The organism is Acinetobacter sp. CAU_H_S170_2 (genome assembly GCF_058890445.1).
In genome coordinates, this window is sequence record NZ_JBZYAE010000001.1 from 460,254 (window position 1) to 574,531 (window position 114,278).

Consider the following 114,278-nt stretch of genomic DNA (forward strand, 5'->3'; position numbering starts at 1 on the left):
AGTATGCTGGAGGTATCAGAAGTGCGAATGCTGACGTGAGTAACGACAATGCGAGTGAAAAACTCGCACGCTGAAAGACCAAGGGTTCCAGTCCAACGTTAATCGGGGCTGGGTGAGTCGACCCCTAAGGCGAGGCCGAGAGGCGTAGTCGATGGGAAATTGGTTAATATTCCAATACTTCTATGTAATGCGATGAGAGGACGGAGAAGGTTAAGTCAGCCTGGCGTTGGTTGTCCAGGTGGAAGGTTGTAGGCATGTATCTTAGGCAAATCCGGGGTACTCTATGCTGAGAACTGATAGCAAGCTGTACTTGTACAGTGAAGTGGCTGATACCATGCTTCCAGGAAAAGTCTCTAAGCTTCAGTTACATAGGAATCGTACCCGAAACCGACACAGGTGGTCAGGTCGAGTAGACCAAAGCGCTTGAGAGAACTCTGCTGAAGGAACTAGGCAAAATGGTACCGTAACTTCGGGAGAAGGTACGCTGCCGACGGTGATAGGATTTACTCCTTGAGCTATTGGCAGCCACAGAAACCAGGCCCCTGCAACTGTTTATTAAAAACATAGCACTCTGCAAACACGAAAGTGGACGTATAGGGTGTGATGCCTGCCCGGTGCTGGAAGGTTAATTGATGGGGTTAGCGTAAGCGAAGCTCTTGATCGAAGCCCCAGTAAACGGCGGCCGTAACTATAACGGTCCTAAGGTAGCGAAATTCCTTGTCGGGTAAGTTCCGACCTGCACGAATGGCATAATGATGGGGGCGCTGTCTCCAGCAGAGACTCAGTGAAATCGAATTCGCCGTGAAGATGCGGTGTACCCGCGGCTAGACGGAAAGACCCCGTGAACCTTTACTGCAGCTTGACATTGAACTTTGATCTTACTTGTGTAGGATAGGTGGGAGGCTTTGAAACCGAGACGCTAGTTTCGGTGGAGCCAATCTTGAAATACCACCCTGGTAATATTGAGGTTCTAACTCTGCTCCATTATCTGGAGCGAGGACCATGTCTGGTGGGTAGTTTGACTGGGGCGGTCTCCTCCTAAAGAGTAACGGAGGAGTACGAAGGTGCGCTCAGCGTGGTCGGAAATCACGCGTAGAGTATAAAGGCAAAAGCGCGCTTAACTGCGAGACCCACAAGTCGAGCAGGTACGAAAGTAGGTCTTAGTGATCCGGTGGTTCTGTATGGAAGGGCCATCGCTCAACGGATAAAAGGTACTCTGGGGATAACAGGCTGATACCGCCCAAGAGTTCATATCGACGGCGGTGTTTGGCACCTCGATGTCGGCTCATCTCATCCTGGGGCTGAAGCAGGTCCCAAGGGTATGGCTGTTCGCCATTTAAAGAGGTACGCGAGCTGGGTTTAGAACGTCGTGAGACAGTTCGGTCCCTATCTACCGTGGGCGTTGGAAATTTGAGAGGATCTGCTCCTAGTACGAGAGGACCAGAGTGGACGAACCTCTGGTGTACCGGTTGTGACGCCAGTCGCATCGCCGGGTAGCTATGTTCGGAAGGGATAACCGCTGAAAGCATCTAAGCGGGAAGCCTACCTCAAGATAAGATTTCCCTAGGACTTTATGTCCTCTAAAGAGCCGTTGAAGACTACGACGTTGATAGGTTGGATGTGGAAGCATAGTGATATGTGAAGCTGACCAATACTAATTGCTCGTGAGGCTTGACTATACAACACCCAAACAGTTGGTGTTGTGGTTCAAATCACTGCAAACAACTTGATTTAGTTATAAAGCTAGATACATGAGCGAGGAATAAACAAACATTAATTATGTTTGTCCGAGCGCAAGACATAAAGCTATGCTTTATGTTAAAATCAACTCAAATATACCTGTTAATAACTCATTTGATGAAAGTTAGGCACGAAGAGCACTGCTCTGAGGTTAGACCCAACGAATAGTCATAAACAGTTGTGCTGGCGACAATAGCAAGAGTGAACCACCTGATCCCTTCCCGAACTCAGAAGTGAAACCTCTTAGCGCTGATGGTAGTGTGGAGTTATCCATGTGAGAGTAAGTCATCGCCAGCTCATTAATTCTAAATCCCCCTCCGCTAAGCGCTGAGGGGGATTTTTTTATGCTGAAAAGATTAAAAATAAAAAGAATAGAGCGGAGAATGCGTGTTAAATTATAAAAAAATGCATTTATATAAATTAAAATTATGTGAAATATCTACCATTTATCAGAAATATCAGTATTGCATAATTTTGTTACTTGCATTTTTTAGGGTATACAAAGGAATCGAGGTTAAAATGGCTTTACCATTGTCCGCATCCAAAGTAATCGACTGACAACCTTCGAGATGAATTTCATTCATAAAAGCAGCAACCATAGCTAAAATCGAGCTACTAACTGCCGCAAGTTTAGTACTGTTATAACCATCTCTTTTATAAACATGTGCTAAATCGAAGCCATCTGTGCTACACAGCATGACATAATTGACGCTGCGGACATTCATGAGAACATCTTGAATTTCATTCTTAGCAAAATCAATTAACTCTTTTGGTGCTGAGCGGCTTTGCGCTAAAGTAAACATATAGAACCTCGTTAAGGGTTAATTGGCAATATTTGAGTTGATCTCAATGGATGTAATGAGCGCTTCTAATAATAACAAAACGTCATCTTTCTTCCTTGCATCGATAAAGAAGAGTGGAGAAAAGAGATCATTTTGTAATAACCAGTCTTTATAGATAGTGGTTGATTTGGTTGACTCAGAAAGAAGATCGGTATGTGTAATGCCGATCGCAATATTGTCGGTAAAGTTTTGAAAGGTTTCCAGATAACTTTCTAATTCTTGAATAGGGTTATCTGAATGATGGTCAATCAAAATTACAGCACCAATAGCACCTTTAGTAATGGCAGACCAAATAAAGTCGAAGCGGCTTTGCCCAGGTGTACCATATAGCCCAATGGTCAGGTTTTCATCAAGCGTGATTTCACCATAATCAATACCAACTGTAGTTTCCAATTTGGTATGGCGCTGTGCATCTGTGTTGAAAGCCTCCGTTTGCAGTACAGGAATCTCTGAGAGTGATCGAATCGCCTCTGTCTTACCCGCGCCCATACCACCAGCAAAAACAATTTTAAAGCGTTGTAAAATCATATTATTATCCTATATGCCTAGTTTTTTTCTTAGTTTTCCAAAAAAGCTTTTAATTAATCCTGCTTCTTCTGTAACTTGAGGCATTTCTGGTGGGTTAAAGTGTTTATCCCAAATATTGATTTTTGAGAGATTATGGGTCGCGATATTGGCTGCAATAAAGCGCTGCACAGTTTCAATAGGGAGATTCAACTGCGTTGCAATTTTTGAAATTTTACCACCTTGAATAAAGCAGCTGGAAAGTTGAAAAATGGTTTTCCTGTCCACATTACTTGCTGGCTTAGGCCACATATGGATCTTAAAATGTCCATCTTCAGGTGCAATTTTTTTCAAAAATATGGGTGAATCCCAAAAAAACTGCCATAACCAGTCGCTAAGTATATGGGGTTGCTTGCGTGAGACTTTCATGAAGTTGCTGGTGCTGGCAATGTCATAATCAAAACCAGAATCTGTAAAGGCTTGTTCTCGTTCTGTATTGAGCCAAGCGATATTTTTCTGAATATCAATAATGGCAATGGTGCCCAAAGTATCAAAAAGATGTAGCTTTGAGTTGCGTTCGGTATCCAGCATTTTGCTGAAATATTCTAATTTGTAGTGTGTTTTTTTATTCTGAGTTTCGATAGGAAGGATTTGTTGATTGTCAAAAGAGGGGGGCAGTAGATGTTGAATAATCCAATTCGAGAAGCTTTCAAGATGTGTAATTGGTAAAGAAATTGTGTTTTCGTGGAGTCGGTTTTCGTTATGGGTTTGCTTAGAAATTTTTAGCCATGGGAACTGACGACTTCGAATGATCTTTTGGATCCTTCGGTTTCATAAAAACTTTCATGGATAAATAAACGATCAATAGTTGGGTCAGCAGCGGAGCTCCAGTTAATTTGATACTCTTGAGGAATGAGATTACGTAGCTGTGTTTTAAGTTCGTCAGAATGGTTTGAACTCAGGCCAGTAATCGCAATATTAATATATTGCTTATTCATAGTGTTTCTTTAATTTAATTAGGTTGAAGAGGACAACGCATACAACCCCTTTCCCAAAAGGACGAATAAGGTGATACTGCTTACCTAGTGTAATTAAAATATCTTCGATGGTGTCATTCAAGTTCAATGCTTGTGCAACACGTCGTTTTGAGCGAACGACTTCAGTATTACCTGCAGCCGCGAGTTCTAAATCGATGCTTCCACCGCCTTGAGTTGCTAGGGCCAAACCGCTTTCCCCATCGACCAATGCTGCTGCATAGAATCCATCGATATTTGCTAATGCTTCCAATGACACTTTAGCCATAGTTTTTCTCTTTAATTTTATGAGTTTTGAAATCCTTTTAACTTGTTGTTTCACAATTCGATTTAATTATATGGACGGCGTGAAAAAATTATTAATATAAATAAATGTAACAAAAAAAAGATGAATAAATGTACGATTAAACCCGAGGCTTTTAGTCAGTTTTTGCTATAGATTCTGTGATTAAGTTTGCGTATTTAGAAAAGGAGTGTGAGAAAGCTTATTGTTATTTGAAAAAGTGTTTAATTTATTTGCTATTGCAACAAAATGTAAATTTTATCATTTGGACAAATAAAAGCAAAAAAAGAAATCGATTTTTTTGATTTTTAAAGATGAGATATATAATTATTTTTCATTAAAAAATAAAGGGATGCGCAAAATGAGTGCATCCCTTGGGAATTAGACAAACATTTGACTTGCTGCGCAATAAAGTCCCCATAAAATAACAATAGCCACAGCAGGCTCAATCAGTTTTGCCCATGTTGGCGTTGGATTTTGCTCTACTACCTGTGTGTGTAGCTGATCTGAGTGGTCAGTTGCGTGTTGATTTACCATTTGATTAAACTCCTTCATCGTCTCTTCTAATGATAGCTCTTCTTCAGGCTTTGGTTTAGAGCCAATCAGTTCTGTTAGCTCACTTGTTGTCCAAACCCAGTCATCAGCCAGACCAGAGAGGTGCTCGATTTGACCGACAAGCAGCTCACGAATTCCATGTTCGCCAAAGTTTCCCGTGACATCAAGTTGTTTGAGTTCAGCAAACTGAAGACCCAACATTGTAGTCAAGCTATGTTCTAAGTCTGCCTTCGCTAACTGTGATTCATTTTGCGGAGACGTGGTGAGATGCCTTGCAAGTTCTTGAATATAGAGATGATCCTGAGTTTGAATCTCTTGATAGAGCTTGGTGCCATCTTGACGCATCAAAGTGATGAGTTTTCCAAGGGAGAGGGTGTTGGCCTCAGACAGATATTGAAGTCGCTCCTCATCTGAATATTGACTCAGAAGCTCAGGCTTTTGAATTTTAATCTGCTCTGCAAAATATTGTACTAAATCAAAAGCCATATAATTACTCCATTTTATTAATCTAATAACCTTAAACTTGGTTTTTTCTTAGCGGGTTCAGTTTTTTCTTCATTGTCTGATTTTAAAGCATTTTGCTCACTTTGGGTATGATTGTCATACTCACTTGGATCGAAGAACAAGCCCTGTCCATTTTCACGGGCATAAATGCCTATCACAGCATTAAATGGGACATAAATATCACGAGATACGCCACCAAAACGTGCAGAGAAGGTAATCGCATCGTTGCTCATATGTAGCGCATGTACGGCATGAGGGACGATGTTTAAGACAATTTGGCCATCTTGAATAAACTGTTCAGGAACGAGAGTATTGGGCTGGGTTGCATCGACCAATAAATGCGGTGTCAGTTGGTTATCACAAATCCATTCATAAATGGCGCGAGCTAAATATGGACGAGTCGGCGTAAGGTTTAATTCTTGATCAGACATAATGTTCTCTACGGCTGTTTAAATTCAGATTGATAATGGTTTTTCTCCTGCAAAGTTAAAGACTTTAAAAATGCAGGACGACTAAAAATACGTTGACAATATAAATAGATTGGGCGGCATTGCTGTTTCGGTAAATGCACGCCCATGCTGTTTAAGCGTAGAAAGATAGGCGCAAGCATGCAATCTAAAATACTAAAGCTTTCCGACATGAAATAGGGGAAATGCTGGAACAATGGTGTTAAGGAAATGAGTGTATCTTTCAGTTTTTTTTGTGCTTTCAGTTTTGCTTGTTCATCAAGTGTATCCGGATGGCGTAACATCATATCGGCAAGTTTTAACCAATCTTGTTCAAAGCGCCAAATGTACTGACGCTGTTCCGCGCGAGGCATAGGCGCGTCGGCATAGAGCTTGTTTTGACGATAACGATCGTCTAAATACTCAGAGATGATATTGGCATTAAATAGTTTTAAATCATTTTCAATCAACATGGGCAGTTGATTATAAGGGTTTAAGCTGGCGAGATCTTCATCATCTGCATCACTTAAAACCAGATGGTATTTGATTTGCTTCTCTGCAAGTACATAACGAATCCAGTGGGAGCGAAAATCATCTGCATGGCTATACAGCGTAATTCCTTGAAGCGGAGTAGTTTCGACAGACATATTTCAAGAAACTAGGTGAAGTGAATCGGTTAGAATACTAAAAATAGCCAATAAAATCATCTTAACTTTAATATGCTTATACAATCGAACAACTTGGAATAAATGAAAAATAAGGATAGAACTATGCAGCTTAGGCTCAGAATCACCCAATCGATTGCAGTTATTATACTAATGACTTCCATCTCAAGTAGTTATGCTCAAAATCAAGATGCAGCCGAACAGGTAGATGTAGCGCAGCAGACTGCTGAATATGCAGCTTGTATTGCCGATGAAGCCTGTGATGTTGCTACTTCTGTATCTGAGGATGAGATGTATGGCGGCATTCAGCAAGAATATACAGTAAAAGGCTGTAAGGTCACTGTTTATAATGATGGGCCTGTGAAAATGGTCGATGAGAAAACCGACGAGCCATGTAATGCACCACTTCCCAAAGATCATCAATTTTCAAAATAAGCTGGAATATGTAACTACAGGGATGTAGTGCGAATAAAGCCAGAAGCATAGACTTAAAACTTGAAAATCACGTATAAAAAAGCCTTGGATAAACCAAGGCTTTTTTGTCCGATTCGGTAAACGAATTAACGTTTAGAGAATTGAGGACGTTTACGAGCTTTACGTAAACCAAGTTTCTTACGTTCAACTTCACGAGCATCACGAGTAACGAAACCAGCTTGACGAAGAGCAGGTTTAAGTGTTTCGTCAGAAGCGATCAACGCACGAGTAATACCGTGACGGATAGCGCCAGCTTGACCACCGATACCACCACCAGCAACAGTGATGTAAAGGTCATACTTTTCAGTAACTTCAAGAAGCTCTAAAGGTTGACGAACAACCATACGAGCAGTTTCACGACCGAAGTATTGCTCAAGAGTACGGTTGTTAATTACGAGCTTGCCTGTACCAGCTGACAAGAAAACACGTGCAGTTGCGGTCTTACGGCGACCTGTACCATAATTAGTAGCCATGTGCTGTATCCCTTAGATGTCCAAAACTTGTGGCTGTTGAGCAGCGTGTGGATGCTCTGTACCTGCATACACTTTCATTTTCTTGATCATTGCATAACCAAGAGGACCTTTTGGTAACATACCTTTAACAGCTTTTTCTAAAACTGCTTCAGGTTTGTGAGCGATTAACTTTTCAAAGTTAGTCTCACGGATACCACCAGGGAAGCCAGTGTGGCGATAGTATTTTTTATCAAGCGCTTTTTTACCAGTCACTTGAATTTCTTCAGCATTGATTACAACGATATAATCGCCAGTGTCAACGTGAGGAGTATAAGAAGTCTTGTGCTTACCACGTAGACGACGAGCGATTTCAGTCGCAAGGCGACCTAAAGTTTTGCCAGAAGCATCAACAACGTACCAGTCGTGTTGAACTTCAGCAGGCTTAGCGCTGAGAGTTTTCATTAAACCACTACCTATTATAGTTGGTTTGGACTATGGAATCTGTCCAAACAAAAGGAGACGCGATTCTAAACGAAGTTGCTCAGAATCACAAATGAAAATATAAAATTTCAAGAGCCGTATTTTAAGGTATTTCCCTACATAAAGGAAGAGATCAAAGTTTATTCTTTTTAAAAAACCACAAAAGAGTTCAAACTTTAAAAAAATGGGGAACAGCGATATTGAACTTTATGACTTCACTGAATGAAATGCAGGATTATCACCATAGAACCATTTTAAATTAACGGACAGTGCAGCAGTTACGACTCGCAATTTCTTTGCTCATGTTTGATGTGTTTGAGGCTTTATTTTTTTCTTTGAAAGTTGATGGAATGTGAAAACAGGATAAGTGAGGATTTAAATATAAAAGAATAGGTTCAAGTTGAGTACGGTGAATGCGGAGATACTGGGTGAGACGTTGTATAATAGTCAAAACGCATTTTATTTGAGTTGATCATGCTGCCTTTATATGTCACCAGTGGTGAACCTGCTGGGATTGGTCCAGATATTTGTTTAAGCCTTGCTGCTCGTATAGATGAGCGTCCGATCGTGGTCCTTGGTGATATGAACTTGCTACGTACACGTGCAGCATGTTTGGGATTGGACATTGAACTGATTGAATATTCAGGGCAAGAAGCATCATCAACTCAGGGTCAACTTTATGTTGAGCATGTGCCTTTAAGCAAAGCTGTTGTAATGGGTGAGCTCAATCCTGAAAATGCGCCTTATGTCTTAGAGCAGCTACGACGTTCGGCCGATTATGCTATGTCCGGTAAAAGTGTAGGTGTTGCAACTGCTCCTGTACAAAAGTCAGTCATCAATGATGCTGGGATTCACTTTAGTGGACATACCGAATACTACCAAGAGTTTGCTGGGGTTGAATGTGTGGTGATGATGCTCGCAACCAAGACCTTGCGTGTCGCGCTGGCTACTACACATTTGCCATTAAGAGCAGTACCCGATGCGATTACCAAAGAGCGATTGCATCAAGTCATTGATATTTTAACTCAGGACTTAAAAAGCAAATTTAAAAAAGAGCATCCCCACATTTTAGTGTGTGGCCTAAATCCACATGCTGGGGAGGATGGTTATTTGGGCATGGAAGAAATTGAGGTGATTAACCCTGTGCTGGAAAGCTACCGTGCTCAAGGCATAAATATGAGTCTGAGCCTACCTGCCGATACCTTATTCACCCCAGAAAACTTAAAAGATGCCGATGCTGTTTTGGCGATGTATCACGATCAGGGCTTACCTGTGTTAAAATCGCAAGGGTTTGGTGAAGCCATTAATATTACTTTGGGCTTACCGTTTATTCGTACCTCAGTTGATCATGGCACAGCTCTCTCCCTCGCAGGCACAGGTCTTGCGAAAAGCTCAAGCTTACAGGTCGCTGTTGATTTAGCGTTAGAATTAGCTCGTCACTAATGTTCAGTGACTAACTCACGTTGGAAAATTTTATGTATCAAATTAATGCCTTAAACCCTAAAGATGAAGGGCACCATACGCGGAAGCGTTTTGGGCAAAACTTCTTACATGACCAACGTGTGATTGCCAAGATTGTACGTTCAGTTGCACCACGTTCAGGTGATAACATTGTGGAAATTGGGCCGGGTTTGGCAGCCTTAACTTCTCCGTTGATTGGTGAGTGTGACGCACTTACGGTGGTCGAATTAGACCGTGATTTGGCGGCAGGTTTGCCGGGGCGTGTGCCACATCCTGAACGTTTAACCATTATTGAAACCGATGCACTGAAGTACGACTTCACCAATTTATTTGAAGATGGTCGTCCTTTACGGGTTGTGGGTAATTTGCCGTATAACATCTCAACGCCACTTTTGTTTCACCTTTTGGAGTTTGGTGACAAAGTTAAAGACATGCACTTTATGCTACAAAAAGAAGTGGTTGATCGTATTACGGCTTCTCCAAATAGCAAAGAGTATGGTCGTTTGTCGGTGATGATTCAGTATTTCTGTAAACCGACGTTCTTGTTTGAAGTGCCACCGGGTTCATTTAACCCACCACCCAAAGTGACTTCTGCGGTGTTCCGTTTAGAGCCGTATGCGGTTAAGCCGATTGTGGCAAAAAATGAAAAAGCCTTGGCACGTTTGGTCTCGCATGTCTTTACTCAGCGTCGTAAAACTTTGCGTAATAGCTTAAAAGGCATGTTGGTTGAAGATGGTTTTGAACAAGCAGGTGTTGATCCGATGGCGCGTCCAGAGACTTTAACACTGGCTCAATTTGTGGCATTAGCAGATCAAATGGTGGCTTAAGATGGCAGGTGCAGAGATTCGATACAATTATGTCATTGGTGATGTGCAGGGTTGTTTTGAAGCACTAAAAGCTTTGTTAAAGACCATACAGTTTGATCCTGACCAAGATTTTATTTGGTTTGCAGGGGATTTGGTTGCCCGTGGTGAAAACTCATTGGGTGCTTTACGCTTTATTAAAAAATTAGTAGAGCGTAATGCGGCTGCAACAGTTTTAGGCAATCATGATTTAACTTTGCTGGCGGCTGCACGTGGCATTAAAGCAATCAAAGACAAAGATAACATTCGTGATGTGATTGATGCGATTGATAGTGATGATTTGATTGATTGGCTACGGAAACAACCCTTGTGTGTGTTTCCGAACGCAACCACGGTTCTGACGCATGCAGGCATTCCAACCAATTGGACAGCAGAACAAACTGCTGCTTTAGCCGCAGAAGTTGAGGCGGTCATTGCAGCAGATGATTTTGATGTTGTCGATGCCTTTTTAAAAGAAATGTATGGCAAAGAGCCCACCTTATGGTCGGATGAACTGACGGGGCATGCGCGTTTACGTTGTATCGTAAATTATTTGACTCGTATGCGTTTAACCGATAGTGCTGGGCGTTTGGAGTTTAGTTTTAAAGACTCGCTCAACGACCCGATGCCTGAAGGCTTCAAACCATGGTTTGAATTTGCTTCGCAAGCGGCACAAACCCATAAAGTTGTGTTTGGTCACTGGGCAGCTTTACAAGGTAAAACCATTTCGGACTCGATTCAAAATGTAGATGGCGGTTGTGTTTGGGGACATCAATTAATGGCTTATCGTCTAGAAGATGAGACCTTATTTGCCGTTGATAATCCAGTTCAATAGCACATGCATTAAAAAAGCCACGAACTTCGTGGCTTTTTTATTCTTAGTCGATTCTTAACCAGGTTTGGTTACGACCTAAAGCAGAAACACCGATGTAAGCACGTAGCGAAAGACGCTTTCCTGTGGCATTCAGTTTCATTTTCGCATCATAAAGTTTGCCAGACAGCGGATCAATCACACGACCTTTTTCATAGTTATTGGTGCCGTCGACATGTTTTAAGCCTTTAATAATGTCCATACCCAAAATTGGTTTATTGGTATATGGCGTAGGGCAATTCACACAAGTTTCTTTTGGCGTATAACCTGGGCGTGGTGTAATTTTTACAATTTTTCCAGTGTAAGTATTATTCGATTCTTTACGAATTTCGATAATGGCTTTTGGTGAACCTGATTTATCATCAATTTGTTGCCATGTCCCTGTTAAGTCCTGTGCAAATGCTCCCCCGCAAAGCATGGACAATGTTAATCCCGCGATAAAAAACTTACTTTTCATATAAGGTTCTCTATAGTTTCACAAAAAGATATCCAAGACACAGAAAAATAAACAGTTTGCACAAGGCAAACTGTTTTGTGTTTAGATATGAATTAGGCAGTTGCCTTTAAAAAATGAAAAATCATACACGCTTAGCTGAAACACTTTTATTCATTGAATTTGAAACAATCAGACTAAGTTTGGAGCAATGTATAAGTGACTCAGTAGTGGTCTACAAAATCTAAAATGAATCGATCAAGTGATTGCGTAGACCAGGCCTGTTCAGTAATAAGAACCTAGATTATTCTCGAATCCAAGTTTGGCTGCGACCTAGAGCCGATATGCCCACGTATCCTCGCAAGGTTAAGCGTTTGCCATTCGAACTGAGTTTTGCTTTACAACTATAAATATTACCAGACAGTGGATCAATGATTTTTCCACCCGTGTAATTGGTATCACCGCTGTGTTTCAAACCTTTCATCACATCCATGCCTAAAATAGGCTTATTGGTATACGGCGCAGGGCAATTAATACAAGTTTCTTTTGGTGTATAACCCGGACGAGGCGTTACTTTAACGATCTTAGCGGTATATGTCCCATTTGATTCTTGGCGAATATCAAGGATGGCTTTTGACGACCCAGTTTTGTCATCAATATTTTTCCAAGTGCCGCTAATATCTTCAGCGAAAGCTGTACTACCCATAACGGTTGTAGCGAATGCGATTGCAAGTGTCAATTTGCTCATGAACAAAATCCTTTTATCATTTAATCAACGACAAACTCATCTTAAGTCGATTTTTTAAACAATACAATTGTTTATGTGAGGAACATATCACATTTTTTGCAAGTATAGAATAAACAAAGGTAACCAGATTGCTGTAAATACCGCATTGACAGCCATTCCAAAGGCTGCGTAACGTCCAGCAATACTTCCCCGTTGCCATGCTTGAGCTGTACCGATGGCATGAGCTGCAAGACCTAGCGCTAAGCCCGATGCTCGTTCGTCATTAATGTGTTTGAGGATCAGTGGTGAAAATGCAGCACCAATCACACCGGATAAAATCACGATTAAAATGGCCAGACTCACAGGGGCTTGTAGCAGTGTTGCAATGTTAATTGCGATAGGCGTTGTGACTGCGCGTGTGGCAAATGCCATAATGGTAGGGTCAGACAAATGTAATAGATAAGCCAGGCCCATCGGCAGTCCGACCGCACTGATACTGGCAAAGACCAAAATGCCCACCACGGCTTTGAGGGGGAGGTCGTCATAGCGCATGGCAGCCAATGGAATAGCCAATGCGACTGTGACATAACCGAGCAGATGGTTAAACACTGGATTTACCTGTGCCATATATTGCTCATACGGAATGTTTAACAACAACAGCAGGGCAATCACAAAGCACATGCCAAAAACAATCACTGGAATTTGTGGCAGTTTTTTGTTGAGTGGCTTTGCCAGTAAGTAGGCAACGAGGGTTAGGAAAAAACCGAAAATAATGGGAATCATGTGCACACTCCTAAAGCCATTTCTTAGACATTTTTGCGTAAACCCACAGTGGAATTAGTGTGCTGACAAACAGCACCACCAAAAACATTGGGATTTCACTGCCTAAATGCGTCATCATTAACAGGGAGCCTGCACTGATAGGTAGAAAAGCAAAGGCACTTTCTTTCATGATTTTATTGTTGGTATCCACCAAACGTGCTGGAATTTTATGAAATTTTCTCCAACCCAAAAGGACGATTAATAAACTAATCAGTCCAATTAAATTGCCCAGTTCAGGATGTCCAAAACGTCCAGTGATCCACACAGCCGCCTCACGAAAGATGATGATCAGGGCAACCGTGCCGATCCATGCTTTCCAATCAACAGTTTTTATCCATTCCATTTTGTTCTGTCATTAACATTTTACTTATCACGTTTTAACCGATTTAGCTTTTGATTTCAAATTCTTCGAGTTCACGATGAAATTGTTTTGCTTTCAAACCTAAAATTTCATCAATCGGTAAATGTGCTTGTTTGATCAATTGTTCAAGTTTATGTGGCGCAATATACACTTGTAGGTGTAGGTTGCCCTCATCATCATAATTTTCAGATTGAATCACATTTAGGGCGTACAGTTGATTACGCAATTTGCCATAGGCTGGTTTGAGTAGGACGTCAAAATTTTGAATTTGGCCCATCAAGCACTCTTGGACCGCTTGGCGTAGTAGATTAAATCCTTCGCCTGTATGTGCTGAGACATAGACACGCTCAGGTACATTGGGTTCAGCGTAAATGATTTTGGCTTGTTCGCCACTTTGATCGATCTTGTTATACACCCGTAGGATTGGAATATCTGCGCCAATTTCTTTGAGCACTTTTTCAACGGCTTCAATTTGTTCCATATGGTCTGGACTGCTCGAGTCAATCACATGCAACAGCAAACTGGCTTCTAATGTTTCCTCTAGCGTCGCTTTAAACGATTCCACTAAAGCATGCGCGAGATTCCGCACAAAACCAACCGTATCGGCTAGGACCAGTGGGCCAATACCATCCCATTCCAAACGTCTTAAGGTTGGATCTAAGGTTGCAAATAACTGATCTGCGGCATAAACATCAGATTTGGCTAGGGTGTTAAACAGGGTCGATTTGCCCGCATTGGTATAACCAACCAAAGAAACGGTTGGAATCGCGGCTTTTTGACGTGCAGCACGGCCTTGGATACGGGTCTGACGGACTTTTTCTAATTTATCTTTAAGTTGTCCAACACGGACACGGAGTAAACGACGGTCAGTTTCGAGTTGCGTTTCACCTGGACCACGGAGTCCAATCCCGCCTTTTTGGCTATCGAGGCTAATGCCTGTACCGACCAGTCGAGAAGACAAGTGATCCAATTGAGCCAATTCGACTTGAAGTTTACCTTCATGGGTACGGGCACGTTGTGCAAAGATATCCAAAATAAGGCGTGTACGGTCAATGACCCGGCACTTAATAATACGACTCAGGTTACGTTCCTGACTGGGTGTTAGGGCATGGTCAATAATCACCAGCGTGGCTTCAAGCTCCTCAACGCGAGCAGCAATTTCCTCTGCTTTGCCTGAACCAATGAAATATTTAGCATCGGGTTTGAATCTTTGAGCGTGAACATGCTCCAGAATTTCTGCACCTGCCGACTTAGCAAGCAAACGAAATTCTTCTGCATCAAGGTCTTCCAGAATATGGATGGCAACACTGACTAAAATGGTTTTTTCGCCACCTTGCTTCTGCTCAAAATATTCCACTAAATTCGATCTCACATTGAAAACTCTAGTGTAGATGAATTTGCTGAGATTGAGCGAAATAGTTATGCCGTTGCCTTACATTGAGCGAAATAAGTGAACCAAAAGCAGTAAGGTGCCAAAGTATAAAATACTGAGCCCTATAATAAATTTCAGTGCCTGAACAGGATTTAACGGCGGAGCTGGAGGATTTACGTGGTCGTTCATATACACACCATGTTTTAGTATTTCGATTGATTTATTTTAATTAATTTGTTTAAGCGATTAAAATTGAAAATAATCATCTGGGCCTTCGGTTTTTATGATCAATGCAAGTTGCTCAAGATCAGTATAGAATGAGCCGAAATCAATGATTAAATGTTGAATGAAGCTGTGCCAAGTGAACCGTCTATGCAATCGAATACTGAAATAAAAACAACATCAATAAAAGGTGTCTCTAAGCTTTTTCTGTATGGTAAAAAGCTGGCTTCAGGGCTTGGCGCCGTGTCCGAAGGGTTTTATTTGGTCTATCGACATGGCTTGTATAAAGACATTAACAATCCACAAAATACCCGTTACGTGCAGTATTTCTGTCGTCGACTGTGCAAGGTTTTTAACATTGATGTGCATGTCCACGGGGATATTCCACGTAAGCCTGCACTTTGGGTCAGCAATCATATTTCGTGGTTAGATGTCGCGGTTTTAGGTTCAGGCGCACGAGTTTTCTTTTTGGCCAAGGCTGAAATTGAAAAATGGCCTGTGTTTGGCAAGCTGGCAAAAAGTGGTGGAACTTTGTTTATTCAACGTGGTTCAGGCGATTCCATCAAAATTCGAGAGCAAATTACAGCGTTTTTAAAACAAGATATTCCTGTGTTGTTTTTCCCGGAAGCGACCACGACCGATGGTTCTAAAGTGAAAAAGGTTCATGGACGTATATTAGGCGCAGCAATTGAGGCCCAGCGTGATGTGCAAATTTGTTTGATTTGCTATGTGAATCAACAGGGCGGACTTGACCAAGTCTCTCCGTTTATCGGTAATATTAGTTTTGCCGAGCATGTTAAAAAAGTACTAGAAATGCCACAAGTCACGGCACATTTAGTTGCGCTCCCAGCCATTTGTACAGCAGGACATACGGTTGAGAGTTTAACGGCACTGGTCCAACAAAAAATGGTGCAAGGTTTGGCTGATTTACATCACAAAGTTTTGAAGTCCCAACCTAACATGCAACAAGCTTGAAGGCTTACATAAAGCCTTCAATCGGTAGCCAAGAAACGACTTTGAGACCAGCGCGTTTAAACCAATTCATTTTGGGTTCAGTAGTATAGGTTTTGGTAGAGCCATCAGCTTGTTTGATTTGCCAGTTAATGTTTTTGTTTGCATCTAGGACCAGCTTATAGGCATATTTACTGAGGTTTTGGTCCATGGTGTAGTGTACCGCTTTAGCCAGCGGTGGACTGTTCAGTAAAACCCCAATTTCTGTATTTAAGTTGGCAGAGCGGGGATCAAAATTAAATGAACCAATAAAAACCTGTTTCTCATCAATGGCCATGAGTTTGGCATGCAGACTCGAGCGGCTTAATCCTTTGATGCTGACTTTGGCTTTTTTGGAAATTTCTTCATTGTTTTCGTTTAGGGCTTCGGCCGCAGGCGTGGCTAAAAACTCATAGAGTTGAACACCACTTTCCAGCAAGTCTTCACGATATTTTCCATAGAAAGCATGCACCAACGGTACATCATTGGCTTTAAATGAGTTGGTCAATACGCGGACTTGAATGTCACTCTGTGCTAGGTTAGCCAGATGTTTTTTGCCTTTACGCTCAGGTACAAAATAGGCTGAAATAATGTCGATGCTTTCCATTGGCTTTTCTAAATGGGTTTGCAACTGGAAGTTTAAATGTTCTTCTTTTTTTGCCCGTGATTTGATTTTACTCGGTGAGTCCTTCACCACTTCGGCTTTGACCCAATCGAATTGGATACTATCATTTAACCAGTGTTCAAAGGCTTGCGAACGATTGGCTAGATCCAAATAATTTTGGACGGTCACTTCCTGATAGTGCTGCTCTAACTGGGTTTTTAAACCTTCATAACGCAAGCTGTAATGGTTAGCGTTGACAATTTGACGCACTGGAAAGGCATAATCGTCATTCCAGTATTCATCGAAGGAATGCACAATTTCATCTGAGGCAGAGCCGACCAACATCACATCAACATCTGAAAACTGATAACTGTCGCTGACGTTATAATATTGATTGCTCATGTTACGCCCACCAATCAACGAAATTTGATTATCGGCAATGAAGCTTTTGTTGTGCATCCGGCGGTTGATGCGTTTTAGATTTAAGACCATATCCATCGCACGATAGTGACGGAAGCGGTAGGGGTTATACAGTTTGATGTCAATATTGGCGTGCTGATCGAGCGCCAAATAAATGCCTTCCATTTTCTTGGCATTGTTATCATCGATTAGTAATCGAACCTTCACCCCGCGATCAGCGGCTTTCAAAATAGAATAAAGCGCTAAAGAACCAATACGATCGTTGTCCCAAATATAGTATTGTAGATCTAAGGTTTTTTCTGCCTTATCAATAAGATGGATACGCGCGGCCAATGCTTCGAGTGGATTATAGAGAACATGGAAACCTGTAAGGCCTGGATTTTGTTCACGTAAAGGCAGAACGATTTTGCCTAAACTGGTTTGATCTGTCGGTAGATCAAAAGCATAGACAGGCGTCTGTGGGATTTGTTTGGGTAAGGTATTACACGCTGGGACAGTCAAAACCATACAGCTCAGCAACAACAGTTTGGCACCTTGCTGAGTCGCAGATGAGCGGAATAAAGTTTGTTTCGCTAAGCCGTGAGGTTTTTCCATCGTCATAAAGTCTATAAATTTGGTTTGAGTATAATTCTGAGCTGTGAAAAGATAAACAGAAGATTATGTGTTCTTGATGAACAGTTTGTGAGTAAAAGTCTATGATGAATATACACTCCGTCGTGTTCTATTTTTATATTGCGATGGCCTTACTTGCGGGGTGGGCGGTGTATCAGGCATGGATCAGTCAAACCAATACGGAGACTATTCATCCGTTTAAAGCCTTTGTGCATTTGTTGGCTTTTTATCTCTCTTATTTACTCATTCCTTTGTTTTTCTTTAGCTTATATGCCGGTTTTCAGGGCTATTATTCATGGCATGAAGCTATTTTTGTGTTTTTGGTTAGTGGTGTGCTGTGTTATGCACGTTTCATTGAACCGCATTTTGTACATGTCAAAACTACTCAATATCAAATCCAAGAAGATTATAAATTACTCAAACCCGTTCGTATTGCCTTAATTGCCGATCTACATATTGGTCTATTTTCAGGGCATGAGCGACAACTGAAAACCATCGTCAAACGACTGAATGAACAAAAACCTGATTTGGTGGTGGTTGCAGGGGACTGGACGTATGAACCTGAAAATACACTGGCAGAAGAATTAGAGGTGTTACAAGAAATTAATGCCCCTGTCTATTCGGTCAATGGTAATCATGATGAGCAGTATCCTGGTCCGCCGATTCAAAATTTGTTAAGACATGCTTTGAAGGTGAATAATGTGATTGATATTGAAGGTCAGATTGTTGAATTTGAAGAGTTTCGTTTGATTGGAGTCGGAGATTTGTGGGCAGGTAAGGCGGATATGCGTTTTATGCCGCATTTACCGCAGGACAAACCATGGGTCATCTTATCGCACAATCCAGACACGGTCGATATGATACCCGCTTTACCCAGCCGTCCTTTAATGCTTTCGGGTCATACCCATGGTGGTCAAGTTGAACTGCCATGGCTCACAGACTATGTAATGAAAAAAGTATCTATATTAGGACACAAAAAAGGCTTGTACCGACATGAACATGCGGATGTGTTTGTCACGGTTGGAACAGGTATGGTGGGTGTGCCGTTTCGTTTTCGCGTACCACCGACCATCGATATTATTGAACTGATTTAAGTTGGGTTTAGAACCAATAAAAAATAAAGCTTAAAACCAAAATGACCACAGCCAAGACGATCCAAAGGTTGTGATTTTTTGTATGAAGCGCTTGTAGGTCTTGTATTGCATCGAGGTTATTCACTGCTGTGCTATGCGGGCTTTGTGGCTGTTGTTGTGTAAAGCTCTGTCCTTCAGACACAAGGGAGCTGCGGTGTCTTAATTCAGCGGTTGATATGCGTTGTTGTTGATGTCGTTTATGGCGATACATGCTTTTTAGTGCAGCATCATGCCGCTTCGTGAGTTCAGTCACGATCTCTTGTGCATCATCGTATTGAAAAGCGGTATGTGTGGCGATGTATTGAATGGCTTGAATAATTTTATTTTCTTCAACTAATACGATGACATCAAGGAGTTGTTCATTGGTGAGTTGTTGTATTTTTTCATCCATTTTTCGGTCCTATTCATCTGTATCTCTCTCTATTTTTGAAGTAAAACGACAGATTTTAAATATGGTTTTTGTAGCGTTTGTTAAAGCATTGGTATAAAAAAACCAGCATCACTGTGCTGGTTTTTAGACATCAAATTCAGGGTCAAATTTGATTATTTACATCATCATTTTTGGTTTCACGGATCATTAAGAACGCACATAAAGACAGTAGTGATGCCGCCGTGAGGTAGTAACCTACTGCGTGTAAACCGTAGGTGGTTGCAAGCTTGGTGGCAATGAGAGGTGCAAATGATGCCCCAAAGATCCCCGCAAGGTTAAAGGTTAGTGCTGAACCTGTATAACGAACGGATATTGGAAAAATTTCAGAGAGCACAGTACCAATTGGTCCATAGGTTAAACCCATGATGGATAAACCAATACACAGGAACAAGAACACAACAAGGGTACTGCCTGATTCCAACATGCTTGAGAACACTAAACCAAATAACGCCGCAGCAACACAGACAGCAATAGATGTGGTTTTACGACCAAATTTTTCCGCTAAAACTGCTGACAAGGGGATGAATGCAGCAAAGCACAGGGTTGCGACCAGTTGAAGTTGTAAGAACTGTTCGCGGGTGTAACCCAGCTGTTTGGTACCCCATTGCAAAGCAAATACCGTCGTGAGGTAGAACACCACAAAGGTACAAATGGCTGCAATGGTACCTAAAATCAACATGCCCCAGTGTTTGGTGATCACTTCTTTAAACGGAATGTTAACTTCTTTTTGCTTGTCTAAAACTTTCTGGAATGCAGGAGTTTCATGTAGTTGTAAACGAATCCATAGGCCTACAATCACCAGTAATGCACTCGAGATAAAGGGAATACGCCAGCCCCATGTCATAAACGCTTCTTCAGTCATAAAATGACCCAGCGTCAAGAATGAACCCGTTGCTAAAATAAAGCCAATCGGTGCGCCCAGTTGGGGGAACATGCCATACCAAGCACGTTTACCTTCAGGTGCATTTTCTGTGGCAAGCAATACCGCACCCGACCATTCACCACCTAAGCCGAGTCCTTGACCTAAACGACACAGCGCAAGCAGTAATGGTGCGGCAATTCCAATTTGTGCATAGGTGGGTAATAAGCCGATACACACGGTTGAAAGTCCCATGGTCAGCAAAGCTGCAACCAAGGTCGCCTTTCGGCCGATACGATCACCTAAATGTCCAAAGAGTGCAGCGCCAATCGGGCGTGCAATAAAGGCAATGGCGAAAGTTGCCAAAGACTGAATGGTTGCAGTCATTGGATCGGTACTTGCTGGAAAGAACAGGTACGGAAAAATAATGACAGCCGCAGTGGCATAAATATAAAAATCGAAGAATTCGATAGTTGTACCTACCAGACTGGCTGTAAGTACGCGGAATTTTGAGTTTACAGGCTGCTGTTCAGCAACAGCAGTATTTAATGACGCCATGGTAGACCTTACACTTAAAAAATAGTCGAACTGAGTTTTAAAAGCGTCATCTTTTTAAAAAAGGCGTAATTTTTTAAAAAAATACGAATGTTCCTCGGGCAGACTACGGAATTAGGGTTGCTAAAAAATGTAGTGTGCGCGGGTTATATCACGTAAAGATAGATGGACAGGAAATGTGATCCTGCACCAATCAATACAAAAATATGCCAGATAGCGTGCGTATATCTTACCTTTTTTAGCGCATAAAACAATGCACCGATGGTATAGGAAAGTCCACCAATGATTAAAAAAGTCAAAGCTGGTTTAGATAAAAAGCGTTGCATATCATCCATTACCAGCACAGCCAGCCAACCCATGAGCAGATAAGCAATCAGTGAGATTTTTTCAAAGCGATGAATGAAAACTAACTTGAATAGTGTACCAATGAGTGCAATCACCCAAAGTGCAATGAGTAGGTAATGGGCTTTTTGCGTGGGCAGTGCGATAGACAAAAATGGAGTGTAGGTGCCTGCAATCAGATAATAAATGGCAGTGTGATCTAATTTTTTATACCAGCCGCGAAGCTCTGGTGATTCCGCAAAATGATACAAGCTTGATGCGGCGAACAATAAAAATAGGCTCAAAGCATAGACCCACAGCCCGATCCATTGTGCTGTTTCTAAGTAAGACCCTTTGATAATCAATAAAATACCGGCTATGAGTGCAAGACCTGCTCCAATAGCATGGCTAATAAAATTGATTCTTTCTTCAACTGGATCGTAGTTTACAACAGGGTGAGCGCTCATAAGTCATGTGCATTTTTATAAAATATACAACTGTATCGTAATTCAAGTTTGCATTTAGCGTAAGACGCTTTAAAATTTAATCGCAATTCTTTTTTTGGTTTCTATTATGACCGTTTCGGTATCGTCCTCTGCACAAGAGCAGCAATTCCTTCAAGCCTTCCAGCAAGCGCTTGAATCTCAAAGTTTTGATCGGATGATTCTGAGTCAATATCAGGGTGAACTGGAGCAACTCGAGAAGATGACTTTTCGAGTCGTCATGTTGCAAGGACAGCCTGTATTGAGCTGTTTATATCGCCATAAAACCCAAGATGTCACCAAAAATTATTCATTAGACACAGCACTTGATACGGTAACTGCACTTTTGGCGCAGTGTAAACAAGCCAATCTGCTGACAACTGAACAAGAGTGGCAACTGAAGAAGAACAAGAAGAAAGCCATACTGACGCAAAGTAAAAATAAAACGGTAACCAAAGCTGTTGAGCAGAAAGGTCATGACCGTGTCAAACAGCGTTTTGTCGATCAAGACAGTTATTTCTTACAGCCGCTTGGTATTACCGATGCAAAAGCGCACATCATTCCCAGTATGGCGCGTAAGTGGAAGCAGATTAATAAGTTTGTCGAAATTTTCTCAGGGGCACTAAGTCATATTCAGCTGCCTGAACAACTGCGCGTGGTCGATTTTGGCTCAGGAAAAGGCTATTTAACTTTTGCTTTATATGATTATTTGCTGAAGCAAGATTTGAACCCTTTTGTGACTGGGGTTGAGCTAAACAGCAAAATGGTGGAATTCTGTCAGGAGGTTGCGGACAAGTCAGATTTTCAGCAACTTGATTTTTTTCAGGGTGATGTTCGGACGTACCAACCTGAACGCCTCGATGTGATGATTGCGCTGCATGCATGTGATGTCGCGACGGACTTTGCGATTCATACCGGCATTCGTTTAAATGCCGAAATGATCATGTGCGCGCCGTGTTGTCATAAAGAATTACGCCCGCAACTGAAAGCTCCGCTCGTGTTGCAACCCATGTTGCAGTTTGGCATTCATGCAGGACAGCAAGCTGAAATGCTGACCGATACTATTCGTGCCTTGTTACTCAAAGCCTATGGCTATGAAACCAAAGTGTTTGAGTTTGTAGCACTTGAGCATACCAGCAAAAATAAAATGATTTTGGCAACCAAGCGTAAGGATTATCAAGCGCCCGATGTTGCTGTCTTGGCACAAATTCAAGCCTTGAAAGAGATGTATGGTATTCAAAAGCATTCACTGGAATTGCTGTTGAATAATCAATGGGATCAGCAAGATGTAGGCTGCAAATGCTGATCTGAACATCACTTTTTAGTGCAATGACCAATATAGAGATGATTTATAGGGAAATGAAAATGCCAAGCTTGAGAATTACGCACGGAACATGGGAAGAGTCGCAACGGGCTGCGAAAATGATTCGTGAGCAGGTCTTTATTCAAGAGCAAAACATTGCTGCTGAATATGAATGGGATGAGCAAGATGAAATCGCAGTTCATTTTGTGGTCTATGAGCAAGATCAAGTCATCGCCACCGCACGACTTTTGCAAAATCATAGTATTGGTCGTGTTGCAGTTTTGAAGTCAAATCGTGGTTTGGGCGTGGGCAAAGTCCTGATGCAGGCGGTGATTGCATATGCCCAACAGCAACAGCGTCCATTTTTAGTCTTGTCCTCTCAAGTGCATGCGCAAGCGTTCTATCAGGCTTTGGGCTTTATGCAAGAGGGTGAGGAGTATTTAGATTGTGGCATTCCGCATATCCATATGCGTTTATCATCCATAAAAAAGCCCTGATCTTTCAGGGCTTTTTTATTAGTCACAGCATATTAGTGACCATGTTCAGATGACATTTTCGCATGTTCATCGGCACTCATGTCGTACTCATCAGCGGTTGCATGTTCTGTGGTATCTTCAGAAGCTGCTTGAGCTCTTGCTTCGCGCGCATCTTTATCCGCTTGTGCTTTGGCCATCGCTTCTTCAGACATTGCAGGCGCGTTTTTAAAAGCATGTTGCTGAGAGTTTTGCTGCGTTTGCTGACTTGGCATATAGTCAGGCTCATTGGTGATCGCAAGGTAGAAGATACCTAAGAAAATTCCACTTAAAATGAAAGCAATAATCAGTGCTTTCCAACCCCATGGTGATTTTTCAGGAGAAGTATTGTCAGTCATGTGCAACAGCCCAATTGAATAAAAATAAATCTAAAACTATGTAACTTTATAACACAAAAAACGGTGTCGGGCTTGAAAAGAATGCACTAAAATAAGTCAAAATTAGATGCTGAATCAGCAGGTTAATTTTGTTGTGTGCTGAGAGTGCAAAAAAGGGATCTGCTGATCCCTTTTTTAAGGTGGAAGTTTTAGCGAATCTGACCCGATGGCACCGATTCAACCAGACGTTGCGGTGCTTTGAAACGCTCACCATACTTCGCTTCAAGTTCACTGGCACGTTGTACAGCTTGGTCTAAACCATATTGATTTAAAAACTGAATTGCACCACCTGTCCACGGTGCAAAACCAATCCCAAAGATCGAACCGATATTGGCGTCAATGACAGACTCAAGGACATTTTCTTCATAACAACGTAAGGTATCTAGCGATTGTACAAACAGGAAGCGGTCTATCATTTCTTGTTCAGAAATATCTACATCTTGCTTCCAATGCTTCAAACCTTCCCAAAGATGCTTTTTACCACCTTCTGGATAATCATAGAAACCTGCACCAGCAGCTTTACCTTTACGGTCAAAAGTATGAATCATGGTTTGAATCACATCATCTGCACCTGAACGCGGTAAATCTTTACCTTCAGCTTGAAGCGCCTTACGGGTTTCATTGGCAACATGTTCAGAAAGTGTTAATGCAACTTCATCTTGAATGGCTAATGGGCCAACGGGCATACCTGCTTTAAGTGCTGCCATTTCAATACGAGCTGGGTGTACACCTTCATGTAATAAACGCAAACCTTCCTGAACAAAAGTACCAAATACGCGACTTGTGAAGAAGCCACGGCTGTCATTCACAACAATCGGAATTTTGCCAATTTGCTGTACATAGTCATATGCTTTTGCCAAAGTTTCAGCAGAGGTATTTTTACCTTTAATGATTTCAACCAATTGCATTTTATCGACTGGACTAAAGAAATGCAGACCAATAAAGTTTGCTTGATCTTTCGATGCATTTGCCAAACCAGTAATTGGTAATGTCGAAGTATTTGAAGCCATCACACCGCCCTCTGCAAGGAATGCTTCGGCTTCTTGAGTGACTTTCGCTTTGAGTTCTTGATTTTCAAATACCGCTTCGATAATTAAATCACAGCCTTTTAAATCTTCCACAGATGCTGTAGCAGTAATTAAACTTAAAACCTGATCACGTTTTTCAGCGGTCATACGACCTTGGGAGACCTTTTTATCCAGTAATTTTTGGCTATAGGCTTTACCTTTTTCTGCATTTTCTACAGAAACATCTTTCAGTACAACGGGAACCCCTTTGATTGCTGTAGAGTAAGCAATACCTGCCCCCATCATACCTGCACCAAGTACACCGACTTTGCTTGCTTGCCATTTTGCAACGTCTTTAGGACGACTCGCACCTGCCTTAATTGCATTCATTCCATGCCAAAAAGTACCGATCATGTTTTTTGAAACTTGACCTGTGGCAAGATAAGTAAAGTAACGTGATTCAATAGTCAGCGCCGTATCCACATCGACTTGCGTACCTTCAACCGCAGCTGCCATGATCGCTTCAGGTGCAGGATAACAACCTTTGGTTTTATCACGGAGCATTGCAGGAGCAATCGCCAGCATTTGCGCAACTACAGGTGTTTTAGGATCACCACCCGGAATTTTATAACCTTTTACATCAAACGGTTGTTGCGACTTTGGATGTTCTTTTACCCAAGCGATGGCTTTATCCATCAACTCTTCAGATGTTTCCGCCGTGTCTTGGATTAAACCAAGAGATTTTGCTTTATCTATACCAAACTGCTTACCTTCCATTAAGAATGGAAAAGCATTTTGTAGACCTAAAAGGCGTACCATACGCACGATACCACCACCACCCGGCAGCAGACCTAAAGTTACTTCTGGAAGTCCAAATTTAGTTTTAGGATCATTCAATGCAATACGTGCATGACAGCCTAAAGCGATTTCCCAACCGCCACCTAAAGCCGTACCATTCAATGCTGCAACCACAGGAACACCTAAAGTTTCGATATAACGAAACTCTGCTTTCATTTTCTGAATCATTTCAAAAAAAGGTGTGGCATCTTCCAAACGTGCTTGGATTAGCTCATCCAAATCACCGCCTGCAAAAAAAGTTTTTTTCGCTGAACGGAAAATAATTCCCGTAATAGAAGTTTCAGATTTCAGTTTAGAAACAATATTTTCCAAAGCCACACGGAAATCACCATTCATGGTATTTACAGATTGGTTTGGAGAATCCAAAGTTAGAATAATAATGCCATCGTCATTTTTTAAATATTGAATTGCGCTCATTATTATTCTCCTTATACCAACTCAATAATGGTCGCAATACCCATGCCACCACCCACACATAATGTTGCCAAGCCACGCTTTTTGCCCTGACGCTCTAATTCATCCAGTAATGTTCCGAGAATCATTGCGCCCGTCGCCCCCAATGGATGTCCCATCGCAATTGCACCACCATTCACATTGATTTTTTCAGCAGGCACTTTTAATTCTGTCATAAAACGCATCACCACAGATGCAAAGGCTTCATTGACTTCAAATAGATCAATATCGTCAATCGTTAAACCAGCTTTTGCCAATGCTTTACGAGCAGCAGGTGCAGGCCCTGTCAGCATAATGGTTGGATCCGAACCCACCAATGCAGTCGCCAATACTTTGGCACGCGGTTTTAAACCTTGTTCTTTGACCGCTTTCTCGGAAGCAAGTAATACAAGTGCCGCACCATCGACAATACCCGATGAGTTTCCTGCGTGATGCACATGGTTAATTTTTTGTGCTTCTGGATATTGTTGTAATGCAATCGCATCAAAACCCATTGCACCCATCATTTCAAAACTTGGATTGAGTTTTGCTAAACCATCTGCTGTTGTTGACGGTTTAATAAATTCATCTTGATCTAAAATGGTCACGCCTGCTTTGTCTTTGATCGCAACCACTGATTGATTGAAATAACCCGCAGCTTGTGCTGCTGCCGCTTTACGTTGCGAATTTGCAGCAAATGCGTCGACATCTGAACGTGTATAACCATCCAATGTTGCAATTAAATCTGCACCAATCCCTTGCGGAACGAAGTGTGATTTTAAATTGGTTTCAGGGTCTAATGCCCACGGGCCACCATCTGAACCCATTGCAATACGTGACATTGACTCAACACCACCTGCAACAACAATGTCTTCCCAACCTGAACGTACTTTTTGCGCAGCCATGTTTACGGCTTCTAAACCTGATGCACAAAAACGGTTAATTTGCACACCTGCAACATCATTATCCCAACCCGCTGCGATTGCCGCAGTTTTAGCAATATCACCACCTTGGTCTGCAATAGGCGTGACACAACCCAATACAATATCATCTACTTTAGAAGTATCTAAATGATGACGATCTTTCAATTCATTCAACAATGTGGTCAATAGCGTAATCGGTTTCACTTCATGCAGTGAACCATCTTTCTTTCCTTTTCCGCGTGGTGTGCGAATGGCGTCAATGATATAAGCCTCGCGCATAGCTGTTCCTTTTTATGACTTTTAAGTTGTTATGCATTTGAGTGTACAAATTAATGGCCGTGATGCAATGACTAGAACGGGTCAGGTCAGATGAGTCTTTTTGCCAATAGACTGAAGATTTGGGCATAAAAAAACCCAAGATCGAAATCTTGGGTTTAGCAATGTGCCGAACCGTCGTCAAACTAAAAAATTAGTGATAGCCGTGTAGTTGGCGATATAAACCGGGTGTAACCCCAGTCCATTTTTTAAAAGCACGGTGGAAGGTACTGGTTTCACTAAAGCCTACTTGCTGTGCTACATCTTCTAAAGTTAAACCCGGATTTAACAGTAGGTGGATTGCGGCATCACGACGTAATGCATCTTTCACACCTTGGTAACTTTTACCTTCAGCAGCTAAGCGGCGACGCAGCGTTTGTGGAGATAAATACAGCATAGAAGCCACATCATTCAGGGTTGGCATTTCCTCACCAATTTGACTCTTCAATACATCACGAATACGTGAAGTGAGTGAGTTGGTGTTTTTAAATTTCACCAACAACTGTGCAGGCGCGGCTTTTAAAAACTCTTCTAACGTTTCTTCATTTTGACGAATTGGTAAGTCCAAATAATCTGCCGCAAAAGTGATTTCGGTACGCGGCATGTCGAACTGCATCACAGGTGCGAAGAACAGAGCATCGTACTCATCTGCATGGGTTGGACGTTCATACCCAAAGTGCACACGTTCTAGCGGTAAACGACGTTCAATCAACCAAGATGCGAGACCATGCCAAATCATCAGCATACTTTCGGTAATGAAGTGATCTGGGTCCATCGATTTCGGAATCTGAGGAACAAGACGAGCTTCATGCTTGTCGCGCTCTAATGTCACCGACCACTCATCGCCAAACAGTTTATAAAACTGTGAAGACAGTTCTAAAGCATCACCTAAGGTTTTGGCATGAATAATCAGCTGACACATGATGGCAAACGTACCTAAACGACGTGGTTGCTTATCGAAGCCAACATGTTCGTCTTGGGTCACCATCCATAACATTTTAACGAAGCGAGTATATTGTTCTGGAGAAATACGGGCTTTAGGTTGACGCAGCAGTTCTGCCTCAATCCCTACGTGAGAAAGTAATGTTTCGACATCCATGCCGAGACGTTTTACGCCAGTTAAAGCCGCATTGACGAAATGGATACTAATGGTATCGCGGCTCATATTTAATCCTTCAGTCTCTTTTATATTCACTTGCGTTTGACCTAAATGACGCTAAAAAAAGTATTTTAGGCAATTTACACTAAAGTTTTTTGCCTTTTTACATGTTAAATTGCCGAAATGATCAAGGTAAATGGCTGAACATGACATTGTTTTGTTGCTTTTATATTTCTAAAATAGCTAAAAAATCAACATAAAAAGAGAAAATAAACATGGATATGGCATTGAAAGGATTGAAAGTTCTCGATTTTTCTACACTTTTACCCGGACCTTTTGCAACAATGTACTTAGCAGACTTAGGTGCAGAAGTGATCCACATCGAGTCTCCAACCCGCCCCGATCTGATCCGTTTAATGCCACCTTATGCCAATGGACAGGCCACTGCACATAGTTATCTCAACCGAAATAAGCATGCTGTCGCTCTGGATTTGAAAGATCCTGCCAATATTGAACTGATCAAATCGAAAATTTCAGACTATGACATTGTGATTGAACAATTCCGTCCAGGTGTGATGCAAAGATTAGGGCTCGATTATCAGACCTTATCTGAAATTAATCCGCGCTTGATCTATTGTTCCATTACGGGTTATGGGCAAACAGGAGGGTATCAAAATAAAGCAGGACACGATATCAACTATGTGGCTTTGTCAGGGATCGCGGGACATAGTGGCCGACAGCACAGTGGACCACCACCAATGGGGATTCAAATTGCGGATATTGCAGGTGGCTCTTTGCATAGTGTGATTGGAATTTTAGCCGCAGTAATTGAAAGACAGCGGAGTGGTTTGGGGCAGTATATTGATATTTCCATGACCGACTGTGTAGTAGGGCTCAGCAGCATGGCCGCAGCTGCGAGCTTAGCAGGGCAGGAAAAACAAGGGCCCGAGCAAAGCTATCTCAATGGTGCGACTTTTTATGACTATTATGAAACGCAAGATGGACGTTATTTATCGATTGGGAGTTTAGAGCCACAGTTTTTATATGGGTTGGCACAAATTTTAGAATTGCCGATTGTGGCTGAAAAAGGAGCCTCATTGGCAACTGATGACCGTCAGGTGGTGAAACAAGCAATAAAAGACAAAATTAAAACCCAAGATTTTGCCACGTGGAATGCAATTTTTCAGCAGCAAGATGTCTGCGTTGAGCCCGTATTAAAGTTGGATGAAGCACTCGATTCGCAGTTAGCCAAAGATCGTGCATGGGTGGTTTCTGTACCTTTACAAGAGGGGAGTACAAAAAGCGAACAACAATTAGCTTGTCCAATTAAGTTTTCACGTTCAAAAATAAGATATGAATTTATAGGCAAACCGCTCGGTTTTGATTCTTTATAAATATCATATAGCGATAATTTGAATATATTTAAAACAAAAAAACGTCATAAAATGGGTTTTTATACAAATAAAGCGTATCATATCGATTAGTTGTAATTTTGTAAGAAAGGTCACCAATTATGAATAAATGTAAAAGAAGTTGGTGTTTTAACCTCAGTCTCTTAGCGCTCAGTTGCTGCTTTCAAAGTGTGTATGCTGCAAATGCCTTTGAGGCAGAAAGCCCTTGGATGCTGGGTGACTGGAATGGTCAGCGCAGCGCATTGCAGCAAAAAGGCTACGACTTTAGCTTTGGTTATACGGGTGAAATGGCAACGTTGCTCGATGCCTCGCATTCTTCAAGTCATGGTACCGAATATGCAGACCAGTTTGCATTTGGTACACACTTCGATTTAGACAAGATTTTGGGTTGGCAGGATACTGAGGCTCAAATCACCATTACCGAACGCAATGGGCGTTCACTTTCTCAAACATCCGATGCTTTAGATGGACATTTAAGTTCCACTCAAGAAGTGTGGGGACGTGGACAGACGTGGCGTTTAACGGATTTGTGGATTAAGAAAAAGTTCATGGATCAAAAGTTAGACATCAAAGTCGGTCGTTTTGGTGAAGGGGAAGATTTCAACAGTTTCGACTGTGATTTCCAAAACCTTGCGCTCTGTGGCTCTCAAGTTGGTAACTGGGTCGGTGACCAGTGGTACAACTGGCCTGTCAGCCAATGGGCTGCACGAGTCAAATATAACCTTCGGCCAGACCTGTATGCACAAGTCGGGGTGTATGAATATAACCCTGAAAACTTAGAACGTGGCAAAGGCTGGAACTTAAGTACTGACGGTTCGCAGGGAGCCATTATTCCTGCTGAAGTGGTGTGGCAACCTGCTGTAGGTGTAAATAAGTTACCTGGTGAATATCGTGCGGGTTATTACTACAGTTCGGCAGATGCCACAGACATTCAAAACCCACAGCAAACCTCACATAAACAAGGCGGCTGGGTTGTTGCCAAGCAAAAATTCACAGCACATCATGGTAATGCCGCGCGCGGTTTAACAGGTTTTGTGAATCTCACGCTACATGATTCAGATACCAATAAGGTTCGTGACATGCAGAACATTGGTTTGGTCTATAAAGGCGCTTTTGATACCCGCCCTCAAGATGAAATCGCGATTGGCCTAGCCCGTATTAATATCAATGATGATGTCAATGACGCGAATATTGTCAATAACAGCGTCAAAGCCCGTTTACAAAGTGAAGAGTATGATGCCGAGATTTACTACGGTATTCATGCAGCCAACTGGTTAACCATTCGTCCCAATATCCAATATATCCGCCATGTAGGCGCATATAAAAATGGTGAAAATGCATGGGTCGGCGGAATTAAATTCCAGACCGCATTTTAGTTTCTAGATCGATAAGTATTTGTCCAGCAAGGTTGATAAAAACTTTTAACGGTTGTTCAAAGCATAAAACTGTTCGAAATAAGTCGTTTGGACAGATACTTAAAATCTAAAAACTGTCTAGGTGTTCATATCGATATTAAAACGATACGAGCTTTTAACAGAATCTAAGGAAAAGGTGGTCAATATGAGTACTCCGTCTTCAGGTTCAGGACTTAAAACTTTTACAGCTGTGATTGCTGTGATCTTTGGTTTAGTCCTGCTGATAGGAGGGATTTATCTTGCAGTGCTTGGTGGGTCTTGGTACTACATCATTGCAGGTTTACTCTTCATCGCGACTGCAGTTCTACTGCAAAAATTAAAAAGTACGGCATTAATCGTTTATGCGTTGTTGGTCTTGGGTACAGTGATTTGGGGCTTATGGGAAGTGGGTTCAGACTTCTTTGCCTTGGCGCCACGCTTAGATATCCTTGGTTTATTTGGTTTATGGCTACTCATTCCAGCGGTCACACGCGGTTTTGACAATGCTAAAAGTGCAAAACTAGTTTTAACAGGTTCACTGGCGGTGACTATTGCCGTGATGATTTTTGCTGTGTTTAATGATCCTCAAGAAATTCGAGGTGAACTGAGCAGCAAGCAACCTGCAACCGCACAGTCCATTCCGGGTGTTGCTGATGGCGACTGGCCTGCTTATGGTCGTACTCAGTCTGGTTTGCGCTATTCTCCTTTAACGCAAATTAATTCTGAGAATGTTAAAGATTTAAAAGTGGCTTGGACCTATAACACAGGTGACTTTAAAACAGAAAATGACTCTGGTGAAACCACCAATCAGGTCACCCCAATTAAAGTTGGGGACAATATGTATATCTGTACCACGCACCAAAAACTGGTTGCCCTCGACCCAGCGACAGGTAAGGCGAAATGGACTTTTGATCCGAAGTTGAAATCGGACAATACTTTTCAGCATTTAACCTGTCGTGGCGTGTCTTATTATGATGCGAACAATACAGTTGGTTTTGAAGCCAGCTTGCAACATAAAAAGTCATCGTCTGAGTTGTGCCCACGTAAAGTAATCTTACCTGTCAATGATGGTCGTTTGGTTGCCATCAATGCTGATACTGGTGAGCGTTGTACGGACTTTGGTAAAAATGGTGAAGTCGACTTACAAAAAGATATGCCATTCCCTTATCCGGGTGGTTATATCCCAACTTCTCCACCTGTGGTCACAGGCACGACGATTATTATTGCGGGTTCAACCACAGATAACTATTCAACTGAAGAACCTTCAGGTGTGATTCGTGGTTATGATGTGAATACCGGCGCATTGTTGTGGGTCTTTGACACAGGTGCCGAAGATCCAAATGCGATTCCCGCTCCGGGTCAAAAGTATGTTCAAAACTCACCGAATGCATGGGCACCATTAGCCTATGATGCAGCCTTGGATATGGTTTACATTCCAACGGGTGTGGGTACGCCAGATATTTGGGGCGGTAACCGTACTGAGTTGCATGAGCGTTATGCTAACTCAATGCTGGCACTGAATGCTTCAACAGGTAAGTTGGTGTGGAACTTCCAAACCACGCATCATGATTTGTGGGATATGGATGTACCATCACAGCCGACATTGACGGATATTAAAGATAAGTCAGGCAAAATGGTTCCTGCCATTTACGTATTAACGAAAACGGGCAATGCCTTTGTTCTAGACCGTCGTACTGGTGCAGCCATTGTTCCAATTACGGAAAAACCTGTACCACAAACAGTGAAACGTGGGCCGCAAACCAAAGGTGAGCGTTACTCTGCGACACAACCTTTCTCTGACTTTGACCTTGCGCCAAAAGAGAAACTGACGGATAAGCAAATGTGGGGTGCAACCATGTTTGACCAGTTGATGTGCCGTGTGTCTTTCCACAAACTGAACTATGACGGTATTTATACCCCACCTTCAGAAAATGGAACTTTAGTTTTCCCAGGCAACTTGGGTGTATTTGAATGGGGCGGTATGTCCGTTAACCCTGATCGTCAAATCGCGGTGATGAACCCAATCGGTTTACCGTTTGTTTCTCGACTCATTCCAGCCGATCCAAACCGTCCGAAAACAGCCAAAGGTGCAGGCACCGAAGCGGGTGTACAACCGATGTATGGTGTGCCTTACGGTGTAGAGATCAGTGCGTTCTTGTCTCCATTTGGTTTGCCATGTAAACAGCCTGCTTGGGGCTTTGTGGCGGGTGTGGATTTAAATACTCACGAAGTTGCATGGAAACGTCGTATTGGTACAATCCGTGACAGCTTACCGGGGATTCAATTACCACCATTTAAAATGGGGGTGCCTATGCTTGGTGGTTCAATCTCAACTGCGGGGAATGTGATGTTTGTCGGTGGTACGCAGGATAATTATATCCGTGCCATCAATGTGACCAATGGTGATGAACTTTGGAAAGGTCGTCTACCAGCGGGCGGTCAAGCTACACCAATGACCTATGAAGCCAATGGTAAGCAGTATGTGGTCATTATGGCGGGTGGTCATGGTTCATTTGGGACCAAGATGGGAGATGCTTTGGTGGCATATGCCTTACCCGATGCAAAATAATCTTTTGTAGTCATTTAAACTTTCAAATAGCCTGATTCGTCAGGCTATTTTTATGTGCAATCGGTTTAAAAGGGTAAAGTGAGAACGAGGAAGCAATAGAAAAATTGAGATCTGCCCAGAAAGCCAGGTTTAAAATTTATGCGGTAGCAATGCATTGGTTAGTGTGTATGTGATAGGCTGAACGGAGTTAGCTGAATAATGTATAAGTATCTAATAAAAAATACTTTAATCAGAAAAAACCTTTAGGATTAGGGACAAACAGTACATCTACTTATCCTTATCAATAAAACAGCTATGAAATATGTAAAAAACGCATTTTGTTGATAGTTTAAATCTCGTTATGCTGTCAGCCGTTATAATGAAACTACTAGCTGTACGCCATGTATTTATATACTGATTTCGATCAGCAACTGATCAATGAACGTGTTGCACAGTTCCGTGACCAAACGGAACGTTATTTAGCTGGAAAACTCACTGAAGATGAGTACCGCCCATTACGTCTTCAAAACGGTCTCTATGTACAACGCTATGCGCCAATGTTACGTATTGCTGTGCCTTATGGCTTAATGAACTCAACGCAATTGCGCAAAGTTGCAGAACTTGCAACTGAGTTTGACCGTGGTTATGCACACGTTTCAACCCGTCAGAATATTCAGTTTAACTGGCCTGCGCTAGAAAATGTTCCAGACATGCTTCAAGAGCTAGCTTCTGTACAAATGCATGCAATCCAAACTTCGGGTAACTGTATTCGTAACACGACTACAGACCAATATGCAGGTGTGGTTGCTGGTGAAGTGGCTGATCCACGTCCAACGTGTGAATTGATCCGTCAATGGTCAACCTTCCACCCAGAATTTGCTTTCTTGCCACGTAAGTTCAAGATTGCGGTATCAGCACTTGAAGAAACTGATCGTGCAGCGACCTCATTCCATGATATTGGGGTGTATATCGTTAAAAATGAAGCGGGTGAGATCGGCTATAAAATTAAAGTCGGTGGTGGCTTAGGTCGTACCCCTGTGATTGGTAGTTTCATTCGTGACTTCTTGCCACGTGAAGACCTGATTGCCTATTTAGAAGCCGTACTGCGTGTTTATAACTTGCACGGTCGCCGTGATAATAAATACAAAGCACGTATTAAGATTTTGGTGAAAGCGTTGACGCCTCAAGTCTTTGCTGAAAAAGTCGAAGCTGAGTTTGCGCATACCATTAAAACTTTAAAAATTCAGCCTGAAATTTTGCAGAAATTAGACGAAGAATTTATACCGTTTGATTATCAAGATTATGCAGACGAAGATTTTTCTGAACAGTTTGCTGCACATCCAAAATTCAAACAGTGGTTCAATATCAACACCAATGCTCACAAAGTGAAGGGCTACCGTATTGTAACGATTTCGTTGAAACGTACGGGTATTGCACCGGGTGACGTGACCACGGAAGAGATGAATTTGATTGCAGACCTTGCAGACAAATACACCTTTGGTGAACTGCGGACCACGCATGAGCAAAATATTTCTTTGGTGGATGTTCCGCAGAAAGATTTATTTGAATTGTGGACTATTCTTGAGAAAAACAATTTAGCTCGTGCGCACATTGGTTTCTTAACCGACATTATTTGCTGCCCAGGCGGTGACTTCTGTTCACTGGCAAATGCGAAATCAATTCCTATTTCAGAAGCGATTTCACGTCGTTTTGATGACTTAGATACCATTTATAACCTTGGCAAACTTGATCTGAATATTTCAGGTTGTATGAATGCCTGTGGTCACCACCATGTGGGGAATATCGGTATTTTAGGTGTGGACAAAAAAGGCGCTGAGTTCTACCAAATCACTTTGGGTGGTAATGCCGATCATGATGCTTCAATTGGTGACATTCTAGGCCCATCATTTGCAGCTGAAGTTGTGCCAGATATCGTTGAAGAGATTTTAAATACCTATCTTGACCTTCGTGCTGAGGGTGAAGAATTCATCGATACTTATCGCCGTGTGGGCATTCAACCCTTTAAGGAGCGTGCATATGCTTAATCTAGCACTACAAGTCCTCTCTAAAGATGGCTCGATTGCAGACAATACTTATCAAGTGATTGGTGAAGATGGTGTTTTACCGCAAGGTGATGTGGTTTTAACGGTTGAGCAGTTAGATCAATTGGCTGAAGTTTCAGGTAAAAAAGCACTCCTTGTTACAGTTGATGCCTCTCCTGAAACGCATGATTTCCCTTTAGATCAGCTAGATGCCATCTTTATTGATTTTGCGGGTTTTAACGATGGTCGTGGCTATTCATTTGCAGCGTTATTACGCCGTCAAGGTTTCCAAGGCGAACTACGCGCAACGGGTGATGTGTTTAAAGATGTCTTGAACTACATGAAACGTTCAGGCTTTGATACCTTTGTTATTAAAGAAGGTAAAGACATTCTTGAAGCTGCTGCGGGTTTAAATGATTTTCGAAATCCGTATCAAGCATCAACAGCCGTTGCACAAGCCAGTTATCAAACGGGCGCTTAAATTTTCAAGTGAATAAAAAGCTGGACTTCGGTTCAGCTTTTTTGTATTTATACGCAGCATTTTTGATGAATAAATTGAAGAAAAAGAAGCAGGTAAATTGGACATGATGGCACTTTTTGCAAAAATTAATCCCGGTGTCATTTGGCTACTTATTGCTATTGCTACAGATGTGCTTTCGACTTTTTATTCCGCAAAAGGTAATGGCTTGGTCAATAAATTGGATCAAGGCATTGCACTGGTGCTTTATATGATTTCTTTTGCGTGTGCAGCCTATGCTTTAAAATTTATGCAAGCGGGAATTTTATATGTGCTGTGGTCTGGCATTGGTGTCATTGCCACAGCACTTCTTGCTAAAGCATTTTTAGGACAGAGCATCGATTTGGCTGGATGGCTCGGTATAGGTTTTATTACCGTGGGGCTCACTATTATTGCGCAATTTTCAAATATTGATGTTTAAAAAGAAAAAAGCTTTTATCCTTCTTCTAATTGGCAATTCACCATCCATTTAATTCCAAACTGATCGGTAAATGCACCATAGAGTGCGCCCCAAAACGTTTTCTCTAGAGGCATTTCTATTTTTCCATTGACTGAAAGTGCATCAAATAAGCGTTTTGCATCGGCTTGTTCATGGGCATCTAAGTTAATGGAAATATAGTGGTTGTTGCCTACAGTAAAGACGGTATTGCTTTGAGCGCAAAACTGATCATTGGTATCCGAAGCCATCAGAATCGTGCTGGCATTGATGGGAAGCGAAACATGCATGATTTTTTGTTGGTCAGCTTCGGAAAGGGCGAATGAACTTTCATCTGAAGGTAAGTCTCCATAACGCATGAACGTTGCAAACTCTCCACCAAAGACAGACTTGTAAAAATTAAAAGCGGCTTCAGTTTGACCATCAAAGTTGAGGTAGTGATTCAGTTGCATTGTCTTATCCTTGTTGTTTTTTTCGTCGTTATTTTAACAAGTCGTTGAGATCGGCCCTAATACAATCTTGTAATAAAAAATCCCTCGCAGTCGAGGGATTTTCATAAATGTCGCTTTTATATCAGCTAATTATCCAATGTTTTATTGTATAAAATATGTCAATAAAAGAGGGTTGCTTGCATCTTAAAGTAATTCAATCGCTACAGCAGTCGCTTCACCACCGCCGATGCATAGTGCCGCAATCCCTTTTTTACCACCTGTACGTTTAAGCGCATGAATCAAAGTCAGGATAATACGTGAACCAGTTGAACCGACAGGGTGACCCAATGCGCAAGCTCCACCATTGATGTTCACTTTTGCTGGATCAAGTTTGAAGTCATCGATTGGACACATAGTTACCATCGCAAAAGCTTCATTGATTTCCCAAAGATCTACGTCCTGTGCATTCCAACCTGTTTTCTTAAGCACTTTTTCAATTGCACCGACTGGTGCAATGGTGAACTCTGATGGATGTTGTGAGTTCGATGCATAAGCCACAATTTTGGCTAATGGTGCTAAACCTTTGCTCGATGCATTTTCTGCTGAAGTTAAAACTAGTGCGGATGCACCATCCGAGATTGAACTTGCATTTGCTGCAGTGATGGTGCCATCTTTAGCAAAAGCAGGGCGAAGGCTTGGAATTTTTGCAATATTGGCATTGAACGGTTGTTCATCTTTATCAACGACAACATCACCTTTGCGAGATGAAACTGTCACAGGCACGATTTCATCTGCAAAGTAACCTTCGTTGACCGCTGTTTGTGCGCGCTCTAAAGAGCGAATCGCGAAGGCATCCATTTGCTCACGCGTATAGCCACGAGTATTGGCCATATCTTGTGCAAAAGAACCCATCAATCGACCTGTTTCTGCATCTTCTAAGCCATCAAGGAACATGTGGTCTTTAACATCGCCATGCCCCATACGGTAGCCCGCACGCGCTTTGGTTAAAATATAAGGAGCATTGGTCATCGACTCCATGCCACCTGCAACCACGATATTTGCTGAACCTGCTTTGATCATATCCGCAGCTTGCATTACCGCTTTCATGCCAGAACCACATAATTTATTGATGGTCACAGCACCTGTTGAATCAGGTAAACCTGCTTGGCGCATAGCTTGGCGTGCTGGACCTTGCTTTAATCCCGCAGGTAGAACACAGCCCATGATTACTTCTTCTACATCGTTTGCGTGTAGGCCAGCACGAGCAATCGCTTCTTTAATCGTTACAGCACCGAGCTCTGGAGCGGTTACACTGGCTAAACTGCCTTGAAAACCGCCCATTGCTGTACGAGCACCATTCACAATTACGATGTCTGTCATTTTCTTCTCCGAATCACTTATACGTTTTGTTGGAAACTTAAGCAGTATATGCAAATTTGCTAGCGAGAAAAGCTGAAAACGTGATTATGGACTCATGGGTCTAGTTACAGGCATCGAGGGGTTCAGTCCGGGTCTGCCCCATTTTGCTCATGACTAATTTAAAGTGATCCTGACTTTGCATAGAGCAATAATAGAAAGTTCCATTTGAGCCAAGGGGGAGGCCATTTTCAGCTTTAAAGCTTAACGATGGAAGACTGAGTGTGCCACGCCAATCAAGATTGCCATATTTGAGCTGCTGTTGTTCTGTCCGAATAATCGTTTCACTGGTATCTACTCGTCGGTTTTTATTATTATCGATAAATACAATAAAGCCCATGTTCCACTGATGATTTTGGCATTGAACGAGGTCTTGACTTGGGCAAATGGTGATATTTTGACGTTGCAGGTTGGCCATATTTTTGGCTGCCTGAATACTATTTCGTAATGTATTCAGTGTTTTGCTGCGCTCTTGTGAGGCCATATACTGATGAAAGTGAGGAAGTGCGATTGTACAAATGATCAGAATAATGCTAATAGTGATCATGAGTTCGAATAAAGTGAACCCTTTTTTATTGATAAAAAACATATGGTTATCCAGTTTTGTTGTTATAGAGCTATTTTTTATTTATTAAAGCTTTGTTTATCAAACAAATTTTATACATAATTAGTAGTACTCAACTTGTTTAAAAAGCTGTTAAAATGTAATACAAGTGAAAATAAGCTATTCGCAAGTAAAAATTGAGTAAAAAATTACCGAATTACAACGGAAATTGTAAGTAATTTTGTCAATAATTTACTTGATTAAAGTTATCAAGCACTTGGAAAAAAAATAAAGTGTTTGTATGATTCATTGCGAATAGCTTAAAAATAAAACTGGGGTATAAAAAAGCCTATCTCAGAATTGTTAAATAATTTTAAGCTTAAGCTTGAAAAACAATTGTTATCTCTGGAGGATAAATCCATGAAAATGAGTCGTATTGCATTAGCAATGCTCGTAGCTGCTCCTTTAGCTGCTGCAAACGCGGGCGTAACTGTTACTCCATTAATGCTTGGTTACACTTTCCAAGACACTCAACATAATAATGGTGGTGATCATTTGACTGATTCAGCTCAAATGGATGATGACCTATTTGTTGGTGCTGCACTTGGTGTAGAGCTTACTCCTTGGTTAGGTTTTGAAGCGGAATACAACCAAGTTAAAGGTGACATGGTTGACCAAGCGAATGCTGAATACAAGCAAACGCAAATCAACGGTAATTTCTATGCTACTTCTGACTTGATTACTAAAAACTACGACAGCAAAATCAAGCCATATGTACTTTTAGGTGCTGGTCACTACAAATACGAGTTTGATAACGATCTAGGTCGTGCTGGTCGTGGCCTTAAAGAAGAAGGTACTTTAGGTAATGCTGGTTTCGGTGCTTTCTGGCGCTTGAACGATGCTTTGTCTCTACGTACTGAAGCTCGTGCTACTTACAACATCGATGAAGATTTCTGGAACTATACAGCACTTGCTGGTCTTAACGTAGTTCTTGGTGGTCACTTGAAACCTGCTGCTCCAGTAGTAGAAGTTGCTCCAGTTGAGCCAGTTGCTCCAGTTGAACCACAAGAGTTAACTGAAGACCTTAACATGGAACTTCGTGTGTTCTTTGATACAAACAAATCAAACATCAAAGACCAATACAAGCCAGAAATCGCTAAAGTTGCTGAGAAGTTAGTTGAATATCCAAACGCTACTGCTCGCATCGAAGGTCACACAGACAACACTGGTCCACGTGCATTGAACGAACGTTTATCTTTAGCTCGTGCTAACTCTGTTAAATCGTCTCTAGTAAACGAATACAACGTTGATCCAGCTCGTTTGTCTACTCAAGGTTTCGCTTGGGACCAACCGATTGCTGACAACAACACTAAAGAAGGCCGTGCTATGAACCGTCGTGTATTCGCGACAATTTCTGGCAGCCGTACAGTTCAAGCTCAATAATCTGAGTTTTAACTAAAAAACGACTCTTCGGAGTCGTTTTTTTATGTCTAAAATAATGAAATTTATGTTAACTCACATCGTTGAAAATAAACTCGAGCTCAATGCAAGAGCCTTTAAGGCTTACGGTGGTCATGGTTAGCTACGTATAGGATATTAAATATAGTTAGAAGTATTTAATTTTAGAGGATGAATATAAGAAGAATGAAAAGTGGATTTCCGTCACTCATGCTTCACTACATCGATAATAATTTTGCCTTAAGAGTGAATGGATATTTCTAGTTATTGATTTTTATAAAGATTTGTTTGCTAGCGAGATAATATTTCTGGCTTGATATTTAGGGGCTAGGAATTTGAGAGAGATCAGTGCTCAATAAGCCGTTTTATTTAGTTATGGCGGTGCGAATTGAGAGGCTAAATTTTTACTACCTAAATATGTAAATTGTTCATCGCGCAAGTGAACGGATGCTAGTTACAGAATATTAACTAAGTTTAGGATGGATCCGAGTCATAACTATCGATTCTATGTAACTTCAATAATTGAACTGTCTTATTGAAAATTGCGTTATTAATTTATGCTTTACGGCTTTAGTAAATGAATAAATGATAATAAAAAAACAGCCCGAAGGCTGTTTTTTATTATGAAAGAATTTTATTCGCGATCAGGATTCATTGGACTGACATCCATTTCTTGGTAAGAAACCAGTTTGGTTTTGTATTTCCATTTATAGCCTAGCCAAATCGCCAAGAATAAGAAAATACCAATATAGGTCGATAAAACAGAGAGCCATTCGCCATCAAGTACCGCTTGGTAGTTTTGACCTAAAACAACAATGGCGCACAGGATAAAGGCAAACCAAGGGGCAAAGGGGAAGAATTTTGCACGATAAGCTAAGTCTTCAACCTTATGCCCTTGGGCAACATATCCTTTACGGAAACGATAGTGTGAAACAGCAATCCCTAACCAAACAATAAAGCCACACATACCCGACATGTTGAGCAGCCAATTAAAGACCTGTTCTTCGCCAATGAAAGTAGTTAAGAAGCAAAGTGCAGCAATTGCAGTTGTCGCATAAAGTGCATTCATGGGTACGCCGCGTGGGTCTAATTTGGCAAACAGTTTAGGTGCACTGCCATTTTGGGCCATATTGAACAGCATACGCGTCGATGAATACATCCCTGAATTACCTGCCGATAGAATCGCGGTTAAAATCACGGCATTCATAACACTGGCAGCAAAGGCAAAACCAGCTTTTTCATAGAGTAAGGTAAATGGAGAGAGTGCAATATTCTCTGATGAAGCCGCTTGTAACAAAAGTGGATCATCATATGAAATGAGTGTACCGATAATGAAAATACACACCACATAAAACAGTAGGATGCGCCAAAAAATCTGTTTGATGGCAATCGGGATCGTCTTTTGTGGATCCTTCGATTCACCTGCAGCAACACCGACCATTTCGGTACCTTGGAACGAGAACCCTGCAATCATAGCGACACCAATCAGTGCAGATAAGCCACCAACGAAGGGTGCTTCACCTTTGGTCCAGTTGGCAAAAGTTGCGACACCTGGCGTCATCATGATTTTACCAATCATGAAAATACCAATGATGATAAATACAATGATGGCAAGGACTTTAACCAAGGAGAAGAAGAACTCACTTTCACCAAAGCCTTTGACTGTCAGTGCATTGATCCCAAAGACAACAGCTAAGAAGAGAGCACTCCAGTAGAAACCGGGCAGATCGGGAAACCAGAATTTCATAATGAATTGGACTGCAACCAATTCAAATGCAACCGTAATGGCCCAGTTATACCAATAGTTCCAGCCAAGGGCGAAACCAAAACCACCTTCAACATACTTGGTGCCATAGGTGAAAAATGCACCGGATGTTGGGTTGTGTGTTGCCAACTCACCCAGACTGGTCATGAGAAAGTAAATCATCACACCAATTAAGCAGTAGGCCAATAACGCCCCGCCAGGGCCAGCATTTGCAATGGTTGCACCTGAGGCAAGGAATAAACCTGTACCAATTGAGCCACCAATGGCGATCATATTCAGATGGCGAGCTCCAAGCTTCCGCTTGAGTTGAGCTGGTTGAGTCATTTCGCTCATCATTGTTCCTTAAGATTTCTTTTGTGTGCTGGCAAACAGCACTTTAAAGCCTTGTTGATCGGCTTTGGTTGTACATTGGCCAAAACTTTGCTCAATGAGTAATGGATAATTCAGAAAGCGGTTGGCAACAATCCACAACTCGCCATCCGATTTAAGATGGCGACGGGATGTTTTGCATAAATTTTCGCTGGCATTGTAATCTGTATGAATGCCTTGATGGAATGGGGGGTTACTGACGATTGCGTGTAAAAACAGAGGAGCATCCTCAATTCCGTGTACCGCTTTAATCTCAAGTTGTTCTGGTAAAAGGTTATTTTTCTCAAAAGTCATTTTTGTTGAAGCTAATGCAAAGGCATCGACATCGAGTGCAAAAATGCGATTTTTCGGATTTAACTTGGCTAAATAAGCACTGATCACGCCTGCACCACAGCCAAAGTCTGCAATTTTTCCAGAAGTGACCTGTGAAAGATGAGGCAATAACACGGCTGTACCCACGTCCAGACGATTTTGACTAAATACACCCGGTAATGCGCAAATCTGTAATTCACCTTTCGGGGTTGGTACAGTGTAGTGTTGTGCCCAATCGGCCAAAGGTTTTGCCGTTACGGTTTTTTCGGTGACCAGTTGCCACATTTGACAATGTCGAGCGCTGTCTAATTTGAGGGTTTTACCAAAAGGTTGCAGCTGTTTAGAGGCGCGTTCTACACCGCCTTTCTTTTCACCAACTAAAAAGATCGATGCGCCTACGGCCAAACGACTCACCAGTTGGTGTAGCACATAATTGAGTAGTTCTTTTGACTTTGGAACAAACACGATGGCTTGATCAAAAGCGACATCAGGCAAATCTGTATCAAAATGCACATCACTTTGTTGGTTTTGGAAATATTGTAATTCGTTAAAATTCCATGTCCAAAAATGTGGTTCTACAGTACCAATTAACTGTGTGTTTAATTCGTCACACGGTGCATTGACCAGTAAAACTGAACCAGAGAGAAATTCTTGCTGGCGAAGAACAACTTCACTTCGTGGATCCATTTTATATACTCCATTGTAAAAACGATGCCCAGACAGTGCTGGGCAAAGTGCATACTGAAATGAACAATTATTTCTTCGTTTCAGGAAGAATAATATTTAATAACAAGGCTGCAATACCACCTGTCGCAACACCTGAACTGAAGATGTTACGGAATAATTCAGGTAAGTGTTCCAAAATTTGTGGAACTTGTGCAACACCTAAACCGAGTGCCAATGAAATGGCAATAATCAGTAGTGCGCGGCGGTCAAGATGAATACCTGACAGAATGTTAATTCCAGAAGCTGCTACAGCTCCAAACATTACCATTACAGCGCCACCTAAAACAGCTTGAGGCACTGCCTGAATCACACCTGCAACAGCAGGGAGTAAACCTAGAATCACCAATAATGCGGCAATCCAGATGCCGACATAACGGCTCGCAACACCAGTAAGCTGAATCACGCCATTATTTTGTGCAAAGACCGAACTAGGAAAGGTATTGAAAATACCAGCAAGGAAAGAGTTTGCACCATTCACCAAGACACCGCCTTTAATACGTTCCATCCAAGTGGCACCATCCACAGGCTGGTTGGAAAGTTTTGAAGTCGCGGTGATATCACCAATTGCTTCTAAAGACGTCACTAAATAGATGAAGGCCATTGGAATAAACAAGCTCCAAGAGAAGCTGAGTCCAAAATGCATTGGCGTCGGAACTTGGATTAAAGGTGCGTCTTTAAGACCAGAAAAATCCAGATGCCCCATAAAGCCTGCAAGAGTGTACCCTGCAATTAAGGCAATTAAGATAGCAGAACTTTTTACCCATGTAATACGGATGCGATTCAGCAAGATAATTAAGCCTAAAACCGTACACGACATGATTAGGTTGTCTGCATTGGCAAAGGTATTGTTTGACATGGCTTGATAGCCACCACCCATGCTGATCAGACCTTCTTTAATGAGGGTCAAACCAATCAATAACACCACAATGCCTGTGACCAATGGGGTAATGAGCATTTTCACCCAAGGCAGAATACGTGACACGCCCATTTCAATAAATGAACCTGCGATTACCACACCAAAAATTGCAGCCATGACGGATTCTACAGGAGTACCAGCAGCAACCATGGCAGAGCCAATTCCAATAATCGGTCCGATAAAGTTAAAACTGGTGCCCTGAACAATCAATAAGCCTGCACCAAAAGGTCCAACTTTTTTACATTGTAAGAAGGTTGCAATCCCTGAGATGACCAAAGACATGGATAAAATCATGTTAGTGTCTTCTTTCGACACACCAAGCGCTAGGCAGATGAGTAAGCCTGGAGTAACAATTGGGACAATAATTGCAAGGAGATGTTGAAAGGCAGCAAGAAAAGCAATGATTGGGCGAGGGCGGTCGTTTAAACCATAGACCAAATCGAGTTGATCTGTTTGATTGGGAGAGAGATTTTGATCAGACATATGTCAAAGGGTGTTAGCAAGGTGGCGCTATTCTAATCGCTTTACACAGCTTTACAAAATTAATTACACACCACTTATCAAAAAAAATGAGTCTGTCAATAAACTGTCACTACTAAATTCTATTATTTTTCTGTATAATTTGCCCTCAAACTTTAGGCGTATCGAATTTACATGTCAGATATCAAAACTCTCCGCAACATTGCCATCATTGCGCACGTTGACCACGGTAAAACCACTCTAGTAGACAAACTTTTACAGCAATCAGGTGCACTTGGCGATCGTGCAGGCGAGATTGAGCGTGTCATGGATTCAGGCGCGATTGAAAGTGAACGTGGTATTACCATTCTTGCAAAAAACACTGCAATCAAATGGTTAGATGCACGTACCAATACAGAATACCGTATTAACATCGTCGACACCCCAGGACACGCAGACTTCGGTGGTGAAGTTGAACGTGTAATGTCGATGGTTGACTGTGTACTTCTTCTTGTCGACTCTCAAGAAGGCCCAATGCCACAAACTCGTTTCGTAACGCAAAAAGCGTTCGCACGTGGTTTGAAGCCAATCGTAATTATCAACAAAGTCGACAAGCCAAGCGCGCGTCCAGATTGGGTTATTGATCAAGTATTTGATTTGTTTGATAACCTTGGTGGTTCTGACGAACAGTTAGACTTCCCAGTTGTTTACGCTTCAGGTCTTCGTGGTGTTGCTGGTCCATCTCCAGAAGAATTAGCGGAAGATATGACGCCGTTGTTCCAAACAATTGTAGACATTGTTGAACCACCAGCAGTCGATGTTGATGGTCCATTCCAAATGCAGATTTCATCACTTGACTATAACAGCTTCGTTGGTGTTATCGGTGTTGGTCGTATTCAACGTGGTTCTGTAAAATTAAACACACCAGTAACTGTGATTGATAAAGACGGTAAGACACGTAACGGTCGTATCTTAAAAATCATGGGTTACCATGGTTTAGAGCGTGTTGATGTTGAATCTGCTCAAGCAGGCGATATCGTGTGTATCACAGGTATTGATGAACTTCATATTTCTGACACCATTTGTGATCCGAAAAATGTTGAAGCTTTACCAGCATTGTCTGTAGATGAACCTACAGTAACCATGACTTTCCAAGTAAACAACTCTCCGTTTGCGGGTAAAGAAGGTAAATTTGTTACTTCACGTAATATCCGTGAACGTCTTGACCGCGAATTAATTCACAACGTTGCGCTTCGTGTTGAAGATACTGATAGTCCTGATAGCTTTAAAGTATCAGGTCGTGGTGAACTTCACCTTTCAGTTCTTATTGAAAACATGCGTCGTGAAGGCTTCGAGATGGGCGTATCACGTCCACAAGTAATCTTGAAAGAAGTTGATGGCGAAAAGCAAGAGCCATACGAAAACGTAACATTTGACGTTGAAGAACAGCACCAAGGTTCTGTAATGGAACAAATGGGTCACCGTAAAGGCGAAATGACGAATATGGAAGTTGACGGTAAAGGCCGTATCCGTATTGAAGCAACTGTTCCTTCACGTGGCTTAATTGGTTTCCGTTCAGAATTCTTGACCATGACTTCTGGTACAGGAATCATGACTTCAAGCTTCTCACACTACGGTCCAATGAAACAAGGTACTGTTGCGAAACGTCAAAACGGTGTGTTGATTTCTATGGTTCAAGGTACTTGCCTTGGCTATGCATTGTTCACATTGCAAGACCGTGGTCGTCTATTTGCTAAACCTCAGTTAGAAGTTTACGAAGGTATGATCATTGGTATTAACTCTCGTTCAGATGACATGACAGTTAACCCAACTAAAGCAAAACAGTTAACAAACGTACGTGCTTCTGGTACTGATGATGCGTTGACTCTTGTTCCTGCTGTTGAATATACGCTTGAACAAGCGCTTGAATTCATTGAAGATGATGAATTAGTTGAAGTAACACCTAAGTCAATCCGTATCCGTAAGCGCTACTTGACTGAAAACGAACGTAAACGTAATCGTTCTGGTAAATAAGTTTTAAAAATGATGTTGCCCCATGCGGGGCCGCAACATTTAAAAATGCCATCAATTTATTGATGGCATTTTTTTGTTTAAAATTAGCAAACCAATATATAAAAGCAGATGATTTCCGAGTAAATTACGTGGAAATGAAGCTATAAAATTAATGTATACTTCGTCACATAAATTAAAGTCAAAAAATAACTGGAGATTTAGATGAGTATTGTTCAAGAATTCCGCGAATTTGCGGTAAAAGGCAACATGATTGATTTGGCTGTCGGTGTAATCATCGGTGGTGCATTTGGTAAAATTGTCGATTCATTGGTGAAAGACATCATCATGCCATTGATCACGGTTGTGACTGGTGGTGGTGTAGATTTCACACAGAAATTCTTTGTTTTGGGGGACAACCCAAATAATTTACAGTCTTTAGATGAGTTGACCAAAGCTGGGGTGAACGTCCTGACTTATGGTAACTTCCTTACGATTTTAATTAACTTCATCATTTTGGCATGGGTGGTGTTCTTAATGGTGAAAATGATTAATCGTATGCGCCGTAAACAAGAAGAAGCAGCGCCAGAACCAGCAGCAACGCCAGAAGATATCGAGTTACTACGTGAAATTCGTGATGAATTGAAAAAACGTCAGTAATCGAACGGTTAAAATAAAACGGCACATTAAGTGCCGTTTTTTATGTCTGTATCTTATCCAAAGACTGGTTTTTATACAGTTTTGGTTTTATGATGCGCGCTGATTGAATAGCTGTGGTGATGCCAAATGAACCAATTATTTGTCTATGGGACGCTCCGTCCAAATCATGAAAATGCCCATCTTTTAGAGCGCATAGGTGGAACATGGCAAAAAGGCTATGTGCATGGCGTGGTGCATATTTTGGATTGGGGACCCGACAAAGGCTTATTCGCCATCGTCTTAGACCCACAAGCAGCAGCGGTTGAAGGATATTTTTTTAGCAGTGAAAAATTGGCCGAACATTGGGATGCATTGGATGAATTTGAAGGGATACAGTATCGACGGGTGAGAGTACAAGGGACGCTGGAATCTGGCGAACGCGTTGATGCTTGGACATATGAGATGAAAGAGGCTCAGATACAGTGTTCGTGATGTGCTTATACTCAAACACATCACACACTGGGTAACTATTTAAAAATCCATACGGAATTTAATTTCTAGTAAATGAAAACCAAATTGGCTCTTGATGGGGCCATGTAGTACTTTTTCAGCAGCACTAAAGACCAATTTATCAATCACAGGCACCAATTGGCCTTTTTTGACTTCACCTAGTTCACCACCGCGTTTAGCTGAATTACAGGTGGAGTATTGCTTAGCAATTTTGGCGAAATCGGCGCCATCGTGGATTTTCTTTTTCAGTTGTTCAGCGAGGTCTTTGTCTTTGACCAAAATATGACGAACAATGGCAGTTTTCATTTGGTTTTTCCTCGAGCTGTGGCTTTGGGCTTAGGTTGCACTTTTTTCAGCGGTTGGCATTCGGGACAAAACACAGAAGCACGCTGTCCCAGTTTGATGTTTTCAAGCGTAGTCTCGCAGTTCACACACATTTCACCTGCTCGACCATAAGCCAATAAAGTTTGTTGAAAGTAACCATTTTCACCCATTGCGTTGGAATAGTCCCGCAGGGTAGACCCACCTAAATCGATGGCCTGCTGCAAAATACGTTTAATCTCGACCACCAATTTTTCAATTTGGCTGGGTGTTAAACTAGACGCCACTTGCGCAGGGTGTATGCTCAAATTAAACAAACTCTCTGTGGCATAGATATTTCCGACACCAACCACCACATGGTTATCCATGATTGCAACTTTTATGCCGACCTGTTTGCTTTTTAACTTTTGGCTTAAATATTCAGCGTTAAAATCAGCACTCAGTGGTTCAGGCCCAAGGGTATCGATTAACTTGGTTTGCGAATATTCATCCAACCATAAAATACAGCCGAAGCGGCGCGGATCATGGTAGCGTAGCTCGACATCTTCAAAACGAATAATCAAATGATCGTGTTTACGCAGGGTTTCACCCACCTCACAAATACGGAAACTACCAGACATACCCAAATGCCAAAGCATCGTGTCTTGTTCAAAAATGGCCAAAATGTATTTAGAACGGCGTTTGAGTTGAATTAAACGCTGACCCACCAGTTTGCTGAGATCGGCGGGAATCGGCCAGCGCAGGCTCGACTGGCGAACTTCAACACTGAGCACTTGTTGATCTAATAACGGAGCTAAACTGGCTTTGGTGGTTTCAACTTCGGGTAATTCTGGCATGGCAACATGAGCTGATAAAACTTGAGGCTAATATTGCGGTGTACACGCGAGATTGCAAGTGATTTCAGCGAGAGGCTTGGCTTTAGCACATTTTTAGAAAGCTAAAGTGCGGGATTGTCTGCTGTGATCAGGAATCATCCTCCTTAAATTACACTCTTGAATTGAGTGAAAACTGCCATGAATCACTCAAATCAAATCTTCTATTTATAGCTGTGGGCGATATTGATAACTTTTTTTTGACTTAATGATAAAAATTTTGCTGAGATCTTTATTTAAAAATTATGTACTTTTCATTAAATTTTTCATTTAAATGAAATGGATTGTTCTTCATTTTAGTTTGGGGCTTGGGTTTTATGCGACAGTTTTCTTTTTCTTTATTTGCAACAGCAATGTGTGCCTGGGCGACAGTGAGTCATGCGGAGCAGATGTTAGATGTACAGGGTCAGTATTTGTTTGGTGACTGGCAGGGAAAACGAACTGAATTGGCGCAAAAAGGCATTAAGTTTGAAGCCAATGCTTTAACAGATACCAACTATTTGGCGGATGGCGGGCATAATGCAGGTGCAAGCCCAAGTACCGCTTCGCAGTTTTGGTTAGGCACACAATTTGATTTAGAAAAGCTAGCCGGCTGGGAAGGGGTCACCATTCGTTTTGTTGCGACTGCGCGTCAAGGACAAAGTACCTCAATTCGAGATTTGCAAGATCCTTCTGCACCGCAATTAGCCAATGTACAAGCCACCTATGGCCGTGGAAACCAAGACAGCCGTTTGTCAGAGCTTTCGATTGAAAAGCGTTTTAAAGAACAAGGGCTCAGTGTCAAAGTTGGGCGACTGGGTTTAGGTTCTGATTTTGATGTGATGGCGTGTGATTTTGTTAGTAATGCCTTTTGTGCCGCACAAATGGGGAAATGGCAGGGCAATATCTGGATGAATACGCCGGTTTCACAATGGGGCGGTCGCATTAAATATCAACTGACCCCTGAAGTGACAACTCAAGTGGGTGTTTATGAATTCAATCCAGATAATGGCAATGGCAAAGCCGAGGGACAAGGTTGGAGCCTAGACACAGAACATGCCGACGGTGTGACTATTCCAGTAGAAGTGATTTGGACACCGAAAGCACTATTGAATGGTTTGGCGGGGAGCTATCGGGTTGGTGGGATATATAACACCGCAGATGATCCAAATAACCAATATGATGTGGCTTATGGCAAAGGTGTGGTTGGCGAAGACCGGACATTTGCAGGATGGATTGCCATCGAACAGCAACTGACTTCAACGGGTGCAGGGCGCCAAGGTTTGCATAGTTTTGCCAACTTTACATGGCATGACCGCATCACCAATAAAGTAGACAACTCACAGCAAGTGGGGCTGAAATATATTGGGGTATTTGAGCAGCATCCGACGGATATTTTAGGTTTGGGAGTGAATCGTGTACATCTGAATGAGCGATTTACTGCGGGTAAAGCACAGTATGATGCGAGCGCAGAATACAATATTGAACTGAACTATAGCTATAACGCTACGCCGTGGTTAATGTTACGTCCCAACATTCAGTATGTGATCAACTCAGGTTCAAGCCATGTGGTGGATAATGCATTAGTCTTGGGGCTTGGAAGCCGCATTACTTTCTAAATGGATAGCCATAAAAGTGCAAAGGTTTGACAGCAGATTTGCACTTTTAGCGTTGAATGCAAGGCACTTTATTTGTTATAGATCATAGTGAGTACAGGGAGAGCTGTGATGCCATTATTATTTCAACCCATTCAATTTGGGGATTTAAACTTAACAAATAAAATCGTGATTGCGCCGATGTGCCAATACTCAGCCAATGATGCGGGTGAGCTGAGCTATTGGCATGAGCAACAATGGGCCAATTATGCTTTGTCAGGTGCGGGCTTGTGTATTGTTGAGGCAACAGCCGTACAAGCTGTAGGACGAATCAGTTTTGCGGATTTAGGGCTGTGGAATGATTTGCAACGTGCACAAATGAAGGCCTTGCTTCAAAAAGTCAAAACACTTTCACCAATGCCTTTTGCCATTCAACTGGCACATGCGGGGCGTAAAGCATCGACCGATCGTCCTTGGTCAGGAAAAGGTCAGATCAAACCGAATGAACCGCATGGTTGGCAAACGGTTTCTGCCAGTGATGTCCCCTTTAAGCCCGAAGAGCATGCACCACATGCTTTAAGTGTGACGGAGATGCAAGACATCATCGAAGACTTTGCCAGTGCTGCAGTACGCGCAGTAGATGCAGGTTTTGAGCTGATCGAACTACATGCAGCCCATGGCTATTTGTTGCATCAGTTCATGTCACCGCTGTCGAACCGACGTACCGATGAATATGGTGGAAGTTTTGAAAACCGTATTCGATTTACCTTAGAGGTCTTCCAAGCCATTAAACAAGCTATTCCTGAAAATTATCCCGTAGGTATACGTTTATCTGCAACTGATTGGATGGAGTCGACTGCAACAGAAAGTTGGGATATTGATTCAACGGTTGGGCTATCGAAAGCGTTAGAGCAACTCGGTGCGGCTTATATTCATGTTTCAAGTGGTGGCTTGCATGTGGAACAAGACATTCAGATTAAGCCCAAGTATCAAGTGCCTTTTGCCCATGCAGTGAAACAAGCGGTGAAAATTCCAGTCATTGCGGTGGGCTTGATTACAGAAGCTAAGCAGGCTGAACATATTTTAGAAGCGCAAGAAGCCGATGCAATTGGTCTGGCGCGTGCCATGTTGTATGACCCACGATGGCCGTGGCATGCCGCTGCAGAACTGGGTGGGAAAGTCTCTATCGCACCGCAGTATTTACGGTGTCAGCCACATGGGATCAAAGATTTGTTTTCTGCGTTCTAATCTCATAAGTGTTTTGCTTCGCCATTGGTCTTATAAAATATTTCAACTGAGTAAAGGTGTATCCTAGGATAGGTCTTTACTTACATCATCTGGAAAAGGAACAACTTGAATGATTTTTTCGGTAATTTTTCCAGTATTTTTCCTGCTCTTCCTCGGTTTTGCTTCTGTCAAAATCCAGTTGCTCGCTAAAGAGCAAATGACTGCAATCAGTGCTTTTGTCATCAAAATTGCGTTACCTGCTTTATTGTTGCACGCCTTAGCTTCAAAAGATTTGCATGAAATTTGGTATCCCGCTTATTTTTATGTTTATGCCGCTGTGACCTTTGGCTTATTTATTACGGCTTTTATTTTAGGTCAAAAGCTGTTTAATAATCACTTTACCCATGCTGCAGTCTTTTCACTGGGTGCATCCATGTCCAATACGGGGTTATTGGGAGCAGCAATTTTGACGCTGCTGATGGGGAGTGAAGCGATGATTTATATTTCATTGGTGGTGATCATTGAAAGTGTATTTCTTGTGCCGCTGATGCTCACTCTGGCGGAAATAGGGCGACAAAGACAAGCCAATTTAGCCTCTATTTTAAAAACCACATTTCTTACGCTACTTAAAAATCCGTTGTTCTTATCGGTAATGCTTGGCATGAGTTGTGCGATTTTTGAACTTCAAATTCCACATTTAATCGACCAAGTGTTTGCGATGTTAGGTCAGACCGCTGCACCTTTAGCGCTCTTTATTATTGGTGGGGGAATGGTGGGTCTCACTATTCAGTCTTTTAACCTGCAAACGGTTTATCTGGTGGTGTCTAAAAATATTTGTATGCCACTTTTGGTTTATTTAGGGCTGACCTATTTGACTGAATTGGACCCAAAGATGATTTATGCAGGGACCTTGATTGCGGCTTTGCCGATGCCGTCTTTGTTTGGAATTTTTGGGCAAGTGTATGGTTTGAATGAAAAAGCATTCACTCCACTGATGATCAGCACGCTATTGAGTTTTGTGGTGGTCAGTGTCTTGATTGGTATTTGGTGGTAAAAAAATACTCTCCGAGGAGAGTATTTTTTGAAGAAGAGATTTATTTTTTGACCGCAGCTGTTGCAGCAGGGGCTTTGGCTTGATCGGCAATCATTTTATCAACCATCGCCAAAGATTCTTTGGCTTGCGGTACATTTTCTTTAGCTAAAGCGGTGAAAATTTTCTTCGCTTCAGGCAAGTTCTGCGGAATGATATTGCCATTGGCAAACATATTGCCTACGGCCATCAGGGCAGGAATGTAACCTTTTTTGGCTAAGTCTTGAATGCTGTTGAGACCTTTTTGAATGGGTGCTTCTTGTTTGTTTTTAAAGCCTGTGCTGATGTCGTACAGGGCTTGTGCATGAATGGCTTGATAGTTGCCTTTTTTCACCAAAGGCTCAAGTTTCTTAAGGGCTAACTTTTCAGACTCTGGTTTATTTTCAGAAAATAACAGCACGGCATATTCAACGGTTGCATCATCAAAGCCTAGTTTAGATGCGGCTTCAAAGTGTTGTTTGGCTTTGTTAATGTCTTGAGGCAAGCCTAAAGTACCCGTGACATAGTTTTTCGCAAGCACATAATGCGCAACGGGGTAGCCTTTGTTTGCAGCATCTTGATAGAGCTGAATGGCTTTCTTCTCATTCTTCGCTGTGCCTTGGCCAGTCTGAGTCAAATAAGCCAAGTTATACATGGCTTGTGGGTTGCCAGACTTTGCCAGTTTTTCTAAAGCCTGATATGCCCCCGCCATATTGTTGGCTTTAACCATTTCCTCAATCTTGGCAAATTCGGGGTTGATGGTATCTTGAGTGGAGGCTGCAAGTGCAAGCTGGCTAGAGAGTGCAATTAAGCTTGCAAGTACGATTTTCTTCATGTTTTATAAACCTTTTTCTTACACATAAGTCCATCTATGTGTGTATTTGTTTTTAGTCATTTCACATCATAAGTTGAATTGTGTGAATGTAAATATCTGAATTGTGTCTTGGTCTTACAAATTTCCGTTGATTGTGTTGATCGGTATATATTTTTCCAATACAAACCGCGTGATGTACAGTGGAAAGGAGTGCAATGGGTTATTGGTATTTGCAGCTGATGGCTTCGGGTTTTATTAGAATTCTGGCTTAGATTCTGTTTAAATAGCGCTGAAAATGAGTAGCGAGTTCAGCATGTTTATTAAGTCAATTAAGCGAAATTATTTAAAAGTTTTGGCCGATGAGTCGATTCCAGATGGCGAAAAAATTGATGCCTTATTGATGAAATTGGGTGGTGAGTTTTTAGTGAGCAAAGATGACCGTGTATATATCTTTGAAAAAGACGGTGTGACTGCAAAATTTGATGCTAAACATGCGCGAGATTTTTCATTTAAAGACTATCTCTGCAAAGACATGAATAAGCTGTTTCATGATTTTTGATGTTTAATCTTCATTGAAGATGAGTGAACTATTAAATAAGGCTCTAAAAATAGTTTAAGTCCTTGGATGAGCCTTTTATCCAAGGACTGATGCTTGCTATAGAGTTAAAGCAATATTTTCTATGTTCTGTTTATAGCCGCAGAACGAGTGTGAATGGATTTACCCACTGTAAAGATACTTGCAGTGGTCAGGCTAAAAGATAATATAAAATAATAGTTTGTATAGAAGAGCCTATACGTTTTTCTAGCAAAAGCGTTTGATTATGCACTCATCATTCAAGTTATATCCTATAAAAAAGAAGATTACTTTTCATAAGATGAATCGAGACGTCTCTAAAATGATAAAAATATTCTCAATCTTATTCATATGTTTAGTTGGTTCAATGGCAGTTTTAGCTGGGCAGCCAAATCTTGTTCCTCATCAAATCAACTTGAAAAATGGGAAGCGCTTTTCTCTAAACCTTCCAGCAAATTACGACATCATTCCTGCGGCTGAGGGTTTAAAACGTGTTCGTTTTTTAGCAAAGCACCTGACGGTAGAATGTTTGTCACAGATATGCGCGATTTGACCGACAATAAAAAAGGCATCGTTTATATTTTGGATGAATGGAATGCTGAGACAGGAAAATTCGGCAAAATTATTCCTTATATGACAGGTTTGAAAAATCCAAATTCAGTCCAGTTTTATACAGACTCTTCTGGGCAAGACTGGTTATATTTGGCTGAAACTCATCAGCTCACCCGACGAAAATTCACCCAAGGTGAAATTAAACCCACGGACAAAACCGAAGTTTTAGCGACTTTTCCTGATTATGGTTTAAGCTATAAATATGGTGGCTGGCATCTAACACGAACCATTGCCGTGGGTGGGAACGGTAAAATTTATGTTTCAGTCGGCTCAAGTTGTAATGCTTGTACCGAGAAAGAGAAAGTTAGAGCGACAGTTTTAGAAATGAACCCCGATGGTTCTGAACAAAAGATTTATGCCACAGGTTTACGCAATGCTGTCGGTTTGAAATGGGTGGGTAAATTTTTATTTGCCACCAATCAAGGTGCAGACCATCTGGGTAAAAATAAGCCTGATGAAACGTTTTATGCACTCAAGCGTGATGCAGATTATGGTTGGCAATCTTGTTATTCGTCGAATGGTAAAATTTTAGCAGACCCAAAATTTAAACGTCCAACAGGATGTAAAAATGTACCGCCTCCTTATGCCTATTTCCCATCGCATTCATCTGCACTAGGCTTTGACTATTTTGATCATCCAAATACGGATGACACCATTAAAAATTCTTTTTTAGTTGCTTTACATGGTTCTACGGATGCCACGATTGGTCATGGTTATAAAATTGTGATTATGCGTAAAGGGCAAAAACTTGAAACCTTTATGGATGGTTTTTTAGTAGGGAATAAGGTGAATGGTCGACCTGCGGATATTTACCGTATAGATGCAAATTCCTTTTATTTTTCAGATGATCGAAGTGGTGTAGTTTATTTTGTGAGGAAGAAAGAGTCCTCATCGCTCTAAGTTTTAAAAAGCCCCCAAAACCAAGAATAAGTTTTAGAGGCTCATTTATCATAACAGCATAAAATTTAAAGTCTTACTGAGGTCGTGCCACATCACTATTTAAGTGTTCTGGTAAGTCTAAAACTGTCACATCAAGCTCGCTCAAAGACTCAGGACGTGCCACCACTAACGCGACATAACCGCCATCAATCGCAGCGCTATTCACCACTTGAATACCTTTATTCAACTGTTCAGCTTGTGCAGGTGCACTGCCTGTACCCTGAATTAAATGCAACCATGCTTTTGGTTTGGCTTTAAACCATAAACGTGCAATCACTTCCTGACCCAAGTAACAGCCTTTGTCATAGTGCACGCCTTCACGTTGGTGTAAACGTAGCTCTTGAGGTTGAAACACATGCTCAATGGCTTGGTCGATAAACGCTTCACCATGAGTAATGGCTTGCACTTGCCATGCAGCAATATCGGTAGGCTCAGCAGAAAAGGTGGTGCGGTCTTGCGTAAAGGTTGGGAAAACTGAACCCATAGGTTCAAGTTTCATTTTAGAGAAAGCACCAAACTTTTTAATGTGCTTAGCAAATTCTTCCGACTGGTCTTGAGTGGTGACAATTTCAAAATGCTCAGGGTTGCGTTTTGTCAGCCACAAACCAAAGTGGATACGGCCTTTCAAGTCACAAATTGCGGTGTATTGCGTTGTATTTTCAGCTAAAGCTTCAACGTTGACCGTCACTTGGCCTTGTAAAAATTTGAGTGCATCTACACCAATTAAAGTGAAAGAGGAGAAAGCTAGATCGCTCATGAATTGCTCGCCTACCTTAAAATCTAATACTAAAGAATTAGGGCTATTTTCCGCTATTTTTCAGAAAAAATCATATTTAAAGTAAATATTTAAAAGTTAATGTAACTAAATATTTCAAAAATCCCTGTTTTTATATCTAAGTTTATGAAATATAAACGATTTGGGAAATGGGTTTTCGACAGTGTAGTATGCCTAGCAGACAAAGATGAATTGTCTAGTAAAGACAGTGAAGAAAAATGAAACACCAAAGGCAGGAACGCTATGAACAATAATCACCGCAAACCACTGCAAGGCACCCAGCTAGAATACTTTGATGTGCGAGAAGCCGTTGAACAGATTCAGCCAGGCGCTTATGCAAAACTTCCATACACCTCAAAAGTATTGGCTGAACAGTTAGTGCGTCGTTGTGATCCTGCCATTTTGGAGCAGTCACTAAAAGAATTAATTTTCTCAAAACAAGATCACGATTTCCCTTGGTATCCAGCTCGCGTCGTCTGTCATGACATTCTTGGACAAACGGCATTGGTTGACCTTGCAGGTTTGCGTGATGCGATTGCAGACCAAGGTGGTGACCCATCGAAAGTGAATCCTGTGGTGCCGACTCAGTTGATTGTCGATCACTCTTTAGCTGTGGAATTCGGTGGTTTTGACCCAGATGCTTTTGAGAAAAACCGTGCTATTGAAGACCGTCGTAATGAAGACCGATTCCATTTCATTGAATGGACCAAGACTGCTTTTGAAAATGTCGATGTGATTCCTGCGGGTAATGGCATCATGCACCAAATCAACTTGGAGAAAATGTCTCCTGTAGTGCAAAGTCGTGAAGGTGTGGCATTCCCAGATACTTGTGTCGGTACAGACTCACACACGCCACATACCGATGCGCTTGGTGTGATTTCGATTGGTGTGGGTGGACTCGAAGCTGAAAATGTAATGCTCGGTCGTGCATCGTGGATGCGTCTTCCAGACATTATCGGGGTGGAATTTGTTGGACAACGTCAAGCGGGTATTACTGCAACCGATATCGTTTTAGCACTGACTGAATTCTTGCGTAAAGAACGTGTTGTCGGTGCGTACCTTGAGTTCTTCGGCGAAGGCGCGGACAGCATGTCAGTGGGGGATCGTGCCACGATTTCCAATATGACCCCTGAATATGGTGCAACTGCGGCAATGTTCTATATTGACCAAAACACGATTGATTATTTAACGCTGACAGGTCGTGAAGCTGAGCAAGTTGCACTGGTTGAAAACTATGCCAAAGAAATTGGTCTTTGGGCATTGGATATGAAACAAGCGGAATATCCACGTGTCCTTCGTTTCGATCTTTCAACAGTAACACGTAATATTGCAGGCCCATCAAACCCACATGCACGTGTATCTACAGCAGATTTAAAAGAAAAAGGTATTGCAGGCGTGGTTGAAAACCGCACCGATGGTTTAATGCCAGATGGTGCTGTCATCATCGCTGCAATTACTTCGTGTACCAATACATCCAACCCACGTAATACCGTTGCCGCAGGTTTATTGGCACGTAAAGCCAATGAATTAGGCTTAACCCGTAAACCTTGGGTGAAATCATCATTTGCACCGGGTTCTAAAGCAGCTGCGCTTTATCTTGAAGAAGCAGGCGTATTAGACGACTTAGAAAAACTCGGTTTTGGTATCGTGGCGTATGCATGTACCACCTGTAACGGTATGTCAGGTGCTTTAGATCCTAAACTACAACAAGAAATTATTGACCGTGACTTGTATGCAACAGCGGTACTTTCGGGTAACCGTAACTTCGATGGTCGTATCCATCCTTATGCAAAACAAGCGTTCTTGGCATCACCTCCGCTGGTTGTAGCGTATGCGATTGCAGGAACCATTCGTTTTGACATCGAAAAAGATGCATTAGGAAACGACAAAGACGGTCATCCAATTTATTTGAAAGACATTTGGCCTTCGGATGAAGAAATTGATGCTCTGGTCAAAGAAGCGGTGAAGCCTGAACAGTTCCGTAAAGTGTATATTCCAATGTTTGATTTGGGTGTCACTGAAAAAGCGGCAAGTCCTTTGTATGACTGGCGTCCGCAAAGTACTTATATCCGCCGTCCGCCGTATTGGGAAGGGGCATTAGCTGCACCACGTACACTGGCAAATATGCGTCCGCTTGCCATCTTGCCTGACAACATCACCACGGATCATTTGTCACCATCGAATGCAATTATGATGGATTCGGCAGCAGGTGAGTACCTACACAAAATGGGTGTACCTGAGGAAGACTTTAACTCCTATGCAACGCACCGTGGTGACCACTTGACTGCGCAACGTGCAACATTTGCTAACCCGAAACTGTTTAATGAAATGGTGGTTCGTGCGGATGGCACCATTAAGCAAGGTTCGAAAGCACGTGTTGAGCCTCAAGGCGAAGTGATGCGTATGTGGGAAGCGATTGAAACTTATATGAATCGTAAGCAACCGCTCATCATCATTGCAGGTAAGGACTATGGTCAGGGTTCTAGCCGTGACTGGGCTGCAAAAGGTGTACGCCTTGCTGGTGTTGAAGCGATTGTGGCGGAAGGTTTTGAGCGTATTCACCGTACTAACTTGGTCGGTATGGGCGTGTTACCGCTTGAGTTTAAAGCGGGTGTTGACCGTAAAACTTTAGGTTTGGATGGTACTGAACTTTATAGCGTGATTGGTAATATCGCACCGCGTTCGACGTTAACTTTAGTGATTGAACGTGCGACGGAAGATGGTAAGAGTGAAATCGTTGAAGTGCCTGTAACCTGTCGCCTAGATACTGAAGAAGAAGTGTCTGTATATGAAGCGGGTGGTGTATTGCAACGCTTTGCGCAGGACTTTTTGGAAGGGAATGTGGCGTAGTTTAAATAAGTCTTTTTAATACTTGAAATAATTTTATAAAGCCATATTTCATATATGGCTTTATTTTTTGAGTATGGATATGGAAAGATATTTGGATTTAGATGATGATTCAGGTGTAGTTGGATATGAAATTGGGGATACTTTTATAAGGGTTAAATTTAGTGGTACAGCTAAAATTTATACTTATAGTTATCGAAGTGCAGGTATTGAGAAGGTTGAACGTATGAAGCAGCTAGCTAAAGTTGGAAATGGTCTCAATGCATATATTAAATTAAACGCAAATAGCCTTTACGAAAAATAAGAATATGAAATTTAAAAGCAGAAACCTAAGAGCGATTGCTGAGTGCATTATTGGTGATAATAAATCCTTTAAATATAGAAGTAGCACGTATATTACTGAGTTTTTCGAGGAGTGTGATTTACCATTTCAACATGATGGTTCAACACGTTGGGCTTGGACATCAGATAGATTAGCCGAATTACTGGACGAATCTTGCCCACCAAATATGTTGCCTCCACGATTTGTACATGTATTAAGGGTCTTAATGCATAAATCTGAAGCAACAGAGGATGATCCGCAACGTATCAATGCTTTAATTGAGTTAAATAAGCCTTTAAGCAGAGAAGGATATGAGGCTTTTTATAGTAATGATAATAATTTATATATTAAAAACTTAAATAATAATCAGATTATAAAACCTTCTGAAAATCCTCATCGAATATTCTCAGAAGAGGAAATCAAAAAAAGAGATTTGTTAATCAATTATTTAGATAAATGCTCAGAGGATCAACTAATTGAAAATATATTATTACCACTATTTCGAATATTAGGTTTTCATCGAATCACAGTAGCAGGACACAAAGATAAAGGGCAGAGTAAAACTTGAAGTGCGACATAAACCACCTAATTAATTTAAAGGGTTTATGGAGTATATAAAATTGTCATACCATCATCTTAACTTTGAAGATCGTACTGCATTAATGCTTGAGTCAAGAAAAGAAGGCTTTTCAGCCAGAAAATTTGCTGAACTTATTAAAAGACATCCTAGTACGATCTATCGTGAGCTTAAAAGAAATAGCATCAATGACGTTTATCAAGCTCGATATGCTTCTGATAACACCTTCGCTAGACGTAGACGTGGTCACAGAAAACTCAAAATCGATTCAATCCTCTGGAAATTTATTGTTGAAGCGATCCGTTGTTTATGGTCTCCTCAGCAAATAGCAAAGCGTTTAAAGACATTTCCTGATTTGGATCAAACAATGAATGTAAGCCATACAACGATTTATTCAACGATACGAGCATTACCCAAGGGTGAGTTGAAAAAAGACTTATTATCCTGTCTACGTCATGAAAATAAAAAGCGAAAAGCTAACGGTGAACCTAAAAAAGATTCTATATTACAGGATATTAAAACTATTCATGAGCGCCCAGCCGAAGTTCAAGAAAGAAAAATACCGGGTCATTGGGAAGCTGATTTAATTAAAGGTAAAGACAATAAAAGTTCGATAGCAACACTTATTGAACGAAATACACGGCTCTGTATCTTGGCAACATTACCTGATGCAAAGGCAGAATCAGTGCGCAAGGCTTTAACTGAAGCTCTGAAATATTTACCTGCAGAACTGCGTAAAACGTTGACCTATGACCGTGGACGCGAGATGGCAGAACATAAAATACTTGAAGAAGATTTAGGCATAGATGTATATTTCTGTGACCCACATTCACCCTGGCAAAAAGGCACATGCGAAAATATGAATGGTTTAATTAGGCAATATTTACCTAAAGGGATTGATTTAAATCAGGCAGATCAGCATTATTTAAATCAAGTTGCCATGTCACTGAATACTCGTCCTAGAAAAGCGTTAGATTGGCTTACACCATTAGAGAAATTTGCTCAGCTTGTTGATTATCATAAGACTTTTCAAACTGTCGCACCTCATGTTTGAATTCGCCAAGCATTGGAATATGGAAAAGATATTTGGATGAAATATACACTGCCTACACAGCATATAATTTATTTTGGAATTCAGGTAAAGAAAGGAAAACTAGATTCTTCAGGTGTTTCCAAAGCTAGCAACCACAATATTGCTGAAATTTATAACCAAACAACGATGATGTTGGGGCATGAAATTTTCGATCCTGAAACAAATAAAAGAGTATTGGTAGATCATGCTTATATCATTGCAGGCGGTGAAATCACAAAAGCAGCAAGAAACTGGTTAGGTAATAAATTAGATGCAAATCGCAGAAGCCAAATTATTTTCATGGATAGAGATGATATTTTGAATTTATTTACTGTGAATGTTATTGAAGTACCTCAAATTCATTAAATTTAATTCGCTTGAAAAACACTCAATAAATACCTATCATAAGGTATATATCAAAACTGATGGAGTAGCCTTATGACTACCGCAAAAGTTTTTATGACTGGTCGAAGCCAAGCTGTTCGCTTACCCAAAGAATTTCGCTTTGAAGGTACAGAAGTCGAAATTTTCCGTCGTGGCGATGACGTGATTCTGCGTGAAAAGCCAGTCACCGTAGATCGGTTATTTAAAGTATTAGCGCAAATGCCGAATGACTTTTATGCAGAAGAAAGAGTGGATGAACCACCACAGGAACGAGAAGAGTTCTAATGCAGACACAATATTTATTGGATACGAATATTTGTATCTACATCATCAAACATCAACCTGAAATTGTCCGTCAGCATTTTGAAAAACATCTCCCACATCGAAATATTTTAATTTCAGTCATTACTTTGGGGGAGTTGCGTTTTGGTGCAGAGAAAAGTCAGCAAAAAGAAAAAGCCCTTAAAGTGATAGATGAATTAACCTCAATGATTCAAGTGGTTGAGTTAGATGAATATGTCGCTGATCACTATGCGCAAATACGCCAAGACCTTTCATCTAAAGGGCAGATTATTGGTGCGAATGATTTGTGGCTTGCCGCGCATGCACGTGCGAATAATTGGGTGATGGTGACCAATAATGAAAAAGAATTTTTGCGTGTCGATGGATTGCAGATCGAAAATTGGGTGACTAACACCTTGTAAGGCGTTTAGATTTTCTAGGGAAATTATTTCTTGCCCAAATGCCATCATCATTTGTCGAAATGATCAATAGACATTCATCATAAAAGGCATATACTAGTAAGACCATTTTCTAAACATATGGAGAACAAAAATGGTTACTGCTGGCGAAAAACCTGGAACAGGCTTCTATTTTTGTGTTCAATGCGGACACCGCGTCTACTTAGAAATTGGTACAGATCGTTTACCCCCGTGTACCAAATGCCAAGGCAATCAATTTAACAATAAGAATGCCTAAGCCCAAGATTTAACAGTTACCCACTGTTTAAAAGAAAAGCCCTATCACCCGATAGGGCTTTTTGCTAAGTTATAAAAAAGATAAAAGTATCCCAACTTAAGCCACATAGGAAAAGCACATGGAAACCATATTAGGACTTTGTATCGGCATTGGCTTAAGTGCGGCCTGTGGCTTTCGTGTTTTTGTCCCACTCTTGGTCATGAGCCTTGCATCTATTATGGGTTGGTTCGAGCCCATGCAAGGTTTTGAATGGTTAAGCATGCCATCGGTATGCATTGCCTTAGCTATTGCAACTGTCTGTGAAATCGCAGCTTATTACATACCATGGGTAGACAACGCTTTAGACACCATTGCAACGCCAGCCGCGATGGTCGCAGGAACACTCACCACTATGGCGGTCAGCAGCGGGGAAATGTCGCAGTTTGCCAGTTGGGCCGCAGCAATTATTGTCGGTGGGGGAACAGCAGGCGCCGTGCAAATGAGTACCGTTGCTGTCCGAGGGGTTTCAACCGCGACGACGGGCGGGGTCGCCAACCCACTGGTGTCTACAGTGGAATGGGTCGGAGCCGTTTTACTGTCCGTGCTGTCACTACTGGTTCCAGTCTTGGTGGTGATTGTGGGCATTATTTTGGCGATTTGGGCCGTACGTTGGTTTAAACGTAAAAAACAACAAAGTATCAGCACACCTTTATAGTTTCAGCAGTTTTCTTATGGTGTTGCTGGGCCTCTAAATTTAAAGATAGCATGGCTAATTTTTCGGTTATATGGACATCAATTCTTTTAACTTGATATGACTTAGAGGTCAGTTTCACTTTTAAAATAATGATTGATTTTTATACGGCATCCGTTTAATTTTATAAATACATACTTTTTGTATGGTTTTGTTTGTGGTTGAACTTTATAAAAATTATTCGGGGAGCTGTAAATGATAAAATTTATTGTAAATGAACAGCCTAGTGAAAAAGGCATCCATCATATTCATAATGCGTCCTTAGGCTGTGCAGACTTACCCAGCTCGGAGGATCAAATTCTAATTGGTTATTTTGCCAATTATGAGCTGGCTTATAAACGGGCAAGAATGAACTGGCCCAGAGAAAAAGTCGAAGGTTGTGACAAGTGTTGTTTCAAATAGCCAAAAGCAAAAAAGCTCTGCAAATTATGCAGAGCTTTCCATTGTTAGATATGGATGTTCAACTTTTTAAGCATTACAACATTAATGAATTTCAATTCGGGTCGTGACCTTAATTTTTCGACACTCTCGGTCAGCTTCGACTAAAGCACGAATTTTAAAGTCAGAAAATCGCACTACTCGGTTTTGCATAGCAAATTGTTCAGGTGTTTTAATTTCTAAGCACTGAAAAGGACGCAGATTTTTTAGGATGTGCTTTTGTTTATCCGTCATGTTCTGTGTCGATAAATATACATAGCCTTTGGTGGTTTTTAATAACACTTCATTTGGCTGTGCTTCAGTTGAGCTGGTGACTTTAACGATATGTGTTTTTAACACTTTGCATGCACTGAGGGAAAGCGCAAGGCACAGCATCAGCAGGGCAGTTTTAGTTTTCATGATGAAACGTATTTGAATGGTCTTCCGTCACTTTAGCCGAAAGTTTTCAGCGGCAGCAATCAAAATATGACACTGATACGGTCATCTGTTTTAATTGTAGAGCATCCTATAAATAGGCTTCTGATAAATGCTAATCTGTAGTACAGATGCCAAAAATGAGGCATTCATTAGCGTGCTCGCTTAACTACTTTATTTTAAAAATTAAGAAAACTATGAAAAAACAGTTCATTCAAACTTCTCTAATGTTCGCTGCAATGTTGGGTATATCCACCAATCTCTGTGCTGAAAACTTAAGCGCTGAGAACATTCAGCGGCAAAAAGCGACCAACCAATACCAAGCTTACCTTCCCGCAAAATATACGGTGTATGAGGTTGTGCAAGGGGACTTAAACAAAGATGGTTTAAAAGATGTGGTTTTAATCGTCAAAGGTACAGATCCGAAACAATGGGTCACCGATGAATACCGTGGAAAACTAGACCGCAACCGCCGTGGTGTGATTGTGCTGTTGAATACCAAAGGGCACTACCAAAAAGTCGTTCAGAACCTGTCACTGTTTTCTTCAGAAAATGAAGATGGCGGTGTGTACTTTGCGCCTGAGTTGGTGCCCTCTATCGAAAAAGGCGTGTTAAAACTACATTATGCCCATGGCCGTTATGGATATTGGGCCTATCAGTTCCGTTTAGAGGGGCGTGATATGCGTCTGATTGGCTATGACAGCTCCGATAATTTCGGCCCTTATGTGAACAGCGAAACCAGTGTCAATTTTCTCACCGCTAAGAAGCTGGTCAGAGAAAATCTCAATAAAGACCCGGATAGTGACCCTAAATTTAAAGAAACATGGAGCAAAGTGAATTTTGCTCCACTGTATTTGAGCAAAATTCAAGACATCGATGATCTGAGTCTTGAATAGTATTGGCTTAGTTTTTGCTAACTTATATCTCAAAATGCACTTTTATAAGTGACGTGAGTCTGAGGCATCAGTCACATGACTGCTTGATCATGTATAGGGGAAAGAGATGGAAAATAAAGAACTGGCCTTGAGTGTTGAAGAGAAACCTAAGCTGAGTACGGCTGCTCATTTGATGGCAGGTTGGCCTTTGTTTTTAGTGATGATTGGTGGTGCAATCGGTGGAGCCTTAGCTGTGGTTGCGTATGTAATTAACCGAAAAATCTATCTGTCTCAGCTCAGCAATATGCAAAAGGTGCTTGCCAATTTACTCTGTGGTATGTCTGCGATCAGTTTGTGGTGGTTTATTGCAACATGGTTGCAAGGCTATATGGCGACTTAAACGTTCTGGAATGATGGTGTAAAAAATGATACAAGTTCATTTTTATGCGATGAAATAGATGATTTAAGTGTCATGATGAATATCTTTATCAAATTTAGTTTTATTTATGGAAATATTTTTCATCATCGCTTGAAATTAGCCAATCTTCGAAAATTCATCCCGTACCAATTTGCTTAATATAACGTTTAAGGGCACAGGAATCGAAAAGAGTAGTTTGCGACTCGTTATCTATCAGATCAGCGTCGTACTTACCCACAAGGTCTCGATTCAGCTTAGGACGCTATAGATTATCCATTTATAGGCAAAAGTTTAGAACTTACCCAGTTTTAATCGTTGAAGTTATCTCCTGATCCCTAGAAACTACATGATAAAAACAACACGATAAAAGACAGGTCCATTCAAATATTTTCTTCCATTTTAAACTTCTATATTGCCCCGAATTTATCCAAATATTTGCTTTAACTGTGCCAAAACAAATTGGCGCTTTGGTTTGCGAAAACGGCTTTAAAAAAATTGCGATTTGATAACATTGGAACGCTTAGAGTTCTGCTATAACCATTAAAAGTCTGATAAAAAATATGGAACAACAATGAAAATATATGTCACCAGCATCATGGTCGATAGCCAAGAAAAAGCCTGTCAGTTTTATACAGAAAAACTCGGTTTTAAAGTCAAACATGATGTACCTGTGGGGGATTATCGTTGGCTGACTTTGGTTTCCCCCGAAAGTCCTGAAGGTGTTGAACTGCTACTGGAGCCTGATGCACATCCTGCGGCACAGCCGTTTAAAGCTGCAATTAAAGCAGACCTGATTCCCTATACTTCTTTTCAAGTGGATGACCTAGATGCGGAATATGAGCGACTCAAAAACTTAGGGGTACGCTTTACCAGTGAACCGATGCGGGCAGGAAAAGTTAAAGTTGCAGTCTTTGATGATACCTGCGGGAATCTCATTCAGCTGATGCAGGTCTGTGCAGGAAGTTGAATTTCTCATCTGTGATGCAGCAAAGAAATAAAATCCTGAGAAAAGTGCTTTTATGTGAGAAAAAAATCATAAATACTCTGCATTTGGGAAAATATTTTTTAGATAACCTGAAAGCCAAGATTTTTTTCCAAAAATAGCCGAAAAGACTTTATCTTCGGGAAACAATCCCGCCCTTGGATTGTTAAATTATATCTCAAGGGTGTGACGGGATCGAAAAGAGTAGCATGCTACCAGTGGCGCAAAACGCGTGAGTAGTACTTACCCAAAAGGTCTTGATTCGGCTTAGGACGCTATAAATCAAAAGTTTATAGGCTATAAGATCATCACTTACAAAGTTATGATAGTTGAAGTAAACAACATGTTTTCCCAGACACCCTAAAAAATTTGAACTCGAATAAAAGATAAATCAAAAAAATAAATTTTAATATTTCCCGCGAAAATCGAAAAATCCTGCTGTTGTAGTTTCACTTACATCATTTTATTTTAAGCTTTCAATCCAATCAGCCCTGCTAAAAAGCTGGCTTATATGGAGTGATGGACGCCTAGGATTAAGGCTGTTTTCCATATTTCTTGAATGATTGACAGCAGAAACACGGCTTGCTATTTTTCGCGCTCGCTTTTTTATGCTGTTATTCCTATGGCTCTAAATGACAACTTTATTTATGCACCACCCCAAGAAGACTTGGTGATCGTTTATGAAGACGATGATTTGGTGGTAATTGAAAAGCCTGCGGGCTTGTTGTCTGTACCAGGGCGTTTACCAGAACACCAAGACAGTGCCTATTTACGGGTTTTAGCCCAGTATCCACATGCCAAAATTACCCATCGTTTAGATATGGCGACCTCGGGGATTTTAATGTTTGCCAAGCACCGCGATGCCGAAGTTGCCGTCAGCAAAATGTTCCAAGCCCGCACGGTGGATAAACACTATATTGCTTTAGTTCAAGGCCAGTTGGATGCTGAAGGCAGTGTTGAAGTACCACTGATTACTGACTGGGAAAATCGACCACGGCAGATCGTGCACTTTGAGTTGGGCAAACCTGCAAAAACACTTTATCAAGCACTTAGCTATGATACTGAGACCGATATTACGCGAGTTTTACTGACCCCAATTACGGGGCGTTCGCATCAGCTCCGTGTACATATGCAATATATTGGGCATCCAATTACAGGGGATAAGTTGTATCACCCTGAGCCGACACGAAGTCCATTAAAACGTATGGCTTTACATGCCAGTTTTCTCGCCTTTCAGCAGCCTTTAAGTGGAAAAGCGGTTGCGATTCATGGAAGTGTGCCATTTTAACTGTGTCACACTTTACCTATATTTTGAGAAATACTTAAAATTTGGGATATCGGGCAGTTTAAAAAACCGTTAGCGTAAGTTGTGTAAGTGCAGTTTTATCCAGTGTGCTTATCTTTGTGGAAATTAACATTTGAGTTTGACTTTTTGGCCATAGTCACGATTGATTGAAATTGAATGAAAATATGTTTGTCTGTTCCAAGGCTTACTGTTCGAATTTCATGTGTTCTTACAGCGGAGTCTTTAAAAGAAAAATGACGTTCCCGTAGGGAGATAGACCATGCTTTATGTATTCGCTGTCATTCTTGTCCTGCTGTGTGCGGTTATATGCGGGCAAATAATACACAGCCTTGCCCAAAAAAAGAAGATTGAATCCTTAGAAAGTAATTTAGAGCGCAGTCGAAACAGTTTAGAAGTTTATGAACAGCAGCAAAGTGAATTACAACACCGGCTGACCAGTTTAAGAATTGAGCTTGGAACACTCAGACAACGCAATGAAACTTTGAGTCCTTACCAAGAAATTATTGATGTCGAACACTATGTCATTGAACGACACAACCAAGTTGAATTGTTTGCTGAAACAGTCAAATTTGATGCTGAACAAATGCTTAAACAATGTCGGCAGCGCATCGAAAAAGTACATCACTTTTTAACGGAATATGAGCGTAAAGCCAAAGAAATGAGCATGCTGCGCGCCAGAGAAAAACTGGGTGCTTTTTTTCACATGGCTGAAGAACGACAACATCTGGCTGAAATATCAAAGGCCTTACATCATAAAATTGAAACCTACAGCCAGAGTTATCAACTGCCTTCGGAGCAGTTATTAGATGAACTCATCGAAGGCTATGGGAAAACAGATGCGGCCGGTCATTTACAAAAAGTCCGGCAACAAGTGATTCGTGCGGTTGAGCAAAACGACGTTGTGACCTGCGCCTTTATGGATGAACATCGACGACTATCGATGATGGTGTTGGTTTCACAGTTATTTAATACGAAAGCAGACTTTTATTTACAACGTGTGAGCAAAGACAATCTTGGCCTTTTGATTCAAGCTTTGCAGGATGACTTTACCCTCATTAATCACTATGGTGTGGCTTTCGGTCATACTCAGATACAAGAGAGTTATCTGGCTTTACGCTTAGAAGAACTTAAATTTGCGGCTCTATTAGAAAGCCTAAAAAGCAGTGATTTACAGTTTCAAGCGGACATTTTAGTTGAGCATCGGGTTTTACAATAATCTGGCAAAGTCTGCGTGAAATAAAGTCCAAACAACCTTCGAAAAATCAGATGTAACTGCTATAAAAATGAGCAAAATATGCTATGTTGAAGTCACTATTTTGTCACTTGCCAACGATATATTGGCTAAAAAGATAACAAGGACATACGCATGACACGTGATTATGAATTATATCCAGATGATGATAACGGAAATGTACTTTGGCAAATGGCTGAGGATGGCGACGACCTATCTGAACCGCATGAAATAGAATATTCGATTGCCTTTCAAGAGCAGTCACAAGCAGAAAAGTGTGCGTTGTATTTATTACAAGAAGAGCAAAAAATCACTTTGTTTGTCGATGAAGAAAGTGATGTATCTGAGTGGATTATTACCATCTATGTGTACATGGAACCTGAGTATTCAGACATTGTCGACTTAGAACAATGGTTTACTAAAATTGCAGAACAGTTTGGTGGTGAATATGATGGCTGGGGCTGTATGGCCTATGTCTATGACGACGAAGATGATGAGGACTATGAGCAAGGTCAAGCCTAAAAAATGGTCAAATTTAAAGCATGTTGAAAAACATGCTTTTTTTGTTGGTGGGTAGAAAAAGACAGCTGGCCACGTTTGGCTATTTAAAAAAGATGCACAAAAAAAATACAGTATGTGGGGTTGAGCGTTCTAAACTAAATCTGAATATTTGAAAAGAACGAGAAAAATCATGTCAAATAGCGTCCAATTACACCGCGTATTTAGTGCGCCCGTCGAGCGCGTCTATCGTGCTTTTACCACTGCAGATGCTTTAGTCAAGTGGATGGCACCACATGGCTTTACCGCACATGTCGATCAGTTCGATCTGCGTGAAGGTGGTCAATATCGTATGTTCTTTACCAACTTCAGTACAGGCATGCAGCATTCATTTCATGGCACTTATCATGAAATCGTTGAAAACAGTTTATTACGCTATACCGATGAGTTCGATGTACCTGAACTTGCAGGTAAAATTGAAGTGCGTGTTGAATTTAAAGAAGTATCTGTCGGTACAGAGGTTCATATTACGCAGTCTGGTTTGCCCGATGTGATTCCTGTCGATGGCTGTTATCTAGGTTGGCAAGAGTCGTTGCAACTCTTGGCTTTTTTAGTGAATCCAGACATTCCTGATGAATAGTGCTTCGTCATCGTTGAACAATAAAACAAGTTGCACCATAGATTTAAAAGGAGTTTTGCATGCCAATACGCATGAAGCGAATTTATGCGCCTGTCGAGGCAGAGGATGGCAAACGGATTTTAGTTGATCGGTTGTGGCCTCGAGGGGTCTCAAAACTTGAGGCCAAAATAGATGAATGGCCAAAAATTCTCACACCATCCAATGAACTACGGAAATGGTATCACCAAGACATGGTGGCACACTGGGATGAGTTTAAAGTCCGTTATATGAAAGAACTGGAAGCACATCCCGCCGAGTTGAATGATTTGCGCCAACTGGCAGTGCGTGAGCAGATCACGTTACTCACCGCAGCCAAAGAAGAACAGCATAACCATGTGGTGATTTTGAAGCAGTGTTTGGAACAAAAGTAAGTGTTGAGCTGATGCTATTACAGGGAAAATTTATACTTTCCTAGGCTTTATTTTATTCATCCCGTGACAAGGCTAAAGCCTTAAAATAAATAGGTGATTCGCATCGTTTTTGTCTGAAAAATGCTATATTGGCGTTTTGAGCAATGTGAATTGCTTATTTTTTTATTTTTGAGGTTTTTATGTCTTTACCCAACTGCCCAAAATGCCAGTCCGAATATACCTATGAAGATGGTGACTTGCTGATCTGCCCTGAATGTTCAAACGAATGGAAAGAGGGAGAAGCAACTGAAGAAGTGGTAGCAATTAAAGATGCCAACGGCAACTTACTTGCTGACGGTGACACGGTAACGGTGATTAAAGATTTAAAAATTAAAGGTTCGTCATCGGTGGTGAAAGTCGGAACCAAAGTGAAAAATATTCGTTTACTGCCAGATGCCGCAGATGGTCATGACATTGACTGTAAAATTGACGGTGTCGGTGCGATGAAACTGAAATCTGAGTATGTGAAAAAAGCCTAATCCGCTGAGTTTGCAGTTCGAGATTAAAACGGAGTCAATTGGACTCCGTTTTTTGTTTTTTCAGCCATTTTGAAAAGACATTAAGCGTTGAAACACCCGCACAGCATGCTATAAAGATAAAAACTTGTTGAAGAATACGCTATGCCACATATCCACCTTGAATATTCAGACAATATCGACACCCTTGAAGTTAAGCCGATGTTATTGGCGTTAAACCAAGCTTTGCTGGATGGTCAGTTTGTACAATCGGGTAATGACATCAAAAGTCGTGCCATTCGACAGTCCGATTTTGTGATTGGGGTGGATGGTGATGCACAGGCTTATTTGCATGCCAAAGTGTCTTTATTAAGCGGACGAGATGAAGCCACCAAGTGTGCCATTTCGAGCCAATTGCTTAAAACCTTGCAGCAAAACTTTACCGCTCCTCAGGATTTAACGGTACAAATTTGTGTAGAAATTATTGAAATGCCAAAAAGTAGTTATAGCAAATTGGTATTAAAAGCATAGAATTAGGAAGAGTACCAAGCCGTATTGGGCCGATATCGAGTGTCATTTAAACGGTTTGAGGCTGTCATGCGTTATTCATATAGCGCTGTTATTTTAAAAAAATAAAAATTGGGCTGGTAGTAAATGCACTTTTTTTTATAAAAGAAGTCATTTATATTTTATGAAATTGGATGATTTTTTATTCGGTTTTGGTGGATCTACAATCACTTTAAAATAACAATAGGTGAGCTTATGTCAGGATGGTACGAAGTAAGTCAGGCAAATGATGGCCAATACCGCTTTGTTTTAAAAGCGGGAAATGGCGAGGTCATTTTGACCAGTGAACTGTATAAAGCAAAAGCGTCAGCACATAATGGAATTGAGTCGGTGCAAAAAAACAGCCCCGATGATACGCGTTATGAACGCTTAGAAGCCAAAAATGGCAAACCTTATTTTAACTTAAAGGCTGCCAATCATCAGATTATTGGTACCAGTCAGTTTTATGCCAGTGAGCAATCCCGAGACAAAGGCATTGAATCGGTCAAAAACAATGGTTCAAGTACCACGATTAAGGATTTGACGACTTAAGATCAGATTACATATTTTGCTTGTTTTAAGAATTGAAGAAAACCGCGTGTTTGCTATGGATGGCGCACGCGTTTTTTTATGCAGTTTGATTTGTAGTGTGGGAGGGCGATGTGGATTTTCGATTAGTTGGAGATGAGCATGCAGGGCATGAAATTATCTTCAAACTCAAACAATGGGATGATGCCATTTGTAAAATGGATGTACAAAATATCATTCGTCTTTGTCAGAGTGATGTCAGCTTGTTTGATATTGGGTTTGAGCTGCAAGGTGTGCAAGCCTATCAAGAATTGTGGAGACGATATGCCCCATTTTTTCAGGGGGAAATCAAAGTGTTTAGGCGTAACATCAATATTTTTAGTCGTGACGGTTTAGCTTTTTTACATTGTTATTCTAAATTGGATCATGCCAGTGGTGTTGCAACTCCAGAGATTCCTTGGTGCAGAATCACCCTATGTTTTCAAAAAACGGCAGGTGAGTGGTTGGTTGCCCATCAGCATATTTCGGTGCCTGTGGACTTTGAAACTAAAATGTCAAAGCCGATTTATTTTCCAGACTGAGTTCGACTAAAGCTTTGGCTTTGGCACAGATCGAGCCACCTCAGTTTTAGTGAGTTATGTTTTAATGACAACATGAACAACTTAAGAAGAAGGTATCTATGGCATTTCAAGACTTTTACCGACTGAGTTCTCATGCGGTGCTAACCAATGCTGTAGGGCAGGTTTTATTACTGAAAGCCAATTATGCCGATCAGGCTTGGGGGCTGCCAGGTGGAGCCTTGGATATGGGAGAAACCATTCATCAGGCTTTGCTGCGTGAGTGCCAAGAAGAACTCGGTTGTCAGGTTCAGATAGAGTATTTGTCGGGTGTGTACTTTCATGCGGCAGTGACCTCGCATGCCTTTATTTTTAGATGCCATCTGGCTGCATCTGCTGAGATCAGGCTCAGTGATGAACATACGGCCTATGCTTGGTTTGATCTAGATCAGCTGTCGAAAGTACAACGGATTCGCGTTGAAGATTGTTTAAATTATACAGGTATCGTGCAAAGCCGAAGTTTTTGAGTGCAAGATTATATTCCTCTAAAGTGGAGTGAGTGCATATGTTGAATAATAAGATCATAAAACGAAATAGTCCCATTATTGGTGTGTTGCTGATGAGTGCCTTGAGCCAGTTGACTCATGCTGAAACGGGTAACTATTTTATGCATAAAGACTGGGAGCTTGCCTGTGATAATACGGGTATGTGCCGCGCGGTGGGTTATCAAAGTGATGCTCAGTTTGGTCATCCAGTTTCATTACTGATTTCTCGTCCCGCAGGTGCAGGCAGTGCGGTACTCAGCCAAATTCAAGTGGTTGAGGAGTTTACGCAGGATACTGAAGCCAGTTTAAATGTAGGAGGAACATCTCTAGGGAACCTAACCATCGATGCCAAGAAAAGTACCGCGAAACTGTCCAGTGCTCAAAGTGCGCAGTTGCTAAAGGCTTTGGTAGGCGCAGAAGATATTCGTCTCACGACCCAAGCACAGCAATGGCAAATTTCAACTGCTGGGGCAAATGCAGTTTTGCTCAAAATGGATGATATACAAAAACGTGTAAATACACCGAACGCGGTATATCAAAAAGGCAATCAGTCTGAGCAAAATGTTTTACAACCCAAAGCCATCCCTAAAATTGGTATTACGGGATATCGACCTGCAGTTGCCAGTCATTTTGCCGTGGACAGTAAAATTGCCAATCAACTCTTTAAAAAGTTAAAAGCAAAAACAGATGAACAAGACTGTCCAAATCTCTATGAGGCACGATTTTTTGAGGAAGATCGGGTTTCAGTCTATCCGCTGAATGCAGAGCAAGTGGTGGTTCAAGTGCCATGTTGGCGTGGAGCGTACAATGAAGGTCTAGGCTACTGGGTTATGGACAAAGCATTACAAAAGATTCAGCAGCAAGTCACGACATCAGGCTCAAGTTTTAGTGAGGCGCAGATTTTCTCAGAGCAAAAAGGTCGGGGTATTGCTGACTGTGGTATTAGTTCAGAGTGGGCTTGGAATGGAAAGGCTTTTGTCCTTAGTTATCAGGCACAATCGCAGCAATGTAAAGGCTTTGCAGGTGGTGCGTGGAACTTACCCACTTATGTCGCGATCGTTGCGCGAACGGATTAAGTTGAGCTTGCGTTTAGTTTAAGAATAATGTCATCCAGCGGCTTGATACGTTTGACTTCATCCCAGAGGGCTTTGGCTTCTGGATAGTGTTTAGACATCATGCCAAGCCATTGCTTATAACGTCCGACCATATTCATTTCTTTTTTATAGCCGCCGTTTAAGAAACGGATTTGTAAAGTTAGTAGCTCATTCCATGTCAGCAAAGGTGTGTCGATATTTTGACGAATACATTGGGTCAAATCAGGTATGGTCACGGCACCACGTCCAATCATCAAATCTTCACAGCCAGACTCTAAGCGACACTGTTTCGCGTCTGCATTGTTCCAAATTTCACCATTGGCAATCACATTGATCTTCAATGCTTCACGAATCGGGCGGAGCTGATCCCAAAAAGCGGGTGGGGTATAACCATCGGCTTTGGTACGTGCATGCACGGTAACCCATGCTGCACCTGCATCTTCAATGGCATGAGCATTGTCCAACATAAAATGTCGGTCCATATAGCCTAAGCGCATTTTCGCAGAAACAGGAATATGTGCAGGAACCGCATCACGCACGGTTTTGACCAGTTCATGCACTACTTCTGGCTCATCTAAGAGTACAGAGCCACCACGGTGACGGTTCACGGTTTTGGCTGGACAGCCAAAGTTCATATCAATGGCGGGTGCACCGAGTTTCACCGCACGGATGGCATTGGCAGCCAGCATTTCAGGGTCATTGCCCAAAAACTGCACATGCACGGGTGTTCCTGCCGCCGTTTTTCCGCCATTGAGTAATTCTGGGCAATACTGGTGGTAAATATGATCGGGTAAGACCGAATTGGTCACACGGATAAACTCGGTCACACACCAGTCGAAGCTACCTACAGACGTGAGAACATCACGCATGATTGGGTCGGTTAAGCCTTCCATTGGTGCAAGAATGAGTTTCACAGCGGTGTCACCAGTCAAATAGAAAAACGGTGTTATACGCAAATCCGATCACGCTGTCTAGTCTAATCCGTTTGGGTTAAATCGAAATAGTTTTCAATCTGTGTCTCCTCGATAAAGGCATCATCATGCGAAACTAAAATAACCGCCCCTGTAAAATCGCGTATAGCCTGTGCCAACAGTTGTCTTGAGTTGATGTCGAGATGATTTTCGGGTTCGTCCAGTAACAGTAAGTCCACAGGCTGTGCTGCGAGACTGATACACAGTAAAGCGACTTTGAGTTGTTCACCGCCACTGAGTAGTGAGATGGGAAGCAGAGCCTTATCTCGTCGAATTCGAAGTTGCCCCAATTGATTCCGACACTCCTCATCGGACAAAGACGGATTCAATAATTGTAAATTGTGTACCGCATTCAGTTCTGGATTCAGTAGGCTAAAGTTTTGATCTAAATATAACGATGCTCCACGCTTAAAAATGTCTCCCGATTGAACATGACTATGATTTTGAATGGCACGAAGTAGGGTCGACTTACCTGAACCATTTTGGCCGCGCAGTTGGATTTTTTCTCCGTTGTGTAAGGCGAAAGAAATAGGCGAGATAGAAAGTGCTGCTAAACCCACTTCTTTCAAACGAAGAATTTCACCTGTTTGTTTAGGTTGAAAATGGAAATCAAACTTTTGTGACTTAATCTGTTCTAGTTGCTGCTGTTTGTTTTTGAGCTCATCTTGCGCTTGTTCCTTTTGGCGAAGTTGTTGCTGCGCGACTCCCGATAAGGTTTGACTCGCACGTTCTTTTTTAAAGTCGAGTAGGATTTTGGCTTGAGAACCAGAGCTTCGTAATTTCTTCCCAGACTTTTGCCTTTTCTGAGCTTTCATGCGCTGCTCATGCTGTTGGACTTGTAATTGTTTTAGTTCGCGTTTCTCTTGCGAGATATTGTGTTGTAGTGCCTGCTGTTGTTGCTCTGCTTGTGACTGATACTCGGCATAGTTGCAACGGAAGTGTTGTAAACCAAAATCATTTAAAACATAGGTATTGGAGATTGGATTTAACAATGTGCGGTCGTGGCTAATGACTAAACAGCCCGCAGGATGCTGAAGGATTTTTTGACTTAACCATGCACGACTTGCATGGTCTAAGTGATTACTGGGCTCATCAAGAAGTAAATAATGCTCAGTTTGTAAAAAAAGGCGACACAGTGCCAGTTTAGTTTTCTGACCTTCACTCAGTTGAGAAACTGAGCTAGATAGATTTGTAGGTAAGTTTGCACTTTCTAGCAATTTCAACCATTCAGTGGGTTGATGCCATGCATGTTCGACGCGGTCATAGTCTTCAAAGCTCGCAGTCGATTGTTCAATACGTTGAAAACTTGCATGTAAGTCAGCAATGTTAAGGGCTTCGGCAAGTGTACAGTTGCTTAAACGCTCGAGCTGACTTAAGTAGGAAAATGACATATGCCAAATCACTTCGCCACTCGCATAATTGGGCATGTGCGCCTGAGTGAGTAGGGACATTAATATTGATTTGCCTTGACCATTTCGTCCAATCAGAGCTGAACATTGGGCAGCGGGCAATTCAAAGTTTAAATGCTGAAACAGTGGTTCATGAGCAAATTGAACGCTGAGATTTTTTACAGTACAGGCCTGTTGGATCATTGAAGACTCCTTTATACAGGACATACAAAATAAATTTTTATAGAGATATAGAGCAGTAAATAAGTTTATTTTGCACGTCAGAAAACACATAAATTAGATTTGACGGAAAATAAGACTTACTTCATTGGTGTTACTCTAAATTGGAAGAAGGGGGGATATTTAGCCAGTATAACAGGTGGATAAAAAATGATCCATTTCATTGTCTTTCTTATGTACTTAAGGTTTATCGATCAATGCTATTGGTTAGGGAGTTTGTCATATACACTAGTCGAAGCTTTCTGTAGATGTAAGTACAACCCGCACGATTGGTTAAGTGAGGCTTTTGTGAGTGCGTGGATGAGTTTTACAGTGGTGCTATACGTTTTTAGTAGGGGTGATAAGCAATAGATAACTAAAATATTGTAGGGTGGTTGGGGGAGTTTTTAGTGTTATGTTACATAAGCTCTATTCTGTAAACTTTATGGAAAATTATTAATTTTGTTCATATTTGTTAGAATTTTTATAGTATCCATATAAGTGTGAATGTAAGTATATTCATAACAAATTTTTTCCCCTTGCTTTATTTCTCCAGAGTATTTTATGTTCTGATGCACATCAAATTCAGGATCAAAATTAAATTTATCTATTTCCTTTTGATTATTCTGTATTACAAAATACTCCTGACTAAATCTAGCTTTTGTTGACTTAATGCCCAACAAGTAGCCACAATTTTTAATTTTATTTGTTGAGTTTATTGCAGAATCTAATTGTTTTTTATGAAAAAAATCGCTGCAAACCCATGTGATTAAAGTGAATGCAAATACTACAAAGAAAAATTTCATTATAAGTTTAATTTTCCTAAAGTTAACATAAAATACTTTATCGACCTAAAATCATTTCCAATACAAACTTAGATCCGATAAAACCGACAGCCAACAAGAAGAATCCAATTAAGGTAAAACGAATCGCTTTTTGACCGCGCCAACCAAAACGGTAATGTCCGATGAGCAAAGCCCCATACACAAACCAAGAAATAATACTAAAAGCGGTTTTATGTGCCAGATGTTGGGCAAAAAAGTTATCGATGGTAAAGAAACCAAACACCAATGCTACAGTCAGTAAAAGAAAACCCGTTTTAATCAAGTCAAACAGTAAAGATTCCATCGCTTGAAAAGAGGGCAGTAAGTTGACCCAAAAGCGTTTTTTTTGTTTGTTCTTTAACTCTCGATCTTGGAACCATAAAATCACGGCTTGTATGGTCGCCATGAGTAGCACTGCATAGGCCGACAGCGATAAAATAATATGAATATCTAAACCCAATGAGCGCTGTTCAATAAATTGAGTGGACTGACTAAAGGCAAAACCTAAAATGAGTCCTGTCGCGGCCACAGGAATGCCAATCAGGTTCAAAGCTAGAATTGGACGATAAGTGCTATAGAGTAGACTAAGTAATAGCATGAGCCCCGATGTAAATGACATTAAGACAAAAACGTCATAATTCACTCCCATCGGTGTGAGCATGTCATGGTACAAAACAGTGGCATGTAGCAATAAGCCTAGGCCTAAAATAATGCCAATAAACCAATGGTTTGGATCACGTTTAGCCATTAATTTGAGAAACAAATACCAAAAAGAGGTGGTATAAGCGACTAATGCTAAGATGGTGTAAACCAAGGGCAGGCTAATCATGTCAAACCTTTTTCAGGATGATGAATATTCATTTATATAAATTCGGTGCGAACTACAGTATCCTATAGCATTCTATGCATAAATTTTCTATTTTAAGAAAGATTTTTTTGCAACTAGCAATTTTAAGCGGATTTTGCAATGTTTGATACCTTAACGGAACGACTCACGCAGAGTTTAAGAAATGTTACTGGCTCTGGGCAGCTAACCGAAGACAATATTAAAGATACCCTACGTGAAGTACGTATGGCACTTCTTGAAGCCGATGTTGCACTTCCTGTAACTCGTGAATTTATCGCGAAAGTTAAGGAAGAGGCGTTGGGTCAAGAAGTCATGACTCAATTATCGCCGGGCCAAGCATTTGTTAAAATCGTGCATGACGAATTAACAAAAATGATGGGCGAGGCAAATGAAAGCCTTGATCTTGCAGCAAAACCTCCTGTTGTGGTTCTACTTGCAGGCTTACAAGGTGCAGGTAAAACAACAACGGCTGCAAAACTTGCTCGCTTCTTACAAGAACGCCAAAAGAAAAAAGTAGCGATGGTATCTGCCGATGTTTACCGTCCAGCAGCAATTAAACAGCTACAAACCGTTGCAGGTGAAGTAGGCGCGATTTTCTTTGAATCGAGTGCTGATGAAAAACCGATTACCATTGCAACGCGTGCAATTGAACAAGCCAAAATTCAGTTTGCGGATGTCTTGATTGTCGATACAGCAGGTCGTCTACACGTAGACGATGAAATGATGGACGAGATCAAAGAACTTCACGCGGCGATTAAGCCAACTGAAACTTTGTTCGTGGTCGATGCAATGACCGGTCAGGATGCGGCAAATACAGCCAAAGCCTTCAATGATGCACTGCCATTAACAGGTGTGATTCTGACCAAAACTGATGGTGATGCGCGCGGTGGTGCGGCGCTTTCAGTACGTGCAATCACAGGTAAGCCAATCAAATTCTTAGGCATGGGTGAAAAGCTCGATGCCTTAGAGCCATTCCATCCTGAACGTGTTGCACAGCGTATCTTGGGTATGGGTGACGTACTTTCTTTGGTCGAAGAGCTTGAACGTAAAGTCGACAAAGAAAAAGCCGAAAAAATGGCGAAAAAACTGCAAAAAGGCGGCAGCTTCAACTTTGAAGATATGCTAATGCAGTTTGAGCAAATGAATAAAATGGGAGGCATGATGGGCTTCTTGGATAAGTTGCCTGGCATGAGCAATGCAGGGATTCAAGATGCGTTGGCGCAAGCGAACCCTGAAAAGCAAGTGAAAAAGATGGAAGCGATTATCCAATCGATGACCATCAAAGAGCGTCGTAATCCGGACCTGATGAACCCAAGCCGTAAAAAGCGCATTGCAGCAGGCTGTGGTATGGATGTTGTTGAAGTCAATAAATTGATTAAACAACATGCGCAAATGGCGAAAATGATGAAGAAATTTGCCAATCCATCGGGTATGGCAAAAATGATGAAATCATTAAGCGGTATGCAAAAACAGTTTGGTGGTGGCGGCGGAATGGGACCATTATTTGGTGGGAACGATAAGAAGTAATCTGCTTCTTACCATTTCAGAAAAAGGCGCGTTGAGCGCCTTTTTTTTGTTGTTTTGTAAGTCATGGAAATTATTGTGTGCGTTTTCAATACCGTCGCTTAATAACAAAAACGCACTGTTTATGGCTTGAAAGTTGCGTAAAATTTATTCTTTTCAAACATTATAATAAGAAGTTGAAAATGAATGGATCAAAACAACATATCTATATTGTGCATGGCTATCAAGCATCGCCCAATGACCATTGGTTTCCGTGGCTAAGTCAAAAACTCAGTCAGATGGATCTGCATGCTGAAGTAAAACGCTTAGTGCTTCCGCATAGTGATGCACCACATTTCGAAGAATGGCAACAGGCTTTGGCCCTGCAAATGACCACTTTGGATGAAAATACCATCATTATTGCGCATAATTTGGGGTGTCTGGCGACTTTACATTATCTCAGTAGTAAACTGCGTGAACGTCGAATCAAAGCGATCTTCTGTATTGCGGGCTTTAAAGCGGCTTTAAAAAGCTTACCTGAGTTAAGTGGTTTTATTGCGCAAGCGAAGCTGGACAGCGGTATACTCCACTCTCACATCGCTTCACGTGTGGTGATGTTTTCCAATAATGACCCTTATGTTCCACCGCCTTTGGCGCTTACCTTTGGACACTTTTTGAGTGCAGAGGTATTGGAAGTGAAACGTGCAGGAAATTTTATGCGGGAAAATGGCTATGCTGAATTTGAGCTACTGCTCAATACCTTAAAACCCCTTTTACAACAACAGGCGGTGGCTCAGGGTTGATGCTGAATATAATATTGTAGCCCTTTAAGTAATAAATCATTTTCAATACGTGGTGCATACTCTGCCAAATAGCGTGCAAATACAGGCGCATCACCGCCAGTTAAAATCAGTTGGCGTGGAGACTGTTGCAAGACTTTTTCAATGGTACTGACCAAACCGAGCAAAATCCCATGATGCACTGCGTCGATGGTATTACGACCGGGCCCAAGTTCATCAAAAGCCGCATCTGGAATTTTAATGCCTTTGGTGTTTTGGATCAGCGAGTCTCTTTGTAAGTAGAGATTTGGTAAAATATAGCCGCCCAAATGCTGTAAACCATCTGCCAAGTCGATGGTCAGCGCCGTACCACAGCTAATCACACAATAGTTCTGCTCTGGATTACGTGCGACGGCCAACACTTGCAGCCAACGGTCAATTCCGAGTTGTTCAGGCTGTTCGTAACCACACTGCAGGCCTGCATAGTTGGCCTGCACTTGAGCAAAGGTGATCGGCACATTTAAACTTTTTAAAAGTCTACGGATTCGGTCATTATTTTTTTTGTCCTGAACCGAAGAAACACCAATCTGTTGGATGTTTAAGTTTTTAAAATGCTGAATTAGACCTAAAAGCAAATCGGCAGGGGACTGTAAATGTAACTCAGCCCCTTGCTCTAAAATTTGATCTTCCTGCGTAATCCAATATTTTAGGCGGGTATTACCAATATCTAACCATAAATTTTTCATGATGATGCTCAATCATTTAAACAGGGGTCACTGGGCGTAAACGGCCTTGATAAAAATTTTCAACACCATTGGCGGTCTGAATTTGTACCGCACCATCATCTTGAATGCCTAAGAATAGGCCTTGAGACAGACCCTTCATATGTTCAAATTCAACGGGTTGCTGCATAAAGGCTGCGTAATGATTGAAACGAGAAGCCAGATTTGCACTGTTATGGGTGAACCATAGGCCTGCTTGTTGAATTGCCAGATATAGTTCCGCCATTAAGCGAATTCGCTCTGCTTGGGCTAAACCCAGCTGTTCAAGTGAGCTGGTGGCTTGATCAAGCTGGGTATCTTCGACTTGGTTGATGTTGATGCCCACCCCAATAATCGCTTGGTGGCTTGACAGTGGTTCAACTAAAATCCCGCCCCATTTACCTTGAGCACTATAAAGGTCATTCGGCCATTTCACTTGCAGAGCAAGGCCTTGCAAACTCGGCATTTGCAAGATATTTAACGCAATTTCTAAAGCCAAGCGCCCATCTATAGGTGTTTTGGTCTGTAGCAATGTGCTTAAATAGATGTTTCCTTCAGGAGAAACCCATTGTCGTTGACGCTGTCCACGACCTTGAGTTTGTCGTGTACTGCAGACCAAAACGCTCTGAATCCCTTTTTGCGCAATTTCACGCACATCGTCATTGGTGGATGTGGTAACTGGCTTAAGCAATAAAACTTCAGGAAGTTGCTGTGCTTCAGCGAGAAGCTGTTGTAATTGGCGTGTCTCTAAATCCATATGAATCTGAGAAAAGTGAAAAATGATCATGGAGTTAATCATATATTTACTGATTGGTGCAATCGCTGGTTTTGCTGCGGGGCTATTTGGGGTCGGTGGTGGACTCATTATCATCCCGATTTTATATGTGGTGTTTACTCATCTGAACTATGACCCGAGTGTCATTATGCATATGGCGGTTGGCACATCACTGGCTACGATTATTGTCACGTCAATGAGTTCAGTGAGTGCGCATCATAAACGCGGGGCAGTGTTATGGTCTGTGTTTCGCAATTTGGCTCCAGGTTTAGTCATGGGTGCTTTTTTAGGTGCGGGCATTGCAGACTATATGTCGGGACATGGCTTACAACTGCTGATCGGTTTTTTTGCGGTATGGGTGGCGTACAAAATGTTTAGTGGCGCACATGTTGAGGTCGATCCTTCGCGTCAGTTACCCTCTACAGGCAAACAGTTATTTGTCGGTGCAGGCATTGGTGTGGCTTCTGCGATCTTTGGCATTGGTGGGGGAAGTTTGACGGTGCCGTACTTAAACCGTCATGGTGTGGTTATGCAAAAAGCGGTGGCGACGTCTGCGGCTTGTGGCTTACCAATTGCAGTGGCTGGAGCTTTAGGTTTTATGTGGTTCGGGCATCGGGCTGAAGTGAATGTACCGAATACCATTGGTTATATTCATGTCTATGCATTTTTCGGGATTGCGGTCATGAGTTTTATCACTGCCAAGTTTGGGGCAAAAGTGGCGCATCTTTTATCGCCTGCGATGTTGAAAAAGTGTTTTGCTGGTTTGTTGGTGGTAGTTGGTTTATATTTTATTTATCAAGGTTTTAGTTCTTAATTTCTTTGACAATGTTGTGTGCGTTGCTGTTGATTGGCATTATAGACGGTAAAATTGTTAGACAATGACATAGTGTTTAGCGTTTAAGATCGGGTAAAACCTAAAAATAGGTCACTAAAGACCATGGATTGCATCTTATAAAAACAAGTTAGGAACAGTATGCAAGCACATGATACAGAGAGTTTGTCCGAACAAATTGCCAAGCACATCAGTGAACAAATCATTCGCGGTGAGTTGGTCGAAGGTGAGCGCATACAAGAATTACGTATTGCCGCTGAACTGGATGTGAGTCGCGGCTCGGTGCGTGAGGCCTTGTTACTGCTTGAACGTACACATCTGATTGAAATCTACCCGCGCCGCGGCGCCATCGTTTCTGAAATGTCCGCTCAGCAAGTGCGCGCCTTGTTTGACACCAGCAGTCTACTGTTGGGGCAAATTGTGCAACGCATAGCGGAAACATGGCGTAGCTATGAAGCGGAACGTTTACAGCTGTTATTGGATGAGTTGGGGAATCAACTGAAACAGGGTAGTATCGAAAAATTTTATGATTTGATTTTTGAAGGATTGGCGCGCCAGCATGAAATGGTGGGCAATGCTTATTTGATGAAGTTTTACCAAGAACTGTTACCCTCGATACGTCGGAGCTATTTTTTAACCTTAAATACTTCGCGTAGAGAGTTACAAGAATCTTATGATTTATTTAAACTGGTGACTGATGCGGTTTTAATCAGAAAATCACAACAAGCTACTTTATTTATGGAAGATTTTTGTCGACACTTACGTAACTTGGTGTTGGAATCTCTGACCCGAATGAAACAAATTGAACTTGCGTGGGCGAGACGCTCACGACGTTAGTCAGGACATTATGCGTTTAAGCAGTTTAAAACTTTCCGGCTTCAAATCTTTTGCCGACAGCACCACGTTACACTTTAAAGATAACCGCACAGCAGTGGTTGGGCCGAACGGTTGTGGTAAATCCAATGTGATCGATGCTATTCGTTGGGTCATGGGCGAATCCAGTGCTCGTCAACTGCGTGGTGGTAGTATGCAGGATGTCATTTTTACCGGTACGGCAAAGCGCAAACCCGTGAGTGTCGCGAGTGTAGAACTGCGTTTTGACAACACTTATGGCAAGTTGGGTGGTAGCTATAATGCCTATACCGAACTGGCGGTTAAACGTCAGGTCAACCGAGATGGCAAGTCTGAATACTTTTTAAATGGCACCAAATGCCGTCGTCGGGATATTACCGATATATTTTTGGGCACAGGTTTAGGGCCACGTTCTTATTCGATTATTGAACAGGGCATGATCAACCGTTTGGTCGATGCAAAACCTGAAGAAATGCGAGTTTTTATTGAGGAAGCCGCAGGGGTTTCTCGTTATCAAGCACGTCGCCGCGAAACTTTATTGCATTTGGATCACACCACGCAAAATTTATCGCGTTTAGAAGATATTGCCTCCGAGTTAAGATCACAGCTAAAAACTTTAAAACGTCAGGCTGAAACCGCGATTCAATACAAAACACTGGAAAGCCAAATTCGCACCATTAAAGTCGAAGTTTTATCTTTTCAGTGTGAACAAAGCAGCCGTTTACAGCAAGAATATACGCTGCACATGAATGATTTGGGTGAGCAGTTCAAACTGGTGCGTTCAGAGTTAACCACTTTAGAGCATGATTTGACGTCAACCAGTGAGCTATTTCAACGCCTGATTCAGCAGTCCACGCCACTACAGAGTGAGTGGCAACAGGCCGAGAAAAAGCTGGCTGAGCTGAAAATGACTTTGGAACAAAAGCAGACACTGTTCCAGCAAAACACCACCACTTTGGCACAGCTTGAACAGCAGAAGGCGCAAACTAAAGAACGTATGCAACTGATCGAGCTGCAACTGGAAAGTTTGCACGAACAAAATGAGCTTCATACCGAACAGTTACAACAGCAAGAAAGTCAAAACCAACAGCAAAGCCAAGGTTTAACGGATTTAAAAGCACAGCAGCAACAGCTGCTTCAACAGTTTGAACAAGTCAAAAGTTTGGTTGAAAAACAGCAGCAACAAAAAACGCAAATGTTGGCGCAAAGTGAACAGTTGGCCAAAAATATTTTACGCTTTGAACAGCAAAAGCAGATTTTAGAGCAGCAAGCGGCGCAAATTCAAAACCAAAGCCAGTTGGATGCGATTGATCAACTGTTACATGCCAAGCAAAACGCCGAGGCACAGCAGTTACAACGTGAGCAAAGTATCATTGAGGTACAGTTGCAGCTGGATGATTTGCGTATCCAACACCAAGCTGCTCAAACTGAGCTGAATGAACATAAAGCAGATATACAGGTTTTGAGTGCCGAACAGAAGCACCTCAAACAGCTTCTGGTCAAAGTCAGTGCCTTAAAAAATAGTGATCATCCACAGTTGATGCATGTGCTGCAGCTTAAAGATGCGGCTAAAACCCATGCCGCGCTGGTCGAAAAATTCTTAGCCAAATGGCTTTCAGCGCATTGTTTGGACAACAGCGATGCATTCACCGATGCCGTTGCACGTCAGTTAACGCCTCAGCCGCATGTTGAGCTGATCGAAATTGCAGGTTGCGATAGCCTAGCCAGTTGGATTGAATCGCCACAATCCTCTTTGTGGCAACAGGTGGGAGTGACCACCAACTTAAAACAAGCCCTCGCTTTGCAAAAGCAATTGAAAGATGGTCAGTCTCTTCTAAGTTTAGACGGTTATCATGTTGGCGTGGACTGGGTGATTGGTCTGGATTATGACGAAGCGAGCCAAGCTGGACAGGGGGCGCTCAGTCATCGAATTCGTTTAGATGAAATTGAACAGAGTCTTGCTGAAAAAACAGGACTTCTGACTCAGCTTGAAACGAAAACCACAGAACTTCGTACTCAAGTTCAAGCAGTAGATGAGCAGTTAAAAGCGGATCAACAGCTATTGAAAAAAGAAGTTCAGGCAACCCAGCAGATTGACTTGAATATCGCCAAAGTACAAAGTACCAACCAAGCCTTTGAAGTGCAAAAACAACAATTGGCCAATCAACTGGTACAGTTAGACAGTCAACTCGAAGAAGATGCCATGCAAAAAGATGATTTGGAGATTGATCTGCATGCATTGACTATTAAGCTAGAACAAAACTTGCCTAACTACAAAACCATGCAGTTCCAAGTGGAGTCTTTGACTGAGCAACTGGATGACAGCCAGCAGCAGGCACAGCAGGTTTGGCAAGCGCTTGAAATGGTACGTCGTCAGGCGGTACAAACTACACAGCAGATTGAACTGTTAGAAAAAGACAGTACTTTCTTAAAAGCACAGTATCAGCAAATATTGTCACAAATGGAGCAGGCCAAAAAGTTTATTGACCCTGTACAACTTGAGTTACCCGCCTTAGAAAGCCAGTTTAGTGAACAAGCACAGATCACTGAAAAGCTACAAAAAACATGGTCTGAATGGCAAGTTGAGCTGAATGCGGTACAAGAGCGTCAGCAGAGTTTAACCGAACAACGTCATCAGCATCAGCAACAAGATGAAAAGCTGAGAACTCAGTTAGAAGAAAAACGGTTAGCGTGGCAAGCTGCAAAGTCAGACTTACAACATTATTCTGAACAGCTGAAAGAGATGAATGTTGAAGCTATTGAGGGTTTGAACATTGAGATCAGCAGCCATCAACAGATTTTGGAAAAAGCGCAGCAGCAGTTTGAGAAATTGGGTGCAGTGAATTTGGCGGCTTCAGAAGAATATGAAGACGTGTCTAAACGTTTTGAAGAGTTGAGCCATCAAATTCAAGATTTGGAAAATACCGTTGAGCAGTTGCGTGCTGCAATGAAAAGTATTGACCAAGAAACCCGTAAATTGTTCATGAGCACTTTTGATCGGGTCAATACCGAACTACAAGATCTGTTCCCGAAAGTTTTCAATGGCGGTGAAGCGAGTCTGACTTTAGAAGATGACTGGCAGTCTGGGGTTAAACTCATGGCCCGTCCGCCAGGCAAACGCAATAGCTCTTTGGCGCTACTTTCAGGGGGAGAAAAAGCCCTGACCGCATTGGCCTTGGTGTTTGCAATTTTCCGTCTCAATCCATCGCCATTTTGTGTTTTGGATGAAGTTGATGCGCCTTTGGATGATGCGAACGTGGGAAGATTTTGTAATCTTGTAAAAGAGCTTTCTGAACAGGTGCAATTCATTTACATTACCCATAATAAACTCGCAATGACGATGGCGACCGACTTGTTAGGTGTTACGATGCCTGAACCGGGAACATCAAAGTTAGTGACTGTAAATTTAGAACAGGCAAAAGAATACGGTTTAGTCGCGGAGGCCTAATAAGATGGAATACACAACAATTATTGGTATCGTCATAGCAGTGATCATTATGCTGTTTGGGGTTCGAATGATTTTTCGAAAGCCGGCAGATGCAGCGCCTTCACTTGAGTCCGCATTGCATATCGATGCTGACAGTCAAAAACCGATTATCCCGCGTCACGTACGTGACCAACTGCAAACGGCATCAGTTGAAGAGGCTGAACGTAAAGAGCCGACTTTAAACGAAAGCTCTGTAGAAGAGACACTGCCTGAAAAAGCCGAACCGAAAGCTTTGGATGCAGACAGTGTGCTCGAAAGCAGCAGTACTGAACCAAGTTTGGATGCATCAGCTGAGGTAGAAAATAAAGCAGTAGACTCAGTCGCTCCTGAAAATGCAGTAGCAGATGCAACGGAATTAACGACTGAAAGCGCAAGCTCCTCGCTTGTCGATGACCAAGCAAAAGCGGATAAAGCTGAATTTAGTTTAAATGCCAATGTCGAAAAAGCCGAAATTTCAGAGTTTGACGATGAAAGCAGCATTTTAGATGCACATTTGTATGAGCAAAAAATTGTCGATGATGAAAGTGCCTTAGCCACAGCAGAGTCGTTTATTGCCCTGAATGTTTATCCTGAACGTCGCGCGTTGTCTGGTGAGAAAACCTTAAAAGTTTTAATGAAGTATGGTTTACGTTTTGGCGAAATGTCTTGTTTCCATCGTTATAACGAAGATGGAACCAAATTGCTGTTCTCTGTGTTGCAAATTACTGATACAGGCATGGATGGTTTTGACTTGGAAAATCTGTCGACCGATCCAATTAAAGGCTTGGCATTTTTCTTGGCCTTACCACACCGTGACGTGCAAAATGCCTTCGACACCATGGACAGTATTTCACGTTTGATTGCTCGTGAAATCGATGGAACGGTTTATGACCAAAACAACCAAGAGTTCACGCCACAACTGCGAGAGCATTGGCGCCATTTGGCGATTGATTACCGTGCTGGACAAGCAATCGACGCTTAATCTGATTGAAAGCAGTGGTAACGATTTCTATAATAGACAGTAGAAATACAATTTTTAGGGCGGAACAAAGACCGCCCTTTTTTATGGTGAAATTATGACTCAAACTTCGACTGTCGTTGCGCAAATGCGTCAACTGATCCAAATTTTGGCACAGCATAATCATGCTTATTATGTGATGGATCAGCCGACTATTTTAGACAGTGAATATGATCAGCTTTTTCATCAGTTGAAAGCTTTAGAAGAACAATACCCTGAGTGTATTCAGCCAGATAGCCCGATCAATAAAGTCGGTGCTAAACCTTTGGCGAAGTTTACGAGCGTGACCCATGTGGTACCGATGCTGTCTTTAGGCAATGTGTTTAATCAAGAAGAACTTTTTGCCTTTGCACGCCGTGCAGAAGAACGTTTGCCGAATCAAACGATTCAATATGATGTCGAACTGAAGTTTGATGGTCTTGCGATTTCACTGTGGTATGAACAGGGTGTGCTGGTTCGTGGAGTGACGCGTGGTGATGGTGAGACAGGGGAAGACATTACCCAAAACGTCAAAACCATTCGTAACTTGCCGAAGGTGTTGACCACAAATCAGGGCGAAGTACCTACGCTACTGGAAGTTCGTGGCGAAGTTTTGATGCCTAAAGCAGGATTTGAAAAGCTCAATGCAGAAAATGAAGCCAAAGGTGAGAAGACTTTTGCCAACCCACGTAATGCCGCGGCTGGCAGTCTACGTCAGTTAGACCCGAATATTGCGGCTTCGCGTCCACTTGCATTTTATGCTTATGGTATTGCGCAGTGTGAACCAAATCATGGTCAAAGCACCATGTCGGAAAGTCTAGAGTGGTTGCAACAGTTTGGTTTTGCAGTTGGTGAGCGTCATTTTGTCTGCGATAGTATTCAAGAAGTCCAAGCTGTTTATGAGCAAATCAATGCGGAACGACCACAATTGAGTGTGGAAATTGACGGCATGGTGATTAAGGTCAACAGCCTCAAACAACAGCAACAGCTCGGCTTTTTAAGCCGAGAACCGCGTTGGGCAACGGCTTATAAATTCCCTGCGGTGGCTGCGCTCACCACGGTTGAAAATATTGACTGGCAAGTGGGACGTACAGGTACATTGACCCCTGTAGCGCGGTTGAATCCTGTCGCTGTCGGCGGCGTGACCGTTTCAAATGTGACCTTGCATAATATTGGAGAAATCCACCGCCTAGATGTGCGAATTGGCGATACTGTCAGTGTTTACCGTAGTGGTGATGTGATTCCCAAAGTGGAAAAAGTATGGCCTGAGTTCCGTCCTGTCGATGCCATTGAAGTTGAACTCCCGAGCCAATGTCCCGTGTGTGAATCGCCAGTGGTGATGCCCGAAGGTGAAGCTTTAGCACGTTGCTCAGGTGGTTTGTATTGTGCCGCACAGCGTATTGAGGCAATTCGCCACTTCGTGTCACGTAAAGCTCTTGATATTGAAGGTTTGGGAGATCGTTGGGTCGAATCACTGTTACATCTTGATCTGCTTAAAGATGTGGCTGATATTTATCACCTACACGAGCACCGAGAAAAGCTATTAACCATTGAAAAAATGGGTGAGAAGTCCGTTCAGAACTTGATTGATTCGATTGAAAATAGCAAGAAAACCACTTTGGCTGCATTTATTTATGCACTGGGGATTCGTGGGGTGGGTGAAACCACAGCACGTATGTTGGCCAATACTTTCCAAACTTTAGATGCGCTACGTGTCGCAGACATTGAAGCTTTAAAGAAAACCCCAGATGTAGGGGATATCACGGCGGAGTGGATTGTCGACTTTTTCCAAGCGCCGCATAATCTTGAAGTTTTAGACCGATTATTGGCGGCAGGTATTCACTGGGACGCGCCTGTGGCACCAAGTCGCCAGCCTCTAAATGGAGAAAGTTGGGTCGTGACGGGTACACTCAGTACGATGGGGCGTGATGAAGCAACACAGCTCCTACAAGCACTGGGCGCACGTGTCAGTGGTAGTGTGTCGAGTAAGACCAAGTGTGTTGTTGCAGGTGAAAAAGCAGGTTCAAAGCTGGATAAAGCAGAGAAGCTTGGGATTGCTGTGATTAATGAAGCTGAGTTTATTCAACTGATGAAAGATTATGGCCAGTTAGAGGCTTAGATTTTTGATTTGGATCAAAAAGATACTGTTCAGATAATTGCGTTCAGTTAAAGCACGACTAAAACGACTTTTAATGATGAGGGGTTCACAGCGGAGTCTTACGTATTCGCATCAAATGCTTGAAGTTCGTATGTTACTTTGGATTAGCCCAAAGTAACCAAAGGCATTAGTCATCAGCAAAACTCGTTCATTGCCATCAATGAATAAAATTGTCGCAGAAACAATTTTTTTCTAATGTAGTGTTGTCTCGAACAGTTGCTGATGACATTTCGTGTATCCCATACCTTCATAAATTTAGAAAAAGCATAATGCTCGTCAGTTATGAAATTGACTAGTACTATGCTTTTTATTTATTTTTAAGGAATATATTGCTTAATGACACCGTCATCGAGCAATTGTTGAAAGTGCTCAACCAAGCTTTCTTTGACATCTCGATACTCTAAACCCAATTCTTTTTGGCTCTTGTTCGCATCAAAATAAATCGGATAACCCATATTCAATTCAACAAACTCGCGGCTAAAACCAATGAATGGGCCAATCACCTTAAAAGCTGCTTTGGGAAGTTCATTTCGTGGAAATGGAAACTTCCAACCAAAATGTGCTTTAAGCAATTGACCGATTTCAAGCAGACTTAAAGTTCCACCACTTACAATGTAACGACCTGTTGCTTCTGGGTTGAATGCTGCTTGTAAGTGCGCTTCAGCAACATCTTGAACATCGACCACACCATTCCACATAGGTGGGACACCCGCTAAAGTCAAACCATTGGTAAACTGTTGTAAGACCTCAATTGAGCCTGACTGTGTATTTGGTGTCAATGAACGACCAAAGACCAACGCAGGGTTAATGCATACCAACTGCCAACGATCTTGTGCCTCAGCCATTTCCCAAGCTTTACGCTCAGCCATCACTTTAGAATATGGATACGGCTGATGGGTCTCAGAACTGCTGGTGTTCCAGTGACTTTCATCGAAAGAATTATGGTCTGTTTTTAAAATATCAATGGCATCGCCATAGGTCGACGCAATACTCGAAGTGACAATGACGCGTTTAACGGACTCGGTTTCATTTACGGTGTTTAAGACATTTTCTGTACCCAAAACAGCAGGTTCAATGATGTCTTTCACCGCATCCTTATAGTTAGTAACGACGAAAGGAGAGGCCATATGAAAGACAATTTCACAGCCTTGCATCGCTTCTTTAAAGGAATTGGGCTCGAGCAAATTGGCTTTAAAGAGTTTCAGTGTTCCAGCACTGCTGTCTGCAATTTTAGATAAATGCGCGAAGCTTTGGGTTTTGTTCAAGTCACGTACAGTGGCATGAACGGTATACCCTTGGGTTAATAATTTTTGAATCACCCAACTGGCAATATAACCCGATGCACCTGTAACCAGTACCGGTGCTTGTGTTGCTAAGTTTGTCATAGATTACCCATTGTTGTTTTAAGTATTGGCTTAGTGTAAACGTGAATGCCATGAAAGTCTTTGCCTATGGGGTGAACAGGTGTCTGACTTATGCGTCATTTTATAATACTGCACCAAACTGTATTGAAATTGAGCGAGTAAAACGTATTTTTTAGCAGTAATCTTAAATTTGTATTTTAGATCATATAGATAAGTCAAATGATAAAATACAATAAATAATGATAATTATTTTACATATAATAATGATTCTCATTAAAAATAAGCGTTGTTTAAAATGAAATCCTTCTCTAAGAAAATTCTTGCAAGCTCTGTTGGGCTTTTGATGATGGGTGGAGGCTGTTTACAGCTTGCTTTTGCAGAGGAGGTTTCAGTTTTACCTGCCTTAAAATCAGAAGCGCAATCACAACAAGGCTATGCCGATGGTAAATTGGCGAAGGCAGCTGACTTGGGTGCTTTAGGGAATAAGTCAACGATTGATACGCCATTTACGGTTTCTACTTATACAGAGCAACTGATTCGTGATCAACAAGCATCTACAGTGGGGGAAGTTTTAGAAAATGATGCCAGTATTCGTGCGACGACCAATCAAGGTCATTTAAACGAAAACTTCCAAATTCGTGGTTTTAGTGTCGGCTATGACGATATGGCTTACAACGGGTTATACGCTGTAGCTCCTATGGGACGTATACCAACAGATTTACTAGAATCGGTAACAGTATTGAAAGGACCGAATGCTTTGGTTGCAGGTATGGCACCAGCAGGAAGCGTTGGCGGAGTAGTGATTGCGAATTCTAAACGTGCCGATCAAGATCTAACACGTATTTCGACGTCATTAGAAGATGAGAGTTATTATAAAACCAATGTAGATGTTTCTCGTCGTTTTGGTGACCAAAACCAATTTGGAGTTCGTGTAAACGGCACATATGGAGACGGTGAGCATCTTATTGAAGGTATGGATGACCGTTTAGCACTGGGTTCGATTGCAGCGGACTATACGACCGATAAATTAAAACTAAACTTTGATGCTTATGCCATTCGTGAAAACCGTGATAATGGTTCACCTGCAATGGTCTCTATGCAAAAAACAGGCGTAGTTGCTGCACCAAAGGGGGATAGTAATTACTTTGATCAAATTCATGGGGAAACCTATAGCCGTTATGCGGGCTTAAATGGAGAATATAAATTCACCCCTGATACCAAAGTTTTTGCAGGTGTAGGTTATGTTGAAAAAGGTTATTCGGGTCATATTTTTGGTACGCGTATGATCTTGCAGAACAGTGCAGGTGATGCAACTTCGCAGTACTATCGAGTCGCATCTAAAGAAAATAACCTAAGTGGTAATACGGGTATTGAAACTAAATTCAATACAGGCGCCATTAAACATACCCTTGGGTTACGTGCAGATTATGTGCATCGCGAATACGATCAACACTCTCGTGCGACCAGTTCATCATTTACAACGAATCTTTATAATCCTAACTCGAACGGGACAATGCCAACGACCTATCCAACAGTTGTACCTTATGAAGATGATAAATTCATGAGTTATACCTTGACGGATCAAATTTCAATGTTGGATGACAAATTTCAGTTGATTTTGGGTGCTCGTTATCAAGATATGCAGTTGGAAAGTCTCACTACAGATGTGAAATACGATGAAAATAAGCTTTCACCAAGTTTAGGCATCGTAATCAAACCGTTTGGAGAAAATTTATCTTTTTATGCAAGTTATGTTGAAGGTTTATCAAAAGCAGACTCAGTAACTTCTACCGCGGATGTGAATGAAGGAAAACTATTTAAGCCTTACGAAACGAAGCAATATGAAGTGGGGACAAAGTATCAAGCTGGTTCTTGGTTAAATAGCTTGGCACTTTATCAAATTGAAAAACCGACTCTGATCACAACAGCTTTGGCGACAGCGGTTAATGGTAATACACAGATCACTGAAGATGGTGGGGAAAGTCGATCACGTGGTATTGAATGGTCCTTCTCAGGGAATGTGACTGAGGACTTAAGTCTACTGGGAAGCATGGCTTATATTGATGCTGAATATACAAAAGGTTCTACAAGCACCACTGATATTTCAGGCAATACGATTTATGGTGTGCCCGACTTTACTGCCTCATTAGGCTTGGATTATGCCGTACCTGTGATAGATGGTTTAAATGTTAATGCTCGGGCTAACTATGTTAGTGAACAATATTTAGATAGTTTGAATACCTATAAACTTCCTGACTATACTATTCTCGATGTTGGTGCGCGCTATAAAACAAAACTGGGTGGTGTAAACACGACTTTCTTAGCCAATGTAGATAACGTGACAAATAAAAAATATTGGGAAGGTGTGTTCAATTCTTACTATGCAACGGTTGGTGGTGCACGTACCTATAAACTTGGCGTCACTTTCGATTTCTAATTTTACTGAACAGCCCATTGCGATGCAGTGGGCTTTTTTATGTCTGAATGCTGCCTCATTTAAGTTGAACGCAATGATGAAATTTCTCGGTTTACTCCTGTGCTGTGGTGGTTGTGTGCTGCTGTATTTGACCCATCCTAACCAAACGGTTCTTAAACAGACTGTGGCGAAAAAGTATCGTTGGGTCGGGTGGATTGGTTTTGTTTTGGCATTGACTCTTTTACTGGCGGTATTACCAAAACTGGTGGCGGTGTTGATGTGGTTACTGATGCCATTGGTGTTGTGGTCAGCACTACCATTTCTTCCTTTATTACATGGGGCTTTGACGCATGAGGTTACTACGTGATCAAAAGATACAACCTGACTGGTGGACGAAAAGCTTTGCAGGAGCAGTTCTTGGACTCAGCCTAGCTTTCGCTTTAGCTGCATTAATCACAATGTGGGGACTGCAATCTGAGTATCGTAGTCTTGCTCCACAGTTAGGTATGTGGTCGATTCCTTGGATTTGGCTACCACTCTTTTTCGTGGCCTATTTTATTCCACGCGGATGGCAGTCCATTGTGATTTATCTGTTTTTCAATGTTGTGGCTTACACACTCATATTTTGGCTCAGAGGAGAATAGGGCATGAAGGTACGTACAGATATTCTCCGACTGGCCAAAGAGTTACATACATGGGTGGGGATTTGTGCAGGCATTCTCTTGTTCATTTGCTTTTTTGCAGGTGGGCTGAGTATGTTTCAGCATGATTTGAGTAAGTGGGCAACGCCGCCGCAACAAAGTCTAAATACGGTTGAACTCCATCAGTACAACGATTTGGTGTCACAGGTACAGCAGCAGTATCCTGAAGCGCAAAAAAGTTTCCAGATCAATTTAAACTCCAAAGAGTTTCATTATGCCCCGATTCAGTGGCAACCTGCGCAAAGTCAAGCACATGATGATCATGCCTTTGATACCGATCAAAGCGCGATGTTGGCGACACTGAAACCAGATGGCACTTTACAGGTTGAACAAGAAAACTTATCTAAACTGGGTTGGTTGATTGAACAACTGCACGAAACGGCAGGCATTCCAGGGATGCTTGGGCACCATACACTCGGTGTTTATGTGATGGGTGTGGTATCCGTCTTATACTTTTTAGCGCTAATGACAGGTTTGATCATCCTCTTGCCGACGTTGGTCAAAGACTATTTTGCGATACGGCAAGGTAAGAACAAAAAACGCTTTTGGCTCGATGCGCATAATGTGATTGGCATTACCAGTTTACCGTTTCATATTTTGATTAGTGTGACGGTAATTGTTTTTGCATTTCATGATCTCTTTTATGATGGCTTGGGGCAGTTGGTCACCAAAGGTAAACCACTGTTTGAACGTCCCGCTGCGGTGCAGATTGTAGATCCAGTTCCTCAACTGGATGTTGAAAAAATACTCTTACAGGTACAGCAACAAGCACAGGGCTATGAGGTCTCGTCTGTAAGCTTTAACAATCTAGACCAACCCGCCAAGGCATCGGCACGCGTCAGTTTATATAGTCCAGATCAGATGTTACGTGGAGATAACTTCGACGTGATGTTTTTCAATCCTTACCAGCCTGCACCCTATAGTACAGACAATTTAAATACCCAAAGTTCTGGTCTAGATCAATTGATTCGATCGATGTTCAGTTTGCACTTTGGTAACTATGGCGGAGATTTTACCCGGTGGTTGTATTTGGCCTTGGGGCTGGGCGGAGCATTTTTATTTTACTCAGGCAATATTCTATGGATTGAATCGCGTGTAAAGCGACAAAAAAATCCAAATTTAGCACCACCTGCACAGCGTAAGGATGTGCAATTCATCGCAAACTTAACCATAGGCGCATGTTTGGGAGCGGTCTTTGGCATTGTTATGAGTATGTTGATCGGGCGCTGGGCCTATGTACTCAGTCCTGAACTACACAGCATCAACGCATGGTTTATGTATATCTATTATGCGATTTTTATTTTCAGCTTAATGCTGAGCTTCGTACTGGGTGGAGCACGGGCATTACCAACGTTATTGCTGTCGATTGTGATTGTTTTACTGCTCATGCCTTTGACTTCTGCTATCGCATTGCTCTTACCTGAGATTGGATTATGGTCATCTTCTTCCTCTTTATGGTGGGTTGACGTCTTTGCTATTATTTTTGCTGGGTTATTTTTCTGTTTTTATCGCCAAGCTCAGGCCCGAGTCCAGTCCGCAGAAGTGGGGTCTCTTTGGTCCGTTGCTCAGAAAAAATGAAAGATTGTGCACCGTTCCAAGGTTGAAATAAGAAGCATTTTTAATGGTTACAAAATGAAGCACAGGGCGGTTCAAGCCTAAAAAGCCTTTGCAAAAAGGATAAAGTTTTGCAAAGGCTTCTTTTATAACTATTATTTTGATGACTCATACTGCAAATGCGTATGTTTCTCATTTTAATTTTATAAAAATCATAAACTTACATAATTTATCTTTTGCAAAGTGAATTAAATGTGTCCATAATAGTTGCATTAGAGAATGGAGATTTTGAAAATGCGTGGCAATCCTGAAGTCGTAGACTACTTAAATATGTTGATCGGTGGAGAATTGGCTGCACGCGATCAATATCTCATTCATTCACGTATGTATGAAGATTGGGGTTTGAGCAAAATCTTTGAACGTATTGATCATGAAATGCAAGAAGAAGCACAACATGCAGATGCGATTATTCGCCGTGTTTTGTTTTTGGAAGGCACACCAAATATGCAACGTGATGACGTTGAAATTGGTGAAGATGTGGTTTCATGCTTAAAAGCCGATTTAAAGCTTGAATATCATGTACGTGAAAAATTAGCGCAAGGCGTAAAATTGTGTGAAGAAAAGGGTGATTACATTACCCGTGATATGTTACGTCAGCAAATGTCAGATACCGAAGAAGACCATACTTATTGGTTAGAAAAACAATTACGTTTAATTGAATTGATTGGTCTGCAAAACTACATTCAGTCTCAAATGTAAGAGATGCCAGCTACCAGTTTTATGTAAAGGTGGCATGTGTATTTACATACTGAGTAATCAAAAAGCCTTCGAATCAATGTCCGAAGGCTTTTTTGTATGGGTTATTTTTTAGAGAACTTTTGAATATCTGCTAATACTTGTCCTGCATGGGTTTGGGTATTCACACTGCTGTAGTGATAGACCACCGTACCTTGTGGGTCAATCAGAAAGGTTTCACGTTTCGCAATTTTCGCGATGCCCAAGTTCCGCACGATGCCGAGTTGATTTGCCAGTTGATGATTGTTATCAGCCAAAATAGGGAAATTCAGTCCCAACTTTTTAGAAAATTTTTGATGCGACTGTACATCGTCCAAACTCACGCCTAAGACCACCGCATTATTTTTGCTAAATTGTGGGTAGAGTGCTTTAAACTGATTGGCTTCTTGGGTGCAGCCCGGCGAGTCATCCTTCGGATAAAAATATAACACCACCCATTTGCCTTGATATTGTTTGAGCTCATGCCATTTGGCATTTTGATCTTGTAACTTAAAACTCGGTGCGGGCTTGCCTACCCATTGTTTTTGGTCTGATGAAGCGCTTGAAAAAGCTGGTGCTGCATAAGTGGCGCTACTGATGGCACAGAAACTACCTAGCGAAATTAAGCTAATCGTTGCCATTTGCATTATTTTCATTGTGTAGGCTGTCCAGAAATGTATTTCATTGATCTTAGCAAATTTTAAGGCACTAAAGTGCTGAGATTCTGGTGTCTAAATCTGAATTATTTATTTAAATTTACTGTTCATTCAAAGGGCTTGCTTTGCAACGGAGTCTGAGGTTTTATACTGTTTGAAATTTACAGTTTTAGAGTCTGCATTGAATCAACGTATTTTACTCATCACGGGCTGGGGTGGTGGGACCAAGTTACTGCAACCTTTGTCTCATGCTTTGCAGCATAAAGGCCATTCGGTTGAGCTGATCAATATTTTTAATGGATTGGATACACAGGCGTTGCAGCAACATGCTGAACAAGCCAAAGATTTTGATATCATTATCGGTTGGTCTTTGGGGGGGCAACTGGCGACTTTATTGATCGATGCTGTTGAACAGCAGTATCAACAGCAAAAAGTATTAATTACTCTGGCTTCAAATCCGTGCTTTGTGGCGCATGAAAACTGGCCAACCGCGATGAGTCCAGCGACATTTAAAAGCTTTAAACAATCCTTCGAAGCAGATGCGATTGCAACCTTAAAGAAATTTGGATTTATGGTATGCCAAGGGACGGCAACCACCAAGCAAGATTTTTTGCAGTTGCAAAGTTTGATTCAGCCTCAGTCTTTAGATCTGTTAAAACAGGGACTCAATTGTTTAGAGCATTTAAATACGGTTGAGATCTTACACAATTATACGGGGCATCAACTCCACCTGCTGGCTAAACAAGATTTTTTAGTTAGCTACAAAGTCTTGGATAATTTAAAAGCTTTGGGTGCAAATTTTTTAGATGCGGTGCTTTTAAGTGGTTCACATGGACTTCCAGTTTTTCATGCCGATGAAGTAACTGACAAAATCTGCCAATATTTACAAAAAATGGATTAAACAATTCGCTGAGTGGCGAATATCGCAATTTCTTTTTGATGCGCGCAGGTTTAAGATCAATCAAATTGAAATTTTGCTGTAACTGTAGTCGATATGGAGTTAAGGATGACTGAGATCAATGCCAAATTGGATGGTGAGTTGGATGACTTAGCATTTGATCGGGAACATATTTGGCATCCTTATACCTCGATGACCAATCCGCTCCCCACGTTTAAAGTTAAAAAAGCCTTTGGTTCAACCATTGAGTTAGATGATGGTCGTCAGCTGATTGATGGGATGTCTTCGTGGTGGTGCACCATACACGGCTATAACCACCCTGAACTGAATCAGGCCGTGACAGATCAGCTGCAAAACATGTCGCATATTATGTTTGGTGGTTTTAGCCATGATCCTGCCATTCAACTGGGCAAATTACTGTTGCAAATCACCCCACCAAGTTTAGATAAAATTTTCTATGCAGACTCGGGTTCTGTTGCGGTTGAAGTGGCGTTAAAAATGGCAGTTCAGTATTGGACTTCGCTTGGGAAACAAGACAAAACTAATTTTGTCACCCCGCGTTCGGGCTACCACGGTGATACATGGAATGCGATGTCGGTCTGTGATCCTGTCACAGGGATGCATCAAATTTTTGGTTCAAGTTTACCCAATCGTATTTTTGTTCCTGCACCGCAAGTTGCCTTTGATGCAGCATGGAATCAGGATGATATCCGTGAACTTGAAAACACCTTAGCAACACAGCATGAAAGTATCGCCGCGCTGATTATTGAGCCGATTGTTCAGGGTGCAGGAGGGATGCGTTTTTATCATCCTGAGTATTTACGGCAGGCCAAATTGCTCTGTGAAAAATACAGCGTTTTACTGATTTTTGATGAAATTGCGACGGGTTTTGGGCGTACGGGGAAACTTTTTGCTTGGGAGCATGCACAGGTCGAACCAGACATTATGTGTATGGGTAAAGGTTTAACAGGCGGCTATATGACCTTGTCTGCAACCTTAACCACAAAGCATATTGCTGAAATCATCAGTCGAGGCGAAGCGGGTGTGTTTATGCACGGCCCAACGTTTATGGCCAACCCCTTGGCGTGTGCGGTGGCGGCGAAAAGTACAGAACTCCTGATCTCACAAGATTGGCAAAGCAATATTCAACGCATTGAAACACAACTTCATACCGCTTTGACCCCGTTGCAGTCACTTGAATATGTTCATGAAGTTCGTGTATTGGGTGCCATCGGTGTGGTTGAGCTGACGTTTAATGTGGATATGAAAACCTTGCAACAGGAGTTTGTCCGCCGTGGTATTTGGGTGCGACCCTTTGGAAAACTGGTTTATGTGATGCCTCCTTATGTGATTACCTCACAGGAACTCAAGACCTTACTTGAGCAATTGGTTGAAGTGGTGGTGCAGATGCAGGAGCCTGTTGTATGAAGCATGTAGAACATTTTGCAGCACAACTGGATGTACTTAAACAGCAAGGCAATTTGCGCCAGTTTACGTCTAATGTGCAGCAAGGGCGGATGATTCGAATCCATGATCATGAGATGTTGAATTTGGCATCGAATGACTATCTAGGATTGGCTGCAAATATCGAATTACGTGAACAGTTTTTCGATGAAACACCGAATACACAGCGCTGGATGAGTTCAGCCTCTTCACGTTTATTGACGGGTAATTTTCCGGAATATGAACAGTTTGAAGCAAGCCTAAGTCGGGCTTTTCATGGTCGTGCTGCTTTGGTATTCAACAGCGGCTATCACATGAATATTGGTATTTTACCTGCGCTAGCGGACAGTAAAACCCTAATTCTGGCTGATAAATTAATTCATGCCAGCATGATTGATGGTATTCGTTTATCGACTGCGAAGCTGGTACGTTATCGCCATAATGACTTGGCACATTTGACTCAACTTTTACAGAAGTATCATACCGATGATACTTTTGAGCGAATCATTGTGGTGACGGAGTCCATTTTTAGTATGGATGGTGACGAAACTGATTTGGCTGAATTGGTTCGCATCAAAAAACAGTTTGAAAAAGTCATGCTCTATGTCGATGAAGCACATGGTATTGGTGTGCGTGGTGAGCAAGGTTTGGGCTGTGCCGAGCAATATCAAGTGATTGATGACATTGACTTTTTGGTTGGTGCTTTGGGTAAGGCTATGGCTTCAATCGGTGGCTATCTGATTTGTCACCCTGTGATTCGAGACTATCTCATCAATACTATGCGCCCATTGATTTTTAGTACGGCACAACCGCCGATATGCATGGCGTGGAGCAACTTTATCTTGCAACAAGTCTTGCGGTTAAAGACTGCACGACAGCATTTGCATAGTATCAGTCAGACCTTACAGCAAGCAGTTCAGGCCAAAGGTTTTGATTGTCCATCAACGTCTCAAATTGTCCCTGTGATCATCGGTGATTCGAGCAAAACGGTAGAGAAGGCGAAAGCTTTGCAACAAGCAGGTTTTTATATTATGCCTGTACGACCACCGACTGTGCCGCAGCATAGTTCTAGACTACGTATTTCCTTGACCGCTCAAGTTCGCCATACTGATTTAGATCAGTTGATTCAGTTGTTGTGAGTGAGTCGTGAAGAATTTAGAGATTGATAAAGCACAAGTCGCATTGCGCTTTGCTCAGGCAGGGCAAAGCTACAGTGAACATGCGGTTGTGCAAAAACAAATTGCACGCCGGCTTTTTAATTTAATCCAACGTCATGCTGCTAAAACGCAATTTGAGCGGGTGTTTGAAATTGGTTGTGGTTCAGGCAATTTAAGCCATCTTCTGCTGAACGATTTCCAAATTCAGCACTATTTACTGAATGACTTATATGCTGAGGTGCAGCAGCACTTTCAGGGTTATTCAAATATAGACTGGTTATTGGGCGATATTGAACAGCTTGTTTTTCCAGCTCATTTAGAACTGATTGTATCGACCTCTGCACTGCAGTGGATGACGAATCTTGATGCTGTTTTTCAGAAAGCGAATGACAGTCTGCTTCCACAAGGTCTATTTTGTTTTTCCACCTTTGGCGAGCGGAACTTACAAGAGATTAAGACTTTAACGGGGCAAGGTTTAGATTATGTCAACCTCGATCAACTACGGGAAAAATTGCAAAACCAAGGCTTTGAAGTTCTGCATTTGTCTGAACAAATTGAGTACTTAGACTTTGCGACACCGAAACAGGTACTGCAACATTTAAAAGCCACAGGTGTCACGGCAACTGCATCGAGCTTTCGTTGGACCAAGCACTCGCTTGAACGCTTTTATCAAGATTATCGACAATTTTCACAACTCGATACATCAGGACAGATTCATTATCGCCTGAGTTATCACCCTATTTATTGTATTGCACGGAGAATGCCATGACTGGATCAGTTTACTTTATCAGTGGAATCGATACAGGCATTGGGAAAACCTATACCACGGGCTACTTAGCCAAGCTTTGGAATGAACAAGGCCAAAAAACCATTACCCAAAAGCTAGTGCAAACGGGCAATGTTGATGTTTCTGAAGACATTGAACAGCATCGTAAAATTATGGGTATGGGCTGGTTTCCAGAAGATGACAGTAAGCTGACCATGCCTGAAATTTTTAGTTATCCTGCATCGCCACATTTAGCGACTAAAATTGATGGTCGTGAGATTGATTTTGCAAAAATCGAGCGTGCTACTCAGCAGCTGGCTGAAAAATATGAGGTGGTGTTGTTAGAAGGTGCGGGTGGTTTGATGGTGCCTTTAACCACAGATTTGCTTAGCATTGACTATATTGCAACCAAGCAACTGCCTGTAATTTTGGTGAGTTCGGGGCGTTTGGGCAGTATTAACCATACTATTTTAAGTTTAGAAGCACTGAAAAGTCGTGGTTTAGAGCTTTACGCTTTAGCCTATAACCTAAATGATGAATCTCAAGATGAACTCATTTCTAAAGATACTGCGACCTATTTAAAAGCTTATTTGGCGACACATTTTCCGCAAGCATTGTGGATCGACATCCCCGTATTGAAGTAATTCGTAGAGTCATTAAAAAAGAAAAAAACCGCTAACAGCAAAAGTTGTCAGCGGTTTTTTTGACGGTTTTATTTATTGATTACTCACGACTCCAATTTTTTTCACATCAAGGCGTTGGGCTGCGGCCATGACCATCGCAATGTATTTATATTCCGTTGCGCGGTCAGCTTTGAGTTTAATTTGGTCTTGATCTGCTTTTTGAGCAACGGTTTGAAACAAGGCTTCGAGCGCTTGTTTGGACTCCACAGCTTGTTCATTCCAAAACATTTTGCCTTGAGCATCTAAGCGTAGTTCCACGATTTCAGGTGGTTTTTCCTGAACTGGTGGTGGTGTGCCATTCGGGAGGTTGATATTAATGGCGTTGTTTGGCAATGGAATCGTGATAATGAACATAATCAGCAATACCAACATGACATCAATCAAAGGCGTCATGTTGACATCGAGCATGACATCTTCATCATCTTGATTGGAACCAACATTCATACCCATAGCTGAATCCTTCTTTGATTAAGGTGAAGAGGGCGGTGTGGTGACAAAGGCAATTTTGCCAATCCCCGCTTGCTGCGTGGTTGTAATGACTTGGTCAATCGCATCGTATGGCGTAAGTTGGTCACCACGAATGTGGACATCGGGCTGAGGTCTCTTTTGTGCCTCTGTCTGTAACCGAGAGAGTAATGTTGCTTTATCGGCAATGTAACTTTCATTCCAAAAAATATCGCCATTTTTATTGACTGCAAGTTGAATATTTTCAGGTTTGGTTTCATAAGGCACATTCCTTTCTTCAGGCAAATTGACTGGCACGGTATGAATCGCAACAGGCACTGTAATGAGGAAAATAATCAGTAAAACCAACATAATATCAACCAGTGGGGTGGTATTAATGGTTCCGATTACATCATCATCGCTGTCATTTGAATTTACCGTCATTCCCATGGCTGATTCCTCATGTTCTTATTTCATGTCACGGTTAACAGGATTGTTGGTGCTGATTTCACCACTTAACAACACCGCATGCAGGTCTGAACCGAAGGTACGAACTTCTTCCATCACGGCTTTATTCCGACGAGTTAACCAGTTGTAACCAAGCACTGCTGGAACAGCCACGGCTAAACCAATTGCAGTCATAATTAAGGCTTCACCCACAGGGCCTGCGACCTTATCAATAGATGCTTGACCCGATACCCCAATCGCGGTTAAAGCATGGTAAATGCCCCAAACGGTACCGAATAAACCCACGAAAGGTGCGGTTGAACCTACAGTTGCTAGAAAAGCCAGCCCACCACTTAAATGACTGTGAATTTTGTCGATAGCACGTTGAATCGAGATAGTGACCCAAGTATTAAAGTCAATACGCTCTAATAATGTTCCACCATGGTTTTTTGTCGACTTAATACCTTTTTCAGCGATAAAGCGATACACACTGGCATCATCTAAACCTTCAGTTGCAGTATCGAGAGAGGTTGCTTCCCAAAAGTTTTTATCGGCATTTTGGCCTTGTTTGCGAATTTTGCCTTGCTGTAAGCACTTGGTGATGATGATGTACCATGTCCCAATCGACATAATCACCAAAATAAACAGCGTCACTTTAGACACCAGATCACCTTCTTTCCACATTGCTTCTAAGCCATAAGGGTTATGTACTTTTTCTGAAGCAGAAGGTGCTTTCTCAGCTAAGGGTGGGGGAACAGGTGTTGCTGCTTTCTCAGTCGCAGTGACTGGTGTAGTCATTGTTGTAGTGGGCGCAGCGGTTTCCTCTGCGAAAACAGCTTGTAGAGGAAGTAATGTGCTCATTCCAAGTAGGCTTGCTGCGGTAAAGTTTTTTAAATTTTGCATTGTGTAACTCCTAATGTCGGCTGATCTTTTTCAATTATTCGAGAACAAATTCGTATGGGATGTCGAACCAAGCGCTTTGAGCTACGCCATCTTTCATTGCAGGTTTAAATGTGCACAAGCTATACGCTTTCGTTGCTGCTCGGTCTAAAGTACGGTCACCTGTTGAGCGTTTCACTTTGACTTCTTGCGCCTTACCATTGGTATCGACAAAGACCGAAATCAGTACGGTGCCAGAAATGCCACTCATCTCTGCTTCGCGTGGATAGCTTGGTGCTTTGCATCCAGCTTCACCTTCCGATACTCCACGTGTAACACCTGTGGGTTTGGGTGCAGGTGATGGAGTAGCGGCAGTCGGTGACGGAATTGGAGATGGGCTTGGAGAAGGCGATGATGCAACTGGCGTCGGCGTGCTTATCGTCGGTTTAGTGACGGGTGTAGCAACTGTTTTTTGCACTGGGACTACTTTTTCTACAGGTTTGGGGTCAGGCTGCTGCGCTACTTTTTCCACCATTTTCGGTGGCTCTGGTGGAACTTCTTTAGGTGGTTCAGGCTCAGGTGGCTTGATATCTTGCAGAATGACCAATTCCACAGGTTCGGTTGAGGGTTTAACAATATCTTTTGCCAAACCTGCCATTAGCACCAAGCCAACAAGAACATGTAAGAAAATCACAACGCCAATACCTGTGAGTTTTTTGGCGGAGTTTTTTTCTAAATCTTCAAATGTAGTGCCCATAGTTACTCCTAAAATTTAAGCCAAATCTACTTTTTAAAAGCATTGGATTGCACTTGGGAAAATCCATATATATCTGGTTAAAGTTGAGCATGTATAAACATCACCACAGATTGAATACTTCAATCTGTGGCTCAGATCCGCTTAGAACGTATATGTACCTCTTACATAGAAAGTACGTCCTGTTGGGTCGCTGTAACGTGGGTCATAGCCGTATTGGAAGTTATCGAGAACATTCGATGCAGCAGGTTCTTCATCAAATAGGTTTTTGATGCCACCCGTTAGGGTTAAGTTTTTGAAACCTTTATAGGTGCCTGCAATGTTGTAGAGGGTATAGTCGGGGACTTTGTGATTATCAAAGCCTTCTTCACCTGTTGCATTTTGGTCGTGATAGCCTCGGAAAAATTGCTGTTCAAAGACCAATTTCCAGTCTTCATAGCTCCAGTTGATGTTTGCGGTATGTTTCCAGCGCAGTACTGCAGGGTCATCATAAACGCCCACTAAGCCCTCCCAGTCTCCATCTTTTTCTTCTTGGTAGTCATTTTTGATGACATAGGTTCCATTAATTCCAAAGCCAAACCGACCTGTTGATGTCATAGGAGTCAGGTAGTCTAAGCTAATGTCGATCCCTTCTGTTTTGATGCCACCTGTATTCATTAAAGTGGTATTGATGTATTGGATACGACCATCTGCATCTCGCACAAAGCGATCTGCATATTTGGTTGGATCTTCGAAAATGGAGGTTTCACCCGTTAAGCCAATAAGATTCTCAATTTCGATATTGTAGTAATCGACTGCTAAGACTAGGTTCTTAAGGGGCTCAAAAACAAAGCCTGCTGTAAATGTGGTTGATTCTTCGGGCTGAAGCTCAGAGTTACCACCTTGCATACGCTTAAACTGGGTATTACATTCTGTTTGATATTGCGGTGAAGTTGCTACGCCACCTGGACAGAGCACAGGGTCATCGTATTTTGCCCCCGTGTAAGTTTGGCTTTGCGGTGCATTAATTTCATATAAGCTTGGTGCACGGAAACCTGTACTGTAAGTACTTCGGAACATTAATTGCTTTAAAGGTTCCCAGCGTAAACCCACTTTCGGGTTGAAGGTGTCGCCAAAGTCACTGTAGTCATCATAACGTGCTGCAAGTTGCGCTTCTAAAGTTGAGGTAATCGGAATTTGTAGCTCTGAGAAAACGGCTGTAATGTCGCGGTCACCCTTACTGATAGGTTTGTCAGGGTCAATGCCACTACCTGGGACAAGTCGAACAAGATCTGAGTTTACCTTTGCTTCCCAGTCTTGTGTGGTAAAGCTACCACCGAAGGCAAAGCCCACATCACCCGCAGGAAGTGTGAAAATTGGACGGCTGATCGTAAAGTCAAAGGTGGTGGAGTCTAAGGTCGCATCATTGGTCGTACCGCTGACTTCTAATGAACTCCAAACACTTGAATCCGCTGAAGGACCAAAGGGGTTAATGGTACCGTTATCTAGTCCTTCTTGTAGTTGACTACGATTTAAATAGCCACTAACGAAACTGTCCTTTGCTTTACCTTTTGCATAGGTCACGCCGCTGTCGATGTTCCAGCCATATGCTTCACCTTCAATCCCTGCAAAAATACGATGTGATTCATTGGTTGTCTTAGAAACACGGTTACCTGCTTGTGAGCGTAGGTAGAGTTGTAAAGGATCACCACTTAAACCGGGAACAGCAGGAGTGATACTTTCACCTGGATAGTATTGGCTTCCTTTGGGAAGTGTCACAGATCGGCTATAGACATCGGGTGCGATTGAGGTAGTGACTTCATTTTTTGCATATACATATTCAGCAATCGCGTTGAATTGGTCACTGAGTTTGAACGTTGCACGCCCTAGTGCCGATAAGTCTTCTGTTTCTGGTTGAATACCAATCAAGGCTTGAGTGTTTAAAAAACACAGACCATCTTCCGCAACGACATTAGGAGTGTTATTACAGTTGGCATTACCGTAAGGATTGGCTAATACACCACTGGTTGGGTCATAGAAGTTAGCAGGAAAACCATTCGCAGAGCCAGCATCGATCCCTAATTCAGGTAAAAGCCCACCACGACGGCTAACTTTACGGTCTTTGGCCATAATTTCTTTAGACTTTTGGTAGCTGATTGCGCCATATACGTTAAAACCTTGTTCGTCTAAGTCGCCATAGCCACCAAAGATAGAGACATCGTATTCTTCCCCCCCTTTTTCTTCGGGTTTGAGTACACCGCTGCTGATACCGAAACCTTCATATTGTTTTTTTGTGATGAAGTTGATCACCCCAGCAATGGCATCTGCGCCATATACCGCGGATGCACCATCTCGAAGGACTTCAATTCGTTCAACCATTGCTAGAGGAATTGTATTGAGGTTGGTTTCAGAGGTACTAAAAGGGCTATAAGCCAAACGGCGGCCGTTTAATAATACTAAGGTTTTGTCTGGACCTAGGCCACGCAAGTTAGCTGTTGAACCAGAGGTATTACTTGCCCCCACGTTTTGCGCGGTTGTGTAACCCGCTTGGTTGGCACTGATTTTGGTTAAAGCTTCTTCGGCAGTTGTGACGCCTTGTTGCGCAAGCTCTTCAACTTTAATGACGGTAATGGGTGAAGAACTTTGAGCTGCAACTCCTTTGATAGAGGAGCCAGTGACAGTCACTTTAGCAACTTTTTTAGTTGGTTCTGCTGAGACTGAGCTTTCGGTTTCTTCTGCATGAGCTAAAGACAAACACATCATACTTAAAGTCAGGGTACTTAGTTTAAGTAGTGATTTGCTGATGGTTGGGGTCCCCATAGATCGAACAAGTTTGTTTTTTTGCATCGTAAATTCAACCCTTCTTTTTCTATATTTAGCGGTATTGCTGTGCTGATGGAGTGCAAGGCAAATGCCAACTTTCAGGGATAGACAAAAGACTGTGAATTAAGTTATTGGAAAATATTGTTTTATTTTATTATTTGTATGGATTTATGTAACTTTTTTTCATTTTTCTAGAATTTAAAAAATTAAAATGGCAAAAAATTACTTATAAATCGATTAAAAAATAATCATAAAAAGATTATTCATATAATAAGTGATCAAAAATGAGTCGTTATTTTTTGAATTTTTAATACAAAATCTTATTTGTAATTATACTGAAATTTTAATATTTATCTTTAATAAATAAATGCTTGTGATGTTTTATTTGGTTTTTTGTATTTCTTGTGATGTTCGAATTTGAATCATTGGTGTATTAAATCTGTGCAATAGTTTATTTAAATTGAATGTTTAAAAATAGCTACTAATTGGCAAAATGTTCCGATGTGAGTTGAGCCTCTCATTTATAACTAATTAATATCCATATATTTTTCTTACAAAATGTTAAATTAGAATGATAAAAAAATAGGCGTGGCATGATATTCGCTTTATTGCTGAGGTGAAGATTTGCCTATGACCGTTTTTTAAATTTTGATAATTAAAATTTAATTTATAAAACATGGGTTTATGTTTTAAGTTTTTGTCAGTGTTGTCTGAAAAATAAAACACTGACATTGAACATGGATGGCATGAGATCACCTTGCTTAAAAAAAAGATGTGTATAGGTATGAACTTGAATTCAAAAAAACTGAAGCTTGCTGCTTTATCCCTTGCGATGGGTTTTGGCTTTTCTGCCTATGCAAAGTCGCCTGCAGATCCAAACAAAGTATTAAATATTGCTTATGAAGCGCCTGATGATGGTTTTGATACGGTTAAAACCTATAATTTTTATAGTGGTAGTATTGCCCAAGCCATTTTTGAACCACTTTTAAAATACGATTATTTGGCGCGCCCCGCTCAATTGGTTCCAAATACAGCAGTGGCGATGCCAAAAATAGAACAAGAGGGCAAAGTCTATATCTTTAAAATTCAGCCCAATATTTATTTTAGCGATGATGCGGCCTTCAAAGGCAAGCCGCGAGAGTTGGTGGCGCAGGATTATATTTATTCCATGATGCGGATTATGGACCCGAAAAACCGCTCACCGACCTATTCATTTATTGAAGGCAAAATTGTCGGTGGCGATGCTGCTGTTGCTCAAGCCAAGAAAACAGGCCAGTTTAATTATGATGCCGCGATTTCGGGTTTAAAAGCCCTCGATAAATACACACTACAAATCACATTGACCCGTCCTGACTATAACTTTCCCTATATCTTAGCCTATGCCACATTTAGTGGAACAGCGCGGGAAGTGGTGGAGTTTTATGGGGATCGAATTGCGCAGCATCCAGTGGGGACAGGGCCTTATCAACTGAGTAAATATGTACCGCGGAGTCGTATTGAACTGGTGGCCAACCCGAAATATCGTGGTTTTACATGGAACTTTAAATCTACAGGTTCGAGTTGGGACAATCGTCTGGTCAAGGAGATGCAAGGCAAAAAAATGCCGCAAATCGGCAAAGTCAGCGTCAGTATTATTGAAGAAGAACAGTCTCGCTGGCTCGCGTTCAAATCGGGACAACTCGATTTTGACAAACTGACTTCCAATGCGGTACCACAGGCTTTAAATGGTAAGCAACTCAAACCTGAACTGGTCAAGCAAGGCATTCAACATTTTCCCAATAAAGACGCTGAAATCACCTATACCATGTTTAATATGCAAGACCCTACAGTGGGTGGTTTTGGGCTTGAAAAAGTTGCATTAAGACGTGCGATTAGTCTGGCTTATAACCAAGCAGAAGCCATTAAACAACTGTATAAAGGGCAGGCGGTGAAGTCGGAGATGTTGGTGCCTGAGGGGGTACAAGGCTTTAATCCGAATTATCGGAGTAGCGTGGCCTATAACCCACTCTTGGCGAATAAATTACTGGATCGTTTCGGTTATAAGAAGGGAGCAGATGGTTACCGTCGACTACCGAATGGTCAGCCTTTAACGCTCAAGTTTATGACTGAAAACAGTTCCAGTTCGGTGATTCAATCTGAACTGTGGAAGAAAAATTTAGATGCGATTGGTCTGCGTGCTGACTTTGTGGTGAGTAACTTTGCTGACAATTTAAAAGCAGCGATGCAATGTAAATACATGATCTGGGGCGGGGCTTGGATTGCGGACTATCCTGAAGGGGAAAACTTTGCCCAACTGCTGTATGGGCCCAATTCGGCTCAGGGCAATCTCAGTTGCTACCAGTCCAAAGCCTATGATGCACTTTATACGCAGGCTATGGCCTTACCACCTCCTCAGCGTTTGCCATTTTATGAAAAACTCAGTCGTCAAATTGAGGCCGATAATCCATGGATTATTCATAACAGTCGTATTCGAAATTGGTTGTTACATCCACAAGTTCAGGGTTTTAAAGCACATCCGATGATGAACACCAATTGGCAGTATTTGGATATTCAGCCCATAAAAAAATAATTGAGATGTAGAAAATAATGAGAGATCTAAATCAGAAATTGAAACGATGGGGTTTGGGGATTTTGGCAGGCAGCATTCTGCTGAGTAGTTCAGTTTCCAGTTTTGCACAAAGCCCTGCCGACCCGAAAAAAGTTTTACGTTATGTTTTTCCTGTGGCTGAAACAGGCTTTGACCCTGCGGGCGTGCATGACTTGTACTCGGCCCATGTTAATGGATCGATTTTTGAAACGTTGTTTACCTATGATTATTTGGCCTCACCTGCGAAATTGGTACCACGAACAGCTGCGGCTTTACCCGAGGTGAGCCCGGATGGATTGACCTATACCATTCGTTTGCAAAAGGGGATTTATTTTGCTGCAGACCCAGTGTTTAAAGGTAAAAAGCGTGAGCTGACTTCGGCTGATTATGTGTATACCTTTAAGCGTTTACTGGATCCGAGTTTGCATTCACCCAACAGTTGGTTATTTGATGGGCGAATCTTAGGGATGGAGGCTTTGCTGAAACAGGCGAAGAAAACGGGAAAATTCAATTACGACCAATCTGTCGCGGGCTTGCAAACACCAGACCGTTATACCTTGGTTATTCGCCTGACCAGCCCAGATCAGAACTTTCCAATGTTGCTTGCGCATCAGCCTGCAGGCGCGGTTGCACGGGAAGTTATCGAAAAATATCGTGACAAAGCGGGTTTTGTGATGGGGCATCCAATAGGAACGGGGCCATATATGCTCAGTCGTTGGACGCCGGGTTCGCGGATTATTTTAAAGGCCAATCCTGATTTCCGAAGTTTTGTTTGGAACTTTAAAGCCAGTACGCCTGAGGACCAAAAGATCGTCAAAGCCATGCAAGGCAAAAAGATGCCGCAAATTGGCGAGATTGATATTCAGGTAATGGAAGAGGGGCAATCACGCTGGTTGTCTTTTATTAAAGATGAAGTGGATTTGTTTGCCTTAGATGGTGAGTTGACGGTTCAAGCCTTGCAAAATGGAAAACTAAAACCGGAATTGGTCAAGAAAGGCGTACAGCTGTCACGGATCACCGATCCTTCGATTGACTATCATTATTGGAATATGCAAAACCCAATAGTCGGCGGCTTAAGTAAAGATAAAATTGCCCTGCGCCGTGCCATGGCGATGGCATTTTCAGCCGATAACTACATCAATATTTTACAAAAAGGCGATTCGCAAAAACTGCAAGCACCGATTCCAAGTGGTGTGGTGGGCTACGATCCCAATTATCGAAGCAGTATTCCTTACTCAGTCAAAGCGGCAAATTTATTGTTAGATCGTTATCACTATAAAGTAGCTGCGGATGGTTGGCGTACTCAGCCGAATGGGAAACCTTTGGTGATTGAGATGACGCTTTCGGGTAATAATTTACGCAGTCAACAACAGGCCGAGTTTTGGAAGAAAACTTTAGACAGTATCCAAATCAGAATGACCACCAAGTCGATGCCTTTTGCTGAGGCTTTGAAATTAGAAAAACAATGTAAAACCATGTTTAAAGCATCAGCATGGATTGCAGACTACCCAGATGCAGATAACTTTATGCAGCTGTTTTATGGCAAGAACATCAAGATCACCAACAATGGCTGCGTCAAAATTCCTGAATATGACCACCTATATGAACAAGCCCAAAAGATGATACCGAGCCCAGAGCGCGATGCAATCTACGCCAAAATGTCGCGTCTGCTAGAGGTGTATATGCCTGTGCAGGTGATTGGTGCGCGTTACCGTAATATCTTGGCACAACCGCGTGTGATTGGTTTTAAAAAGCATCCCATACTGCCCGCAGAGTGGATGTATATCGATATTGATTTGAAGAAATAGAAATTAAACAAAACTGGAGTCATGATGAAAAAGCAACATTTTAAATTCACTGCATTGTGCATGTTGGGCCTAGGGATGAGTCAGATGGCTTTGGCGGAAACAGCACCGCGCCAAACATTACCCAGCTTTCAAGCCAAAGACATCCCTACAATGTGTAATGCCAAAATTGCGGATGTGAAAAAGCAACTTAAAACGTTTGAAAATAAGCCCCTTAAAAACGAAACGGCGGCAGCGCCTATATTGGCTGAATGGGATCGTATTTTTGCATCATTTGAAGATTTTTACGGCCCGATTGGTCTGTATAGCAATGTTGACCCTGATGAAGCACTGCGTAAAGCGGCTGAAGACTGTGAAATTAAAATTAGCCAATTCCAAACCGATGTGTATCAGAATCCAAAGCTATATCAACAAATTAAGAAAATTAAAATTGCTGATCCGATTGAAGCCAAGTTCCGTGAAGATATTTTGGAGGGCTTTGAAAAAACTGGGATACAGCTTTCAGCGGATAAACAAGCACGCTTAAAAGCGATTTTTGATGAACTGGCAAAAATTGAACAAGAGTATGCGCGTAATGTACGTGATAATCCTGAAAAACTCGAATTTAGCCTTGATGAGCTAAAAGGCCTGCCACAAAGTTATATCGACGGCTTAAAGAAAAATGACAAAGGCAATTATTTACTCGGTTTTGAGTATCCCGATTATCGTCCTTTTATGGAGTTGGCAGATAACGATGATGCACGTAAGCGTTATCAAATTGCATTTACCCGACGTGGCGGTGAGAAAAATCTGGCGCTGCTGAAGCAAGCCATGGACTTACGTTATGAGTTAGCCAAACTGTTTGGTAAGTCCAGTTATGCCGAGTG

The 114,278-nt window shown here is 41.8% G+C and carries 111 protein-coding genes, 2 rRNA genes and 3 pseudogenes (2 of these 116 cut by a window edge); 69 read left to right on the forward strand and 47 right to left on the reverse strand.

Annotation, left to right across the window (positions count from 1 at the left end; all coding sequences use genetic code 11):
* Positions 1-1,679: ribosomal RNA gene (locus tag AC5EUN_RS02290) — 23S ribosomal RNA — on the forward strand; it begins 1,215 nt to the left of the window's first position.
* A 243-nt stretch (positions 1,680-1,922) separates the two neighbouring features.
* A 5S ribosomal RNA gene (rrf, locus tag AC5EUN_RS02295) occupies positions 1,923-2,037 on the forward strand.
* A gap of 161 nt (positions 2,038-2,198) precedes the next feature.
* Here the strand turns inward: rrf and AC5EUN_RS02300 are convergent.
* The 8 genes from AC5EUN_RS02300 to AC5EUN_RS02335 all read right to left on the reverse strand — a co-directional run bounded on the left by AC5EUN_RS02300 (position 2,199) and on the right by AC5EUN_RS02335 (position 6,555).
* On the reverse strand, positions 2,199-2,543 hold the full coding sequence (locus AC5EUN_RS02300; RefSeq protein WP_010327465.1) for a roadblock/LC7 domain-containing protein: 345 nt from the start codon (positions 2,541-2,543) through the stop codon (positions 2,199-2,201).
* Between the two features lie 18 nt (positions 2,544-2,561).
* The gene (locus tag AC5EUN_RS02305; RefSeq protein ID WP_004695077.1) at positions 2,562-3,110 is read right to left on the reverse strand and encodes a GTP-binding protein; all 549 of its coding nucleotides are present in this window, start codon (positions 3,108-3,110) and stop codon (positions 2,562-2,564) included.
* A 9-nt stretch (positions 3,111-3,119) separates the two neighbouring features.
* Positions 3,120-3,677, reverse strand: coding sequence for a hypothetical protein (locus tag AC5EUN_RS02310; protein WP_228127582.1), 558 nt, complete (start codon positions 3,675-3,677; stop codon positions 3,120-3,122).
* Positions 3,678-3,868: 191 nt separating this feature from the next.
* Positions 3,869-4,084 (reverse strand): hypothetical protein, encoded by a 216-nt coding sequence (locus tag AC5EUN_RS02315; RefSeq protein ID WP_224216478.1) that lies wholly within the window; start codon positions 4,082-4,084, stop codon positions 3,869-3,871.
* Positions 4,077-4,388 (reverse strand): roadblock/LC7 domain-containing protein, encoded by a 312-nt coding sequence (locus tag AC5EUN_RS02320; RefSeq protein ID WP_010327464.1) that lies wholly within the window; start codon positions 4,386-4,388, stop codon positions 4,077-4,079. The genes AC5EUN_RS02315 and AC5EUN_RS02320 overlap by 8 nt, the downstream gene beginning before the upstream one ends.
* A 396-nt stretch (positions 4,389-4,784) precedes the next feature.
* Positions 4,785-5,444, reverse strand: a complete 660-nt coding sequence (locus AC5EUN_RS02325; RefSeq protein ID WP_010327463.1) for a hypothetical protein — start codon at positions 5,442-5,444, stop codon at positions 4,785-4,787.
* A gap of 17 nt (positions 5,445-5,461) precedes the next feature.
* Positions 5,462-5,893 carry a ClpXP protease specificity-enhancing factor gene (locus tag AC5EUN_RS02330; RefSeq protein WP_010327462.1) on the reverse strand — a complete coding sequence of 144 codons (432 nt, stop codon included), beginning with the start codon at positions 5,891-5,893 and terminating at the stop codon, positions 5,462-5,464.
* An 8-nt stretch (positions 5,894-5,901) separates the two neighbouring features.
* Positions 5,902-6,555, reverse strand: coding sequence for a glutathione S-transferase N-terminal domain-containing protein (locus AC5EUN_RS02335; protein WP_004695093.1), 654 nt, complete (start codon positions 6,553-6,555; stop codon positions 5,902-5,904).
* Positions 6,556-6,678: 123 nt separating this feature from the next.
* On the opposite strand from AC5EUN_RS02335, the gene AC5EUN_RS02340 reads away from it, so the two are divergent.
* Positions 6,679-7,008, forward strand: a complete 330-nt coding sequence (locus tag AC5EUN_RS02340; RefSeq protein ID WP_029575104.1) for a hypothetical protein — start codon at positions 6,679-6,681, stop codon at positions 7,006-7,008.
* A gap of 125 nt (positions 7,009-7,133) precedes the next feature.
* Here AC5EUN_RS02340 and rpsI read toward each other — a convergent pair whose 3' ends face one another.
* Together rpsI and rplM are read right to left on the reverse strand one after the other, a co-directional pair.
* Positions 7,134-7,520: a 30S ribosomal protein S9 gene (rpsI, locus tag AC5EUN_RS02345; protein WP_004695095.1), complete on the reverse strand. Its 387-nt coding sequence runs from the start codon at positions 7,518-7,520 to the stop codon at positions 7,134-7,136.
* A 12-nt stretch (positions 7,521-7,532) separates the two neighbouring features.
* Entirely contained in the window at positions 7,533-7,961 is a 429-nt protein-coding gene (gene rplM / locus AC5EUN_RS02350; protein WP_004695096.1) for a 50S ribosomal protein L13, read from the reverse strand.
* A 492-nt stretch (positions 7,962-8,453) separates the two neighbouring features.
* On the opposite strand from rplM, the gene pdxA reads away from it, so the two are divergent.
* The 3 genes from pdxA to AC5EUN_RS02365 are packed head-to-tail and all read left to right on the forward strand — an operon-like array spanning position 8,454 to position 11,117.
* Complete coding sequence (gene pdxA / locus AC5EUN_RS02355) at positions 8,454-9,422, forward strand: 4-hydroxythreonine-4-phosphate dehydrogenase PdxA (protein ID WP_010327460.1); 969 nt, start codon at positions 8,454-8,456, stop codon at positions 9,420-9,422.
* Positions 9,423-9,454: 32 nt separating this feature from the next.
* The gene (gene rsmA / locus AC5EUN_RS02360; protein WP_004695098.1) at positions 9,455-10,267 is read left to right on the forward strand and encodes a 16S rRNA (adenine(1518)-N(6)/adenine(1519)-N(6))-dimethyltransferase RsmA; all 813 of its coding nucleotides are present in this window, start codon (positions 9,455-9,457) and stop codon (positions 10,265-10,267) included.
* Position 10,268: 1 nt separating this feature from the next.
* A complete protein-coding gene (locus AC5EUN_RS02365; RefSeq protein WP_004695099.1) occupies positions 10,269-11,117 on the forward strand; it encodes a symmetrical bis(5'-nucleosyl)-tetraphosphatase in 849 nt (282 codons plus the stop codon).
* Positions 11,118-11,160: 43 nt separating this feature from the next.
* Here AC5EUN_RS02365 and AC5EUN_RS02370 read toward each other — a convergent pair whose 3' ends face one another.
* The 5 genes from AC5EUN_RS02370 to hflX all read right to left on the reverse strand — a co-directional run bounded on the left by AC5EUN_RS02370 (position 11,161) and on the right by hflX (position 14,853).
* The gene (locus tag AC5EUN_RS02370) at positions 11,161-11,610 is read right to left on the reverse strand and encodes a DUF2147 domain-containing protein (protein ID WP_004695101.1); all 450 of its coding nucleotides are present in this window, start codon (positions 11,608-11,610) and stop codon (positions 11,161-11,163) included.
* A gap of 280 nt (positions 11,611-11,890) precedes the next feature.
* A complete protein-coding gene (locus AC5EUN_RS02375) occupies positions 11,891-12,334 on the reverse strand; it encodes a DUF2147 domain-containing protein (protein WP_010327459.1) in 444 nt (147 codons plus the stop codon).
* Positions 12,335-12,421: 87 nt separating this feature from the next.
* On the reverse strand, positions 12,422-13,096 hold the full coding sequence (locus tag AC5EUN_RS02380) for an LrgB family protein (RefSeq protein WP_004695104.1): 675 nt from the start codon (positions 13,094-13,096) through the stop codon (positions 12,422-12,424).
* Positions 13,097-13,106: 10 nt separating this feature from the next.
* A complete protein-coding gene (locus AC5EUN_RS02385) occupies positions 13,107-13,478 on the reverse strand; it encodes a hypothetical protein (protein ID WP_004695106.1) in 372 nt (123 codons plus the stop codon).
* A gap of 43 nt (positions 13,479-13,521) precedes the next feature.
* On the reverse strand, positions 13,522-14,853 hold the full coding sequence (gene hflX, locus AC5EUN_RS02390) for a ribosome rescue GTPase HflX (RefSeq protein ID WP_058951672.1): 1,332 nt from the start codon (positions 14,851-14,853) through the stop codon (positions 13,522-13,524).
* A 387-nt stretch (positions 14,854-15,240) separates the two neighbouring features.
* Between hflX and AC5EUN_RS02395 the strand changes: the two genes are divergently transcribed.
* Positions 15,241-16,065 carry a lysophospholipid acyltransferase family protein gene (locus tag AC5EUN_RS02395; RefSeq protein WP_029575103.1) on the forward strand — a complete coding sequence of 275 codons (825 nt, stop codon included), beginning with the start codon at positions 15,241-15,243 and terminating at the stop codon, positions 16,063-16,065.
* A 4-nt stretch (positions 16,066-16,069) separates the two neighbouring features.
* Here the strand turns inward: AC5EUN_RS02395 and AC5EUN_RS02400 are convergent, their stop codons facing one another.
* On the reverse strand, positions 16,070-17,698 hold the full coding sequence (locus AC5EUN_RS02400; RefSeq protein WP_010327456.1) for a phospholipase D family protein: 1,629 nt from the start codon (positions 17,696-17,698) through the stop codon (positions 16,070-16,072).
* Positions 17,699-17,799: 101 nt separating this feature from the next.
* On the opposite strand from AC5EUN_RS02400, the gene AC5EUN_RS02405 reads away from it, so the two are divergent.
* The gene (locus tag AC5EUN_RS02405) at positions 17,800-18,810 is read left to right on the forward strand and encodes a metallophosphoesterase (protein WP_010327455.1); all 1,011 of its coding nucleotides are present in this window, start codon (positions 17,800-17,802) and stop codon (positions 18,808-18,810) included.
* Positions 18,811-18,817: 7 nt separating this feature from the next.
* On the opposite strand, the gene AC5EUN_RS02410 is transcribed toward AC5EUN_RS02405, so the two are convergent.
* From AC5EUN_RS02410 to trhA, 3 genes are all read right to left on the reverse strand, one after another.
* Positions 18,818-19,240, reverse strand: coding sequence for a hypothetical protein (locus AC5EUN_RS02410; RefSeq protein WP_010327454.1), 423 nt, complete (start codon positions 19,238-19,240; stop codon positions 18,818-18,820).
* 142 nt (positions 19,241-19,382) lie between these two features.
* Positions 19,383-20,696, reverse strand: coding sequence for an MFS transporter (locus AC5EUN_RS02415; protein WP_010327453.1), 1,314 nt, complete (start codon positions 20,694-20,696; stop codon positions 19,383-19,385).
* A gap of 143 nt (positions 20,697-20,839) precedes the next feature.
* Complete coding sequence (gene trhA / locus AC5EUN_RS02420) at positions 20,840-21,481, reverse strand: PAQR family membrane homeostasis protein TrhA (RefSeq protein ID WP_010327452.1); 642 nt, start codon at positions 21,479-21,481, stop codon at positions 20,840-20,842.
* A 106-nt stretch (positions 21,482-21,587) separates the two neighbouring features.
* Here trhA and AC5EUN_RS02425 point away from each other — a divergent pair, with 106 nt between their 5' ends.
* Positions 21,588-22,802, forward strand: coding sequence for a class I SAM-dependent methyltransferase (locus AC5EUN_RS02425; RefSeq protein WP_010327451.1), 1,215 nt, complete (start codon positions 21,588-21,590; stop codon positions 22,800-22,802).
* A gap of 59 nt (positions 22,803-22,861) precedes the next feature.
* Complete coding sequence (locus AC5EUN_RS02430) at positions 22,862-23,296, forward strand: GNAT family N-acetyltransferase (protein WP_010327450.1); 435 nt, start codon at positions 22,862-22,864, stop codon at positions 23,294-23,296.
* A 32-nt stretch (positions 23,297-23,328) separates the two neighbouring features.
* Here the strand turns inward: AC5EUN_RS02430 and AC5EUN_RS02435 are convergent, their stop codons facing one another.
* The 4 genes from AC5EUN_RS02435 to AC5EUN_RS02450 all read right to left on the reverse strand — a co-directional run bounded on the left by AC5EUN_RS02435 (position 23,329) and on the right by AC5EUN_RS02450 (position 28,409).
* Entirely contained in the window at positions 23,329-23,670 is a 342-nt protein-coding gene (locus tag AC5EUN_RS02435) for a hypothetical protein (RefSeq protein WP_010327449.1), read from the reverse strand.
* Positions 23,671-23,858: 188 nt separating this feature from the next.
* Positions 23,859-25,991 carry a 3-hydroxyacyl-CoA dehydrogenase NAD-binding domain-containing protein gene (locus tag AC5EUN_RS02440; RefSeq protein WP_010327448.1) on the reverse strand — a complete coding sequence of 711 codons (2,133 nt, stop codon included), beginning with the start codon at positions 25,989-25,991 and terminating at the stop codon, positions 23,859-23,861.
* A gap of 11 nt (positions 25,992-26,002) precedes the next feature.
* Complete coding sequence (locus AC5EUN_RS02445; protein ID WP_010327447.1) at positions 26,003-27,208, reverse strand: acetyl-CoA C-acetyltransferase; 1,206 nt, start codon at positions 27,206-27,208, stop codon at positions 26,003-26,005.
* 190 nt (positions 27,209-27,398) lie between these two features.
* Complete coding sequence (locus AC5EUN_RS02450; RefSeq protein WP_004695134.1) at positions 27,399-28,409, reverse strand: AraC family transcriptional regulator; 1,011 nt, start codon at positions 28,407-28,409, stop codon at positions 27,399-27,401.
* Between the two features lie 209 nt (positions 28,410-28,618).
* Here AC5EUN_RS02450 and AC5EUN_RS02455 point away from each other — a divergent pair, with 209 nt between their 5' ends.
* The 6 genes from AC5EUN_RS02455 (at position 28,619) to AC5EUN_RS02480 (ending at position 36,677) form a co-directional block, all read left to right on the forward strand.
* Entirely contained in the window at positions 28,619-29,737 is a 1,119-nt protein-coding gene (locus AC5EUN_RS02455; protein WP_010327446.1) for a CaiB/BaiF CoA transferase family protein, read from the forward strand.
* A 119-nt stretch (positions 29,738-29,856) separates the two neighbouring features.
* Entirely contained in the window at positions 29,857-31,131 is a 1,275-nt protein-coding gene (locus tag AC5EUN_RS02460; protein ID WP_493352158.1) for a carbohydrate porin, read from the forward strand.
* A gap of 184 nt (positions 31,132-31,315) precedes the next feature.
* Entirely contained in the window at positions 31,316-33,718 is a 2,403-nt protein-coding gene (locus AC5EUN_RS02465; RefSeq protein WP_010327444.1) for a glucose/quinate/shikimate family membrane-bound PQQ-dependent dehydrogenase, read from the forward strand.
* A gap of 380 nt (positions 33,719-34,098) precedes the next feature.
* Positions 34,099-35,742, forward strand: a complete 1,644-nt coding sequence (locus AC5EUN_RS02470; RefSeq protein WP_004695142.1) for a nitrite/sulfite reductase — start codon at positions 34,099-34,101, stop codon at positions 35,740-35,742.
* Complete coding sequence (locus tag AC5EUN_RS02475; protein ID WP_010327443.1) at positions 35,735-36,220, forward strand: DUF934 domain-containing protein; 486 nt, start codon at positions 35,735-35,737, stop codon at positions 36,218-36,220. The genes AC5EUN_RS02470 and AC5EUN_RS02475 overlap by 8 nt, the downstream gene beginning before the upstream one ends.
* A gap of 103 nt (positions 36,221-36,323) precedes the next feature.
* The gene (locus AC5EUN_RS02480) at positions 36,324-36,677 is read left to right on the forward strand and encodes a DMT family transporter (protein ID WP_010327442.1); all 354 of its coding nucleotides are present in this window, start codon (positions 36,324-36,326) and stop codon (positions 36,675-36,677) included.
* 14 nt (positions 36,678-36,691) lie between these two features.
* On the opposite strand, the gene AC5EUN_RS02485 is transcribed toward AC5EUN_RS02480, so the two are convergent.
* From AC5EUN_RS02485 to AC5EUN_RS02495, 3 genes are all read right to left on the reverse strand, one after another.
* Positions 36,692-37,144 (reverse strand): VOC family protein, encoded by a 453-nt coding sequence (locus AC5EUN_RS02485; RefSeq protein ID WP_010327441.1) that lies wholly within the window; start codon positions 37,142-37,144, stop codon positions 36,692-36,694.
* Between the two features lie 183 nt (positions 37,145-37,327).
* Positions 37,328-38,503, reverse strand: a complete 1,176-nt coding sequence (locus AC5EUN_RS02490) for a thiolase family protein (protein WP_005400250.1) — start codon at positions 38,501-38,503, stop codon at positions 37,328-37,330.
* A 100-nt stretch (positions 38,504-38,603) separates the two neighbouring features.
* Positions 38,604-39,128 (reverse strand): GspH/FimT family pseudopilin, encoded by a 525-nt coding sequence (locus AC5EUN_RS02495; RefSeq protein ID WP_010327440.1) that lies wholly within the window; start codon positions 39,126-39,128, stop codon positions 38,604-38,606.
* 375 nt (positions 39,129-39,503) lie between these two features.
* Between AC5EUN_RS02495 and omp38 the strand changes: the two genes are divergently transcribed.
* Positions 39,504-40,526, forward strand: coding sequence for an outer membrane protein Omp38 (gene omp38 / locus AC5EUN_RS02500; RefSeq protein WP_010327439.1), 1,023 nt, complete (start codon positions 39,504-39,506; stop codon positions 40,524-40,526).
* 649 nt (positions 40,527-41,175) lie between these two features.
* Here omp38 and AC5EUN_RS02505 read toward each other — a convergent pair.
* The 3 genes from AC5EUN_RS02505 to AC5EUN_RS02515 all read right to left on the reverse strand — a co-directional run bounded on the left by AC5EUN_RS02505 (position 41,176) and on the right by AC5EUN_RS02515 (position 45,112).
* Positions 41,176-42,639 (reverse strand): amino acid permease, encoded by a 1,464-nt coding sequence (locus tag AC5EUN_RS02505; protein ID WP_010327438.1) that lies wholly within the window; start codon positions 42,637-42,639, stop codon positions 41,176-41,178.
* 9 nt (positions 42,640-42,648) lie between these two features.
* Positions 42,649-43,674 (reverse strand): methyltransferase, encoded by a 1,026-nt coding sequence (locus tag AC5EUN_RS02510; protein ID WP_010327437.1) that lies wholly within the window; start codon positions 43,672-43,674, stop codon positions 42,649-42,651.
* 67 nt (positions 43,675-43,741) lie between these two features.
* On the reverse strand, positions 43,742-45,112 hold the full coding sequence (locus tag AC5EUN_RS02515; RefSeq protein ID WP_058951674.1) for a uracil-xanthine permease family protein: 1,371 nt from the start codon (positions 45,110-45,112) through the stop codon (positions 43,742-43,744).
* A gap of 171 nt (positions 45,113-45,283) precedes the next feature.
* On the opposite strand from AC5EUN_RS02515, the gene typA reads away from it, so the two are divergent.
* From typA to AC5EUN_RS02530, 3 genes are all read left to right on the forward strand, one after another.
* A complete protein-coding gene (gene typA, locus AC5EUN_RS02520) occupies positions 45,284-47,122 on the forward strand; it encodes a translational GTPase TypA (RefSeq protein WP_010327435.1) in 1,839 nt (612 codons plus the stop codon).
* Positions 47,123-47,323: 201 nt separating this feature from the next.
* Positions 47,324-47,758 (forward strand): large conductance mechanosensitive channel protein MscL, encoded by a 435-nt coding sequence (gene mscL / locus AC5EUN_RS02525; protein ID WP_004695171.1) that lies wholly within the window; start codon positions 47,324-47,326, stop codon positions 47,756-47,758.
* Positions 47,759-47,884: 126 nt separating this feature from the next.
* Complete coding sequence (locus tag AC5EUN_RS02530) at positions 47,885-48,229, forward strand: gamma-glutamylcyclotransferase family protein (protein ID WP_010327434.1); 345 nt, start codon at positions 47,885-47,887, stop codon at positions 48,227-48,229.
* A gap of 39 nt (positions 48,230-48,268) precedes the next feature.
* Here the strand turns inward: AC5EUN_RS02530 and AC5EUN_RS02535 are convergent, their stop codons facing one another.
* On the reverse strand, positions 48,269-48,553 hold the full coding sequence (locus tag AC5EUN_RS02535) for a peptidylprolyl isomerase (protein ID WP_004695176.1): 285 nt from the start codon (positions 48,551-48,553) through the stop codon (positions 48,269-48,271).
* Positions 48,550-49,404 carry a bifunctional DNA-formamidopyrimidine glycosylase/DNA-(apurinic or apyrimidinic site) lyase gene (gene mutM / locus AC5EUN_RS02540; protein WP_010327433.1) on the reverse strand — a complete coding sequence of 285 codons (855 nt, stop codon included), beginning with the start codon at positions 49,402-49,404 and terminating at the stop codon, positions 48,550-48,552. Before mutM ends, AC5EUN_RS02535 begins: the two co-directional genes overlap by 4 nt.
* Positions 49,405-49,757: 353 nt before the next feature.
* Here mutM and AC5EUN_RS02545 point away from each other — a divergent pair, with 353 nt between their 5' ends.
* The 3 genes from AC5EUN_RS02545 to AC5EUN_RS02555 all read left to right on the forward strand — a co-directional run bounded on the left by AC5EUN_RS02545 (position 49,758) and on the right by AC5EUN_RS02555 (position 53,295).
* Positions 49,758-51,038, forward strand: coding sequence for a carbohydrate porin (locus tag AC5EUN_RS02545; RefSeq protein ID WP_010327432.1), 1,281 nt, complete (start codon positions 49,758-49,760; stop codon positions 51,036-51,038).
* A gap of 108 nt (positions 51,039-51,146) precedes the next feature.
* Positions 51,147-52,262, forward strand: coding sequence for an NADH:flavin oxidoreductase/NADH oxidase (locus AC5EUN_RS02550; RefSeq protein WP_010327431.1), 1,116 nt, complete (start codon positions 51,147-51,149; stop codon positions 52,260-52,262).
* A gap of 109 nt (positions 52,263-52,371) precedes the next feature.
* On the forward strand, positions 52,372-53,295 hold the full coding sequence (locus AC5EUN_RS02555) for an AEC family transporter (protein ID WP_010327430.1): 924 nt from the start codon (positions 52,372-52,374) through the stop codon (positions 53,293-53,295).
* Between the two features lie 40 nt (positions 53,296-53,335).
* On the opposite strand, the gene AC5EUN_RS02560 is transcribed toward AC5EUN_RS02555, so the two are convergent.
* Positions 53,336-54,145: a tetratricopeptide repeat protein gene (locus AC5EUN_RS02560; protein WP_010327429.1), complete on the reverse strand. Its 810-nt coding sequence runs from the start codon at positions 54,143-54,145 to the stop codon at positions 53,336-53,338.
* Positions 54,146-54,437: 292 nt separating this feature from the next.
* On the opposite strand from AC5EUN_RS02560, the gene AC5EUN_RS02565 reads away from it, so the two are divergent.
* Both AC5EUN_RS02565 and AC5EUN_RS02570 read left to right on the forward strand, forming a co-directional pair.
* The gene (locus tag AC5EUN_RS02565) at positions 54,438-54,683 is read left to right on the forward strand and encodes a hypothetical protein (protein WP_004695190.1); all 246 of its coding nucleotides are present in this window, start codon (positions 54,438-54,440) and stop codon (positions 54,681-54,683) included.
* Between the two features lie 337 nt (positions 54,684-55,020).
* Positions 55,021-56,210: pseudogene (locus AC5EUN_RS02570) on the forward strand (PQQ-dependent sugar dehydrogenase).
* A 73-nt stretch (positions 56,211-56,283) separates the two neighbouring features.
* Here AC5EUN_RS02570 and ygfZ read toward each other — a convergent pair.
* Positions 56,284-57,006, reverse strand: a complete 723-nt coding sequence (ygfZ, locus tag AC5EUN_RS02575) for a CAF17-like 4Fe-4S cluster assembly/insertion protein YgfZ (RefSeq protein ID WP_010327426.1) — start codon at positions 57,004-57,006, stop codon at positions 56,284-56,286.
* Positions 57,007-57,267: 261 nt separating this feature from the next.
* On the opposite strand from ygfZ, the gene acnD reads away from it, so the two are divergent.
* From acnD to AC5EUN_RS02625, 10 genes and pseudogenes are all read left to right on the forward strand, one after another.
* A complete protein-coding gene (gene acnD, locus AC5EUN_RS02580) occupies positions 57,268-59,874 on the forward strand; it encodes a Fe/S-dependent 2-methylisocitrate dehydratase AcnD (protein ID WP_010327425.1) in 2,607 nt (868 codons plus the stop codon).
* 79 nt (positions 59,875-59,953) lie between these two features.
* A complete protein-coding gene (locus AC5EUN_RS02585; protein WP_010327424.1) occupies positions 59,954-60,175 on the forward strand; it encodes a hypothetical protein in 222 nt (73 codons plus the stop codon).
* Positions 60,176-60,179: 4 nt separating this feature from the next.
* Positions 60,180-60,743: pseudogene (locus AC5EUN_RS02590) on the forward strand (hypothetical protein); the annotation flags it as partial.
* 55 nt (positions 60,744-60,798) lie between these two features.
* Positions 60,799-61,824, forward strand: coding sequence for an IS30-like element ISAba125 family transposase (locus AC5EUN_RS02595; protein WP_010326927.1), 1,026 nt, complete (start codon positions 60,799-60,801; stop codon positions 61,822-61,824).
* A 6-nt stretch (positions 61,825-61,830) separates the two neighbouring features.
* Positions 61,831-62,208 (forward strand): annotated as a pseudogene (locus AC5EUN_RS02600) (hypothetical protein); the annotation flags it as partial.
* Positions 62,209-62,280: 72 nt separating this feature from the next.
* Complete coding sequence (locus AC5EUN_RS02605; RefSeq protein ID WP_010327422.1) at positions 62,281-62,511, forward strand: antitoxin; 231 nt, start codon at positions 62,281-62,283, stop codon at positions 62,509-62,511.
* On the forward strand, positions 62,511-62,930 hold the full coding sequence (gene vapC, locus AC5EUN_RS02610) for a type II toxin-antitoxin system tRNA(fMet)-specific endonuclease VapC (RefSeq protein WP_010327421.1): 420 nt from the start codon (positions 62,511-62,513) through the stop codon (positions 62,928-62,930). The genes AC5EUN_RS02605 and vapC overlap by 1 nt, the downstream gene beginning before the upstream one ends.
* Positions 62,931-63,060: 130 nt before the next feature.
* Positions 63,061-63,204 (forward strand): zinc ribbon-containing protein, encoded by a 144-nt coding sequence (locus AC5EUN_RS02615; RefSeq protein WP_004695201.1) that lies wholly within the window; start codon positions 63,061-63,063, stop codon positions 63,202-63,204.
* Between the two features lie 118 nt (positions 63,205-63,322).
* Positions 63,323-63,898: a DUF4126 domain-containing protein gene (locus AC5EUN_RS02620; protein WP_010327420.1), complete on the forward strand. Its 576-nt coding sequence runs from the start codon at positions 63,323-63,325 to the stop codon at positions 63,896-63,898.
* Positions 63,899-64,129: 231 nt separating this feature from the next.
* Positions 64,130-64,336, forward strand: a complete 207-nt coding sequence (locus AC5EUN_RS02625) for a hypothetical protein (protein WP_004695205.1) — start codon at positions 64,130-64,132, stop codon at positions 64,334-64,336.
* 81 nt (positions 64,337-64,417) lie between these two features.
* Here AC5EUN_RS02625 and AC5EUN_RS02630 read toward each other — a convergent pair whose 3' ends face one another.
* Positions 64,418-64,771: a hypothetical protein gene (locus AC5EUN_RS02630; RefSeq protein WP_010327419.1), complete on the reverse strand. Its 354-nt coding sequence runs from the start codon at positions 64,769-64,771 to the stop codon at positions 64,418-64,420.
* Positions 64,772-64,983: 212 nt separating this feature from the next.
* Here AC5EUN_RS02630 and AC5EUN_RS02635 point away from each other — a divergent pair, with 212 nt between their 5' ends.
* The 14 genes from AC5EUN_RS02635 (at position 64,984) to AC5EUN_RS02700 (ending at position 74,892) form a co-directional block, all read left to right on the forward strand.
* Positions 64,984-65,682, forward strand: a complete 699-nt coding sequence (locus tag AC5EUN_RS02635) for a hypothetical protein (protein WP_010327418.1) — start codon at positions 64,984-64,986, stop codon at positions 65,680-65,682.
* 106 nt (positions 65,683-65,788) lie between these two features.
* Entirely contained in the window at positions 65,789-66,061 is a 273-nt protein-coding gene (locus tag AC5EUN_RS02640; RefSeq protein ID WP_010327417.1) for a hypothetical protein, read from the forward strand.
* A gap of 589 nt (positions 66,062-66,650) precedes the next feature.
* A complete protein-coding gene (locus tag AC5EUN_RS02645) occupies positions 66,651-67,046 on the forward strand; it encodes a VOC family protein (protein ID WP_010327416.1) in 396 nt (131 codons plus the stop codon).
* A 637-nt stretch (positions 67,047-67,683) separates the two neighbouring features.
* Complete coding sequence (locus AC5EUN_RS02650; protein WP_029575102.1) at positions 67,684-68,349, forward strand: RluA family pseudouridine synthase; 666 nt, start codon at positions 67,684-67,686, stop codon at positions 68,347-68,349.
* Positions 68,350-68,626: 277 nt separating this feature from the next.
* Positions 68,627-69,583: an SNIPE associated domain-containing protein gene (locus AC5EUN_RS02655; RefSeq protein WP_010327414.1), complete on the forward strand. Its 957-nt coding sequence runs from the start codon at positions 68,627-68,629 to the stop codon at positions 69,581-69,583.
* A gap of 150 nt (positions 69,584-69,733) precedes the next feature.
* Positions 69,734-70,120 (forward strand): ribonuclease E inhibitor RraB, encoded by a 387-nt coding sequence (locus AC5EUN_RS02660; protein ID WP_004695219.1) that lies wholly within the window; start codon positions 69,734-69,736, stop codon positions 70,118-70,120.
* Between the two features lie 169 nt (positions 70,121-70,289).
* Positions 70,290-70,736, forward strand: coding sequence for an SRPBCC family protein (locus AC5EUN_RS02665; RefSeq protein WP_010327413.1), 447 nt, complete (start codon positions 70,290-70,292; stop codon positions 70,734-70,736).
* Positions 70,737-70,795: 59 nt separating this feature from the next.
* On the forward strand, positions 70,796-71,146 hold the full coding sequence (locus tag AC5EUN_RS02670) for a DUF488 domain-containing protein (RefSeq protein WP_029575101.1): 351 nt from the start codon (positions 70,796-70,798) through the stop codon (positions 71,144-71,146).
* 179 nt (positions 71,147-71,325) lie between these two features.
* Positions 71,326-71,664: a zinc ribbon domain-containing protein YjdM gene (locus tag AC5EUN_RS02675; RefSeq protein ID WP_004695225.1), complete on the forward strand. Its 339-nt coding sequence runs from the start codon at positions 71,326-71,328 to the stop codon at positions 71,662-71,664.
* A gap of 141 nt (positions 71,665-71,805) precedes the next feature.
* The gene (locus AC5EUN_RS02680) at positions 71,806-72,171 is read left to right on the forward strand and encodes a 5-carboxymethyl-2-hydroxymuconate Delta-isomerase (protein WP_010327411.1); all 366 of its coding nucleotides are present in this window, start codon (positions 71,806-71,808) and stop codon (positions 72,169-72,171) included.
* A gap of 231 nt (positions 72,172-72,402) precedes the next feature.
* The gene (locus AC5EUN_RS02685; protein WP_004695228.1) at positions 72,403-72,738 is read left to right on the forward strand and encodes a YegP family protein; all 336 of its coding nucleotides are present in this window, start codon (positions 72,403-72,405) and stop codon (positions 72,736-72,738) included.
* Positions 72,739-72,848: 110 nt separating this feature from the next.
* Entirely contained in the window at positions 72,849-73,295 is a 447-nt protein-coding gene (locus AC5EUN_RS02690; RefSeq protein WP_004695230.1) for a YybH family protein, read from the forward strand.
* A 98-nt stretch (positions 73,296-73,393) separates the two neighbouring features.
* Positions 73,394-73,798, forward strand: coding sequence for an NUDIX hydrolase (locus tag AC5EUN_RS02695; RefSeq protein ID WP_010327410.1), 405 nt, complete (start codon positions 73,394-73,396; stop codon positions 73,796-73,798).
* A 38-nt stretch (positions 73,799-73,836) separates the two neighbouring features.
* Entirely contained in the window at positions 73,837-74,892 is a 1,056-nt protein-coding gene (locus AC5EUN_RS02700; protein ID WP_010327409.1) for a DUF1176 domain-containing protein, read from the forward strand.
* Here AC5EUN_RS02700 and AC5EUN_RS02705 read toward each other — a convergent pair.
* The 4 genes from AC5EUN_RS02705 to AC5EUN_RS02720 form a co-directional block, all read right to left on the reverse strand.
* The gene (locus AC5EUN_RS02705) at positions 74,889-75,824 is read right to left on the reverse strand and encodes a tRNA dihydrouridine synthase (protein ID WP_010327408.1); all 936 of its coding nucleotides are present in this window, start codon (positions 75,822-75,824) and stop codon (positions 74,889-74,891) included. The two genes, AC5EUN_RS02700 and AC5EUN_RS02705, sit on opposite strands and share 4 nt — an antisense overlap.
* A gap of 62 nt (positions 75,825-75,886) precedes the next feature.
* Positions 75,887-77,473 (reverse strand): ATP-binding cassette domain-containing protein, encoded by a 1,587-nt coding sequence (locus AC5EUN_RS02710; RefSeq protein ID WP_010327407.1) that lies wholly within the window; start codon positions 77,471-77,473, stop codon positions 75,887-75,889.
* A gap of 458 nt (positions 77,474-77,931) precedes the next feature.
* On the reverse strand, positions 77,932-78,294 hold the full coding sequence (locus tag AC5EUN_RS02715) for a hypothetical protein (protein WP_010327406.1): 363 nt from the start codon (positions 78,292-78,294) through the stop codon (positions 77,932-77,934).
* Positions 78,295-78,331: 37 nt separating this feature from the next.
* Entirely contained in the window at positions 78,332-79,141 is an 810-nt protein-coding gene (locus tag AC5EUN_RS02720; RefSeq protein WP_010327405.1) for a cytochrome C assembly family protein, read from the reverse strand.
* A 138-nt stretch (positions 79,142-79,279) separates the two neighbouring features.
* Here AC5EUN_RS02720 and ffh point away from each other — a divergent pair, with 138 nt between their 5' ends.
* Together ffh and AC5EUN_RS02730 are read left to right on the forward strand one after the other, a co-directional pair.
* Positions 79,280-80,686, forward strand: coding sequence for a signal recognition particle protein (gene ffh, locus AC5EUN_RS02725; protein WP_010327404.1), 1,407 nt, complete (start codon positions 79,280-79,282; stop codon positions 80,684-80,686).
* A gap of 179 nt (positions 80,687-80,865) precedes the next feature.
* Complete coding sequence (locus tag AC5EUN_RS02730) at positions 80,866-81,465, forward strand: RBBP9/YdeN family alpha/beta hydrolase (protein WP_010327403.1); 600 nt, start codon at positions 80,866-80,868, stop codon at positions 81,463-81,465.
* Here the strand turns inward: AC5EUN_RS02730 and AC5EUN_RS02735 are convergent.
* Positions 81,456-82,187 carry a type III pantothenate kinase gene (locus tag AC5EUN_RS02735; RefSeq protein WP_010327402.1) on the reverse strand — a complete coding sequence of 244 codons (732 nt, stop codon included), beginning with the start codon at positions 82,185-82,187 and terminating at the stop codon, positions 81,456-81,458. The genes AC5EUN_RS02730 and AC5EUN_RS02735 overlap by 10 nt on opposite strands.
* Before the next feature lie 16 nt (positions 82,188-82,203).
* The gene (locus AC5EUN_RS02740) at positions 82,204-82,959 is read right to left on the reverse strand and encodes a biotin--[acetyl-CoA-carboxylase] ligase (protein WP_010327401.1); all 756 of its coding nucleotides are present in this window, start codon (positions 82,957-82,959) and stop codon (positions 82,204-82,206) included.
* A gap of 28 nt (positions 82,960-82,987) precedes the next feature.
* Here AC5EUN_RS02740 and AC5EUN_RS02745 point away from each other — a divergent pair, with 28 nt between their 5' ends.
* The 5 genes from AC5EUN_RS02745 (at position 82,988) to ligA (ending at position 91,243) form a co-directional block, all read left to right on the forward strand.
* Positions 82,988-83,791 carry a sulfite exporter TauE/SafE family protein gene (locus AC5EUN_RS02745; protein WP_010327400.1) on the forward strand — a complete coding sequence of 268 codons (804 nt, stop codon included), beginning with the start codon at positions 82,988-82,990 and terminating at the stop codon, positions 83,789-83,791.
* A gap of 159 nt (positions 83,792-83,950) precedes the next feature.
* Positions 83,951-84,646 (forward strand): GntR family transcriptional regulator, encoded by a 696-nt coding sequence (locus AC5EUN_RS02750; protein WP_004983028.1) that lies wholly within the window; start codon positions 83,951-83,953, stop codon positions 84,644-84,646.
* 10 nt (positions 84,647-84,656) lie between these two features.
* Positions 84,657-88,109: a chromosome segregation protein SMC gene (smc, locus tag AC5EUN_RS02755; protein WP_493352487.1), complete on the forward strand. Its 3,453-nt coding sequence runs from the start codon at positions 84,657-84,659 to the stop codon at positions 88,107-88,109.
* A 4-nt stretch (positions 88,110-88,113) separates the two neighbouring features.
* Entirely contained in the window at positions 88,114-89,109 is a 996-nt protein-coding gene (locus AC5EUN_RS02760; protein ID WP_010327398.1) for a cell division protein ZipA C-terminal FtsZ-binding domain-containing protein, read from the forward strand.
* 94 nt (positions 89,110-89,203) lie between these two features.
* Entirely contained in the window at positions 89,204-91,243 is a 2,040-nt protein-coding gene (gene ligA, locus AC5EUN_RS02765; RefSeq protein ID WP_010327397.1) for an NAD-dependent DNA ligase LigA, read from the forward strand.
* 356 nt (positions 91,244-91,599) lie between these two features.
* Here the strand turns inward: ligA and AC5EUN_RS02770 are convergent, their stop codons facing one another.
* Positions 91,600-92,667, reverse strand: coding sequence for an SDR family oxidoreductase (locus AC5EUN_RS02770; RefSeq protein WP_010327396.1), 1,068 nt, complete (start codon positions 92,665-92,667; stop codon positions 91,600-91,602).
* A 274-nt stretch (positions 92,668-92,941) separates the two neighbouring features.
* Here AC5EUN_RS02770 and AC5EUN_RS02775 point away from each other — a divergent pair, with 274 nt between their 5' ends.
* The 5 genes from AC5EUN_RS02775 to ftn all read left to right on the forward strand — a co-directional run bounded on the left by AC5EUN_RS02775 (position 92,942) and on the right by ftn (position 98,076).
* The gene (locus AC5EUN_RS02775) at positions 92,942-95,083 is read left to right on the forward strand and encodes a TonB-dependent receptor (RefSeq protein ID WP_010327395.1); all 2,142 of its coding nucleotides are present in this window, start codon (positions 92,942-92,944) and stop codon (positions 95,081-95,083) included.
* 73 nt (positions 95,084-95,156) lie between these two features.
* Positions 95,157-95,429, forward strand: coding sequence for a hypothetical protein (locus tag AC5EUN_RS02780; RefSeq protein ID WP_155115400.1), 273 nt, complete (start codon positions 95,157-95,159; stop codon positions 95,427-95,429).
* Entirely contained in the window at positions 95,413-95,706 is a 294-nt protein-coding gene (locus tag AC5EUN_RS02785; protein WP_058870177.1) for a hypothetical protein, read from the forward strand. The genes AC5EUN_RS02780 and AC5EUN_RS02785 overlap by 17 nt, the downstream gene beginning before the upstream one ends.
* A gap of 3 nt (positions 95,707-95,709) precedes the next feature.
* A complete protein-coding gene (locus tag AC5EUN_RS02790; RefSeq protein WP_010327392.1) occupies positions 95,710-97,341 on the forward strand; it encodes a PepSY-associated TM helix domain-containing protein in 1,632 nt (543 codons plus the stop codon).
* A 270-nt stretch (positions 97,342-97,611) separates the two neighbouring features.
* Complete coding sequence (gene ftn, locus AC5EUN_RS02795; protein ID WP_004695301.1) at positions 97,612-98,076, forward strand: heteropolymeric bacterioferritin subunit Ftn; 465 nt, start codon at positions 97,612-97,614, stop codon at positions 98,074-98,076.
* A gap of 101 nt (positions 98,077-98,177) precedes the next feature.
* On the opposite strand, the gene AC5EUN_RS02800 is transcribed toward ftn, so the two are convergent.
* Positions 98,178-98,747, reverse strand: a complete 570-nt coding sequence (locus tag AC5EUN_RS02800; RefSeq protein WP_029575099.1) for a peroxiredoxin — start codon at positions 98,745-98,747, stop codon at positions 98,178-98,180.
* Positions 98,748-98,901: 154 nt separating this feature from the next.
* On the opposite strand from AC5EUN_RS02800, the gene AC5EUN_RS02805 reads away from it, so the two are divergent.
* From AC5EUN_RS02805 to bioD, 5 genes are all read left to right on the forward strand, one after another.
* Positions 98,902-99,648, forward strand: coding sequence for an alpha/beta hydrolase family protein (locus tag AC5EUN_RS02805; RefSeq protein WP_010327390.1), 747 nt, complete (start codon positions 98,902-98,904; stop codon positions 99,646-99,648).
* 105 nt (positions 99,649-99,753) lie between these two features.
* On the forward strand, positions 99,754-101,073 hold the full coding sequence (gene bioA / locus AC5EUN_RS02810; protein WP_010327389.1) for an adenosylmethionine--8-amino-7-oxononanoate transaminase: 1,320 nt from the start codon (positions 99,754-99,756) through the stop codon (positions 101,071-101,073).
* Entirely contained in the window at positions 101,070-102,227 is a 1,158-nt protein-coding gene (locus AC5EUN_RS02815) for an 8-amino-7-oxononanoate synthase (RefSeq protein WP_010327388.1), read from the forward strand. The genes bioA and AC5EUN_RS02815 overlap by 4 nt, the downstream gene beginning before the upstream one ends.
* A gap of 7 nt (positions 102,228-102,234) precedes the next feature.
* The gene (gene bioC, locus AC5EUN_RS02820; RefSeq protein ID WP_010327387.1) at positions 102,235-103,014 is read left to right on the forward strand and encodes a malonyl-ACP O-methyltransferase BioC; all 780 of its coding nucleotides are present in this window, start codon (positions 102,235-102,237) and stop codon (positions 103,012-103,014) included.
* The gene (gene bioD / locus AC5EUN_RS02825; protein WP_010327386.1) at positions 103,011-103,655 is read left to right on the forward strand and encodes a dethiobiotin synthase; all 645 of its coding nucleotides are present in this window, start codon (positions 103,011-103,013) and stop codon (positions 103,653-103,655) included. The genes bioC and bioD overlap by 4 nt, the downstream gene beginning before the upstream one ends.
* 72 nt (positions 103,656-103,727) lie before the next feature.
* On the opposite strand, the gene AC5EUN_RS02830 is transcribed toward bioD, so the two are convergent.
* From AC5EUN_RS02830 to AC5EUN_RS02850, 5 genes are all read right to left on the reverse strand, one after another.
* Complete coding sequence (locus AC5EUN_RS02830) at positions 103,728-104,144, reverse strand: ExbD/TolR family protein (protein WP_004695313.1); 417 nt, start codon at positions 104,142-104,144, stop codon at positions 103,728-103,730.
* Between the two features lie 18 nt (positions 104,145-104,162).
* Positions 104,163-104,588 carry an ExbD/TolR family protein gene (locus tag AC5EUN_RS02835; RefSeq protein ID WP_010327380.1) on the reverse strand — a complete coding sequence of 142 codons (426 nt, stop codon included), beginning with the start codon at positions 104,586-104,588 and terminating at the stop codon, positions 104,163-104,165.
* 18 nt (positions 104,589-104,606) lie between these two features.
* Positions 104,607-105,488, reverse strand: a complete 882-nt coding sequence (locus AC5EUN_RS02840; RefSeq protein ID WP_010327379.1) for a MotA/TolQ/ExbB proton channel family protein — start codon at positions 105,486-105,488, stop codon at positions 104,607-104,609.
* 34 nt (positions 105,489-105,522) lie between these two features.
* Entirely contained in the window at positions 105,523-106,221 is a 699-nt protein-coding gene (locus AC5EUN_RS02845) for an energy transducer TonB (RefSeq protein ID WP_010327378.1), read from the reverse strand.
* 141 nt (positions 106,222-106,362) lie between these two features.
* The gene (locus AC5EUN_RS02850) at positions 106,363-109,044 is read right to left on the reverse strand and encodes a TonB-dependent receptor (RefSeq protein WP_010327377.1); all 2,682 of its coding nucleotides are present in this window, start codon (positions 109,042-109,044) and stop codon (positions 106,363-106,365) included.
* A 754-nt stretch (positions 109,045-109,798) separates the two neighbouring features.
* Between AC5EUN_RS02850 and AC5EUN_RS02855 the strand changes: the two genes are divergently transcribed.
* The 3 genes in view from AC5EUN_RS02855 to AC5EUN_RS02865 are tightly spaced (at most 24 nt apart) and all read left to right on the forward strand, a layout consistent with a single transcriptional unit that may run on beyond the window.
* Entirely contained in the window at positions 109,799-111,589 is a 1,791-nt protein-coding gene (locus tag AC5EUN_RS02855) for an ABC transporter substrate-binding protein (protein WP_165382158.1), read from the forward strand.
* A 17-nt stretch (positions 111,590-111,606) separates the two neighbouring features.
* Positions 111,607-113,415 (forward strand): ABC transporter substrate-binding protein, encoded by a 1,809-nt coding sequence (locus tag AC5EUN_RS02860; RefSeq protein WP_010327375.1) that lies wholly within the window; start codon positions 111,607-111,609, stop codon positions 113,413-113,415.
* A 24-nt stretch (positions 113,416-113,439) separates the two neighbouring features.
* A protein-coding gene (locus tag AC5EUN_RS02865) for a M3 family metallopeptidase (protein ID WP_010327374.1) crosses the window boundary here: on the forward strand, positions 113,440-114,278 show its 5' end (the start). Its footprint extends 1,177 nt past the window's final position; only the first 839 of its 2,016 coding nucleotides appear in the window; the start codon lies at positions 113,440-113,442; its stop codon lies off the right edge, out of view.

What these genes read in the sequence shown, in the direction of transcription:
- AC5EUN_RS02300 (WP_010327465.1), bottom strand. Translation starts at nt 2,543, where the DNA reads ATGTTTACTTTAGCGCAAAGCCGCTCAGCACCAAAAGAGTTAATTGAT.
- AC5EUN_RS02305 (WP_004695077.1), bottom strand. Translation starts at nt 3,110, where the DNA reads ATGATTTTACAACGCTTTAAAATTGTTTTTGCTGGTGGTATGGGCGCG.
- AC5EUN_RS02310 (WP_228127582.1), bottom strand. Translation starts at nt 3,677, where the DNA reads ATGCTGGATACCGAACGCAACTCAAAGCTACATCTTTTTGATACTTTG.
- AC5EUN_RS02315 (WP_224216478.1), bottom strand. Translation starts at nt 4,084, where the DNA reads ATGAATAAGCAATATATTAATATTGCGATTACTGGCCTGAGTTCAAAC.
- AC5EUN_RS02320 (WP_010327464.1), bottom strand. Translation starts at nt 4,388, where the DNA reads ATGGCTAAAGTGTCATTGGAAGCATTAGCAAATATCGATGGATTCTAT.
- AC5EUN_RS02325 (WP_010327463.1), bottom strand. Translation starts at nt 5,444, where the DNA reads ATGGCTTTTGATTTAGTACAATATTTTGCAGAGCAGATTAAAATTCAA.
- AC5EUN_RS02330 (WP_010327462.1), bottom strand. Translation starts at nt 5,893, where the DNA reads ATGTCTGATCAAGAATTAAACCTTACGCCGACTCGTCCATATTTAGCT.
- AC5EUN_RS02335 (WP_004695093.1), bottom strand. Translation starts at nt 6,555, where the DNA reads ATGTCTGTCGAAACTACTCCGCTTCAAGGAATTACGCTGTATAGCCAT.
- AC5EUN_RS02340 (WP_029575104.1), top strand. Translation starts at nt 6,679, where the DNA reads ATGCAGCTTAGGCTCAGAATCACCCAATCGATTGCAGTTATTATACTA.
- rpsI (WP_004695095.1), bottom strand. Translation starts at nt 7,520, where the DNA reads ATGGCTACTAATTATGGTACAGGTCGCCGTAAGACCGCAACTGCACGT.
- rplM (WP_004695096.1), bottom strand. Translation starts at nt 7,961, where the DNA reads ATGAAAACTCTCAGCGCTAAGCCTGCTGAAGTTCAACACGACTGGTAC.
- pdxA (WP_010327460.1), top strand. Translation starts at nt 8,454, where the DNA reads ATGCTGCCTTTATATGTCACCAGTGGTGAACCTGCTGGGATTGGTCCA.
- rsmA (WP_004695098.1), top strand. Translation starts at nt 9,455, where the DNA reads ATGTATCAAATTAATGCCTTAAACCCTAAAGATGAAGGGCACCATACG.
- AC5EUN_RS02365 (WP_004695099.1), top strand. Translation starts at nt 10,269, where the DNA reads ATGGCAGGTGCAGAGATTCGATACAATTATGTCATTGGTGATGTGCAG.
- AC5EUN_RS02370 (WP_004695101.1), bottom strand. Translation starts at nt 11,610, where the DNA reads ATGAAAAGTAAGTTTTTTATCGCGGGATTAACATTGTCCATGCTTTGC.
- AC5EUN_RS02375 (WP_010327459.1), bottom strand. Translation starts at nt 12,334, where the DNA reads ATGAGCAAATTGACACTTGCAATCGCATTCGCTACAACCGTTATGGGT.
- AC5EUN_RS02380 (WP_004695104.1), bottom strand. Translation starts at nt 13,096, where the DNA reads ATGATTCCCATTATTTTCGGTTTTTTCCTAACCCTCGTTGCCTACTTA.
- AC5EUN_RS02385 (WP_004695106.1), bottom strand. Translation starts at nt 13,478, where the DNA reads ATGGAATGGATAAAAACTGTTGATTGGAAAGCATGGATCGGCACGGTT.
- AC5EUN_RS02395 (WP_029575103.1), top strand. Translation starts at nt 15,241, where the DNA reads ATGCAATCGAATACTGAAATAAAAACAACATCAATAAAAGGTGTCTCT.
- AC5EUN_RS02400 (WP_010327456.1), bottom strand. Translation starts at nt 17,698, where the DNA reads ATGGAAAAACCTCACGGCTTAGCGAAACAAACTTTATTCCGCTCATCT.
- AC5EUN_RS02405 (WP_010327455.1), top strand. Translation starts at nt 17,800, where the DNA reads ATGATGAATATACACTCCGTCGTGTTCTATTTTTATATTGCGATGGCC.
- AC5EUN_RS02410 (WP_010327454.1), bottom strand. Translation starts at nt 19,240, where the DNA reads ATGGATGAAAAAATACAACAACTCACCAATGAACAACTCCTTGATGTC.
- AC5EUN_RS02415 (WP_010327453.1), bottom strand. Translation starts at nt 20,696, where the DNA reads ATGGCGTCATTAAATACTGCTGTTGCTGAACAGCAGCCTGTAAACTCA.
- trhA (WP_010327452.1), bottom strand. Translation starts at nt 21,481, where the DNA reads ATGAGCGCTCACCCTGTTGTAAACTACGATCCAGTTGAAGAAAGAATC.
- AC5EUN_RS02425 (WP_010327451.1), top strand. Translation starts at nt 21,588, where the DNA reads ATGACCGTTTCGGTATCGTCCTCTGCACAAGAGCAGCAATTCCTTCAA.
- AC5EUN_RS02430 (WP_010327450.1), top strand. Translation starts at nt 22,862, where the DNA reads ATGCCAAGCTTGAGAATTACGCACGGAACATGGGAAGAGTCGCAACGG.
- AC5EUN_RS02435 (WP_010327449.1), bottom strand. Translation starts at nt 23,670, where the DNA reads ATGACTGACAATACTTCTCCTGAAAAATCACCATGGGGTTGGAAAGCA.
- AC5EUN_RS02440 (WP_010327448.1), bottom strand. Translation starts at nt 25,991, where the DNA reads ATGAGCGCAATTCAATATTTAAAAAATGACGATGGCATTATTATTCTA.
- AC5EUN_RS02445 (WP_010327447.1), bottom strand. Translation starts at nt 27,208, where the DNA reads ATGCGCGAGGCTTATATCATTGACGCCATTCGCACACCACGCGGAAAA.
- AC5EUN_RS02450 (WP_004695134.1), bottom strand. Translation starts at nt 28,409, where the DNA reads ATGAGCCGCGATACCATTAGTATCCATTTCGTCAATGCGGCTTTAACT.
- AC5EUN_RS02455 (WP_010327446.1), top strand. Translation starts at nt 28,619, where the DNA reads ATGGATATGGCATTGAAAGGATTGAAAGTTCTCGATTTTTCTACACTT.
- AC5EUN_RS02460 (WP_493352158.1), top strand. Translation starts at nt 29,857, where the DNA reads ATGAATAAATGTAAAAGAAGTTGGTGTTTTAACCTCAGTCTCTTAGCG.
- AC5EUN_RS02465 (WP_010327444.1), top strand. Translation starts at nt 31,316, where the DNA reads ATGAGTACTCCGTCTTCAGGTTCAGGACTTAAAACTTTTACAGCTGTG.
- AC5EUN_RS02470 (WP_004695142.1), top strand. Translation starts at nt 34,099, where the DNA reads ATGTATTTATATACTGATTTCGATCAGCAACTGATCAATGAACGTGTT.
- AC5EUN_RS02475 (WP_010327443.1), top strand. Translation starts at nt 35,735, where the DNA reads ATGCTTAATCTAGCACTACAAGTCCTCTCTAAAGATGGCTCGATTGCA.
- AC5EUN_RS02480 (WP_010327442.1), top strand. Translation starts at nt 36,324, where the DNA reads ATGATGGCACTTTTTGCAAAAATTAATCCCGGTGTCATTTGGCTACTT.
- AC5EUN_RS02485 (WP_010327441.1), bottom strand. Translation starts at nt 37,144, where the DNA reads ATGCAACTGAATCACTACCTCAACTTTGATGGTCAAACTGAAGCCGCT.
- AC5EUN_RS02490 (WP_005400250.1), bottom strand. Translation starts at nt 38,503, where the DNA reads ATGACAGACATCGTAATTGTGAATGGTGCTCGTACAGCAATGGGCGGT.
- AC5EUN_RS02495 (WP_010327440.1), bottom strand. Translation starts at nt 39,128, where the DNA reads ATGTTTTTTATCAATAAAAAAGGGTTCACTTTATTCGAACTCATGATC.
- omp38 (WP_010327439.1), top strand. Translation starts at nt 39,504, where the DNA reads ATGAAAATGAGTCGTATTGCATTAGCAATGCTCGTAGCTGCTCCTTTA.
- AC5EUN_RS02505 (WP_010327438.1), bottom strand. Translation starts at nt 42,639, where the DNA reads ATGAGCGAAATGACTCAACCAGCTCAACTCAAGCGGAAGCTTGGAGCT.
- AC5EUN_RS02510 (WP_010327437.1), bottom strand. Translation starts at nt 43,674, where the DNA reads ATGGATCCACGAAGTGAAGTTGTTCTTCGCCAGCAAGAATTTCTCTCT.
- AC5EUN_RS02515 (WP_058951674.1), bottom strand. Translation starts at nt 45,112, where the DNA reads ATGTCTGATCAAAATCTCTCTCCCAATCAAACAGATCAACTCGATTTG.
- typA (WP_010327435.1), top strand. Translation starts at nt 45,284, where the DNA reads ATGTCAGATATCAAAACTCTCCGCAACATTGCCATCATTGCGCACGTT.
- mscL (WP_004695171.1), top strand. Translation starts at nt 47,324, where the DNA reads ATGAGTATTGTTCAAGAATTCCGCGAATTTGCGGTAAAAGGCAACATG.
- AC5EUN_RS02530 (WP_010327434.1), top strand. Translation starts at nt 47,885, where the DNA reads ATGAACCAATTATTTGTCTATGGGACGCTCCGTCCAAATCATGAAAAT.
- AC5EUN_RS02535 (WP_004695176.1), bottom strand. Translation starts at nt 48,553, where the DNA reads ATGAAAACTGCCATTGTTCGTCATATTTTGGTCAAAGACAAAGACCTC.
- mutM (WP_010327433.1), bottom strand. Translation starts at nt 49,404, where the DNA reads ATGCCAGAATTACCCGAAGTTGAAACCACCAAAGCCAGTTTAGCTCCG.
- AC5EUN_RS02545 (WP_010327432.1), top strand. Translation starts at nt 49,758, where the DNA reads ATGCGACAGTTTTCTTTTTCTTTATTTGCAACAGCAATGTGTGCCTGG.
- AC5EUN_RS02550 (WP_010327431.1), top strand. Translation starts at nt 51,147, where the DNA reads ATGCCATTATTATTTCAACCCATTCAATTTGGGGATTTAAACTTAACA.
- AC5EUN_RS02555 (WP_010327430.1), top strand. Translation starts at nt 52,372, where the DNA reads ATGATTTTTTCGGTAATTTTTCCAGTATTTTTCCTGCTCTTCCTCGGT.
- AC5EUN_RS02560 (WP_010327429.1), bottom strand. Translation starts at nt 54,145, where the DNA reads ATGAAGAAAATCGTACTTGCAAGCTTAATTGCACTCTCTAGCCAGCTT.
- AC5EUN_RS02565 (WP_004695190.1), top strand. Translation starts at nt 54,438, where the DNA reads ATGTTTATTAAGTCAATTAAGCGAAATTATTTAAAAGTTTTGGCCGAT.
- ygfZ (WP_010327426.1), bottom strand. Translation starts at nt 57,006, where the DNA reads ATGAGCGATCTAGCTTTCTCCTCTTTCACTTTAATTGGTGTAGATGCA.
- acnD (WP_010327425.1), top strand. Translation starts at nt 57,268, where the DNA reads ATGAACAATAATCACCGCAAACCACTGCAAGGCACCCAGCTAGAATAC.
- AC5EUN_RS02585 (WP_010327424.1), top strand. Translation starts at nt 59,954, where the DNA reads ATGGAAAGATATTTGGATTTAGATGATGATTCAGGTGTAGTTGGATAT.
- AC5EUN_RS02595 (WP_010326927.1), top strand. Translation starts at nt 60,799, where the DNA reads ATGGAGTATATAAAATTGTCATACCATCATCTTAACTTTGAAGATCGT.
- AC5EUN_RS02605 (WP_010327422.1), top strand. Translation starts at nt 62,281, where the DNA reads ATGACTACCGCAAAAGTTTTTATGACTGGTCGAAGCCAAGCTGTTCGC.
- vapC (WP_010327421.1), top strand. Translation starts at nt 62,511, where the DNA reads ATGCAGACACAATATTTATTGGATACGAATATTTGTATCTACATCATC.
- AC5EUN_RS02615 (WP_004695201.1), top strand. Translation starts at nt 63,061, where the DNA reads ATGGTTACTGCTGGCGAAAAACCTGGAACAGGCTTCTATTTTTGTGTT.
- AC5EUN_RS02620 (WP_010327420.1), top strand. Translation starts at nt 63,323, where the DNA reads ATGGAAACCATATTAGGACTTTGTATCGGCATTGGCTTAAGTGCGGCC.
- AC5EUN_RS02625 (WP_004695205.1), top strand. Translation starts at nt 64,130, where the DNA reads ATGATAAAATTTATTGTAAATGAACAGCCTAGTGAAAAAGGCATCCAT.
- AC5EUN_RS02630 (WP_010327419.1), bottom strand. Translation starts at nt 64,771, where the DNA reads ATGAAAACTAAAACTGCCCTGCTGATGCTGTGCCTTGCGCTTTCCCTC.
- AC5EUN_RS02635 (WP_010327418.1), top strand. Translation starts at nt 64,984, where the DNA reads ATGAAAAAACAGTTCATTCAAACTTCTCTAATGTTCGCTGCAATGTTG.
- AC5EUN_RS02640 (WP_010327417.1), top strand. Translation starts at nt 65,789, where the DNA reads ATGGAAAATAAAGAACTGGCCTTGAGTGTTGAAGAGAAACCTAAGCTG.
- AC5EUN_RS02645 (WP_010327416.1), top strand. Translation starts at nt 66,651, where the DNA reads ATGAAAATATATGTCACCAGCATCATGGTCGATAGCCAAGAAAAAGCC.
- AC5EUN_RS02650 (WP_029575102.1), top strand. Translation starts at nt 67,684, where the DNA reads ATGGCTCTAAATGACAACTTTATTTATGCACCACCCCAAGAAGACTTG.
- AC5EUN_RS02655 (WP_010327414.1), top strand. Translation starts at nt 68,627, where the DNA reads ATGCTTTATGTATTCGCTGTCATTCTTGTCCTGCTGTGTGCGGTTATA.
- AC5EUN_RS02660 (WP_004695219.1), top strand. Translation starts at nt 69,734, where the DNA reads ATGACACGTGATTATGAATTATATCCAGATGATGATAACGGAAATGTA.
- AC5EUN_RS02665 (WP_010327413.1), top strand. Translation starts at nt 70,290, where the DNA reads ATGTCAAATAGCGTCCAATTACACCGCGTATTTAGTGCGCCCGTCGAG.
- AC5EUN_RS02670 (WP_029575101.1), top strand. Translation starts at nt 70,796, where the DNA reads ATGCCAATACGCATGAAGCGAATTTATGCGCCTGTCGAGGCAGAGGAT.
- AC5EUN_RS02675 (WP_004695225.1), top strand. Translation starts at nt 71,326, where the DNA reads ATGTCTTTACCCAACTGCCCAAAATGCCAGTCCGAATATACCTATGAA.
- AC5EUN_RS02680 (WP_010327411.1), top strand. Translation starts at nt 71,806, where the DNA reads ATGCCACATATCCACCTTGAATATTCAGACAATATCGACACCCTTGAA.
- AC5EUN_RS02685 (WP_004695228.1), top strand. Translation starts at nt 72,403, where the DNA reads ATGTCAGGATGGTACGAAGTAAGTCAGGCAAATGATGGCCAATACCGC.
- AC5EUN_RS02695 (WP_010327410.1), top strand. Translation starts at nt 73,394, where the DNA reads ATGGCATTTCAAGACTTTTACCGACTGAGTTCTCATGCGGTGCTAACC.
- AC5EUN_RS02700 (WP_010327409.1), top strand. Translation starts at nt 73,837, where the DNA reads ATGTTGAATAATAAGATCATAAAACGAAATAGTCCCATTATTGGTGTG.
- AC5EUN_RS02710 (WP_010327407.1), bottom strand. Translation starts at nt 77,473, where the DNA reads ATGATCCAACAGGCCTGTACTGTAAAAAATCTCAGCGTTCAATTTGCT.
- AC5EUN_RS02715 (WP_010327406.1), bottom strand. Translation starts at nt 78,294, where the DNA reads ATGAAATTTTTCTTTGTAGTATTTGCATTCACTTTAATCACATGGGTT.
- AC5EUN_RS02720 (WP_010327405.1), bottom strand. Translation starts at nt 79,141, where the DNA reads ATGATTAGCCTGCCCTTGGTTTACACCATCTTAGCATTAGTCGCTTAT.
- ffh (WP_010327404.1), top strand. Translation starts at nt 79,280, where the DNA reads ATGTTTGATACCTTAACGGAACGACTCACGCAGAGTTTAAGAAATGTT.
- AC5EUN_RS02730 (WP_010327403.1), top strand. Translation starts at nt 80,866, where the DNA reads ATGAATGGATCAAAACAACATATCTATATTGTGCATGGCTATCAAGCA.
- AC5EUN_RS02735 (WP_010327402.1), bottom strand. Translation starts at nt 82,187, where the DNA reads ATGAAAAATTTATGGTTAGATATTGGTAATACCCGCCTAAAATATTGG.
- AC5EUN_RS02740 (WP_010327401.1), bottom strand. Translation starts at nt 82,959, where the DNA reads ATGGATTTAGAGACACGCCAATTACAACAGCTTCTCGCTGAAGCACAG.
- AC5EUN_RS02745 (WP_010327400.1), top strand. Translation starts at nt 82,988, where the DNA reads ATGGAGTTAATCATATATTTACTGATTGGTGCAATCGCTGGTTTTGCT.
- AC5EUN_RS02750 (WP_004983028.1), top strand. Translation starts at nt 83,951, where the DNA reads ATGCAAGCACATGATACAGAGAGTTTGTCCGAACAAATTGCCAAGCAC.
- smc (WP_493352487.1), top strand. Translation starts at nt 84,657, where the DNA reads ATGCGTTTAAGCAGTTTAAAACTTTCCGGCTTCAAATCTTTTGCCGAC.
- AC5EUN_RS02760 (WP_010327398.1), top strand. Translation starts at nt 88,114, where the DNA reads ATGGAATACACAACAATTATTGGTATCGTCATAGCAGTGATCATTATG.
- ligA (WP_010327397.1), top strand. Translation starts at nt 89,204, where the DNA reads ATGACTCAAACTTCGACTGTCGTTGCGCAAATGCGTCAACTGATCCAA.
- AC5EUN_RS02770 (WP_010327396.1), bottom strand. Translation starts at nt 92,667, where the DNA reads ATGACAAACTTAGCAACACAAGCACCGGTACTGGTTACAGGTGCATCG.
- AC5EUN_RS02775 (WP_010327395.1), top strand. Translation starts at nt 92,942, where the DNA reads ATGAAATCCTTCTCTAAGAAAATTCTTGCAAGCTCTGTTGGGCTTTTG.
- AC5EUN_RS02780 (WP_155115400.1), top strand. Translation starts at nt 95,157, where the DNA reads ATGATGAAATTTCTCGGTTTACTCCTGTGCTGTGGTGGTTGTGTGCTG.
- AC5EUN_RS02785 (WP_058870177.1), top strand. Translation starts at nt 95,413, where the DNA reads ATGAGGTTACTACGTGATCAAAAGATACAACCTGACTGGTGGACGAAA.
- AC5EUN_RS02790 (WP_010327392.1), top strand. Translation starts at nt 95,710, where the DNA reads ATGAAGGTACGTACAGATATTCTCCGACTGGCCAAAGAGTTACATACA.
- ftn (WP_004695301.1), top strand. Translation starts at nt 97,612, where the DNA reads ATGCGTGGCAATCCTGAAGTCGTAGACTACTTAAATATGTTGATCGGT.
- AC5EUN_RS02800 (WP_029575099.1), bottom strand. Translation starts at nt 98,747, where the DNA reads ATGAAAATAATGCAAATGGCAACGATTAGCTTAATTTCGCTAGGTAGT.
- bioA (WP_010327389.1), top strand. Translation starts at nt 99,754, where the DNA reads ATGACTGAGATCAATGCCAAATTGGATGGTGAGTTGGATGACTTAGCA.
- AC5EUN_RS02815 (WP_010327388.1), top strand. Translation starts at nt 101,070, where the DNA reads ATGAAGCATGTAGAACATTTTGCAGCACAACTGGATGTACTTAAACAG.
- bioD (WP_010327386.1), top strand. Translation starts at nt 103,011, where the DNA reads ATGACTGGATCAGTTTACTTTATCAGTGGAATCGATACAGGCATTGGG.
- AC5EUN_RS02830 (WP_004695313.1), bottom strand. Translation starts at nt 104,144, where the DNA reads ATGGGTATGAATGTTGGTTCCAATCAAGATGATGAAGATGTCATGCTC.
- AC5EUN_RS02835 (WP_010327380.1), bottom strand. Translation starts at nt 104,588, where the DNA reads ATGGGAATGACGGTAAATTCAAATGACAGCGATGATGATGTAATCGGA.
- AC5EUN_RS02840 (WP_010327379.1), bottom strand. Translation starts at nt 105,488, where the DNA reads ATGCAAAATTTAAAAAACTTTACCGCAGCAAGCCTACTTGGAATGAGC.
- AC5EUN_RS02845 (WP_010327378.1), bottom strand. Translation starts at nt 106,221, where the DNA reads ATGGGCACTACATTTGAAGATTTAGAAAAAAACTCCGCCAAAAAACTC.
- AC5EUN_RS02850 (WP_010327377.1), bottom strand. Translation starts at nt 109,044, where the DNA reads ATGCAAAAAAACAAACTTGTTCGATCTATGGGGACCCCAACCATCAGC.
- AC5EUN_RS02860 (WP_010327375.1), top strand. Translation starts at nt 111,607, where the DNA reads ATGAGAGATCTAAATCAGAAATTGAAACGATGGGGTTTGGGGATTTTG.